Here is a 111,830-nt window from a genome sequence, read left to right as displayed (position 1 = left end):
GGGGAGGATCACCATGTGGTTCTTCGCCCCGGCGAACGCCTGCACGCGCTTCAGGTGCGCGGTGCCGGTGCGGTAGACGTGCTGGCCGACGGCGACCGAGCCGACGAAGGAGATGGCGCGGATGTCCGGGTGGGTGAGCAGCGCGTCGACCTGTTCGCGGCCGCCGTGGATCACCTGCAGCACGCCCTTCGGCGCGCCGGCCTCGATGAACAGCTCGGCCAGCCAGTTGGGCGTCAGCGGGTCCTGCTCGGAAGGCTTGAGGACGAAGGTGTTGCCGCAGGCGATGGCCATCGGGAACATCCACAGCGGGATCATCGCCGGGAAGTTGAACGGGGTGATCCCGGCGCATACGCCGAGGGGCTGGATCCAGCTGGCGGTGTCGATGTCGCGGGCGACGTTCTCCACCGTCTCGCCCATCACCAGGCTGGCGACGTTGGCGGCGTGCTCGACCACCTCGATGCCGCGCCAGATGTCGCCCTTGGCGTCGGCGAAGTTCTTGCCGGTCTCGCTGGCGAGCAGCTCGGCCAGTTCGTCGTGGTGTTCCTTGAGCAGCTGCTGGTAGCGCAGCATCAGCCGCGCGCGTTCGGTGACCGGCGTCTCGCGCCATTCGAGGAAGGCCGAGCGGGCGCTGGCCACGGCGGCCTCGATCTCCTCGCTGGTGGCCTTGGGCGCCAGCGCCAGCACTTCCTGGGTCGCCGGATCGGTGACTTCGATCAGCTCGCGGGAGCGACTCTGGCGCCACTCGCCGTCGATCAGCTGGGGAATGGTCCTGGCCATGGCAGCCTTCCTTCCCGGTTCGCCGGGTATTGTCGTTGGGGGAGAGCGCCGGCAGGCGCTTTGTTGTTGTTTATAGCCGTCCGGGAAGGCGCTGTGGATTGACGATCTTGCGCCAGGGATGGACGATATTGCTGTTCATCCCGTCTCCGGAGAGTCGCTTCGCATGGCCCGCAGTCCACTCACTTCCGCCTGGCCGCTGCCCCAGGACGGCGTGCGCTTCATCACCCCGCCGCGCCTGCGCCGGACCCTGGCGCGGCATCCGCTGGGACAGGCGTGCTATCCGCTGGCGCTGGGCTACTACCCGAACGCCGGCGAGCACCGCATGCAGCGCGACGCGCCGGATGACTACCTGCTGATCTACTGCCGCTCCGGGCAGGGCTGGCTGGAAACCCCGGATGGACGATTCGAGGTGGCTGGCGGCGATCTCCTGCTGCTGCCCAAGGGCCGGCCGCATGCCTATGGCGCCGATGAACGGCGGCCCTGGTCGATCTTCTGGGTGCATCTGGACGGCACCCTGATCGAGGAATACCTGCGCCCGCTGGGCAAGTCGCCGCGCCTGCGCATCGGCGTGCAGCCGCGCCTGCTGGCGGAGTTCGACGCGCTGCTCGGCCTGCGCCGCCAGGGTCTCAGCCTGCCGCACTTCATCCACGCCGCGCACCTGCTGCAGAGCCTGCTGACCTCGCTGGCGCTGCGCCCGGTGCGGGCCAGCCTGAAGTCCGGGCGGGTGCTGGACATCGAGGCGGTGCAGGCGATGATGCGCGACCACCTGCACGACGCCCTCAACCTCGACGGCCTGGCCGCGCAGTTCAAGCTGTCGCGCTTCCACTTCGCCAAGACCTACCGCGCGCTGACCGGCCAGGCGCCGATCCAGGATTTCATCCGCCTGAAGATGGCCCACGCCTGCCGCCTGCTCGACGAGGGCAGCCTGGAGGTGCGCCAGGTCGCCGAGCAGCTCGGCTATGCCGATCCGTACTACTTCTCGCGGCTGTTCAAGCGCGTGGTGGGCATGGCGCCCACTCACTACCGGGCGCTGCACCAGGGCTGAGGATCAGCAGCGGCTGCCGAGCAGCAGGCGCCAGCGGGTGATGGCACCGTCCAGGGATTCGCGCAGGACGGCGGGATCGGCGGGCAGGGTGGGGCAGGCGGCCAGCAGGCGGCGGTAGGCGGGAAGATCGTCGGTCGCCGGGGATTCTTCCTGCAGCAGGCGGGCGACCTGCAGCAGGTCGGTCAGGTCGGCCGGGCCGGGGTGCTGGCGCTGGCGATCCAGGCGGTAGCGGGCGCATTCGATCATCACCGTGGGCAGCTTCCATACCGTCATCACCACCACGCCGACGCTGCCGGACAGTTGCTCGCAGAGATCGTGCAGGCCCTGTTCGTCGCGCGGGCGCTCCGGCCAGCGCTGCAGCTCGGCCAGCAGAGGCAGGCTGCCGACATCCTGCAGCAGGCCGGCGAGCAGCGCGTCGGCGGCATCCGCCACGCCGCTGCATTCGGCCAGCGCGGCGCAGCAGGCTGCGCATTCCAGGGCGGCCTGCCAGCGGGCGCGGAATACCCGCTGGAACAGCGCATCGGTGCCGATGAACAGGTTGCGCAGGCTGAAGCTCAGCACCAGGCTCTGCAGCCGGCGCGTGCCCAGGCGGGCCAGCACGTCGCGCAGCGAGGTGCACGGACGCACGCCGCGCAGCAGCGGGCTGTCGGCGTACTGCATGAGCCAGGCGGCCAGCGGCGGGTCGGCGTTGATCGCCCGGCACAGTCGCTCCAGCGAGGTGCGCGGGTCCTCCAGCAGGCGGCGCACGCGCAGCAGCGCCTCGGGCATCTGCGGGACCCGCGCTTCGCCCTTGAGGAAGCGGTTGTACAGGGCGAAGCGCAGGGCGTCGGCGGTCAGGGGCGTGGTGGGCGATTCCATTCGGCTTTTCACGTTGACAAGGGGACGGGGCTTTTCTAGGGTGCGGCGGCCATTTTCCATCAGGTGCGCCATGAGCCCGAGCGACGATCGTATCAAACTGGAACCCGGCTGGAAGGCCGCCCTGCGCGAGGAATTCGAAAAGCCCTACATGAAGGAGCTGAGCGACTTCCTGCGCACCGAGAAGGCGGCCGGCAAGGTGATCTACCCGCCCGGCCCGCTGATCTTCAACGCGCTGAATTCGACGCCGCTGGACAAGGTGAAGGTCGTCATCATCGGCCAGGACCCCTACCACGGCCCGGGCCAGGCCCACGGCCTGTGCTTCTCGGTACAGCCCGGCGTGCCGGTGCCGCCGTCCTTGCAGAACATCTACAAGGAACTCAAGCGCGACCTGAACATCGACATGCCCGGGCACGGCTACCTGCAGCACTGGGCCGAGCAGGGCGTTCTGCTGCTCAACACCTCGCTCACCGTCGAGCAGGCGCGCGCCGGTTCGCATGCCGGCGCCGGCTGGCAGCAGTTCACCGACAAGGTGATCGAGGTGGTCAGCCAGCAGCGCGACCACCTGGTGTTCCTGCTCTGGGGCTCCCATGCGCAGAGCAAGCAGAAGCTGCTCGACCCGCAGAAGCACCTGATCCTCAAGTCGGCGCACCCGTCGCCGCTGTCGGCGTACCGGGGGTTCCTCGGCAACGGGCATTTCAGCCGGACCAACAAGTTCCTCGTCGAACATGGGGAGCAGCCGATCGATTGGGCTCTGCCGCCGGTGTGATTTGTTCGCTGTAGGAGCGGGCCATGCCCGCGAATCGCGCGCCCGCGCGTACACAAAAAAAGGCCCGCACAAGGCGGGCCTGAAAATCGCCGGGCACTCTTCCGGCGAGCGTGGTTGCTTCAGTCGAGGGCTTCCGCCCGTCGCTGCCAGAGCCTGAAACACGGCTCCGCCAGAAACAGCACCAGTACCAGCCGCAACACCTGCAGCGCCGTCACCAGCGGCACGGAAAGCTGCAGCGCCTCCGCCGTCAAGCTCAGTTCGGCGATGCCGCCGGGCATCACGCCGAGCAGCAGCGACTGGCGATCCAGCGTGCCGAGCCAGCCGAGCAGTGCCGCCACCAGCGCGGCGGCGAGCATCATCCACAGGGTGCAGAGCAGGCTGCGGCCGACGAAGGCCGGGGCGCCGCGGAAGAAGCTGCGTTCGAAATGACAGCCCAGGGCGCTGCCGATCAGCCACTGGCCGAGGGCGCTGCTGCCGTGGGGCAGGGCGATCTGCAGGTCGCAGGCGATGCAGGCGACGGCGCTGACCAGCAGCGGGCCGAGCAGCCAGGGATTGGGCTGGCGCAGTTTCTGCCAGAGCACTGCCAGCACCGCGCCGGCCGGCAGCAGGAGGGCCAGCCAGCGCCAGTCCACCGGCAGGGAATGCGTCTGCGGCGCGGGCGTCTCCAGCAGGAACTTGAACGCCGCCGGCACCAGCAGCACCACCAGCAACAGACGCAGGCTCTGCGCCGCGGCTACGCGGCTGAGCACCGCGCCGTGGCGGCTGCCGAGGTTGACCATCTCGCTGGCGCCGCCCGGCATGCTGGCGAAGAAGGCGGTGGCGCGGTCCTCGCCGCCGCGGCGCATGAGCACGATGGCCAGGACGCTGGAGAGGGTGGTCGCCAGTGCGCCGACCAGCACGATGCCGCCGTGCGCCAGCACCTGTTCCACCACCGCCGGGGTGAAGTGCAGGCCGATGCCGGTGCCCACCAGCCACTGCCCGCACTTGCGCGCGCCGGGGACTTCGCCCAGGCGCCAGTCGAACAGGCAGCGGGCGACGATCACCGCCAGCAGCGAGCCGATCATCCACGGCAGCGGCCAGCCGACCAGACTGGCCAGCCAGCCGCCGAGGGCGCCGATCAGGGGCGTTGCCCAGAAGCGGCGCCAGTGCATGTCACGCATCGGCCAGTTCGCCCGCGGCGGCGCGGCGGGCGCGCTTGCGCCAGGCGCGGTACAGCGGCAGGCCGAGCATCAGCGCCACCAGCGCCCAGGTGCCCAGGGTGATCGGGCTGGACCAGAGGATCGACAGCTCGCCGCTGGAGATCGACAGCGCGCGGCGCAGGTTCTGTTCCATCAGCCCGCCGAGAATGAAGCCGAGCAGCAGCGGCGACAGCGGGAAGTCCAGCTTGCGCAGGATGTAGCCGAGGATGCCGATGGCGACCATCAGGAACAGGTCGAAGGTGGTGGCATGCACGGCGTACACGCCGATCGCGGTGATGATCGCAATGCCCGGCACCAGCGCCCAGTTCGGCACCGAGAGGATGCGGGTGAAGACCCGGACCATCGGCACGTTGAGGATGATCAGCATGACGTTGGCGACGAACAGCGAGGCGATCAGGCCCCAGACGATCTGCGGCTGCTCCTGGAACAGCAGCGGGCCGGGGGTGATGTTGTACAGCGACAGCGCGCCGATCATCACCGCGGTGGTGCCGGAACCGGGCACGCCGAGGGTCAGCATCGGCACCAGCGCGCCGCAGGCGGAGGCGCCGATGGCGGTTTCCGGGGCGGCCAGGCCGCGCATGTCGCCCTGGCCGAACTTGCCCTTTTCGCCGGCATACTTCTTCTCGGTCATGTAGGCCACCGCGCTGGCCAGGGTCGCGCCGGCGCCAGGCAGCACGCCCATGACGAAGCCGAGCAGTCCGCAACGCAGGTTGACGACGAATACCGACGCCGCTTCCCTGAGGTTGAACAGCATGCGCCCGCTGGCCTTGACCGCCTGGTGGCCATGGTGGGTCTTCTCCAGCAGCAGGAGGATCTCGCTGACCGAGAACAGCCCGAGCACCAGCACGACGAACTGGATGCCGTCGGAGACGTGGATGTTGTCGAAGGTGAAGCGGTACACGCCGCTGTTGGCGTCGATCCCGACGCTCGACAGGAACAGCCCGAGCAGCGCCGCCAGCAACGTCTTCAGCGGTTTGTTGCCGGCCAGGCCGCCGAGGGCGACGATGGCGAACACCATCAGCACGAAGTATTCCGCCGGGCCGAAGGCGATAGCCCATTTCGCCAGCAGCGGCGCGAACAGCACCATGCCGCAGGTGGCGATGAACGCGCCGATGAACGAACTCCACGCCGACAGCGACAGCGCCACACCGGCCAGGCCCTTGCGCGCCATGGGATAGCCGTCGAGGGTGGTCATCACGGTGGAGGCTTCACCGGGGATGTTCAGCAGGATCGAGGAGATCCGCCCGCCGTACTCGCAGCCGAGGTACACGGCGGCGAGCAGGATCAGCGCCGACTCCGGCGGCAGGCCGAGGGCGAAGGCCACCGGGATCAGCAGGGCGACGCCGTTGATCGGACCAAGGCCGGGGAGCAGGCCGACGACGGTGCCGATCAGGGTGCCGATCAGCGCGGTGATCAGGTTGTACGGGCTCAGGGCGACGCCGAAGCCCTGGCCGAGATAGCTCAAGGTTTCCATCTGGCAGACCTCAGATCGGAAGGATTTCGAGGACGCCCAGCGGCAGCGGGACGTCGAGTGTGCGGTCGAACAGCAGGTACAGGCCGATGCTCAGCAGCGTCGCCATGACCGCGCTGTGCAGCGGCCGGCCGCCGTAGATCAGCGCGATGAAGGTGCCGATCAGGGCGCTGGCGGGGATGAAGCCGAGCGGTTCGAACAGCCCGGCATACACCAGCAGCAGGACGACGCAGAGAATCACCTTGCGCAGCAGCGCGCCTTCCAGCGGCGGCTCGTCCGCGTCGCGGTGGATCGGCGTCGGACGCACGATCAGCCAGGCCAGGCCGATGGTCATCAGGCCGAGGCAGAGCAGCGGATAGGCGCGCGGGCCGACCGGCTCGTAGGAGAACGGCGCCTGGTATTCCCAGGCGATCAGGGCGAAGGCGACGCAGGCGAACAGCCAGGCGCCGGCGAACAGCCGCTGGTAGAGGCTGGTCTGGGACATGGGGGATTCTCCTGGCGGCGCCGCAGGGCGCGGCGCCGCCGCGCAAGGAGTTACTGGATCAGGCCGAATTCGCGGGCCAGCTGCTTGTACTGGGCGACCTGCTTCTTCACGTAGGTGTCCAGTTCCTGGCCGGTCATGGCGAAGGGGAACAGCTCGCGCTGGTCGCGCAGCCTGGCGAAGTCCTCGGAAGCCAGCAGCTTGTCGAAGGAGTTCTTCCAGAACGCGTAGTCCTCGTCGCTGACCTTCGGTCCGACGTAGAAGCCGCGCACCACCGGCCAGACGATGTCGAAGCCCTGTTCCCTGGCGGTGGGGATGTCGCGCATGCCTTCGTCCGGCAGGCGCTCCTCGGAGAACACCGCAAGCAGGCGCATCTTGCCGGCGCGGATGTGCGGCATGGAGTCGGAGATGTCCGTGCTGCCCACCTGGATGTGCCCGCCGAGCAGCGCCGTGGCGATCTCGCCGCCGCCTTCCAGGGCGACGTAGCGCAGCTGCTTCGGATCGATGCCCGCGGCCTTGGCGATCAGCGCCGTCTGCATCCAGTCCTGGCTGCCGACGGTGCCGCCGGAACCGATCACCACCTTGCCCGGGTCGGCCTTGAGCGCGGCCACCAGGTCGCCGAGGGTCTTGTACGGCGAGTCGGCGCGCACGGCGATGGCGCCGTAGCTGGTGCCGACCGCCGCCAGCCACTTCACCGCGTTCTCGTCGAAGCGGCCGAACTTGCCCTGGGCCAGGTTCAGCAGCGAGCCGCTGGAGAAGGCGGTGATGCTGTTGCCGTCGGCCGGACGCTGGGCGACCACTGCGTTGTAGGCCACCGCGCCGACGCCGCCGGGCATGTAGGTGACGCGCATCGGCTTGGACAGCAGCTTGGCGTCCAGCAGCGCGCTCTGCGCCAGCTTGCAGGTCAGGTCGAAGCCGCCGCCGGGGGAGGCCGGGGCAATGCATTCGGGGCGCTTGGGTTCGGCGGCCAGGGCGCCGGCGAACAGCAGGGTGGCGCCGGCGAGGGTGAGCGAAAGCAGCTTGCGGGACATGGCGGATTTCCTCTTGTTGTTATCGGTTTACCAGATCGGCAGGGAATAGCTGATATAGAAGCGCGTTTCGTCGGCGTCGCGGGCGAAGCTGGAGCGGTAGGTGGCGTTGCGCAGGCGCAGCGCCAGGTCCTTCAGCGGGCCGCTCTGGAACACGTACTTGAGGTCGGTGTTGCGTTCCCATTCCTTGCCGTCGTCGGTCAGGCCGGCGATCTCCGCGTCGTCGCCCTTGATGTAGCGGTTCATCAGGGTCAGGCCGGGGATGCCGAGGGCGGCGAAGTCGAAGTCGTGGCGCAGCTGCCAGGAGCGTTCGTCGGTATCGGCGAAGTCGCCGACCTGGACGAAGTTGACCAGGTAGGGGTTGCTGCCATCGATGTAGGGGAAGGCGCTGTCGCCGCTCATCTTCTGCAGGCCGAGGCTGAATTTGTGCGCGCCGATGGCGTAGGCGAACATGCCGTTGAGGGCGCGGTTGTCGATCTTGCCGCCGCGCGCCTCGCCCTGGTCGTCGCTGATCGCCAGGCGCAGGTCGGCGCTCAGTTTCCCGGCGCCGAGCTTGTGGCTGGCGAGCAGGCCGATGAAGTGCTGGTCGTAGACCTCGTCGAGCTGGGCGAAGTGGTAGCGGCCGGTGAGGCTGTCGTTGAACCGGTAGTCGCCGCCGGCCAGGTCGTAGTGCTCGCCGGCTACGCTGCCGAGGAAGCGGCGGTTCTTGTTGTTCAGCGCCAGGTCCTGGTCGTCGGTGGAGTCGCGGTCCTTGGCCTTTTCCAGGCGGCCGCCGGTGAAGTTCAGGCCCGGCAGGTCGGTGGAGTTGAGCAGGCCGCCCTCGAAGGTCTGCGGGAACAGGCGGCTGTCGTTGGGCTGCAGGGTCGGCAGGTCGGGGACCAGGGTGCCGAGTTTCAGCTCGGTCCGCGAGGCCTTGAGCTTGGCGGTCAGGCCGAGCTTGCTGTACTCGTCGGCGGCGCGGCCGTCGTCGTGGGTCGGCAGCAGGCCGGAGCCGGTGCGGTCCGGGCTGGAATCCAGCTTGAGGCCGAGCATGCCCAGCGCGTCGAGGCCGACGCCGATGGTGCCGGGGGTGTAGCCGGACTGGAAGTCGAGGATGAAACCCTGCGCCCATTCCTCGCGCTTGGACTGGCCGGAGCCGTCGCGGAAGTCGCGGTTGAAATAGATGTTCTGGGTCTGCAGGGTGGCGCTGCTGTCTTCGATGAAGCCGGCGGCCTGGGCGAGCGGGGCGAAGCCGGCGAAGGTCGCGGCGGCGGTGATGCCCGCGGGGATGAACCGGGCGGGGATGCGGGGTGCTACAGCCATTTTGGCAGTGAGCATCGGGTGGTCTCCATTCTTGTTGTTGTCGCGGAAGCACGCCACGCCGCCTCCCGCTTTCCGGACAGTCTTCGCTGTCTGCCAGCGATGCTAACGGGCTAAGCTTTCGCCAGGCTTTCAATTGCCTTTCGCGTTCTTTTCGGCACATTTCGCCAATTCACAGCGCCGTGCGGGCGGTTAAACTGCGCGCCCGATGCCCTCAGCCCGAGGAGAAACCTTCAGTGCGCATCCTCCTGGTCGAAGACCACCCCGAGCTGGCCGATAGCGTCGCCCAGGCCCTGAAATCCGCCGGCTGGACGGTGGACCTGCTGCGCGATGGCGTATCCGCCGACCTGGCCCTGGCCAGCGAGGAATACGCCCTGGCGATCCTCGATGTCGGCCTGCCGCGGATGGATGGCTTTCAGGTGCTGGCGCGCCTGCGCGAGCGCGGCAAGACCCTGCCGGTGCTGATGCTCACCGCCCGCGGCGAGGTGAAGGACCGCGTGCACGGGCTGAACCTGGGCGCCGACGACTACCTGGCCAAGCCCTTCGAACTGAGCGAGCTGGAAGCGCGGGTCAAGGCGCTGCTGCGCCGTAGCGTGCTCGGCGGCGAACAGCAGCAGCGCTGCGGCGAGCTGGTCTACGACCTAGACGCGCGGCGCTTCAGCCTGGCCGGCCAGACGCTGAGCCTGACCTCCCGCGAGCAGGCCGTGCTGGAGGCGCTGATCGCCCGGCCGGGTCGGGTGATGAGCAAGGAGCAGCTGGCCGGGCAGGTGTTCGGCCTGGACGAGGAAGCCAGCGCCGACGCCATCGAGATCTACGTCCACCGCCTGCGCAAGAAGCTGGAAGGCAGCGCGGTGCGCATCGTCACCTTCCGCGGCCTCGGCTACCTGCTCGAGGCCACGGATGCCTGAGGCGGGTTTCCGTCTGCGCCTGCTCGGCGCCGGCAGCCTGCGCGGGCGGCTGCTTTGGCGTCTCGGCTGGATGCTGATGATCCTCCTGCTGCTGGGCAGCATGGCGACCTACTGGAGCGCCCGCCACGCCGCCGATACCGCCTACGACCGCACCCTGCTGGCGTCGGCGCGGGACATCGCCGACGGCCTGTACACCCGCGACGGCCGCCTGCGCGCCAACATTCCCTATATCGCCCTGGACAGCTTCGCCTTCGACAGCGAGGGGCGCATCTTCTACCAGGTGACCGATCCCCGCGGACAGCTGATCTCCGGCTACGAGAACCTGCCGGCGGCGCCCGACGGCACGCCGCGCACCGAGGACTATCCGGCGCTGGCGCGCTTCTATACCGCCGAATTCCAGGGGCAGGGCGTGCGGGTGGTCAGCCTGCTGCAGCCGGTGACCCAGCCGGAACTCAACGGCATGGCGGAAATCCGCGTGGCGGAAACCCTCGGCGCGCGCGAACGGCTGGCGCGCAACCTGCTCGGCGATACCCTGCTGCACCTGGGCCTGTCGGCGCTGGCCGCTTTGCTGATGGTGTGGTACGCGGTGAGCGCCGGCCTGCGCCCGCTGGACCGCCTGCGCGAGGCGGTGGAGGAGCGCCAGCCGGACGACCTGCGCCCGCTGCCGGAGGTGGCGGTGCAGCGCGAACTGCGCCCGCTGGTCGGCGCGCTCAACCATTTCACCGCACGCCTGCGCGGCCTGTTCGAGCGGCAGTCGCAGTTCATCGCCGATGCGTCCCATGAGCTGCGCACCCCGCTGGCGGCGCTCAAGGCGCGGCTGGAACTGGGCCTGCGCGAGCAGGAGCCGCAGGCCTGGCGCAGCGCGCTGGAGGATGCGGTGCAGGGCACCGACCGCCTGACCGTGCTGGCCAACCGGGTGCTGTCCCTGGCGCGCGTCGAGAGCGGCGCCCGCGCCATCGCCGAGGGTGGCGGCGAGGCGATCGACCTGTCGCAGCTGTCCCGCGAGCAGGGCATGGTCCTGGCTCCGCTGGCCCACGCGCGCGGCGTGGCGCTGGCGCTGGAGGCGGAGCAGGAAGTCTGGATCACCGGCGACCCGACGCTGCTCCACGAACTGCTGAACAACCTGGTGGACAACGCCATGGCCCACGCGCGGGGTAACGTGATCATCCGCGTCGCCGCGCCGGCGGTGCTGGAAGTGGAGGACGACGGCCCGGGGATTCCCGAGGAGGAGCGCGAGAAGGTCTTCGAACGCTTCTACCGGCGCCGCCAGGAAGGCACTGGCCTGGGGCTGGCCATCGTCGGCGAGATCTGCCGCGCCCACCGCGCCCGGATCGAGCTGGGCCACGGCGAGATGGGCGGGCTGCTGGTGCGGGTGAGCTTCCCGGCAGAAGACGATTCAGCGGCGTAGGGCGGGTTCATCGTTCCCACGCTCCTGCGTCCGGCGCCGATGCGGTGGCGGATAACGCTGGCGCGTTATTCGCCCTGCGGGGATGGTTTCTGCCGAATCTGTAGGAGCGGGCCATGCCCGCGACCGCGCATTGCTACTGCAACATCCCCATCGCCGCGTCCATCGCCGCGGAAAGCTCCTGGTCGGCCTTCAGGTCCGCGTTCGGGTCGAGGCCGAGCTTGGCGAAGGCCGGGATGCTCGACCAGTCCAGCTCGGTGAAGGGATGCGGCGTGCCGAGATGGCTCTGCAGGGTGGCGACCTGGACGATGTCCACGTAGTCGACCCGCGCCGAGTCGCGCCGGAAGTCGAGGTACTGGCCGGGAACCGCGGCGATCGGCGCGGGGAAGTCCCAGGTCATGAGGATGCGCTCGCCGACCTGCGGGTGGATGCGCTCGATCACGTGGTTGAGGCTGATGGAGTCGGCCAGCAGTTCGCTGTTCTCTTCGGCGAAGGTCAGGATCGGCAGCACGCCGATCTGGTGCATCAGCCCGGCCAGCATGGCCTGGTCCGGCATCAGGCGGGTGAAATGGCGGCACAATGCATGGCAGATGCCGGCGATTTCCGTGCTCTTGTTCCAGGCTTCGCGCATCTTGCGGTCGACCACGTCGGAGGTGGCCTGGAACATCTGCTCCATCGCCAGGCCGGTGGCGAGGTTGCAGGTGTAGTTGATGCCGAGCCGGCTGACGGCGGTCTGCAGGTCGGTGATTTCCTTGCTGGTGCGCAGCAGCGGGCTGTTCACCACCTTGATGATGCGCGCGGCGAGGGCGGCGTCGTTGCCGATCACCCGGCTCAGCGCCTGGATGCTGACGTCCGGGTCTTCCGCCGCCTCGCGCACGCGCAGCGCCACTTCGGGGAGGGTGGGCAGGACCAGGTCGTCGTTGTCGATCGCGCGCAGCAGTTGTTCTTGTACCGTTTCGACAAGCTTGCTCATGCTCGTTCCTTGTTCTGGCGCCGGCCGTGCGGGCACGGCGCTGCGGGGCGTTCCGTGCGCTCAGCGCTGGATTTCGCGGTCGCTGTCGAGTGTATAGGGCAGGTCCAGCAGGCTCAGAGGGCGTTCATCGGCCAGACGGATGCGGTTGTCGGCTACCGCGTCGTCCTGCACGACGGCGAGCAGTTCGATGGAGTTCTCGCTGCGCGCGGCCAGCACCACTTCGCCGACGCTGCTGCCGTGCACTGGCGAGAACAGTTCGGTCCCCGGTTCCGGCAGGGCCTCGCCGTCCAGGGCCAGGCGGTGCAGGCGGCGCTTCAGGCGGCCGAGGTACTGCATGCGCGCGACGATTTCCTGGCCGGTGTAGCAGCCCTTCCTGAAGCTGACGCCGCCGACCGCCTGCAGGTTGATCATCTGCGGGATGAACTGTTCGCGGGTCGGGCCGAAGACCTGGCCGATGCCGGCGCGGACCTGGGCCAGCAGCCAGTCGTTCAGGCTGCCTTCCGGGAGTTTCGCGGCCAGCCGGCTGCGCAGTTCGGCGGCTTGCGCGGCCGGCGCCCAGAGTTCGGCGCGGCCGTCGGAGAGGCGCACGGCGATCAGTTCGCCGGCACGCGCCACGCGGTCGCTTTCCGCCGGGAGCTGCAGGCCGAGCCCGGCCAGCAGGGCATCGCCGCCGCGCAGGCCGAAGCGCACCCAGGCGGTGCTTTCATCGCCCAGCGTGACCTTGGAGAACACCGCATATTTCTTCAGGTCCGCCAGTTGCGCTTCCAGCAGGTCGGCGGCCATCGCCAGCAGGTAGCCGTCGCCCTGCGGCAGGATGCGGAAGCTCGACAGCAGGCGCCCCTTCACGTTGCTACGGCCGCCGAGGCTGGCGGTCTCGTCGTTGAGGTAGTTCAGGTTGCAGGTCAGCTGGCCCTGGAGGAACTTGCCAGCGTCCACGCCGCGCACGGCGAGGAGGCCTTCGTGAGTCAGGACGGTGAAGAACGCGGAGTCGGCCATTGGGTATCGCTGGAGGAATGAGGAGGGGAACCCATCATAGAGCCCGCGCCGGAGCTTGTCAGCGGGTGTCGGCGGCGGGGCGCATGGGTATAATGGCCGCCGTTTCGTGGATGCCCGGCGTTCGCGCAAACCCGATGCAATCCCCGAGGAACCGCTGATGACCGATGAAACCGAACTGAAACGACTCGCCTGGCACAGCCGTCGCGGCATGCTGGAACTGGATGTGCTGCTGCTGCCCTTCGTCGAGGAGGCCTACCCGGCGCTGGATGCCGAGGACCAGGCGCGCTTCCGCAAGCTGCTCGACTGCGAGGACCAGGACATGTTCGGCTGGTTCATGCAGCGTGGGGAGCCGCAGGACCCGGACCTGCGCCGCATCGTCAAGATCATCCTGGATCGTGTCCAGCCGGCTTGAGCCCTTCGAATGCCGCTGGCGCGCTTCCCGGCGCCTGCTGGCGGTCTACCTGATCTTCCTGGCGCTGGCGGTGGTTTCGCTGCTGCTGGCTGCCATTCCCGCCTTCCTTCAGCTTCCCGGTCTGCTGGCCTGCCTCGCCCACGCGCTGTGGACGCTGCCGCGCCGGGTGCTGCTGCGTTCTCCCGATTCCTACGGTGGCCTGCGTCACGATCTGGATGGCTGGCAGCTGTGGAGCGAGCGCTCAGGCTGGCAGCGGGTGCAACTGCGTCCGGACAGCCTGGCGCTGCCACAGCTGATCGTGCTGCGTTTCCGCCGCCCGGGGCGCCTGTTCAGCGAGGGAGTGTGCCTGCCGGCGGACAGCCTGGCGCCGGATCTGCACCGGCGCCTGCGTGTCCGTTTGCGCTTCAGCCGAGATAGATGGGCGGAGCCAGGATAGTGTCCCTGGCTTCCGGGAGCTGTTCGGGGTAGTCGAGGGTGTAGTGCAGGCCGCGGCTTTCGTGGCGCTGCATGGCCGAGCGGATGATCAGCTCGGCGACCAGCGCCAGGTTGCGCAGTTCGATCAGGTCGCGGCTGACCTTGTAGTTGCTGTAGAACTCGTCGATCTCGCTGAGCAGCAGGCGCACCCGGTGCATGGCGCGCTGCAGGCGCTTGTTGGTGCGCACGATGCCGACATAGTCCCACATGAATCGCCGCAGTTCGTCCCAGTTGTGCGCGATGATTACGTCTTCGTCCGAATCGGTCACCTGGCTGGCGTCCCAGCTCGGCAGGGCGTTGGGCTGCGGCGTGTCATCGAGCTTGGCGAGGATGTCCGCCGCCGCCGAGCGGGCGTAGACGAAGCATTCCAGCAGCGAGTTGCTGGCCAGCCGGTTGGCGCCGTGCAGGCCGGTGAAGGTGGTTTCGCCGATGGCGTAGAGGTTCGGCACGTCGGTGTGGCCGTGCTGGTCGACCACCACGCCGCCGCAGGTGTAGTGGGCCGCCGGCACCACCGGGATGGGCTCGCGGGTGATGTCGATGCCGAAGTCCAGGCAGCGTTCGTAGACGGTGGGGAAGTGCGCCTTGATGAAGTCCGCCGGCTTGTGGCTGATGTCGAGGTAGACGCAGTCGATGCCGAGGCGCTTCATCTCGTGGTCGATGGCGCGGGCGACGATGTCGCGCGGCGCCAGTTCGGCGCGCTCGTCGAAGCGCGGCATGAAGCGTTCGCCGCTGGGCAGGCGCAGCAGGGCGCCTTCGCCGCGCAGCGCTTCGGTCATCAGGAAACTCTTGGCCTGCGGGTGGTACAGGCAGGTCGGGTGGAACTGGTTGAACTCCAGGTTGCCGACCCTGCAGCCGGCGCGCCAGGCCATGGCGATGCCGTCGCCGGAATTGCCGTCCGGGTTGCTGGTATAGAGGTAGACCTTGCTGGCGCCGCCGCAGGCGAGAATGGTGAAGCGCGCGGAGAAGGTGTCCACCTGGCCGCTGTCGCGATCCAGCACGTAGGCGCCCAGGCAGCGCTGTCCCTGGATGCCGAGCTTGCGTTCGGTGATCAGGTCGACTGCCACGCGCTGCGACAGCAGTTCGATGTTCGGGCACTGCCGGGCCTTCTCCAGCAGGGTGTTGAAGATGGCGGCGCCGGTGGCGTCGGCGGCATGGATGATGCGCCGGTGGCTGTGGCCGCCTTCGCGGGTCAGGTGAAACTCGAAACCGCCGTCTTCGCTCGGCTGGTGATCGTGGGTGAAGGGCACGCCCTGTTCGATCAGCCATTCGATGGCTTCGCGGCTATGCTCGACTGTGAAGCGCACGGCGTCTTCGCGGCACAGGCCGCCCCCGGCGATCAGGGTGTCCTCGACGTGGGATTCGACGGTGTCGGTATCGTCCAGCACCGCGGCGACCCCGCCCTGCGCCCAGAACGTGGAGCCCTGGGACAGCTCGCCCTTGCTCAGTACGGCAATGCGAAGGTGCGCAGGCAGCGTCAGGGCAAGGCTGAGGCCCGCGGCCCCGCTGCCGATCACAAGTACATCGTGCTGAAAGTGCTGGCTCATGCCCGGATTCCAGAAAATGGCGCCCTAGTATATAGAACGGCGGACCTGCACAATAGCGCGCGCCTGAGGCTGCGCAGTGCTTCCACGCCTTCTGCGGGGAGCGCGATCACCGGAACTTTTCCGCCGAACCTGGCTCTGAAGGAGGATGTCCCGGCCCTTTCCGCCGGCGCCAGAAGCGCGCGGAAAGGCCAGGGCATCTGTCCGATACAGTTGAGTTAGGCGGGGGTGGAATGAATACCTTGATCCAACGCAAAAAAACTGTGCGGCAAAGCTTGGAGGGGAGAACTTTTGCAAAAGGTCCGAGTCTATCTTGGCAGGACGATTCACCAGGGTGCTCAAAGCTCCAGGATTCCAGAGGAGCTTTCATGCTGACCCAGGAACAGGATCAACAACTGGTCGAGCGAGTGCAGCGCGGAGACAAGCGCGCCTTCGATCTTCTGGTGTTGAAGTATCAGCACAAGATTCTGGGGCTGATCGTGCGTTTCGTGCATGACGCCCAGGAGGCCCAGGATGTTGCGCAGGAAGCGTTCATCAAGGCGTATCGCGCCTTGGGCAACTTCCGCGGCGACAGTGCTTTTTATACGTGGTTGTACCGCATAGCCATCAATACCGCGAAGAACCATCTGGTAGCCCGCGGTCGGCGACCCCCGGATAGCGATGTGACTGCCGAGGATGCCGAGTTCTTCGAAGGCGATCACGCCCTGAAGGATATCGAGTCGCCGGAAAGGGCCATGTTGCGGGATGAAATCGAGGAAACCGTCCATCGAACCATCCAGCAGCTGCCCGAGGACCTTCGCACCGCGCTGACACTGCGCGAGTTCGAGGGGCTGAGTTACGAAGATATTGCCACCGTGATGCAATGCCCGGTGGGAACGGTCCGCTCACGGATATTCCGTGCGCGGGAGGCGATCGACAAGGCTTTGCAGCCCTTGTTGCATGAAGATGTTTGATACAGCGGCAACAGCCAAGAGAGGTACCGCTATGAGTCGTGAAGCCCTGCAGGAATCGCTGTCCGCTGTCATGGATAATGAGGCGGATGAGCTCGAGCTGCGTCGCGTGCTCGCTGCCTGCGGCGAGGACGCCGAATTGCGTGCCACCTGGTCCCGCTACCAGCTTGCCCGCTCGGTTATGCACCGGGAGATGGTGCTGCCCAAGCTGGATATCGCCACGGCGGTTTCCGCGGCTATCGCCGATGAAGCCACGCCGGCCCGCAGTTCCCGCAATCCGTGGAAGAATCTTGGCCGTCTGGCCGTCGCCGCCTCGGTGACGCTGGCCGTACTGGCAGGTGTTCGTCTATACCATCAGGACGAGAGCGTCGCGCCCAGCCTGGCTCAGCAGGGCGCCACTCCGCAGGTCGCTGTTCCTCAGGTACAGGGTCCGGCGGTTCTGGCCAGCTTCAACTCGGACGAAGGCGCGCCGCAGACCAACACCAGTGCCCAGGCCGGCCAGAGCTGGCATGAGCAGCGTCTTCCGGGTTATCTCCGTCAGCACGCCCAGCAGTCGTCGGAGGGCACTGACAGCGCTCTGCCTTATGCGCGCGCCGCGAGCCTGGAAAGCCGCTGATTGCAATCTTAAGGAGCGGTATGCGCGGCATATCCCTGTCGTTCTTTCTTATTGGCGGTCTGCTGGCGATGCCGGTGCAGGCCGCCGATGCGTTGGACTGGATCAAACGCCTTTCCCAGGCGGATGGTCAGCAGAGTTACCAGGGAACCTTCGTTTACGAGCGCAGTGGCGCATTCTCCACCCATGAGGTCTGGCACCGCGTCGACAGTGACGGCACGGTGCGCCAGCGCCTGCTGCAGCTCGATGGTCCGCGCCAGGAAGTGGTGCGGGTCAATGATTCCACCGAGTGCGTTGGCGGCGGCATTGCCCAGCAGATGGGCAGCAGCGACCTGTGGCCGGCGCGCAAGCTGAATCCGGATGAGCTGGCTTCCTGGTACGACATGCGCGTGGCGGGCGAGTCGCGCATCGCCGGACGTTCCGTCGTGGTGCTGTCGGTCAATCCGCGTGACCAGCATCGCTATGGCTTCGAGCTGTATCTCGACAAGGAAACCGGGCTACCGCTCAAGTCGCTGCTGCTGAACGAAAAGGGGCAGCTGCTCGAACGCCTGCAGTTCACCCAGTTGCGTCTGTCCCCGCCCGAGGATGCGCAGCTGCAGCCTTCCGCCGAATGCAAGGCGGTGCGCGAATCCCGCCAGGAGAGCGTGAAGACCGCCTGGCATACGGAATGGGTGCCGCCGGGCTTCGTCCTCGACAACACCTACCAGTGGCGCAGTCCGGTATCGGAGGACCAAGTGGTGTGCCTGGCCTACGCCGACGGTCTCGCGCGCTTCTCGGTATTCCTCGAACCCCTGCACGGCGCCCGGGTCGACGAGATTCGCACCCAGCTCGGCCCCACCGCCGTAGTCTCCAAGCGAGTGCCCGGCGATGGCGGCACCATGGTCACCGTGGTCGGCGAGATTCCCAGCGGTACCGCCGAACGGATCGCCTTGTCCATGCGCGCCCAGGGAAGCCCGCCGCAGTGATCGAAGAGCCGGGGCGCGTGATCGCTGTCGAATCAGGCGCCGTGTGGGTCGAAACCCTTCGCCAGAGTACCTGCTCCGGATGCGCGGTGAAGGCAGGATGCGGCCAGGGGCTGCACTCGCTGCTCGGCACCAGCGCCCGGCGCGGGCGGGTGCGCGCCCGGTGCGATCTGCAACTGACCGTCGGCGACAGCGTGGTTCTTGGCGTTCCCGAGGACCTGCTGCTCAGAAGCGCGGCGCTCTTCTATCTGTTCCCCCTCTTCGGCCTGTTCGCCGCTGCCCTATTGACTGAGCGCGCCGGGCTAAGTGAACCTTTGGTCGCTTTTGCCGGGATCGCTGGCTTTTTGGCATCCTGGCTCATCGTGCGCCGCCATGCCCGGCGCCATTCGGATGATCCGTCGATGCAGCCGGTTGTGCTGCGGGCGCTGATCGCAGGGCCCTGACGGGGCTCATCCACGTCAACTCTTCCCTTCGAACAACGGGAGCAGTAGTCCATGCACACCCTGAAACGCAGTATGGCTGCGCTGGTAGCGATGCTGGCCATGAGCCTTGCAGTCGTCGCGCACGCGCAATTGCCGGATTTCACGCCTCTGGTCGAACAGGCCTCGCCGGCGGTGGTGAACATCAGCACCACCCAGAAGATTCCGGATTCGGCGATGTCCGGCGGGCAGCTATCGATCCCCGATCTGGAAGGCCTGCCGCCGATGTTCCGCGACTTCCTCGAGCGCAGCATCCCGCGCGACCAGCGTGGCGCTCCCCGTGGCGGCCGCAAGCGCGAGGCGCAGTCCCTGGGCTCGGGCTTCATCATTTCCAGTGATGGCTACATCCTGACCAATAACCATGTGGTGGCCGACGCCGACGAGATTCTCGTGCGCCTGTCCGACCGCAGCGAGCACAAGGCCAAGCTGGTCGGCACCGATCCGCGCAGCGACGTGGCCGTGCTGAAGATCGAGGCCAAGAACCTGCCGACCCTCAAGCTCGGCGATTCCGACAAGCTCAAGGTCGGCGAGTGGGTGCTGGCGATCGGCTCGCCGTTCGGCTTCGACCACTCGGTGACCGCCGGCATCGTCAGCGCCAAGGGGCGCAGCCTGCCGAACGAGAACTACGTGCCGTTCATCCAGACCGACGTGGCGATCAACCCGGGCAACTCCGGCGGTCCGCTGCTCAACCTGGAGGGCGAGGTGATCGGCATCAACTCGCAGATCTTCACCCGTTCCGGCGGCTTCATGGGCCTGTCCTTCGCCATTCCGATCGACGTGGCGCTCAACGTCGCCGATCAGCTGAAGAAGGAAGGCAAGGTCAGCCGCGGCTGGATGGGCGTGGTGATCCAGGAAGTCAGCAAGGACCTGGCCGAATCCTTCGGCCTGGAAAAGCCGTCCGGCGCGCTGGTCGCCCAGTTGGTGGAGAACGGCCCGGCGGCCAAGGCCGGCCTGCAGGTCGGCGATGTGATCCTCAAGCTGAATGGCCAGGCGATCAATGAATCCGCCGACCTGCCGCATCTGGTGGGCAACATGAAGCCGGGTGACAAGGCCACCCTGGAAGTGATCCGCGATGGCTCGCGCAAGACCCTGGACATGTCCGTCGGCAGCCTTCCGGACGAGGACGAGGAAATCGCCGCCATCGAAGGACAGGGCGCCGAGCGCAGCAGCAATCGCATGGGCCTGACCGTCGCCGACCTCACCGCCGAGCAGCGCAAGGCGCTGGACATCAAGGGCGGCGTGGTGATCAAGGACGTTCAGGACGGCCCGGCGGCGCTGATCGGCCTTCGCCCGGGCGACGTGATCACCCACCTGAACAACCGCACGATCGATTCCGCCAAGACCTTCACCGAGGTCGCCAAGAATCTGCCGAAGGATCGTTCGGTCTCCATGCGCGTCCTGCGCCAGGGGCGCGCCAGCTTCATCACCTTCAAGCTGGCCGAATAAGCCGGCGAGTGGAGAAGGGCGGTCTCGACCGCCCTTTTTCATGCCCGTCCGTCAGGTGCAGGCGTGGCGGCGGTTGGCGGATTCGGGTAAACTCCCCGGCTATTTTTCGGCGGATAGCCGCCTTCCAGCCTTCCGAGTGTGTTCAGCCGTGAGTGACCTGAGTCATATCCGCAATTTCTCCATCATCGCCCACATCGACCATGGCAAGTCGACCCTGGCCGACCGCTTCATCCAGATGTGCGGCGGCCTGTCCGACCGCGAGATGGAAGCGCAGGTCCTCGACTCCATGGACCTGGAGCGCGAGCGCGGCATCACCATCAAGGCGCATAGCGTCACCCTTCACTACAAGGCGAAGGACGGCAAGACCTACCAGCTGAACTTCATCGACACTCCCGGCCACGTCGACTTCACCTACGAGGTGAGCCGCTCCCTGGCCGCCTGCGAGGGCGCGCTGCTGGTGGTGGATGCGGGGCAGGGCGTCGAGGCGCAGTCCGTGGCCAACTGCTACACCGCCATCGAGCAGGGCCTGGAAGTGATGCCGGTGCTGAACAAGATGGACCTGCCGCAGGCCGATCCGGACCGCGTGAAGGACGAGATCGAGAGCATCATCGGCATCGATGCCACCGACGCCGTGGCCTGCAGCGCGAAGAGCGGCATGGGCGTCGACGAGGTGCTGGAGCGCCTGGTCGCCACCATCCCGGCGCCGGAAGGCGAGATCGACGCGCCGCTGCAGGCGCTGATCATCGACTCCTGGTTCGACAACTACCTGGGCGTGGTCTCGCTGGTGCGGGTCAAGCACGGCCGGGTGAAGAAGGGCGACAAGATCCTGGTGAAATCCACCGGCAAGCTCCACCAGGTGGACAGCGTCGGCGTATTCACCCCGAAACATACCGAAACCGCCGACCTCAAGGCGGGCGAAGTGGGCTTCATCATCGCCGGCATCAAGGACATCCTCGGTGCGCCGGTGGGCGACACCCTGACCCTGTCCAGTACCCCGGACGTGGCTGTGCTGCCGGGCTTCAAGCGCATCAAGCCGCAGGTCTACGCCGGCCTGTTCCCGGTCAGCTCCGATGACTTCGAGGACTTCCGCGAAGCGCTGCAGAAGCTGACCCTGAACGACGCCGCGCTGCAGTACGAGCCGGAAAGCTCCGAGGCCCTGGGCTTCGGCTTCCGCATCGGCTTCCTCGGCATGCTGCACATGGAGATCATCCAGGAGCGCCTGGAGCGCGAATACGACCTGGACCTGATCACCACCGCACCGACCGTGATCTTCGAGATCGTGCAGAAGAACGGCGACATCCTCTATGTCGACAACCCGTCCAAGCTGCCCGACCTCTCGTCCATCGACGAGATGCGCGAGCCGATCTGCCGCGCCACCATCCTCGTGCCCCAGGAGCACCTGGGCAACGTCATCACCCTGTGCATCGAGAAGCGCGGCGTACAGCGCGACATGCACTTCCTCAGCGGCCAGGTCCAGGTGATCTACGACCTGCCGATGAACGAAGTGGTGCTGGACTTCTTCGACCGCCTGAAGTCCACCAGCCGTGGCTATGCTTCTCTCGACTACAGCTTCGACCGCTTCGAGCCGGCCAACCTGGTCCGTCTCGACGTGCTGATCAACGGCGAGAAGGTGGATGCCCTCGCCCTGATCGTCCACCGCGACAACGCCCCGTACAAGGGCCGCCAGTTGGTGGAGAAGATGAAGGAACTGATCCCGCGGCAGATGTTCGACGTCGCGATTCAGGCCGCCATCGGTGGGCAGATCATCGCCCGTTCGACGGTCAAGGCACTCAGGAAGAACGTTCTGGCCAAGTGCTACGGTGGCGACGTGAGCCGCAAGCGCAAGCTGCTGGAGAAGCAGAAGGCCGGTAAGAAAAGGATGAAGCAGGTCGGCAGCGTGGAAATTCCGCAGGAAGCCTTCCTCGCCGTGCTCAAGGTGGACAGTTAGAAACTATGACGCTGAATTTCCCGCTGTTGCTGGTGATCGCCGTTGCCGTGTGCGGTCTTCTCGCCCTGGCCGATCTGGTGCTCTTCGCCCCGCGTCGCCGGTCGGCCATTTCCGCCTACCAGGGCTCTGTCGGCGAACCCGATCCGGAAGTGCTGGACAGGCTGAACAAGGAGCCGGTGCTCGTCGAGTACGGCAAGTCGTTCTTCCCGGTGCTGTTCATCGTGCTGGTGCTGCGTTCGTTCCTGGTGGAGCCGTTCCAGATTCCCTCCGGCTCGATGAAGCCGACCCTGGAAGTCGGCGACTTCATCCTGGTGAACAAGTTCGCCTACGGCATCCGCCTGCCGGTGCTGGACACCAAGGTGATTCCGGTCGGCGACCCGCAGCGCGGCGATGTGATGGTGTTCCGCTACCCGAGCGAGCCGAGCATCAACTACATCAAGCGCGTGGTCGGCGTGCCGGGCGACCGGGTCCGCTACACCAGCGACAAGCGCCTGTACATCAACGACAAGCTGGTGGCCGAGCAACTGGTCGGCGAGGAGCCGGGCACCCTCGGCAGCGTCACCCTGTACAAGGAACAGCTGGGCGCGGCGGAACACCTGATCCGCAAGGAAATGACCCGTTACCGCATCGATCCGGGCAGGGAATGGAAGGTTCCGGCCGGGCATTACTTCATGATGGGCGACAACCGCGACAACTCCAACGACAGCCGCTACTGGAACGACCCGAAGATTCCGAAGGATCTGCTCGGCATGGTTCCGGACCACAACATCGTCGGCAAGGCGTTCGCGGTGTGGATGAGCTGGCCCGATCCGAAGCTGCGCAACCTGCCGAACTTCTCGCGCGTGGGCGTAATTCATTGATTTGTGAGGCCGTTTGGCGCCGGTGACAGCGTACGGTGCTAGAACGCGAGCGGGGCTGCACGCAGAGAGCGGGGCAGCCCCGTTCGTTTGCACCTGGCCCGCCGGCGGCGGGCCGCAGATCCATCCGACATGAGGTCGACATGAAGTACGCACATTCGCAGAAAGGGCTTTCGCTGCTGGGCTGGCTGGTGGTTCTCGCCGTGGTCGCCTTCCTCGCCAGTACCGCCTTCAAGATCATTCCGCACTACCTGGACTACTACTCCATCGAAAAGGCCATCACTTCGGTGGAAACCGACAAGGCGGCGGAAGTGCGTAGCGTTCCCGAGTTCTATGCTTATGTGGGCCGGGCGCTGCAGATCAACAACATCCGCGACCTGAACCTGGAAGAAGCGCTGGATGTGAAGCTGGAAAACAACGATTTCCATGCGCACCTGAAATATGAAAAACGCGAGCCGCTGATCGAGAACCTCGATCTGGTGGTCCACTTCGACAAAGAATTCCGTGTACGAATGCCGTGAGTAATACCCTGGACCGACTCGAGCGCAAGCTCGGCTACACCTTCACGGACAAGGACCTGATGGTCCTTGCCCTGACCCATCGCAGCTTTGCCGGGCGCAACAACGAGCGCCTGGAATTCCTCGGCGATGCCATCCTCAACTTCATCATCGGCGAAGCGCTGTTCAGCCACTTTCCCCAGGCCCGCGAAGGCCAGCTGTCGCGCCTGCGGGCGCGCCTGGTGAAGGGCGAGACCCTGGCCATACTGGCCCGTGGCTTCGAACTGGGCGAATACCTGCGCCTCGGTTCCGGCGAGCTGAAGAGCGGCGGTTTCCGCCGCGAGTCGATCCTTGCCGACGCCATGGAGGCGCTGATCGGCGCCATCTACCTGGACACCGGCATGGATTCCGCCCGCGAGCGCATCCTCGCCTGGCTCGGCCCGCAGCTGCGCGAGCTGACCCCGGTGGACACCAACAAGGACCCCAAGACGCGCCTGCAGGAATACCTGCAGTCGCGCGCCTGCGAACTGCCGCGCTACGACGTGGTGGACATCCAGGGCGAGCCGCATTGCCGGATTTTCTTCGTCGAATGCGAGATCGCCCTGTTGAACGACAAGACCCGCGGTCATGGCGCCAGCCGCCGCATCGCCGAGCAGGTGGCCGCCGCCGCCGCGCTGGTGGCCCTGGGCGTGGAGAATGGCAATGACTGATACCGACGCATCCCTCGACGCGAGCCGCTGTGGCTATGTCGCCATCGTTGGCCGGCCGAACGTCGGCAAGTCGACCCTGCTCAACCATATCCTCGGGCAGAAGCTGGCGATCACCTCGCGCAAGCCGCAGACCACCCGCCACACGCTGCTCGGCATCAAGACCGAAGGGGCGGTCCAGGCGGTGTACGTCGACACCCCCGGCCTGCACAAGGACAACGACAAGGCGCTCAACCGCTACATGAACCGTTCCGCCAGCGCCGCGCTGAAGGACGTCGACGTGGTGATCTTCGTCGTCGACCGCACCCGCTGGACCGAGGAGGACCAGATGGTCCTGGACCGCGTCCGCCACGTCAGCTGCCCGGTGCTGGTGGCGGTGAACAAGGTCGATCGCATGGACGAGAAGGGCGAGCTGCTGCCCCACCTGCAGTGGCTGACCGAGCAACTGCCGCAGGCGGAAGTGGTGCCGATCTCCGCCCAGCACGGGCAGAACCTCGACGTGCTCGAAGGCCTGGTGGCCGAGCGCCTGCCGGAAGGCGAGCACTTCTTCCCCGAAGACCAGATCACCGACCGCAGTAGCCGCTTCCTCGCCGCCGAACTGGTGCGCGAGAAGATCATGCGCCAGCTCGGCGCCGAGCTGCCCTACCAGATCACCGTGGAGATCGAGGAATTCAAGCAGGAAGGCCGCGTCCTGCACATCCACGCGCTGATCCTGGTGGAGCGCGAAGGGCAGAAGAAGATCATCATCGGCGAGAAGGGCGAGCGCATCAAAAGCATCGGCCAGAACGCGCGCAAGGACATGGAAGTGCTGTTCGACTCGAAAGTCATGCTCAACCTCTGGGTCAAGGTGAAAGGCGGCTGGTCCGACGACGAGCGCGCCCTGCGTTCGCTCGGCTACGGCGACCTCTGATCCCTCCGCCGGCCCGCTCATCGATGCGGGCCGGCTTCCGTCCGCGCGGCTCCCGCCCATGAACTCGGTCCCCGTTCCCCGGCAGGCATTCGTCCTGCACAGCCGTGCCTACAAGGAAACCAGTGCGCTGGTCGACTTCTTCACCCCGGAAGGCCGGCTGCGTGCCGTCCTGCGTGGCGCGCGGGGCAAGGCCGGCGCACTGGCGCGGCCGTTCGTGCCGCTGGAAGCGGAGTTCCGCGGGCGCGGCGAGCTGAAGACCGTCGGTCGCCTGGAGCCCGCCGGCATTCCCAACCTGCTGGCGGCGGAAGCGCTGTTCAGCGGGCTCTACCTGAACGAACTGCTGATTCGCCTGCTGCCGGCGGAAGACCCGCATCCCGGGCTGTTCGAGCATTACCGCGCGACCCTCGAGGCGCTTGCCGGCGGGCGCCCGCTGGAGCCGCTGCTGCGCGCCTTCGAATGGCGCCTGCTGGACGACCTGGGCTATGGTTTCTCCCTGGATACCGATATCGCCGGCCAGGCTGTGGCGCCGAACGGTCTCTATCGCCTGCTGCCGGATGCCGGCCTCGAACCGGTCGGCCAGATGCAGCCGGGCGTCTTCCATGGTGCCGACCTGCTGGCGATGGCCGAAGCGGACTGGAGCGTCCCCGGTGTCCTGGCAGCGGCCAAACGCCTCATGCGCCAGGCGCTAGCCCCCCATCTTGGCGGCCGACCGCTGGTCAGCCGCGAGCTCTTCATGAATCGCAAGGAATCTTCCCGTGACTGAAGCCAACCGTATTCTTCTCGGCGTCAACATCGACCATGTAGCCACCCTGCGCCAGGCACGCGGCACGCGCTACCCCGATCCGGTGAAGGCGGCCCTGGATGCCGAGGAAGCCGGCGCCGATGGCATCACCGTGCACCTGCGCGAAGACCGCCGGCACATCCAGGAGCGCGACGTGCGCATCCTCCAGGAGGTGCTGCAGACGCGCATGAACTTCGAGATGGGCGTGACCGAAGAGATGATGGCCTTCGCCGAGAGCATCCGTCCGGCCCACGTCTGCCTGGTTCCCGAGACCCGCCAGGAACTGACCACCGAAGGCGGCCTCGACGTCGCCGGCCAGGAAAAGCGGATTCACGAAGCGGTGCAGCGCCTGAGCGCGATCGGCTGCGAGGTGTCGCTATTCATCGACCCGGACCAACGCCAGATCGAGGCCTCGGCCCGCGTCGGCGCGCCGGCCATCGAGCTGCACACCGGCCGCTACGCCGATGCCCACAGCCCGGCGGAAGTCGCCCTGGAGCTGGCGCGGATTCGCGATGGCGTCGAGTTCGGCCTGTCCCACGGCCTGATCGTCAATGCCGGCCACGGCCTGCACTACCATAACGTCGAGGCGGTGGCGGCGATCCCCGGGGTGAACGAGCTGAACATCGGCCACGCGCTGATCGCCCACGCCGTGTTCGTCGGCCTCAAGCAGGCTGTCGCCGAGATGAAGGCTCTGATCGTGGCGGCGGCCAGGCGCTGATCCGCCGAGGTTCGCGAGCAAGCTCGCTCCTGCGTGTAGGAGCGAGCTTGCTCGCGAATGGTTTTACGGCTTGCGCGCCACCAGCGTGGCGCGCAGGGGCGCCGGCAGGCCTTCGAGGGTGCGGCTGTGGTCGGCCGGGTCGAGGAAGTCCGGCAGCGACTGGTAGCGCATCCATTCGGTGGCGCGCTGTTCCTCCACCGTGGTGCGGCTGAGGTCGACGCAGCGTACCTCGGCGAAACCGGCGCGGCGCAGCCACAGCTCCAGGGCGGGCACCGAGGGCAGGAACCAGACGTTGCGCATCTGCGCGTAACGGTCTTCCGGCACCAGCACGGTATTCACGTCGCCTTCCACCACCAGCGTCTCCAGCACCAGTTCGCCGCCGCGGCGCAGGCAGTCCTTCAGCGCCAGCAGGTGGTCGATCGGCGAGCGGCGGTGGTAGAGCACGCCCATGGAGAACACCGTGTCGAAGCCTTCCAGCTTCTCCGGCAGGTCTTCCAGCGTCAGCGGCAGGTGCCAGGCCGGCAGGTCGGGCAGGTAGCGCTTCATGGCGAGGAACTGGCAGAAGAACAGCCAGTTCGGATCGACCCCGACCACGCTGCGCGCTCCGGCGCCGAGCATGCGCCACTGGTAGTAGCCGTTGCCGCAGCCGACATCCAGCACGCGCTTGCCGGCCAGGTCGAGGTGCGGCGAGACGCGCTGCCATTTCCAGTCCGAGCGCCATTCGGTGTCGATGTGCACGCCGAACACCTCGAACGGCCCCTTGCGCCAGGGGATCAGGCCCTGCAGGGCGGTCTTCAGCTGCGCGCGGGCGTCTTCGTCGCATGCGCCTTCCAGGGCGAAGTAGCGCTCCAGCTCCACCGCCGCGGGAACCAGTTGCGGCAGCTTGTCCACAGCCGCCAGCCAGCGTTCGAGGTCGCCGTGGCCGTCTTCCACGCGCGTGGCCAGTTGCGCCGGCAGCGATTCGCTCCAGGCTTGCAGGGGAGTACCGGCCAGCTCGCGCTGCAGGCCGTCGAGGGTGAAACGTTCGATCATGGCAGGGCGACCAGCGAGGCGAAGTTCAGGCACTGGAACCAGGGCACCACCTTGGAGAAGCCGGCGTCCAGCAGGCGCTGGCGGTGGGTCTCGAAGGTGTCCGGGCGCATGACGTTCTCGATGGCGCTGCGTTTCTGGGCGATCTCCAGATCGCTGTAGCCATTGGCGCGCTTGAACTCGATGTGCAGCTCGTTGAGCAGCTCATGCTCTTCGGCATCGGCGAAGCGCAGCTTTTCCGAGAGGATCAGCGCGCCGCCCGGGAGCAGGCTGCGGCGGATGCGGGCGAGCAGCTCCAGGCGCTGTTCCGGGGCGATGAACTGCAGGGTGAAGTTCAGCGCCACCACCGAGCAGGGCTGGAAATCGAGGGCGAGGATATCCGCCTCGATCAGCTCGATGGGCAGCAGCTCCTGGAACATCGAGTCCTGCGCCAGCATGTACTCGCGGCAGCGCTGGATCATCGCGCTGGAGTTGTCCACGCCGACCACCCGGCAGCCTTCGGTCCTGACGTGGCGGCGCAGCGCCTGGCTCACCGCGCCCAGCGAGCAGCCGAGGTCGTAGAGCACGCTGCCGGGCTGGGCGAAATGCGCGCCAAGGAGGCCGATGTTCTCGACGATGGTCGGGTAGCCCGGCGCCGAACGCTTGATCATGTCCGGGAATACGCGCACCACGTCCTCGTTGAAGGTGAAGTCGGGGACGTGCTGCTGGGGCTGGGCGAAGATGCGGTCTGGTTCGCTCACGCGGGGGTGCCTCGGTACGGTGGAGCAGGGCGGCCGTCAGCGGCCGCGCAGAGGCTGCGCATTGTAGCCGAGCACTGGAGGTCGCCCAACCGCCAGGCGACGAACTCCGGCTATTTGAGCTGATCGGAGAAGAATTCCCCGGCGCCCTGCAGCGGGCCGAGCGGGTTCTTCCTGTCCTCTACCTTGCGGATATTCGGTTCGCCGTTGCTGACCTTGTGCACCACGACGTCGTCGATCAGCACGAATACCGAACGAAACGACCAGCCCTGGACTTCACGGCGCTTGCGGAAGTTGAAGACGTCGGCCCAGAAACTGCCGACGCGCTGGCTGTTGGTCTTGCTGAAATCGAAGGCATAGCCGACGCAGCGATCCTTCGCCTGCAGGCACTTGACCAGGCCGTCGGGCAGGTAGTCGATGGGAATGTTGGGCTGCACGAACAGCAGGCGCACGTCGATGAACGACAGCATCTTGGCGTTGCCCTGGGCGAGCGGATCGAAACCCAGTGCGTAGAGCTGGGAACGGGTGGTCGAGCCAGGGTTCACCTGGGAGAAGCGGTGTTCGGCATCCTGGTAGTCGAGAAAGGGCGATTGCACTTCTGCGCGTTCGCTCGGCAGCAGGCTTCCACAGGCGGAGACCGTCAGGCAGGCGACGAGCAACAACGCAACACGGACAACTGCACGCATGGGTCGCCTCCATTCGAATCTTCAGTATTTCATATAGTCGATCGTCCCCTCCCTTGCAGGACTTTTCTGCAAGGGGTGTGAGCCCTGACGCTTTTTCGATTAGACAATTCCGGTATGCGTGATCCGCCCTGTCTTGCGCGCCTCCAGACCGGTGGAAGCGGGGCGCCGACGGGCGGGAATCGGCCCGTCAGCGCACCTTGATCGCGCAGTCGAAAACCCTGGCCGGAGCGGCATCGGGCTCCCACGGGCGGTGATAGGCCAGGCGCAGGTGCGCCTCGCCGGCCTCGGCGACGCGGAAGCGCCAGGTCGACTCGCCATCCTCGCCGACCACCCCGGAATCGCCGCGGTTGCTGTACACCTCGGGGCTCAGGCTGCGCAGCACGGCGCCGGCGGCGTCGCGCACCTCCCAGCGGTAGCCGGTGGTGGGATTGCTCGGCAGGGTCAGCACCAGGGCCTGCCCCTGGTGAAGCTCCAGCGGCGTGCAGTCGCGGTCGTCGTCCAGCGTGACCACGGGATCGGGCTGGCTGGCGCAGGCGCCGAGCAGCAGGGTGGCGAGGGGCAGGAACAGGCGTAGCGGCGGCATGACGACTCCCGGTTTCGAGCGGACGGACCGGCAGGATTAGCGCAGGCAGCGACATCCGGTCAACCGCTGCGGCGGCAGGGCGGGGGAAATCCGCCCTGTCCGCCACGGGCATCAGGCGGGGAACAGGATCTTCGCCACGTCGGAGAAGCGCCGCGCGAAGTGCACGGTCAGGCCCTCCTTCAGGTACTCCGGCAGTTCCTCGAAGTCGCCGCGGTTGGGTTCCGGCAGGATCAGCTCGAAGATCTTCTGCCGCCGCGCCGCGATCACCTTCTCGCGCACCCCGCCGATCGGCAGCACGTGCCCGGTGAGGGTCAGCTCGCCGGTCATCGCCACGCCCTTCTTCGGCGCCTGGCTGCGCGCCAGGGACAGCAGGGCGCTGGCCATGGTGATGCCGGCGCTGGGGCCGTCCTTCGGCGTGGCGCCTTCCGGCACGTGCAGGTGGACGAAGGCCTGGTCGAAGAAGGCCGGATCGCCGCCGAATTTCTTCAGGTGCGAGCTGACGTAGCTGTAGGCGATTTCCGCGGATTCCTTCATCACCTCGCCGAGCTGGCCGGTGAGCTTGAAGCCGCGGTTCAGCGTATGGATGCGCGTCGCCTCGATCGGCAGGGTGGCGCCGCCCATGCTGGTCCAGGCCAGGCCGGTGATGACGCCGACGCCGCTGAGCACCTGCTCGGTGCGGAACACCGGCTTGCCGAGCAGTTCGTCCAGATCCTTGGCGCCAATTTTCAGGTTCAGTTGCGGATCTTCGAGCAGCTTGACCACCGACTTGCGCACCAGCTTGCCGAGCTGCTTTTCCAGCTGGCGCACGCCGGCCTCGCGGGCATAGCCCTCGATCACCGTCTTCAGCGCGGCGTCGTTGATCGACAGGCGCTGCTTCGGCACGCCGGCCTTTTCCAGCTGCTTCGGCCACAGGTGGCGCTTGGCGATGGCCAGCTTCTCCTCGCCGAGGTAGCCGGCCAGGCGGATGACCTCCATGCGGTCGAGCAGCGGCCCGGGGATCGAGTCCAGGGTGTTGGCGGTGCAGACGAACAGCACCTTGGACAGGTCCAGGCGCAGGTCCAGGTAGTGGTCGAGGAACTCGACGTTCTGCTCCGGATCGAGGGTCTCCAGCAGCGCCGAGGCCGGGTCGCCCTGGTAGCTGCTGCCGAGCTTGTCGATCTCGTCGAGCATGATCACCGGGTTCATCACCTCGACCTCCTTCAGCGCCTGCACCAGCTTGCCGGGCAGGGCGCCGATGTAGGTGCGGCGGTGGCCCTTGATTTCCGCCTCGTCGCGCATGCCGCCGACGCTGAAGCGGTAGAACGGCCGGCCGAGGCTTTCGGCGATGGACTTGCCGATGCTGGTCTTGCCCACCCCGGGTGGACCCACCAGCAGCACGATGGAGCCGGCGATCTCGCCCTTGAAGGCGCCCACGGCGAGGAATTCGAGGATGCGGTTCTTCACGTCGTCGAGGCCGGCGTGGTGCTTGTCCAGCACCTTGCGCGCGTGCCGGAGGTCGAGCTTGTCCTTGCCCAGCACGCCCCAGGGTACCGAGGTCGCCCAGTCCAGGTAATTGCGGGTGACCGCGTACTCCGGCGAGCCGGTCTCGAGGATCGACAGCTTGTTCATTTCCTCGTCGATGCGCTTCTGCGCCTGCTCGGGCAGCACCTTGCCCTCCAGGCGGGCGCGGAATTCGTCGGTATCGGCGCTCTTGTCGTCCTTGGTGATGCCCAGCTCCTGCTGGATGATCTTCAGCTGTTCCCTGAGGAAGAACTCGCGCTGGCGCTCGCCGATCTGCCGGTTGACCTCGGCGGACAGCTCCTTCTGCAGGCGCGCGACTTCCACCTCCTTGCGCAGCAGCGGCAGGACCTTCTCCATGCGCTTGAGCACCGGCACGCAGTCCAGCACTTCCTGCAGTTCCTTGCCCGGCGCGGTGGTCAGCGCGGCGGCGAAGTCGGTCAGCGGCGACGGGTCGTTGGGGTTGAAGCGGTTCAGGTAGTTCTTCAGCTCTTCGCTGTACAGCGGGTTGAGCGGCAGCAGTTCCTTGATCGCGTTGATCAGGGCCATGCCGTAGGCCTTCACCTCGTCGCTGGTGTCGATGGGCGTATGCGGGTAGTCCACCTCGACCAGGAACGGCGGGCGATGGCGCTTGATCCAGCCGCGCACGCGCACCCGTGCCAGGCCCTGGGCGACGAACTGCAGCTTGCCGCCTTCGCGGCTGGCATGGTGCACGCGCACCAGGGTGCCGTGGTCGGGCAGGGTGTTCGGGTCGAAGTGGCGCGGGTCTTCCGGCGGATTGTCCATGAAGAACAGCGCCAGGCAGTGATGCTCGGTCTTGGCGACCAGCTCCAGGGTTTCCGCCCAGGGTTCCTCGTTGACGATCACCGGCAGCACCTGCGCCGGGAAGAACGGGCGGTTGTGGATCGGGATCACATAGACGGCGTGGGGCAGATTCTGCCCCGGCAGCGCCAGGCCGGTGGGGAGGACTTCCTCCGCGCTATGGATATCGTGAATCTCGTCTTGGTCGCTCATGAGGCACCTGACTGATTGGACTTGTCAGTCTAGATGGGGAAAGCGGCGAAGGGTTTCAATCCCTGGCACGTCCGAGACTTCGGTTCCAGTTGTGGGAGAAGGCTGGGCAGGGGGAGTGAAGTCGAGTAAAGTGCGCAAAATTTGAACAATCCCACGCCATGTTCGAAACCCGCCTCGCCCACCTTTCCGACCAGTCGCATACCCATGCCCACGACCACCATCAACTGGTGATGTCGCTGAGCGGGCGCGCCGAATTCGAGGTGGAAGGCCGGGGCGGCGAGGTCTGCCGGATGCGCGCCTGCCTGGTGCCGGGCGATGCCGGGCACGTGTTCGCCGGGGTCGGCGACAACCGTATGCTGATCATCGACCTCGACGAGGGCGGCACCAGCACCGAGGACCGCGCCCTGCTCGCGCACCTGTTCGAGGCACCGCGCTACCCGACCCTGGATGCCGACTTCCAGAACCTGCTCAGCTACGCCGGCGCCGAGATCGCCCGCTACGGCAACGATCCGCTGCTGGCGCGCGCCCTCGGCGGCGTGCTGATCCGCGCGCTGCACCTGCGCCTGTTCGGCGAGCAGTCGCCGCTGCCCAGCGGGCCGCTGGAGATGGAGCGCATCGACGCGCACATCCTCGGCAACCTGGCGCGGCGCATCACCGTCGCCGAACTGGCCCAGGTGGCCTGCCTAAGTCCCAGCCACTTCCACGCGCAGTTCAAGGATACGGTCGGCCTCACGCCGCACCAGTACCTGCTCAAGCTGCGCCTGGACAACGCCGCGCGCCTGCTGCGGGAAAGCGACCTGCCGCTGGTGCGGGTGGCGGGGGAGTGCGGTTTCTCCAGTCAGAGCGCGCTGACCACGGCGATGCGGCGGTACCTGGGGCTGACGCCGAAGTCCCTGCGGCGGGGATGACGCACGAGCGTGAGATTGATGAAAAGCTTCGCGAGCAAGCTCGTTCCTACAGGATCAGGTTGCGCTCTCGTGTAGGAGCGAGCTTGCTCGCGAATTGAAGCGGCGGTCATCCCTGACCGCTGAACCTCAGAACGCCACCTTCACCCCCGCCTCGATGCCCCGTCCCGGCGCCGGCACGCTGTCGCGCAGGATCGAGCTGGCGTAGCGCACGGTCTGGTCGGTGAGGTTGTCGCCCTTGACGAAGGCCAGCCAGTCGCTGCCGCCGACCGCGAAGCGGTAGCCCAGGCTGGCGCCGAGGGTGGTGTAGCCGTCGCTGGGCAGTTCGTTTTCCGGCACGCGGTGCTGCGAGGCGGCGTGTTCCACCTCAAGGCGCGCCTGCCAGTTCTGCAGTTCCCAGAGCAGCGCGCTGTTCAGGCGCAGCGGGGTGATGCGCGGCAGGGGTTCGCCGCTGTCGCGGTTCTTCGCCCGGGTGTAGTCGCCGGACAGTTCCAGGTCGAAGTTGCCGTAGGGGCTTTCCAGCAGGTGGATGCGGTCCTGCGCCTCCACGCCGTAGAACTCCGCGCGCACGCCGCTGTAGAGGAACTCCGGCAGCGCCTCCTCGTCGTCCGCGTCCACCACCTCGCCTTCCTCGTCGCGATGGCGGCCGCTGGCGAGCAGGCCGATGTAGTTGGAGAAGCGGCTGTAGAAGACCCCGACGCTGCCCTTGTGCACGCCGTTGTCGAAGCGCAGGGCGAGGTCGGTGGAGACGGCCTTTTCCTTGTCCGCGTCGGCGTCGCCGACTTCGAAGGTGCCGGTAGCCGCATGCGGGCCGTTGGCGTACAGCTCGTAGAAGGTCGGCGCGCGTTCGGTATAGGCGAGGGTGGCGGCCAGCGACCAGACCGGCGTCAGCTGGTACACCGCGCCGGTGGACAGGCTGCCGGCGGTGAAGCTGCGCGAGCGGTCGTTCTCGGCGAAGCGCTCGTTGCCCTTGGCGTCCGGCTCGACGCGGCTGTGTTCCAGGCGGCCGCCGAAGCTCAGGTCCAGACGGTCGGCGGCTTTCCATTCTTCCAGCACGAACAGCGCCGCGCTGTCGGTCTCGGTGTGCGGCACGAAGGCCTCCTCGCCGAGGGCGGAGAAGCGGCTGTTGCCGATCTGCGCGCCGACCACGCCCTGCAGCGGGCCGAGCGGGCGGTGGCGGGCCTCGACGCGCCCTTCGTAGCCGTCGTTCCTGAACAGGGTGCCGGTTTCGCCGTCCGCCAGCTCCTTGTGCTGGTACTCCGTATAGGCCGCATCGAACTTCAGCGAGGTGAAGGGACCCTCCAGATCGCGGATTTCCGAGGCGAAGGCGTAGCGGTCCTGCTGCATCTTCAGGCGCACGTCATCCTCGGCGGGCGAGCCGTAGTTGCTGTCGTAGCCGCTGTAGGAAAGCCCGGCGTAGCCATGATCCCAGTGATAGCTGCCGCCGACCGCGCCGTTGTCCTGGCGGCCGTCGCTGTTGGCGACGCGGTGCTTGCGGGTGTCGCCGTCGAGCTGGCGCTGGCGGCTGGAGTGGGCGTAGCCGGGAATACGCAGGTCGTTGAACTCGCGGGAGCCGGCGTCGAGGTGCAGAGCGAAGCGGCCGTCGCCGGCTTCCAGCGCGCCTGCCGCGGCGCGGGTGGTGTCGGCGCCGCCGTAGCGCAGTTCGCCGCGGCCATGCAGGCCGTCCACCGCTTCGCTGGGGATGCGGTTGTCGAAGCTGTTGACCACGCCGCCGATGGCGTTGCCGCCGTAGAGCAGGGCGGCCGGGCCGCGCACCACCTCGATGCGCTCCACGGCGTTCGGGTCTTCCGGCACGGCGTGGTCGTAGGACAGCGACGAAGCGTCCAGCGCGCCGACGCCATTGCGCAGCACGCGGATGCGGTCGCCATCCATGCCGCGGATGATCGGCCGGCTGGCGCCGGGGCCGAACCAGGTCGAGGACACGCCCGGCAGGCCGTTGAGGGTTTCGCCCAGGCTGCCCTGCTGGCGCAGCGTCAGCGCGTCGCCCTGCAGCACGCTGCCGGGAGCGGCCGGCGAATCGCTGCCCAGCGGGTTGGCGGTGATGATCTGCGGTTCCAGCTCGCTGGGCCGCTCGTCGTCGGCGAACGCCGGCAGGCTGCCGAGCAGCGCCAGGGCCAGCGGCGTGAGCGCCCACTGCGGGCGGGGGCGGAAGAACGGGTACATGTACGACTCCTTGGTTTCTTGCAGGCATGACTTCCCCGTCCCGCCGGATCGGCAGGTTTTCAGAAGGGCGAGACGGGGCGGCCGAGGCAGGCGGGGCCTGTCGGCGGGAAAGATATGGCTTATTTGTTGTTATAACATAACATATCTTTTCGTTAGAAAAAGACCGCCGCTTAGATTCATGTCTGCATTCCGGAGTTTTTCGCAAAAACTCCGGAGCCTTGTGCAAGAAACGCCGGGCCTCATGCCACTAGATTCCGCCATCCGGTTTATCCACCGGAGACAGGCCGCGCCGTCGCCACGGGCTGGACCCGCCAGGCGTCGGGGTCTGTACTGACAATTCCTACAAGGCAAACCATGGCTCCAAGAGAGGAGGGCGTGATGTTCCCCGCCAGTCACGTCTTGAACGGCGAATTCCTTACCCGGACCGCCGCCGAGTTCTTCCCCGAGATCAGCGCCAACTACGCGGTCGACGAGGAAGCCTACCTGGCCGAGCTGCTGCAGCTCGCCGATCCCGGTCCCGATGGCATCGAGGCTATCCGCCGCGACGCCCGCGCACTGATCGAAACCGTGCGCACCCGGGACAACGCCGTCGATACCCTCGACGCGCTCCTGCGTCAGTACAGCCTCGATACCCACGAGGGCCTGATGCTGATGTGCCTGGCCGAAGCCCTGCTGCGGGTGCCCGACGCGGCGACCGCCGATGCGCTGATCCGCGACAAGCTGTCCGCCGCCGACTGGCAGCGTCACCTCGGCCAGAGCGACAACGTGCTGGTGAACTTCGCTGCCTGGGGCCTGGTGATGACCGGCAAGGTGGTCACCCTGGATGGCCGCACCGACGGTCGCGCGTCGAGCGTGATCGGCAAGCTGGTGCAGCGCTCCGGCGAGCCGATGATCCGCGCCGCGATGAACCAGGCGATGAAGCTGATGGGCAAGCAGTTCGTCCTCGGCCGCAGCATCTCCGAAGCCCTGAAGAACGGCCGTCCGTGCCGCGAGCAGGGTTACACCTATTCCTTCGACATGCTCGGTGAGGCCGCGCTGACCGCCGCCGACGCCGAGAAGTACATGGCCGACTACCGCAAGGCCATCGAAACCGTCGGCGCCGAGCCGCAGATCGGCCCGGGCCCGCGGCCGTCGATCTCGATCAAGCTCTCCGCCCTGCACCCGCGCTACGAAGTGGCGCAGCGCGAGCGCGTGCTCACCGAGCTGTTCGCCAGCGTCCGCGACCTGGCCAGCCGCGCCCGCGAGCTGAACGTCGGCATCACCATCGATGCCGAGGAAGCCGACCGCCTGGAACTCTCCCTCGAACTCTTCGAGAAGCTGCTGCGCGATCCGGCCATCTCCGGCTGGGGCGAGTTCGGCCTGGTCATCCAGGCGTACTCCAAGCGCTGCCTGCCGGTACTCTGCTGGCTGACCCTGCTTGGCAGGGAGCTGGGCGCGCGCATCCCGCTGCGTCTGGTGAAAGGCGCCTACTGGGACAGCGAGATCAAGCAGTGCCAGGTCCAGGGCCTGGACGGCTACCCGGTCTACACCCGCAAGGAAGGCACCGACACCTCCTACCTGGCCTGCGCCCGCTTCCTGCTCAGCGAGCACACCCGCGGCGTGATCTACCCGCAGTTCGCCAGCCACAACGCGCACACCGTCACCAGCATCCTGGCGATGGGCGCCGAGGCCAAGGCCGAATCCGGTGAAGAGCGGGAATTCGAGTTCCAGCGCCTGCACGGCATGGGCGACGCGCTGTACGACACGGTGATCGAGAAGTACCGCAAGAACGTGCGCATCTACGCCCCGGTCGGCGCGCACAAGGACCTGCTGCCGTACCTGGTGCGGCGCCTGCTGGAAAACGGCGCCAACTCCTCCTTCGTGCACAAGCTGGTCGACCCGCGCGTGCCGGTGGACACCCTGATCCAGCACCCGGCCACCCAGCTGCGCCAGTTCAAGACCTTCGGCAACGAACGCATTTCCCTCCCGCAGGCGATCTTCGGCGCCGGGCGGAAAAACTCCCAGGGCATCAACATGAATATCCAGAAGCAGTGGAACGAGCTGGAGCTCGCCTACAAGCCATTCCTGTCCCGCAAGTGGCAGGCCGCGCCGGTGATCAACGGCGAGCGCCTCGCCGGCCCGGCTCAGGAAGTGCGTTGCCCGTTCGACCTGGAGAAGGTCGTCGGCAGCGTGCAGTTCGCCTCCGCCGAACAGGCCGCCAAGGCCCTCGACGCCCTGCAGGCCGCCTGGCCGCGCTGGAGCGCCACCCCGGTCGAGGAGCGCGCGGCGATTTTCGAGCGTCTGGCCGACCTGCTGGAAGCCAACCGCGCCGAGCTGATGGCCCTGTGCACCATGGAAGCCGGCAAGTCGCTGCAGGACGGTATCGACGAAGTGCGCGAGGCGGTGGATTTCTGCCGCTACTACGCGCAGCAGGCGCGCCAGCGTCTGGTCCGCGTCGAGCTGCCCGGCCCGACCGGCGAGCGCAACGAGCTGTTCTTTGAGGGCCGCGGCATCTTCGCCTGCGTCAGCCCGTGGAACTTCCCGCTGGCGATCTTCCTCGGCCAGATCAGCGCCGCGCTGGTGGCCGGCAACACCGTGCTGGCCAAGCCCGCCGAGCAGACCAGCCTGATCGCCGCGCGCACCGTCGAGCTGATGTTCGAAGCCGGCCTGCCGGCCGACGCCATCGCCCTGCTGCCGGGCGACGGCGCCACCCTCGGCGGCGTGTTCTGCCGTGACGCCCGCGTCGCCGGCGTGGCCTTCACCGGCTCCACCGACACCGCGCGTATCATCAACCGCCAGCTGGCCGAGAAGCCCGGCGCCATCGCCGCGCTGATCGCCGAGACCGGCGGGCAGAACGCGATGATCGTCGATTCGACGGCGTTGCCGGAACAAGTCATCAAGGATGCTGTACAATCCGCGTTCACCAGCGCCGGCCAGCGCTGCTCCGCACTGCGCGTGATGTATGTCCAGCGGGACATCGCCGAGCGTGTGATCGAGCTGCTCAAGGGCGCCATGGCCGAGCTGAAGGTCGGCCCGACCGACGTTCGCCTCAGCGACGTCGGCCCGGTGATCGACGCGGAGGCCAAGGCCGGCCTGGAACAGCACATCGCCCAGCTCAAGACGGCCGGCAAGCTGATCGCCGAAACGCGCATCCCCGCCAGCCTGAATGGTCATTTCGTCGCCCCGACGGCGTTCGAGATCGGCGGCATCGACGAGCTGAAGAAGGAAAACTTCGGACCGGTCCTGCACGTGGTGCGCTACGCCGCCGAGGACCTGGAGAAGGTCGTCGCGGCGATCAACGCCACCGGCTACGGCCTGACCATGGGCGTGCACAGCCGCAACGAGGAGACCGCCCGCCGCATCGAGCATCTGGCGCGGGTCGGCAACCTCTACGTCAACCGCAACCAGATCGGTGCGGTGGTGGGCGTGCAACCGTTCGGCGGCCACGGCCTGTCCGGCACCGGCCCGAAAGCCGGCGGACCGAACTACCTGCTGCGCTTCGTCAGCGAGCGCACCACCTCGGTGAACACCACCGCAGTGGGCGGCAACGCTTCTCTGCTGTCCCTCGCGGACGCCGAGTAACTGCCAGGACAACCGGGCGCACTGCGCCCGGTTCGTCTTTGTATTGGAACCTGTGAACGCACGGGTTCCGGGGATGAATCCGCTGCCGGGGTGAGACGGCAGCGGCAAGGACAGCCGATCCGCCATATGCGGCGGAAAGGTCTGACGTGAAATGCGCGGTTGTTCGACTCCAGTTGGAGTCTCGCGCTTTTCCGGCCTGCGGAGAGCAGGCGCCAACGGGGCCGCATTACCAGTGCGGCTTTGTCAATCAAGGGCCCGGAGTACCCTGCGGGTCTGGATAAAAACAAGCTTTAGGGGAGTCCCCATGAGCGTCAACACGCCAACCCTGATCACCTTCGTGATCTACATTGCAGCCATGGTCCTGATCGGCCTCTACGCCTATCGGTCCACCAACAACTTCTCCGACTACATCCTCGGCGGACGCAGCCTCGGCAGCTTCGTCACCGCGCTGTCCGCCGGCGCCTCCGACATGAGCGGCTGGCTGCTGATGGGCCTGCCCGGCGCCGTGTACTTCTCCGGCCTGTCGGAAAGCTGGATCGCCATCGGCCTGATCATCGGTGCCTATCTCAACTGGCTGTTCGTCGCCGGCCGCCTGCGCGTGCACACCGAGCACAACGGCAATGCCCTGACGCTCCCCGACTATTTCACCAACCGCTTCGAGGACAACAGCCGCGTCCTGCGCATCCTCTCCGCGGTGGTGATCCTGGTGTTCTTCACCATCTACTGCGCCTCCGGCATCGTCGCCGGCGCGCGCCTGTTCGAAAGCACCTTCGGCCTGTCCTACAGCACCGCCCTCTGGGCCGGCGCCGCCGCCACCATCGCCTACACCTTCGTCGGCGGTTTCCTGGCGGTGAGCTGGACCGACACCGTGCAGGCCTCGCTGATGATCTTCGCGCTGATCCTCACCCCGATCATCGTGCTGTTCGCCACCGGTGGCGTCGAGCCGACCTTCGCCGCCATCGAGCTGAAGGACGCGGCCAACCTCGACATGCTCAAGGGCGCCTCCTTCATCGGCGTCATTTCCCTGATGGCCTGGGGCCTGGGCTACTTCGGCCAGCCGCACATCCTGGCGCGCTTCATGGCCGCCGATTCGGTGAAGTCGATCCCGGCCGCCCGCCGCATCTCCATGACCTGGATGATCCTCTGCCTCGGCGGTGCCGTGGGCGTGGGCTTCTTCGGCATCGCCTACTTCTCTGCCCATCCGGAGCTGGGTGGCGCGGTGGCCGAGAACCACGAGCGCGTGTTCATCGAGCTGGCGAAGATCCTGTTCAACCCGTGGATCGCCGGCGTGCTGCTGTCCGCCATCCTCGCCGCGGTGATGAGTACCCTGAGCTGCCAGCTGCTGGTCTGCTCGTCGGCGCTGACCGAGGACTTCTACAAGGCCTTCCTGCGCAAGGGCGCCAGCCAGTCCGAACTGGTATGGGTCGGCCGCGCCATGGTGCTGCTGGTGGCGCTGGTTTCCATCGCCCTGGCCGCCAACCCGGATAACCGCGTGCTGGGCCTGGTGTCCTACGCCTGGGCCGGCTTCGGTGCCGCCTTCGGTCCGGTGGTGATCTTCTCCCTGCTGTGGAAGCGCATGACCCGCAACGGCGCCCTCGCCGGCATGCTGATCGGCGCGGTGACCGTGGTGGTGTGGAAGAACTTCATCGGTCTGGGCCTGTACGAGATCATTCCGGGCTTCCTGTTCGCCAGCATCGGCATCGTGCTGTTCAGCCTGCTCGACAAGGAACCGAACGCGGCGATCAAGCAGCGCTTCGACGAGGCCGAGGCGGAGTACGCCGAGGCTCATCTGCCGGCGCCGGCTTACGCCAACAACGGCCGCTGATCCCAGGCGCAAGGAAAACCGGTGCTCGCCGTTGGCGGGCACCGGTTTTTGTTTTTGTGGAGTTCGAGGAACCAGCGCTGCAGGAGCAACTGCCTTTACATGGTTCCCACGCTCCTGCGTGGTAACCCATCCGGGGACGCTCCGCGTCCCATCGACGCGGGAGCGTCGAGAGCTGCATTCCCACGCAGGAGCGTGGGAACGATAAGGGCGGGTAACGCGTCGCTTGCAACGATGGCAGGCAGGCCTGTGCTGGAGTAAGGTGGCGCGCCGAATTCCCCGGAAGACCTGCCGATGAGCGACCAGCCGAAGAACCCCCTGCATGGCGTCACCCTGGAAGCCATTCTCAATCAATTGGTAGCCGCCTATGGCTGGGACGGGCTCGCCCAGCGCATCGACATCCGTTGCTTCAGGAATGATCCGAGCATCAAGTCCAGCCTCACTTTCCTGCGCCGTACGCCCTGGGCGCGGGAGAAGGTCGAGGCTCTCTACATCCAGTTGGCGCGCCGCAAGGGCTAGCGCCAACTGACCTTCTGCGTCGCCAGGGGCGTCTGGCAGCCGGTGGCGGTGCCCGGTTCCAGGTAGCCCTGCAGCATCGGCGCCATGCCCTTGAGCACCTGCACCGGCAGCGCCGAGGTGAACTTGAACTTGTCCGCCGCGCTGCCGGCCACGTAGGCGGTGAGGGTGCCGAAGTGGCGCGGGCCGAGGTAGAAGACGAAGGTCGCCGTGCGGTTCATCGCCTTGGAACTCTTCACCCAGCCGCTGCGGGTCACGGTTTCGATGCGGTTGTCGCCGGTGCCGGTCTTGCCGCCCATCACCACCGTGGTGCCGTCGGCCAGGTGGAAGCTGCCCTGCAGGCGCCGCGCGGTGCCGCCTTCGACCACCTGCGAAAGCGCCATGCGCAGTGCCCTGGCGACTTCCGGGGTCATCACCTGGCGGCCGCTGCCGGCTTCCGGGCCGAGGACGGTCTCGTAGGGGGTGTTCGCGGCGAAATGCAGGCCGTCGATGCGCAGCGTCGGCAGGCGCACGCCATCGTTGAGGATGATGCCCATCAGCTCGGCCAGAGCCGCCGGCCGGTCGCCGGAGCTGCCCAGCGCGGTGGCGAGCGACGGCACCAGATGGTCGAACGGGAAACCGAACTGTTTCCACTGCTGGTGCAGGTCGAGGAAGGCTTCCACTTCCAGCATGATGCGGATGCGCTTGTCGCGGGCGTACTTGTGCCGCGACTTGTACAGCCAGCGGTAGACCTGCTTGCGCTCGGCGGTGCTGGCGGCCACGGCGTCGGCGAAGGTGGCCTGCGGCTGCTTCTGCAGGTAGCTGAGCAGCCAGAGTTCCAGCGGGTGCACGCGGGCGATGTAGCCCTGGTCGTTGAGGTCGTAGGCGCCCGGACCGTAGCGCTTGTAGAGATCGGCCATGCGCTTCTCGGTGACCTTTTCACCCACGTACTTGCCCTGTTTCAGGCGGGCCTGGACGAATTCGCTGAAGGTCGCGAGGTCCGCCTGCGGCTGCAGGTAGCGGTGGATCGCGGCCAGCCGCACCGGCCAGGGGCGCAGGCCGTCGAGGAAGGTTTCCAGGCGCTGTTCGGTGTCCTTGCCGCGGTATTTCTGCCAGAAGCGCCGCAGGTAGACCTGGCTTTCCTTGTCGACGAAGCGGTCGAGGTATTCCTGGCGGCGCGGATCCTTGTCGTCGGCCAGCACCGATATCCTGCTGCCGGGGTCGCTGTAGATCTTGTGGCGGATCAGGTCACGCAGCAGACGCACGAAGGGCAGGTTGATCGATTCGCGCAGGGCGTCCTGGATGGTCGGAATGCGGCCGTTGTCCTCCTTGCGGAAGTTGCTGAAGGTGTGGATGCCGCCGCCGGTGAAGAAGCTCTCGTACGGGCTCGCCGAGTACTTGCGCTGCAGCGCCGCCTCGAGCATCGGCTGCAGGCTGCGGTCCTTCGCCGTCATGAGGTACTCGACGGCCCATTTGCCGATGAAGTCCAGCGGCACGACCTTGACGGTCTTCAGCTCGGCGGGAGACAGGTACGAATATTCGCGATGCAGCGCGGCGACGGTCTCCAGGTAGCTGGCCAGCACCCGCAGCTTGGCGGTGGAGCCCAGTTCCAGCTTGCTGCCTTCGTTGATGTCGAACGGCTGGTCGGTGTTGTCGGTCTGCACCCGCACGCGGTTGCCGCTGGGGGTGCGTTCGAACAGGGTGAAGCTGTAGCGCACGTCCCGGGTCTTGTCCTCGGACAGCAGGCGTTCGCCGAACAGGCCGATTTCCTCGGCGAAGGCCGGGTCGGCGAGCCGCTTCAGGTAGGTGGTGACCTGGTTCTGCAGGTCCTGCTGCAGGGTGGTGGTGAAGGTCAGGTCGAGGCGGTCGAGGTCGTACAGCGGCACGCTGAGCATCCCGGCCAGGCGGGTGCGCGCCAGGGTCACGCCCTTGTTCGACTCCAGCGGCTGCACGGTCGGCTCGTGCTTCGGGTCGCGGAAACGCAGCTGGGCTTCGAGGGCGGCATCGCGCAGCGGCGCGCTGATGATGTCGGCCTGGGCCAGCAGGCGCAGGTAGCTGTCGGTCATGCTGGAGAGCTGGGCGCGTCCGCGCGCCAGGTAATAGGACGGGCGGCGGTGGGCGATCATCAGCGATACCACCTGGCGCAGCGCCTGGCCCTGTTCTTCCAGCCTGGCGCCGGAGGCGGGCGGGGCGCTGAGCAGCTGGTTGACGCGCTGATAGTCGGCGTCGTACCAGATCCACAGGCCGTCGGGCAGGCCGCTGACTTCGCCGTAGCCGGGCTGGGCGGACAGCGGCACCGAGTTGAGGTAGGTGAGGACGATGTTCTTCCGCGCCTCGATGTTCTCCGCGCCATTCATGTAGCTGCGCACGCTGGCCGAGGCCATCTGCCGCAGCTTGTCGGTGATCGAGTTGGTCCGTCCGTCGGCCGAGTGGCGGTACTTCTCGATCTGCGTCGCCAGGGTGCTGCCGCCCGGGGCATGGCCGTCGAAACCGACCATCTTGCCGATGTGGGCGATGGACGCCTGGGTGAAGCGGCTCCAGTCGATGGCCGGGTTGTGGTAGGGGGTGCTGTTGTCCAGCAGGTGGCGGTTCTCGATGAACAGCAGGCTCTTCACGATCAGCGGGGAGATGCTGTCGAAGCTGGCGTAGAGCTTCTGCGGATAGCGGAAGTTGTAGATCGGCAGGCCCCGGCAGTCGTAGACGTCCACGCCGGCCTGGGATTTTTCCGGATAGGGCGGGAAGAGGCCGTGGCCGCTGTATTGCATGAGCGGCTCGGAGAAGCGCACCTGGCTCAGGGTGACGAAATCACGCTGGTGCAGGTGCTCCAGGAAGGTCGGCAGTTGCTGGTAGCCCAGACGGCGGTCGTAGGGCCCCTGCTGCGGATAGACCACCTGGCTGGTCGGCCCCTGGGCGAGCTCCCACGTCAGGCTGCGGGCGTAGTTCGACAGCTCGCGGGCCTGCAGCTTCGAGGTGCGCGCCTCGTACAGCAGGGCCGCCCCGATGGCCGCCAGCAGGGGCAGGAGGAAAAGGAACAGGATGAGGAAACGATGGTGGTGAATGCGAGGCTTTTTCGGAGTGAATTCCGGCTCCGGGCCGCCCGGTTGCCCTGCAGGGTTCTGCGTACCGGATTGCGACGACCTGTTCATCTGCTACTACCTGCCCATGCTCGAGAAAGCCTGAGTAAGTGGACTGCGCCCACATGGAACGGCACGCTCCCGGTGCCGTGAAAGCCCTGATTTACAGGGCTTTCCTAATTCCTAGCGTAGTTGGTGGATGAGAATCTGCGTGCCTCCGCGGATTGATTTTTCGCGGCACGGAAGGTGCAATGAACGGTCTGTCATAAAGGCTTTTTGCCATGCGTCTCGTCCTGTTCCTCCTTTTATCGACCCTGGCATGGGGCGTTAGTGCAGCTCCGATGCCGTTCTACGCCTGGCAGAGCCGGGTCGATGGTGCGCGGGTCTGCAGCCAGACCTCGCCGGGTGCGGGCTGGGAGAGGGTCGCCGGTCCGTTCAGGGATGCCGGCTGCCGCCAGCCGATCCCGCCGTCGCCGGCGCCCAGGGGCCTGGCCGCGCCGAAACGCGCATCCTGAGCCAGCCGACGGAAGGCTGAATCCGCGTCCTGGCCGGCCAGTGGTCGAGCGGGTGTGGCGACCCCGGAGTCATGCTGGCAGACTGCCCCTTCCAGTCGTCGCCGGAATCCCGGCGGGGAGGGCCGTCATGACCGATCTCAGCTACTGGCTGCTGTTCTTCTCCGCGGTGCTGGCGCTCAACCTCGCGCCCGGACCGGACCTGATCTACGTGCTGTCGCGCAGCGTCGTCGGCGGCCGGCGTATCGGCCTGGCTTCGTCGCTGGGCGTGTGCAGCGGCGCGATGGTCCACGTGGTCGCCTCGTCCCTCGGCCTGTCGGCGATCCTCGCCACCTCGGCGCTGGCCTTCTCGCTGGTGAAGTACGTCGGTGCGGCCTATCTGCTCTATCTCGGCATCCAGGCGCTGCGCCACGCCGGCAGCAGCTTCGACGCCCGGCTCGGCGACGCACAGCCGGTCTCCGCCTGGGCCGCCTACCGCCAGGGCGTGCTGATCGACGTGCTGAATCCCAAGGTGGCGATCTTCTTCATGGCCTTCCTGCCGCAATTCGTCCGCCCCGAGCACGGCGCCGTGGCGCTGCAACTGCTCGGCCTGGGCGTGCTGGTCATAGTCGTGGCGATCCTGGTCGAGGTGCTGCTGGTGCTGCTGGCCGCCCGCGCCACCGAGCTGATCCGCAGCAGACGCGCCATCAGCCTGTGGCTGGACCGCACGCTCGGTTCGATCCTGCTCGCCCTTGGCCTGCGCCTGGCGCTCAGCGAGCGGGCCTGACGAACGGACTACACCTTTAGTCGCATGGCTGTCCGTCCCGGGCATGACGCCCCGGGGAGACTTGTGTAAGCTCCGCCCCGACCTCAGCGTGGTCACTCCTGCGATGCCCACGCCCGCTCCACAAGAGCGGGCAGCCTCTTGCGGTGTGCCGTCATGGAATCCCAGACGAACTCCAGCTCCGTGCCCTGGCGCGGTGGCGGAGCTTTTGCGTTTTCCCTATCCCGACGGCACGTATGAGTCCGCTGCTGACACCCCAAAAACAAAATTGAGGTTGTATTCATGTCGTCCAACGATCTTTCACGGGATCTCAACGAGCGGCACATCCGACTCATGGCCCTTGGCGCCTGCATCGGCGTCGGCCTGTTCCTCGGTTCGGCGAAGGCCATCCAGATGGCCGGCCCGGCCATCATGCTGTCCTACATCATCGGCGGTCTCGCCATCCTCGTGATCATGCGCGCCCTCGGCGAGATGGCGGTGCACAACCCGGTAGCCGGCTCCTTCAGCCGCTACGCCCAGGACTACCTCGGCCCGCTGGCCGGCTACCTGACCGGCTGGAACTACTGGTTCCTCTGGCTGGTGACCTGCGTCGCGGAAATCACCGCCGTCGCCATCTACATGGGCATCTGGTTCCCTGACGTACCGCGCTGGATCTGGGCGCTGGCCGCGCTGAGCAGCATGGGCGCGATCAACCTGATCACCGTGCGCGCCTTCGGCGAGTTCGAGTTCTGGTTCGCCCTGATCAAGATCGTCACCATCGTCGCGATGGTCGTGGTCGGCCTCGGCATGATCGTCTTCGGCTTCGGCAACGACGGCGTCGCCACCGGCATCGCCAACCTGTGGAGCAACGGCGGCTTCATGCCGCATGGCATCAGCGGCGTGCTGATGTCGCTGCAGATGGTGATGTTCGCCTACCTCGGCGTGGAAATGATCGGCCTCACCGCCGGCGAAGCGAAGAACCCGCAGAAGACCATCCCGGGCGCGATCAACTCGGTGTTCTGGCGCATCCTGCTGTTCTACGTCGGCGCGCTGTTCGTGATCATGTCGATCTACCCGTGGAACGAGATCGGCAGCCAGGGCAGCCCGTTCGTGATGACCTTCGAGCGCATGGGCATCAAGACCGCCGCCGGCATCATCAACTTCGTGGTGATCACCGCTGCGCTGTCGTCCTGCAACGGCGGCATCTTCAGCACCGGCCGCATGCTCTACAGCCTCGCCCAGCACGGCCAGGCGCCGAAGGCCTTTGCAAAGACCTCGAAGAACGGCGTACCGCGCAACGCGCTGATCCTGTCCATCGTCGCCCTGCTCGGCGGCGTGGTGCTGAACTACCTGGTGCCGGAGAAGGTGTTCACCTGGGTGACCTCCATCGCCACCTTCGGCGCGATCTGGACCTGGGCCATGATCCTGCTCGCCCAGCTGAAGTTCCGCCGCGGCCTGAGCCAGGCCGAAGTCGGCAAGCTGCAGTACAGGATGTGGCTGTACCCGCTCAGCTCCTACCTGGCCATGGCCTTCCTGGTCCTGGTGGTGGCGCTGATGGCGTACTTCGAGGAAACCCGCATCGCCCTGTACATCGGCCCGGCGTTCCTGGTGCTGCTGGTGGTGCTGTATTACGCGCTGAACCTCGCTCCGAAGAACGAGCAGGCCGGTGCGGCAGCCCGTACCGCCTGATCCAGGCAGGTGCGTGAAGAAAAGGGCCTCTGATCAGAGGCCCTTTTTTATTGTTCGCGGGCATGGCCCGCTCCTACACAGGATTCGCGAGCAAGCTCGCTGCTACAGGTACGTTCCCGCTCTTCGTAGGACCGAGGGGGACGCCCAGTCCTTGCTCGCGAACAGAATGCACTGAGATACCAAGACAGTTGCTCCTACGGGAAAGTCTGGTGTTGTGGCTCCCTCACCCCAGCCCTGGCTGCGCGCCCCGCTCCAGAGGGAGAGGGGGCAGATTGGCGTCGGGGTGAATGCCGTGCCACCCGGCGACTCCGAACGGTCCCCTCTCCCTGAGGGAGAGGGTTAGGGTGAGGGGGAAGCATCAAGACGATGTAAGACAGTTGCTCCTACAAGGGGTCGCATTACACAGAGCCGACCTGTAGGGCGCATGACGCGCCAGCGTCATCCGCCGTTTGTCTCGCGGCGGACGCAGGAGCGTCCCGTGCCCGCGACCAGCCAGGGCGTCGCGCGCATGGCGCGCTCCTGCAGTAGCTCGTTTTCACGCCCCCGCGTCCGGCCTCGGAGCGTTCCGCCGAACCCCGCCGTCTATGCTGGTGGACGTGTCCCAGCAGTCGACCGGAGCCCGCCATGAACCATCCTCCACGTCCCTCCGTCATTCCCTGCCTGCGCTACCGCGACGCGCCGGCGGCCATCGAGTGGCTGTGCTCCACCTTCGGCTTCCAGCGCCATCTGGTGGTGGACGACGAACAGGGGCGCATCGCCCACGCCCAGCTCTGCCTGCCCGACGGCAGCGGCATGCTCATGCTCGGTTCGCAGCGCGACAACGCCTACGGCCGCCTGATGCGCCAGCCGGGCGAGGCCGGCGGCTGCACGCAGAGCATCTACATGCGGGTGGACGATGCCGAGGCGCTGTACCGCCGGGCGCTGGACGGCGGGGCGGAGATCGTCATCGACATCAAGGACGAGGACTACGGCGGCCAGGGCTTCACCTGCCGCGACATCGAAGGCCATGTCTGGAGCTTCGGGACCTACGATCCCTGGCATTGAAACGCAGCGAAGGAGCAACCGATGAACACTGTGGTATTCGCCGACGGCACCCGCGTACCTGTCCTGGGGCAGGGCACCTGGCGGATGGGCGAGAACGCCCGCGAGCGCCGGCGCGAGGTGGCCGCCCTGCGCGAGGGCATCGAGCGCGGGCTGACGCTGATCGACACGGCGGAAATGTACGGCGAGGGCGGCGCCGAGGAAGTGGTGGGGGAAGCCATCGCCGGGCAGCGCGACAGGGTCTTCCTGGTCAGCAAGGTCTATCCGCACAACGCCAGCCGCAAGGGCGTGGCGGATGCCTGCGAACGCAGCCTGCGGCGCCTGGGCACGGACTGCCTGGACCTCTACCTGCTGCACTGGCGCGGCGAGTATCCGCTGGAGGAAACCGTGGAAGCCTTCGAGCGCCTGCGCGAGGCGGGCCGGATCCGCCGCTGGGGCGTGTCCAACTTCGACCTCGACGACATGCGCGAACTGGACCAGCCGGCCTGCGCCAGCAACCAGGTGCAGTACAGCCTGGAGGAGCGCGGTGTCGAGTGGGATCTGCTGCCCTGGTGCCAGCAACAGCGCATGCCGCTGATGGCCTACTGCCCGGTCGGCCAGGGCGGCCGCCTGCTGCGCCATCCCGTCCTCGCCGAGCTCGCTGCCCGCCACGACGCCACCCCGGCGCGCATCGCCCTGGCCTGGCTGATCCACCACCCCGGCGTGATCGCCATCCCCAAGGCGGTCGACCCTCTGCACATCCGGGACAACGCCGCCGCCCTGGACCTGCGCCTGACAGCCGACGACCTGGAGCAACTCGACGCGGCCTTCCCGCCGCCCAGGCGCCGGCAGCCGCTGGCGGTGGTCTGAGTCTCTCCGGCTGTCGCGCGCCGGCCTGACCGGCGGATGCGGTGCTAGCCTTGCTCCTTGGGGCATGCGCCGCGCGGCCCGTGCGAGGAGGGTGGAACGATGGACAGCCAATCGGCCGATAGCGCCGCCATCAGCCGGGTCATCGAGGACTATGTCGAAGGCATGGTCTTCGCCGACGAGTCCCGACTGCGGCAGGCGTTCCATCCCGCATGCCGGATTGTCGGGCATTTCCACGGCAGCCTGGAGTGGATGACGCTGGATGAGTTCATCGGCGAGATCAAGGCCGAAGACCCGCCGGCCAGCGATACGCGGCCGTTCTGGGAGATCAGGGAGCTGGACGTCACTGGAGACTGCGCGACGGCGAAGGTGGTCGATGATTTCCTCGGCCTGCGTTTCACCGACTACCTGTCGCTACTGAAGATCGATCGCCAGTGGCGGGTCATCAACAAGCTGTTCTATCTCCACGTCTGATCATTCCCCCAGCTCCGCTCCGGTGTTCCAGCGGGATGTGACGAACCGGAGCTGGCCCTCGACGCCTATCCAGCTGCCGAATCGAAGCTGTCGCTGCGCGCCATGCGCCACATGCGTTCGTAGAACTCGCCCTCGATGTTGCCCGAGAGCAGCTCGCCGGGTTTGAGGAAGTAGTGCAGGTGCGAGAACAGGCGGATTTCGCTGGACGACACGCGACGTACCAGGTGTTTGGCTTGCAGTTCCGAGGGGTGGCGCAGGCCGGCGGCGGCGATCATCTCGGCCAGGCCCTTGAGGGTGTTGCGGTGGAAGTTGTAGACCCGCTGGGCCTTGTCCGGCACCACCAGCGCGCGCTGGCGCAGCGGGTCCTGGGTGGCGACTCCGGTGGGGCACTTGTTGGTGTGGCAGGACTGCGACTGGATGCAGCCGATGGCGAACATGAAACCGCGCGCGGCGTTGGCCCAGTCGGCGCCCATGGCCAGCACGCTGGCGATGTCGAAGGCGCTGACGATCTTGCCGCTGGCGCCGATGCGGATCTTGTCGCGCAGGTTCAGGCCGACCAGGGTGTTGTGCACGAACAGCAGGCCCTCGCGCATCGGCAGGCCCATGTGGTCGGTGAACTCCAGCGGCGCCGCGCCGGTGCCGCCTTCCTTGCCGTCGACGACGATGAAGTCGGGGAGGATGCCGGTCTCGTGCATGGCCTTGGCGATACCCATGAACTCCCACGGATGACCGATGCACAGCTTGAAGCCGACCGGCTTGCCGGCGGACAGCTCGCGCAGGCGGACGATGAACTGCAGCAGTTCCAGCGGAGTGCTGAATTCGCTGTGGCAGGACGGCGAGATGCAGTCCTCGCCCATGGGCACGCCGCGGGTGGAGGCGATCTCGGCGGTGACCTTGTGCCTGGGCAGGATGCCGCCGTGACCGGGCTTGGCGCCCTGGCTGAGCTTGATCTCGATCATCTTCACCTGCGGGTCGGCGGCCTGCCTGGCGAAGCGCTGCGGATCGAGTCTGCCGTCGGGGGTGCGGCAGCCGAAGTAGCCGCTGCCCAGCTCCCAGGTCAGGTCGCCGCCGTTCTCGCGGTGATAGGGGCTGATGCTGCCTTCGCCGGTGTCGTGGGCGAAGTTGCCCATCTTCGCCCCCTTGTTCAGCGCGCGGATGGCGTTGGCGCTAAGCGAGCCGAAGCTCATCGCCGAGATATTGAACACCGAGATGGAGTACGGCTGCTTGCACTCGGGGCCGCCGACGTCGACGCGGAAGGTGCAGGGATCGGCCACCGGAACCGGGCGGATGGAGTGGGCGATGAACTCGAAGCCGGACTGGTAGACGTCGATCAGCGTGCCGAAGGGCTTGTCCGCGGTTTCGTTCTTGGCGCGCGAATACACCAGCGCGCGCTGGGCGCGGGAGAACGGCAGGGCCTCGTTGTCGCCTTCGAGCAGGTACTGGCGGATTTCCGGGCGGATGCCTTCGACCAGGTAGCGGATGTTGCCCAGGATCGGATAGTTGCGGCGTACCGCGTGACGCTCCTGGCGCAGGTCGAGGATGCCCAGCAGGCTCAATGCGAAGGTGACGAGCGTGAACGGCCACAGATGCCCGAGAAAGGGCAGGCTGAGCACGGTGAAGAGAACGCAAACGGCGAAAAAGGCATAGCGGCTGAGCAGCGACAGGTTCATGGAATCTCCAGTCGTCGGACTTTCATCACGGTCAGGTTGGCCGAAAGGACCGCCACAGAGCATGGCCGGCATCGCGCGAACCTGCCTGGGCAAGGGTCAATGGAGCGGACTTTCGGAAGTCTTTCTAGTTCTGGCGGGCATCGACGGTAGCCCGAGGCGATGGAAAAAGGAAGCTGGCTAAGGATTTTCTCCGAGGCTGAGAAAGCTTGTTTCGGGCCGTGCAAGAACAGTGGCATTCGCACTTGGGCTGTTCGCGAGCAAGCTCGCTCCTACGAGGAGCACGCCAAGGCCAGGCCTGTAGGAGCGAGCTTGCTCGCGAACCCGCATTCAGCCGGACTAACAGGCGATCACATTCACCGCCAGCCCGCCCTTCGAGGTCTCCTTGTACTTGTCCATCATGTCCCGCCCGGTGTCGCGCAGGGTGGCGATGGCCTTGTCCAGCGACACCAGGTGCTGGCCGTCGCCGCGCAGGGCCAGCTGGGCGGCGTTGATCGCCTTCAGCGAGGCCATGGCGTTACGTTCGATGCAGGGCACCTGGACCAGTCCAGCGACCGGGTCGCAGGTCAGGCCGAGATTGTGTTCCAGGCCGATCTCGGCGGCGTTCTCCACCTGTTCCAGGCTGCCGCCGAGGATTTCCGCCAGCCCGCCCGCGGCCATGGCGCAGGCCGAGCCGACTTCGCCCTGGCAGCCCACCTCCGCGCCGGAAATCGAGGCGTTGAGCTTGCACAGGATGCCGATGGCGGCAGCGGTCAGCAGGTAGCGTTCGACGTCGTCGGCGCTGGCCCTGGGTTCGAAGCGCATGTAGTAGTGCAGCACCGCCGGGACTATGCCGGCGGCGCCGTTGGTGGGCGCGGTGACCACCCGGCCGCCGGCGGCGTTTTCCTCGTTCACCGCCAGCGCCCACAGGTCGACCCAGTCCATGGCGCCCAGCGTGCTGGCGATCAGGTTGCCGCTGCCGGCCTCGTTCAGCCGCCGGTAGAGCATCGGCGCGCGGCGGCGCACCTTCAGCCCGCCGGGCAGCGTGCCTTCGGTTTCCAGACCGCGGCGCACGCAGGCCTGCATTTCGTCCCAGATGTGCGCCAGTCCGGCGTGGATTTCCTCGTCGCTGCGCAGGGCGCGCTCGTTGGCCCACATCAGGTCGCTGATGCGCGGGAAGCCATGTGCATGGCACAGGCGCAGCAGTTCCTCGGCGCTGTGGAAGGGGTAGGGCATGGGATTGTCCGGCAGCGCGCGGTCGGTGTTGAAGTCGGCCTGGTCGACCACGAAGCCGCCACCCACCGAGTAGCAGACCCGCTCGGCCAGCAGCCGGCCGCGCTCGTCCATGGCGCGCAGGTGCATGCCGTTGGGGTGCGAGGGCAGGCTGTCGTCGAGGAACAGCAGGTCACGCTGCGGATCGAAGGCGATCACGTGCTCGCCGTCGAGGGTCAGCAGGTGTTCGGCGAAGATGGCATCCACCAGCGGCGCCAGGGCGGCCGGATCGGCGTCGGCCGGGTCGATGCCGAGCAGTCCGATCAGGCAGGCGCGGTCGGTGGCGTGGCCCTTGCCGGTGGCGCTGAGCGAACCGTACAGGTGCACCGCGATCCGCGCCACGCGCAGCAGCAGGCCGGCGCCGCGCAGGCGCTCGACGAACTCGCGGGTGGCGCGCATCGGTCCCACGGTATGCGAGCTGGACGGCCCGACGCCGGGCTTGAACATGTCGAAGACGCTGAGGGTCATGGCTGCAATCCTCCTGCCTCAAGCATGGACCCTGACGCAGCGATGCGCTCGTCCGCCTGCCGACAGGCGGGAATGAAAAACGCCCTCTGCCGTTTCCGGCAGAGGGCGTCGTCGGTGCCGTGCGTCGAACTCAGGCGAGAACCCGTTGCGCGCTCGGCTGGCCGGCTGGCTCCTGCTTGCCGGCCGCGGCCCTTTCCTCGTGCAGTTCCTCGGCGTCGGCCTGTTCGGCGGTGGACAGGTCGCTGGCGCGGAAGCCGGTGAGCCTGAGCAGGGCCAGGGTGCAGGCCAGGGAAACCACCGCGTACATCGCCGAGGCGATGGCCACGCCGACGATGCTGCCGGTGCTGTTGAGAATCCACTGGGCGAGCACCGGCGTGCCGCCGCCGATCAGCAGCGAGCAGAGCTGGTAGGCCAGCGACAGCCCGGTATAGCGGACGCGGGCGGGGAAGGCGCGGGCGAGGATGCCGCCCACCGCGCCGTAGAACATCGCGTGCGGCACGGTGGCCAGGCACATGCCGACGGCGGCGATCCAGTAGATATTGGTTTCCACCGCGAAGAACATCGCCGGCATCAGGATGAACTCCGGCAGCACCATCAGGCACACGGCCTTGCGCATGTCGATCCGCGAGGTGAGCAGCGCGCCGATCGGCTGGCTGATGAACTGCACCACCAGGGCGATGACGATGATGCTGAGGAAGGTGCCCTGGCTGTAGCCCAGCGTCTTGGTCGCCCAGGACAGGGCGAAGGTGCTCTTGAAGTAGGTGACGTGGATGATCGGCAGCACGCCGGCGCCCAGCAGGACGATCCGCCAGTGCTTGCCCAGCACCTCCGCGATCGGCAGCTTCACGGTCTTCTTCTGTTGCAGCAGGCGCTTCATGTCTTCCGACTCTTCCAGGCGGAGACGGATGACCATGCCGACGATGACCAGGGCCGCCGAGAGCAGGAAGGGAATGCGCCAGCCCCAGAGGATGAACTCGGAGGCCGGCAGGCTGCTGAGGGCGAAGAACACCACGGTCGCCAGCAGGTTGCCGGTGGGCGAGCCCTGCTGGGCGAAGGCGGCGTAGAGGATGCCCTTGCCCTTGGGCGCGCTTTCGCTGGCGATCAGGATGGCGCCACCCCATTCGCCGCCCACCGCGATGCCCTGGATGATGCGTAGCAGCACCAGCGCGATCGGCGCCCATATGCCGATGTCCGCATAGACCGGCAGCACGCCGATGCAGGTGGTGGCGATGCCCATCATGATCAGGGTGATCACCAGGGTGTTCTTGCGGCCGATCCTGTCGCCGAGGTGGCCGAAGATGATGCCGCCGAGCGGGCGGGCGATGAAGCCGGACCACAGCGTGACGAAGGACAGCAGCGTGGCCAGGCCCGGGTCCATGTCGCTGGGGAAGAACACCTTGCCGAATACCAGCGCGGCGGCCAGGCCATAGATGTAGAAGTCGTACCACTCGATGGTGGTGCCGATGAAGGAGGCGATACCCGCCTTGCGGGCTTTCTTGTGGAGGACGGAGTCGTCCGGGGGCGTTGTGCTGTGCATAGGGCAAGTCCTGGTTATTTTTGTTTTCCGCAGATACGCAGGTCCTTGCCGCGTCGTTCGGGTGCGGCGGGGGAAGCGAAACGACAGGTTTCGCCGTCTTGCGTGCGGTCGGTTTTGCCCCGGGGTGAGCGGAGTCTATGCGGCACCTGGTGAAATAAATAATCTTTTAATCTTATTGTTCGATAATCGATTCCGTATGGCGCGGGCCGCGCGGGCTCTACGGGGCGGCCAGGCAGGTCTTCATCACCGCGAGGAAGCTTTCCGCCGCCTGCGGCGCGTCGTTGGCGGAGAGAATCGCGTGCAGTTCGGAGAGCGCGCCCGGCTGCTCGATCTCCAGGCAACTCACCTGGTCCTTCCAGGCCAGGCACAGGGTCTTCGGCAGCAGGGCGACGCCCATGCCGAGGCTGACCATAGTGGCGATGGTCTGCCAGAGCCGCGCCTCGTGGCGGATGTGCGGGCTGAAGCCGGCGTCCACGCAGCGGGCGATGATCAGGTCGTGGTAGTGCGGCGACACGTTGCGCGGGAAGAGGATGAAGTCCGCGTCCCTGAGCTCGCCGAGGTCGATCCGCGAGCCGCCGGCCAGCGGGTGCTGCGGGGGCAGGCAGCAGAGGAACGGGTCGGCGATCAGGCATTCGGAGACGATCTCCGGCGGCAGCTTGCTCCAGTGCACGAAGCCGATGTCGATCTGCCCGCGCTGCAGCGCCAGCGCCTGTTCCGAGGTGTTCATCTCCATCAGCACCACTTCCATGTTGGGGTGCTCTTGCTCGAAGCGGGTCACCGCCTTCGGCAGTCCCCGGTAGAGCATGGAATTGACGAACCCCACGCGCAGCCGGCCGACCGTGCCCTGGGCGGACAGCTGGGTCAGGCGCTTCACCTGCTCGGCCTGCAGCAGCAGGTTGCGCGCTTCCTCCAGCAGCACCTGGCCGGCGTTGGTCAGCTTCACCGACTTGTTGTTGCGCACCAGCAACTGGATACCCAGTTGCTCCTCCAGCTTCTTGATATCGAAGCTCAGCGCCGGCTGGGAGATGAACAGGCGCGCCGCCGCGCGGCCGAAATGCAGCTCTTCGGCGACGGCGATGAAGTAGCGGAGTTGCTTGAGGTCCATGGGGGCGCACGCATTTCTACGATTTGTTTTTTTTATCGTAGGTGATTTTTATTGTATTGGATACTTATCGAAACCTTCCCCTAGTCTCGGCGTAAAACAAGTAGGAGCTACGCCATGACGTCCATGCCCGAAGTACTTCCAGTAGACGACCTGAACATTCCGGACAGCCGCGGGATGAACCTGTATTCCTGCGATCCGGGGCTGCGCCGGCTGCTCGATGTCTACCTGCAGCCCGATGTGCTCGCCCAGTGGCTGCCGGTTCTCCAGCAGCTCGGCGCGCGGGCGGGGGACGAACTGGACATGCTGGCGCTGTCGGCGGACAAGAACCCGCCGGTGCTGGCCGCCCGCACCCGCCGCGGCGAGGATGTGCAGAGCATCCACAAGCACCCGGACTTCGTCGCGCTGGAGCGCGTGGCCTACTCCGAGCTCGGCCTGGCGTCCATGAGCCACCGCCCGGACGGCCCGCCGCCGCTGGTGAAGTACGCGCTCACCTACCTGTTCGTGCAGGCCGAGTTCGGCCTCTGCTGCCCGGTCAGCATGACCGACTCGCTGACTCGCACCCTGCGCAAGTATGGCTCGCCGGAACTGGTCGAGCGCTACCTGCCGTCGCTGGCCTCGCGTGACTTCGACAGCCTGTTCCAGGGCGCGATGTTCATGACCGAACAGGCCGCCGGCTCCGACGTCGCCCGCACCCGGACCCGTGCGCGGCTGGAGGACGGCGAGTGGAAGCTGTACGGCGACAAGTGGTTCTGCTCCAACCCGGACGCCGACCTGGCGATGGTCCTGGCCCGCCCCGAAGGCGCGCCGGAAGGCATGAAGGGCGTCACCCTGTTCCTCCTGCCGAAGATCCGCCCGGACGGCTCGCGCAACGCCTATCGCATCCTGCGCCTGAAGGACAAGCTGGGCAGCCGCTCCATGGCCAGCGGCGAGATCTGCCTGGAAGGCGCCACCGCCTACCTGATCGGCGAGATCGGCCGCGGCTTCCAGCAGATGGCGGACATGGTCAACATGTCGCGCCTGTCCAATGGCGTGCGTGCGGCCGGCCTGATGCGCCGTGGGCTGAACGAAGCGCTGTTCATCTCGCGCAACCGCCGCGCCTTCGGCAAGCACCTGATCGACATGCCGCTGATGCAGAAGCAGTTGCTGAAGATGATGCTGCCCGCCGAACAGGCGCGTTCAATGTTCATGCAGATCGCCACGCTGCTGCCGCGCGCCGACGGCGGCGATGCCGGGGCGCAGAAATGCGTGCGCATCCTCACCCCGCTGATCAAGTTCCGCGCCTGCCGCGACGCCCGCCGGGTGACCGGCGACGCCATGGAGGTGCGCGGCGGCGTCGGCTACATCGAGGAGTGGAGCGATCCGCGCCTGGTGCGCGATGCCCACCTCGGCTCGATCTGGGAAGGCACCAGCAACATCGTGGCGCTGGACATCGCCCGTGCGGTCACCCGCGAACAGGCCCTGGAGCCCCTGCAGCAGTACCTGCGCGCACTGCTGGATGACAGCGGGCTGGCACAGAGCAGCCGCGCGCTCTTCGAGTCGGTCCTGGAGCGCACCCTGGACTGCATGCGCGAAGTGGCCGAACAGCGCCTGGACGAGCAGGTCCGCCAGGCGGGCAGCGCGCTCTATCACATCTGCACGGCGATCTTCATGGCCTGGGAGGCTGGCCGCCAGGCGCCCGACTACCGCCGCCTGGCGCTGGCCCACCTGCTCCTCGAACACAAGCTGCTGCCGCGCGACCCGCTGCGCCTGGCGGACTGGGCGGGCAAGGCGGAACTGCTGGCCAAGGTGGTCGGCGAGGCGAGCCTGTCGCAGGCCGAGGCCATGCAGCTGCTGCCGGCCTGACCACTCTCAACCAATAACAATCAGAGAGCTGCCATGAACAATGCAACCGGTGCCCTGCGTGGCCTGAAAATCATCGATCTGAGCCGCGTCCTGGGCGGCCCGTACTGCTCCCAGGCGCTGGCCGACCACGGCGCCGAAGTGATCAAGCTGGAACCCCTCGGCGGCGACGAAACCCGTGGCTGGGGGCCGCCCTTCGAAGGCGACACGGCGTCCTACTTCATCGGTGTCAACCGCAACAAGAAGGGCATCGCCGTCGACCTGTCGAAACCGGAAGGCATCGAGGTGCTGCTGCAACTGCTGGAAGGCGCCGACGTGCTGCTCGAGAACTTCAAGCCGGGCACCCTGGCGCGCTGGGGCATCGACTACCAGGACGTGCTGAGCAAGCGCTTCCCGCGGCTGATCCACTGCGCGGTTTCCGGTTTCGGCGCCGATGGTCCGCTCGGCGGGCTGCCCGGCTACGACGCGGCGATCCAGGCGATGGCCGGGCTGATGAGCGTGAACGGCGAGGCCCAGGGCGAGGCGCTGCGCATCGGCCTGCCGATCGTCGACATGGTCACCGGGCTGAACGCGATGGTCGGCATCCTGCTGGCGCTGAACGAGCGCCAGCTCAGCGGACGCGGACAGTCCGTCGACATCGCCCTGTACGACTGCGGCATTTCCCTGCTGCATCCGCACATGCCCAACTACTTCGCTTCCGGCCGCACGCCGCAGCGCACCGGCAACGCCCATCCCAACATCGCGCCGTACGACAGCTACCGTACCGGCACCGAGCCGATCTTCCTCGCGGTCGGCAACGACCGGCAGTTCGCCAGGCTGTGCGAATACCTGGGCGCCGGCGAGCTGCTGGAGGACCCGCGCTTCACCGACAACGGCCAGCGTTCGGTCAACCGCGAGGCGCTGAAGCAGGGGCTGGAGGCCCACCTGGCGGCGCACGACGGCCGCGAGCTGGCCGAGCGGCTGATCCGCCTTGGCGTGCCCTGCGGCGCCATCGCCACGGTGGACCGCGTGGTCGAGCACCCGCACACCCGCCATCGCCAACTGCTGGTGGAGATGGGCGACTACCGCGGCATCGCCTCGCCGGTGAAGCTGTCGCGCACTCCCGCCAGCTACCGCAGCCCGCCGCCGGCGCTGGGCGAAAGCACCCGCGAGGTGCTCGAAGAACTCGGCCTCGCCCCAGAGGTGATCGAGACCCTGTTCCAGCGCGGCATCGTTCGCGGCTGACACGCGCCTCCTTCGACGCGGCCGGGTATCTATCGCCGGCCGCCGACTTCCCCAATCGAACAGCCGGAGATCGTCATGAGCTCTTGCCAGGGGGCCGTGCGCCCCGAATCCACGCTGCTGCTGGAACGACCGGAGGAGGGCGTGGCCGTGCTGCGGCTGAACCGTCCGGCGGCGCTGAACGCCCTGAACATGACCCTGCGCGAGGAACTGGCCGCGCACTTCCTGCAACTGAACGACTGCGCCGAGACCCGCGTGATCGTCGTCACCGGCGGCGATCGGGTATTCGCCGCCGGGGCGGACCTCGGCGAAATGGCCGAGGCCGGCGCGCTGCAGATCTACCAGCGCCACGTCGAGCGCCACTGGCAGGCGATTTCCCGCTGCGCCAAGCCGGTCATCGCCGCCGTCAACGGTTACGCCCTGGGTGGCGGCTGCGAGCTGGCGATGCACTGCGACCTGATCGTCGCCGGCGCCTCCGCGCGCTTCGCCCAGCCGGAGATCAAGGTCGGCGTGATGCCCGGCGCCGGCGGCACCCAGCGCCTGCTGCGCGCGGTCGGCAAGTACCAGGCGCTGCGCATGCTGCTGACCGGCTGCATGGTGAGCGCCGACGAGGCGCTGGCGATGGGGCTGGTCAGCGAAGTGGTGGCCGATGCCCAGACCCTGCCCAGGGCGCTGGAACTGGCCCGCGGCATCGCCGCCATGCCGCCGCTGGCGCTGGCGCAGATCAAGGAGGTGGTGCTGGCCGGCATGGACATGCCGCTGGACCACGCCCTGGCGCTGGAACGCAAGGCCTTCCAGCTGCTGTTCGATTCGAAGGACCAGAAGGAAGGCATGCGCGCCTTCCTCGACAAGCGCAAGCCGGAGTATCGCGGAGCATGAGCAGTCAACCGATCACCTGCGTCGGCATCGTCGGTGCCGGTGCCATGGGGCAGGGCATCGCCCAGCTCACCGCGCAGGCCGGGCTGTGCGCCTGCCTGTTCGACGTCCGTCCCGGAGCGGCGCGGAGTGCCCGCGACGGCATCGCGGCGATCCTCGCGAAGCGGGTGGAAAAGGGCCGGCTGACGGCCGAGGCCGCCGACCGGGCGGTTGGCAATCTGCAGGTGCTGGAAAGCCTGGAGGCGCTGCGCGGCTGCCAGGTGGTGGTCGAGGCGATCGTCGAGAACCTCGAAGCCAAGCAGGCGCTGTTCCGCCAGCTGGAAGAGGTGCTGGAGGCCGGGACCATCCTGGCGAGCAATACCTCGTCGCTGTCGATCACCGCGATCGCCTCGGCCTGCCGCGATCCCGGCCGCGTCGCCGGCCTGCATTTCTTCAACCCGGTACCGCTGATGCGCCTGGTCGAGGTGATCGAAGGCCTCGCCACCCACAGCGAGGTCGGCGAACGCCTGTGCGAGCTGGTCGGTGTCATGGGGCACCAGCCGGTGCGCGCCAGGGACACCCCCGGTTTCATCGTCAACCACGCCGGACGCGCGTTCGGCACCGAGGCGCTGCGCATTCTCGGCGAGGGCGTGGCCAGCGTGGCGGCGATCGACGCCGTGCTGCGGGAAAGCGCCGGCTTCCGCATGGGGCCGTTCGAACTGCTCGACCTGATCGGCCTGGACGTCAGCCTGCCGGTGATGGAGTCGGTCTACCGGCAGTTCTACGAGGAGCCGCGCTACCGGCCTCATCCGCTGCTGCGGCAGATGCTCGCGGCCGGGCACCTGGGGCGCAAGAGCGGCCAGGGCTTCTATTCATATGATGGCGAAGGCGCCGCGCCGCGCGCTACAGCCCAGGCCGCGCCGGCCTGCACGGCGCTGCCGCCGGTGTGGCTGGGCGCCGACGACCCGCTCGGCCGTACCCGCCTGCTGGCGTTGCTGGAGCGCCTGGGCGCCGAAGTCGAGTCCGGCGAGCACCCGTCCGACGCCGCGCTGTGCCTGCTGGCGCCGCTTGGCGACGACGCCAGCCATGCCGCACAGCGTTTCGCCGTCGATCCGGCGCGGGTGGTTGCGGTCGATACCCTGACTGATCTCGAACGGCACCGCTGCCTGATGTTCAACCCGCTGACCCGCGCGGACATGCGGCACGCCGCCCACGCGCTGTTCGCCCGCGATGGCGCCGGGGTGACGGTGATCCGCGACAGTACCGGCTTCATCGTCCAGCGCACGCTGGCCTCGATCGTCAACCTGGCCTGCGACATCGCCCAGCAGGGGATCGCCTCGGTGGCCGACATCGACCTGGCGGTGCGCCTTGGCCTCGGTTATCCCCACGGTCCGCTGGAGTGGGGCGACCGCCTGGGCGCCGCGCGCCTGCTGCGCATCCTCGAGCGCATCCACGCGCTAACCGGCGACCCGCGCTACCGCCCGAGCCCCTGGCTGCGCCGCCGCGCCAGCCTGGGCATTTCCCTGAGCCAGCCGGAAAACCCGTTGCCGGCCTGACCATCCGCCTTTCCCTGCGAGAACCTCATCATGCTCGATGCCTATATCTATGCCGGCCTGCGCACTCCGTTCGGCCGCCACGCCGGCGCCCTGTCCCGGGTGCGTCCGGACGACCTGGTCGGCGCGCTGCTGGCGCGGGTCGTGGAGACCTCCGGCTTCGCTGTCGACGACCTGGAGGATGTGATCCTCGGCTGCACCAACCAGGCCGGCGAGGACAGCCGCAACCTGGCGCGTAATGCCCTGCTCGCCGCCGGTCTGCCGTGGCGGGTGCCGGGGCAGACGGTCAACCGCCTGTGCGCCAGCGGCCTGTCGGCGGTGATCGACGCGGCGCGGGCGATCACCTGCGGCGAGGGCCGGCTGTACCTGGCCGGCGGCGCCGAAAGCATGTCCCGCGCGCCGTTCGTCATGGGCAAGGCGGACAGCGCCTTCAGCCGGGCGGTGAACGTCTTCGACAGCACCATCGGCGCGCGCTTCGCCAATCCGCGGCTGGTCGAGCGGCATGGCAACGACAGCATGCCGGAGACCGGCGACAACGTGGCGCGCGAGTTCGGCATCGCCCGCGAGGACGCCGACCGCTTCGCCGCCGCTTCCCAGGCGCGCTACCAGGCAGCGCTGCGGGCCGGCTTCTTCGCCGGCGAGATCATGCCTGTCGAGGTGCCGTCCGGACGCAGGGGCGAGACGCTGCTCGTCGAACACGACGAGCATCCGCGCCCGCAATCGGACCTGGCGGCGCTGTCCCGCCTGCCGTCGCTGTTCCCCGGCGGCGTGGTCACCGCCGGCAACGCCTCGGGCATCAACGACGGCGCGGCGGCGCTGCTGCTCGGCGACCGCGAGATCGGCGAGCGCCACGGCGTGCGGCCGCTGGCGCGGGTCCTGGCCTCCGCCAGCGTCGGCGTGGAGCCGCGCATCATGGGCATCGGCCCGCACCAGGCGATCCTGGTGGCGCTGCAGCGCGCCGGCCTCGGCCTGCACGAGGTCGACCTGATCGAGATCAACGAGGCATTCGCCTCCCAGGTCCTGGCGTGCCTGAAAGCCCTCCGCCTGGACTTCGACGACCCGCGGGTCAACCCCAATGGCGGCGCCATCGCCCTCGGCCATCCGCTCGGCGCGTCCGGTGCCCGGCTGGCGCTGACCGCCAGCCGCGCGCTGCACAGCCGAAACCTGCGCTACGCCGTGGTCAGCCTGTGCGTCGGGGTCGGCCAGGGCGTGGCGATGGTGATCGAGCGCGTCTGAGGCGCGCGGATGTGGGCGCCGTCCGGCGCCCTGGAAACTTCGGAGAGCATCGATGAACAACAACAAGAAAAACACCGTTTTCCTGCCTGTCGCCCTGGCTGCCTGCTGTGCCCCGTCGCTGGCGCTGGCCGACGGCTTCCTGGAGGACGGCAAGGCCAGCCTGTCCATGCGCAACTTCTACATGAACCGCGATTTCCGCGACGGCGCCGGCCGCTCGAAGAGCGAGGAGTGGGCCCAGGGCTTTCTCCTCGACTACCGCTCGGGCTACACCGCCGGCACAGTTGGCGTTGGCCTGGACGCCCTCGGCAAGCTGGGCGTCAAGCTCGATTCGAGCCCCGACCGCAGCGGCACCGGGCTGCTACCGGTGCGGGGCGATGGGCGCGCGGCGGACGACTATGCGCGGCTCGATCCGACGGCCAAGCTGCGCATCTCCCGCACGGAGCTGAAGATCGGCGCGCTGGTGCCCAAGCTGCCCACCGTGCAGCCCAACTATGGCCGCCTGTTCCCGCAGGTGTTCCAGGGCGGCCTGCTGACGTCCGGCGAAGTGAGCGGCCTGACCCTGAACCTGGGGCGGCTGGATGAGGTCAGCCAGCGCAACGAGGCGGGCACCAGCGACCTGGCGCTGTTCAACCGCAACGGACGCTTCGCCGGGGCGGCGCAGGCCGATCACTTCCACCTGGGCGGCCTGGACTACCAGTTCGCTCCGGGCTGGACCGGAAGCTACCACTACGGCGAGCTGGAGGATGTCTACGACCAGCACTTCCTCGGCCTGAAGAGCCAGACGCCCGTCGGCGCGGACAGCCTGGAAACCGACCTGCGCCTGGCGCTCAGCAGGGATGCCGGCGACGGCCGCGGCGGCAGGATCGACAACCGCTCCTTCAGCGGCCTGCTCACCTACCGCCTGCACAACGGCCATGCCTTCGGCCTGGGTTACCAGCGCATGCACGGCGACAGCGCATTTCCCTACCTGGACGGGACCGATCCGTACCTGATCAACTTCGGCCAGTACGGCGATTTCGCCGAGGCCGGGGAACGCTCCTGGCAGGCGCGCTACGACTACGATTTCGCCCCGCTGGGCCTGCCCGGCCTGAGCTTCATGACCCGCTACTTCAGCGGCCGCGACGCGCAGCCGACCGCGGGCGCCGGCAGCCGCGAATGGGAGCGCGACACCGACATCAAGTACGTGCTGCAGAGCGGTGTCCTGAAGGGCCTGGGGTTGACCTGGCGCAACGCGACCTACCGCTCCGACTTCAGCCGCGACGTCGACGAGAACCGCCTGTACCTGAGCTACAGCATCGCGCTGTTCTGACGGGGCATTGGTTCGCGAGCAAACTCGCTACTGCAGGGTGACACCCGCTCTTCGTAGGAGCGAGCTTGCTCGCGAACATCGGCCTCGCAAGCGCTTCGCGACTTACCCCTTCGCCGCGCTGACCCCTTCGAGGGTGGCGAAGGAGGTGTCCTTCGCCGTCAGCAGGAAGTCGCGCATGAACGGCGCATCCAGCATGTCCGCGCGGATGGCGGCGTACAGCGTGCAGTACAGGCCCTTCTCGCCCAGGCGCTTGGCGGTGACGTAACCGCGCGAGCTGTATTCGTGCAGCGCCCAGTTGGGCAGGCTGCAGACGCCGCGCCCGGAGGCCACCAGTTGCATCATCATCACCGTCAGCTCCGAGGTGCGCACCTGCGCCGGCTCGATGTCGGCCGGCTCCAGGAAGCGGGTGAAGATGTCCAGGCGGTCGCGCTCGATCGGATAGGTGATCAGCGTCTGGCTGGCCAGGTCTTCCGGGACGATGTACGGCCTGGTTGCCAGGGCGTGGTGGTTGTCCACCGCCAGCAGCGCCTCGTAGGTGAACAGCGGGACGTAGGTGATGCCGGCGATCTCCACGGGATCGGAGGTCACCACCAGGTCGAGGTCGCCGCGCGCCAGGGCGGGCAGGGGGGCGAAGGAGAAGCCCGAGGCGAGGTCCAGCTCCACCTCCGGCCAGGCATCGCGGAACTGGTCGATGGTCGGCATCAGCCACTGGAAGCAGCTGTGGCACTCGATCGCCATGTGCAGGCGTCCCGCGGTTCCCCCGGCCAGCCGCGCCAGGTCGCGATCGGCGCTGCGCAGCTGCGGCAGCACGGCATCGGCCAGTTGCAGCAGGCGCAGGCCGGCGCTGGTGAAGCGCACCGGCTTGGTCTTGCGGATGAACAGCGACAGGCCGAGGCGGTCCTCCAGTTCCTTGAACTGGTGGGAGAGGGCGGACTGGGTGAGGTGCAGGCGCTCGGCGGCTTCCACCAGGCTGTCGGCTTCGCGGAGGGCGTGCAGGGTTTTCAGGTGGCGAAGTTCGAGCATGGCGGCGTGTCCAACATGAGTAAAACTTGATTACAACGAGAATAGATTGAGTTTGTCTCATAACGACCTGGCTGTCGACAATGCGCGCCATCAACCTCGTATTGGAGATTTCCGCCATGGCATTGGCTCATTCCCTCGGCTTCCCCCGCATCGGTCGCGACCGCGAACTGAAGAAGGCGCAGGAAGCCTTCTGGAAAGGCGAACTCGACGAAGCCGGCCTGCGCGCCGTCGGTCGCGAACTGCGCGCGGCGCACTGGCAGGTGCAGAAGGACGCCGGCATCGAGCTGCTGCCGGTGGGCGATTTCGCCTGGTACGACCAGGTGCTGACCCACTCGCTGACCTTCGGCGTGATTCCCGAGCGCTTCCGTGGCCATGGCAACGCCAAGCCGACCCTGCAGACCCTGTTCGCCATGGCGCGTGGCGCTGTAGGAACGAAGAGCAGCGACAACTGCTGTGGCGGGGCGCATGCCCAGGAGATGACCAAGTGGTTCGATACCAACTACCACTACCTGGTCCCGGAATTCAGCGCCGACCAGCGCTTCGAGCTGAGCTGGGAACAGCTGTTCGAGGAAGTGGACGAGGCGCTTGCCCTCGGTCACGCGGTGAAGCCGGTGCTGATCGGCCCGCTGACCTACCTCTGGCTGGGCAAGGTGAAGGGCGCTGAGTTCGACAAGCTGGAGCTGCTGGAACGCCTGCTGCCGCTCTACGGCCAGATCTTCCAGCGTCTCGCCGCGCAGGGCGTGGAGTGGGTGCAGATCGACGAGCCGATCCTCGTTCTCGACCTGCCGCAGGACTGGAAGAACGCCTTCGAGCGCGCCTACAACCTGCTGCAGAAGGAACCGCTGAAGAAGCTGATCGCCACCTATTTCGGCGGCCTGGAAGACAACCTCGGGCTGGCCGCCGGCCTGCCGCTGGACGGCCTGCACATCGACCTGGTGCGCGCGCCGGAGCAGTACCCGACCATCCTCGACCGCCTGCCGGCCTACAAGGTGCTGTCCCTCGGCCTGGTCAACGGCCGCAACGTCTGGCGCTGCGACCTGGAGAAGGCGCTGGAAGTCGCCCGTCACGCCCATGAGCGTCTCGGCGAGCGCCTGTGGATCGCGCCGTCCTGCTCGCTGCTGCACAGCCCGGTGGACCTGGCCCGCGAAGACAAGCTGGATGCCGAGCTGAAGAGCTGGCTGGCCTTTGCCGTGCAGAAGTGCGGGGAGGTCGCCGTCCTGGCCCGCGCGCTGAGCGAGCCGGAAGCCCCGCAAGTGCTCGCCGCCCTGGCTGAAAGCCGCGCCGTGCAGGCCAGCCGCGCCGCCTCGCCGCGCATCCACAAGCCGGCGGTGCAGGCTCGTGTTGCTGCCCTGCGCCCGCAGGACGGCCAGCGTCCGTCGCCGTTCGCCGAGCGTATCCAGAAACAGCGCGCGCATCTCGACCTGCCGCTGTTCCCGACCACCACCATCGGTTCCTTCCCGCAGACGTCTGCCATCCGTCTGGCCCGCCAGTCGTTCAAGCAGGGCAAGCTGTCCCAGGCCGAATACACCGAGGCCATGCACAGCGAAATCCGCCATGCCGTGGAAGTGCAGGAAAACCTCGGCCTGGACGTGCTGGTGCACGGCGAGGCCGAGCGCAACGACATGGTCGAGTACTTCGCCGAGCAGCTCGACGGCTACGTCTTCACCCGCTTCGGCTGGGTGCAGAGCTACGGTTCGCGCTGCGTGAAGCCGGCGGTGATCTACGGCGACCTGAGCCGTCCGCAGGCCATGACCGTGGAGTGGATCAGGTATGCCCAGAGCCTCACCGGCAAGGTGATGAAGGGCATGCTGACCGGCCCGGTGACCATGCTGATGTGGTCCTTCCCCCGCGAGGACGTCAGTCGCGAGGTGCAGGCGCGCCAGCTGGCTTTGGCGATCCGTGACGAGGTGGTCGACCTGGAGGCCGCCGGCATCCGCATCGTGCAGATCGACGAGGCCGCCTTCCGCGAGGGCCTGCCGCTGCGCCGCGAGCAGTGGGGCCGTTACCTCGACTGGGCCACCGAGGCGTTCCGCCTGTGCGCTTCCGGCGTGCGCGACGAGACGCAGATCCACACCCACATGTGCTACAGCGAGTTCAACGACGTGATCGAGTCCATCGCCGCCATGGATGCCGACGTGATCACCATCGAGACCTCGCGCTCGGACATGGAGCTGCTGGATGCCTTCGAGGCCTTCGCCTACCCGAACGAGATCGGTCCGGGCGTCTACGACATCCATTCGCCGCGCGTGCCGGCCAGCGAGGAGATGGCCAAGCTGCTGCGCAAGGCTGCCCGGCGCATTCCCGCCGAGCGCCTGTGGGTCAACCCGGACTGCGGCCTGAAGACCCGCGGCTGGGCGGAAACCGAGGCGGCGCTGGTGAACATGGTCGCCGCGGCCCGCCAGCTGCGCCGCGAGTATGCCTGAGCCGCTTGGTAATCCTCTTCCTTCGGGGAGAGGGTTACCAGCTGATGAAGAACATCCCCTTCGCCAGCAGCACGATCAGCACCACGTGGCAGAACACGCTGATGTGGATGATCCGCGAGCGGCGTGCGGTCATGCGTCCGCTGGCGAACAGCAGCATGGTGAAGAGGAAATGCCCGAGCACGCTGAGGGCGAGCAGGATCTTCAGCGCCAGCAGCGTGGCGAAGGGCGAGCGCCACGGCTCGGCGAGCAGCTGCAGGTAACGCTCCCAGGCCATCCCCAGGCCGGCGCCGAACAGCACCAGGATCACCCAGGGCATCAGCCGGCGGGCGCGCTGGCCGATGGCCCTTTCCACGGCGCGCATGGCGTCCTCGGGCACGTGCTTGCGCACGCGTTCGAGGATCAGCACCTCGAAGAACACCGTGCCGACGAACATCAGCGCGGCCAGCAGGTGCAGGGTGAGCAGGATCGGGTAACTCATGGGGCGGGACTCCAGGCTTGGGCGGTTCGTCGCTGATCATGGTAGCTGGCCCGGTTCCGGCCAATGACTCGGATCATCCGCGGCGACCGCTCGGCGCCCTTCATCAAACTGTCATGGTTTTGTGGCAGAGCGAACGACGGAAATTCACCAGAATGCGTCCTACTGGGGTTCTGCATTCTGGAAATTCACATGCGTGCGCTTGTTTGGGCGGCTGCACTTCTTTGCGGCCTGTCATTGCCCGCCTTTGCCGCCGATCCTTGCGATACGCGGGTACCGACCGAAACCGTCGCGCTCGGCGACGTGCGCCTGGCCTACCAGAGCATCGGCCACGAGCGCGACCCGGCGCTGTTGCTGATCATGGGGCTGGGCGGCCAGCTGATCCACTGGCCGGACGAGGTGGTCCGCGCCCTCTGCCAGCAGGGGCTGCGGGTGATCCGCTACGACAACCGCGACGTCGGGCTGTCCGCCTGGAGGGTGCCGGTGCCGGGCTCCATGCTCGCTTACGAAGTGCTGCGCTACCGCCTCGGCCTGCCGGTCCACGCGCCCTACAGCCTGACCGACATGGCCGGCGACGCCCTGAACCTGCTGGACGCGCTGCATATCCAGCGCGCCCATGTGCTCGGCGCGAGCATGGGCGGGATGATCGCCCAGCACGTCGCCGACCTGGCGCCGCAGCGGGTGATCAGCCTGACCCTGGTGATGACCAGCTCCGGCGCCGAGGGCCTGCCGCCGCCCAGCGACGACCTGCTGCGCCTGCTCGCCCGGCGCGAGGCAGCGAATCGCGAGCAGGCGCTGGAGCAACAGGTCGACCTGCTCGCCGCCCTCGGCAGCCCGGAAGTACGGGCCGATCGGACGGAACTGCTGGACGAGGCGGCGCGCTCCTATGACCGCGCGTTCAATCCGGAAGGCGTGCAGCGGCAACTGCTGGCGATCCTCGCCGAACCGAGCCGGGTGGAACTGCTCAACCGCCTCGACCTGCCGACCCTGGTGATCCACGGCACCGCCGATCCGCTGTTGCCGGTGATGCACGGCGTGCATGTGGCGGCACATGTGCGGGGGGCGCAGCTGAAGCTGATCCCGGGGATGGCGCACAGTTTCCAGGAGCGCTTCAAGGCGCCGCTGCTGGCGGTGCTGCTGCCATATCTGAAAGCGCACCAGCCGGAGGGGCATGTGGCGCAGTTGTGAGGTCTCGTGGTGCCGGGGCGGCTTGTTCGCGAGCAAGCTCGCTCCTACAGGGACACGCCGGGCCTTTGTAGGAACGGGCCATGCCCGCGACCGGTCCCGCACAAGAGCGTCGCGCGCATGGCGCGTTCCTACGAAGAGCGCAGCGTCCTACGCCTCCGCATACCGCTCCGCAAAATACTGCCGCAGGAACTCCACCGCCACGCGGATCTTCGCCGAGCTGGACAGCGGCGCCGCGTGCACCGCCCAGATGTCCGCCGGTTGCTGGTAGTCCGGCAGCACATGCACCAGCGCGCCGCTGGCCAGGCTGTCGCGCACGTCCCAGTAGGAGCGCAGCAGCACGCCGCGGCCGTCCAGGCACCACTGGTGCACCACCTCGCCGTGGTTGGCCGACAGCGGCCCGGTGACCTTCACGCTTTCCTCGCCATCCGGACCCTGCAGGCGCCAGATGCCGAACGGGTGGTCGCGTTCCTTGATCACCAGGCACTCGTGCTGAGCCAGCTCCGCCAGGGCCCGCGGGGTGCCGCGGCGTTCCAGGTATCCGGGGCTGGCGCAGAGCACCCGGCGGTTCTTCGCCAGCGGCTTGGCGATCAGGTTCGGGGAAATCTCGTTGCCGATGCGGATGTCCAGGTCGAAGCCCTCGTCGACCAGATCGACCAGCCGGTCGTACACGTCCAGGCGGATATCCAGCTGCGGGTAGCGCGCCGACAGTTCCGACAGCGCCGGAGCGACGAAGCGCCGGCCGAGGCCGAAGCTGCTGACGATGCGCAGCTGGCCGCTCGGCTCGCGGTGCAGCGCCGACACCTCGTCGCCCATGCGCTGCACCGCGTCGAAGATGCGCAGCGCCCACTGGTAGACCCGCTCGCCGTCCTCGCTGACCGTCACCCGGCGGGTGGTGCGGTGCAGCAGGCGCACGCCGAGGTCCTGTTCGAGCAGGCGGATGCGCTTGCTGATGAAAGCGGGGGACATGCCCAGCTCGCTGGCGGCGGCGGCGAAGCTGGAGCGGCGGGCGACTTGGACGAAGACGTTGAGGTCTTCCAGGTTCGGTAGATTGTTCACGGTTCGTGTTTCAAGAATCAATGATGGGGCTGATTATGTTTCGACTCATGCCTTATAGCATGGCTGCACCTCCTTTCTCCCACCCCCGTGAGTGTGCCCGGCATGAGCAAGACATTCAGGATCGCCGCAATTCCCGGCGACGGCATCGGCAATGAAGTCCTTCCCGAAGGCGTGCGCGTGGTCCAGGCCGCGGCGCAGAAGCATGGCGTCAACCTCGAGTTCGAATTCTTCGAGTGGGCCAGCTGCGACTACTACCTGCAGCACGGCAAGATGATGCCGGACGACTGGTTCCAGCAGCTGCAGAGCTTCGACGCCCTGTATTTCGGCGCGGTCGGCTGGCCGGACAAGGTGCCCGACCACATTTCCCTGTGGGGCTCGCTGCTGAAGTTCCGCCGCGAGTTCGACCAGTACGTGAACATCCGTCCGGTGCGCCTGTTCCCCGGCGTGCCGTGCCCGCTGGCCGGCAAGCAGCCGGGCGACATCGACTTCGTGGTGATCCGCGAGAACACCGAAGGCGAGTACTCCTCCCTCGGCGGCCGCATGTTCGAAGGCACCGAGAACGAGTTCGTCCTGCAGGAATCGGTGTTCACCCGCCGCGGCGTCGACCGCATCCTCAAGTACGCCTTCGACCTGGCCCAGACCCGCGAGCGCAAGCGCCTGACCTCGGCCACCAAGTCCAACGGCATGGCGGTGAGCATGCCCTACTGGGACGAGCGCACCGAGGCGATGGCGGCCGGTTATCCGGAAATCACCTGGGACAAGCAGCACATCGATATCCTCTGCGCCCGCTTCGTGCTGCAGCCGGAGCGTTTCGACGTGGTGGTGGCTTCCAACCTGTTCGGCGACATCCTCTCCGACCTCGGCCCGGCCTGCGCCGGCACCATCGGCATCGCGCCGTCGGCCAACCTCAACCCCGAGCGCAAGTTCCCCTCGCTGTTCGAACCGGTCCACGGTTCGGCGCCGGACATCCATGGCCAGAACATTGCCAACCCGATCGCCATGATCTGGTCGGGTGCGCTGATGCTGGATTTCCTCGGCAATGGCGAGGGCGAGTTCCGTGCGGCCCATGACGACATCCTCGGCGCCATCGAGAAAGTGATCGCCGAAGGGCAGGTGACCCGCGACATGGGTGGCAAGCAGTCGACCCAGCAGGTCGGCGAGGCGATCGCCGCCCTCGTTCAGGGCTGAAACCCGGCGCTGCCGCACCTCGGCAGGTGGCGACCGATCGTCACCTGCTACCCAGGGAGGGGGTGCGGCAATCTTGCACACAGGCGGCTTTGCGTGCACACTGTTAACCAATGGATTTTAGTAAACCAAAGGTTAACAGGGGCAAGACACAAGGAAAAACCACCGAATAACAGCTTCCCCGGAGACGCCTTGCCTGAATCTCCGATGGAAGTATTCCAACGATCTCCGGAGACGAAAAATGTCCCACAAGAATAAAAAGATCGACGTGTTCCTGATAACCGTGAGCCTGATCGCCGTGCTGCTCACCGTCGTCGGCCTTGCAGCGTTCCCCGCGGAAGCGGAAAAGGTAGCCAACCAGCTGTTCGAACTGTCCACCCGCAGCTTCGGCACCGCCGTCCAGTTGCTGGTCTTCTCCAGCTCGCTGGCCGTTCTCTATATCGCTTTCAGCAAGTACGGCAACATCCGCCTCGGCAGCGGCAAGCCGGAATATTCCACCGCCACCTGGGTGTTCATGTTCATCTGCGCCGGCATGGGTTCGTCGACCCTCTACTGGGGCGTGATGGAGTGGGCGTACTACTACCAGACCCCCGGCCTGAACATCGCCGCCGGCAGCCGCGAGGCGCTGGAATACAGCGTCAGCTACTCGTTCTTCCACTGGGGCATCAGCGCCTGGTCGATCTACGCGCTCGCTTCGCTGGCGATGGCCTATCACTTCCACGTGCGCAAGAAGAGCGGCCTGAACCTCGCCTCCATCGTCGAGGCCGTCACCGGCTTCAAGGCCACCGGCCCGGTCGGCCGCACGGTGGACCTGATCTTCCTGCTGACCATGATGGGCGCGCTCACCGTATCCCTGGCGCTCACCGCCTCGACCCTGACCCGCGGCCTGTCCGGCCTGGTCGGCACGCCGGATACCTTCACCGTGCAACTGATGGTGATCGGCGTGATCGCCGTGCTGTTCTCCCTCAGCTCCTACATCGGCATCGATGGCGGCCTGCAGCACCTGAGCAAGATGGTCTGCTATGGCGCCCTGGTGTTCGCCGCGGTTGTGCTGCTGGTCGGCCCGACCCAGTTCACCATCAACAACACCGCCAATGCCGTCGGCCTGATGATCCAGAACTACGTGCACATGAGCCTGTTCACCGACCCCGCGGGGGATGGCGCATTCACGCGAAACTGGACGGTGTTCTACTGGCTCTGGTGGGTGTCCTACGCGCCTGGCGTGGCCATGTTCGTGACCCGCGTTTCCCGCGGCCGGCAGATCAAGGAAGTGGTGTTCGCCCTGCTGCTGGGCGGTAGCTTCGGCTGCTGGTTCTTCTTCGGCGCGCTGGAAAGCTACAGCATGCACCAGTTCATCAACGGCGCCATCGACGTACCGAAGATCCTCAGCGAGCACGGCGGTGAAACCGCGGTGGAAATGCTGCTGACCGCGCTGCCGATGGGCAAGCTGTTCCTCGCCGTGTACCTGTTCATCATGGCGGTGTTCTGCGCCTCGCACATGGATGCCGCGGCCTACGCCGTAGCCGCCACCAGCACCCGCAACCTCAAGGAAGGCGACGACCCGACCCCGACCCACCGCCTGTTCTGGTGCGTCACCCTGACCCTGGTGCCGCTGGCCATGCTGTTCGCCAAGGCCTCGCTGTCGACCATGAAGACCGCAGTGGTGCTCACCGCGATCCCGTTCATGCTGATCCTGCTGGTGAAGATCTACGGCTTCTTCAAGTGGATGGTGCAGGACTACGGCAAGGTGCCGGCCTACCTGATCGAGGAAGAGGCCACCCGCCTGGCCGGCGAGGACACCTCCGAACCGGCGCATGAGATGCGTGGCGAGAAGGTGGCTGCGGTAGCCGCCCAATAAGACCTGAAGTCCCGGATTCCGCCCCTGCGCCGTGGGGGCGGGATCGAACACGGCAAATTTTTTTGCCCTGCTTGTTAACCAATAGATACCTGTTAACTGATGAGTGATAAGGGCGCCGCAAGGTGCCTCAGCCAGGAGAAACAACAATGAACGAATTCACCCGCCTGCCTGCCGATTTCTGCGCCAACCCCGAAGAGGCCTTCACCATCCCGGCGAAGTTCTATACCAGCCCGGCCGTGTACGAGCACGAGAAGGAAGAGATCTTCGCCAAGAGCTGGATCTGCGTCGCCCACCGCAGCGAAGTGGCCGAGAACAACGCCTACATCACCCGCGAGGTGATCGGCGAAAGCATCATCGTCGTCCGCGGCCGCGACAGCGTGCTGCGCGCCTTCTACAACGTCTGCCCGCACCGCGGCCACCAGCTGCTGGAAGGCAGCGGCAAGGCCAAGAACGTGATCGCCTGCCCGTACCACGCCTGGACCTTCAAGCTCGACGGCGAGCTGACCCACGTGCGCAACTGCGACTCCGTGCAGGGCTTCGACAAGGGCGAGTACGGCCTGGTGCCGCTGCGCGTCGAGGAATACGCCGGCTTCATCTTCATCAACATGGACATGCAAGCGGGCTCCGTCGAAGACCAGCTGCCGGGCCTGCAAGCCCGCATGCGCGAGGCCTGCGCGGTGATCGACGACCTGCAGCTGGCGGCCCGTTTCGTCACCGAGACCCCGGCCAACTGGAAATCCATCGTCGACAACTACATGGAGTGCTACCACTGCGGCCCGGCGCACCCGAGCTTCGCCGACTCCGTCGACGTCGGCCAGTACACCCATACCCTGCACGGCAACTGGTCCCTGCAGTACGGCATCGCCAAGTCCTCCGAGCAGTCCTTCAAGGTCGATGAGTCGGTAACCGATCCGTCCTTCTGCGGCTTCTGGGCCTGGCCGTGCACCATGTTCAACGTTCCGCCGGGCGCCAACTTCATGACCGTGATCTACGAGTTCCCGGTCGATGCGGAAACCACCCTGCAGCACTACGACATCTACTTCCTCAACAAGGACATCACCCCCGAGCAGCAGACCCTGATCGACTGGTACCGCGACGTGTTCCGTCCGGAAGACCTGCGTCTGGTGGAAAGCGTGCAGAAGGGCCTGAAGTCCCGCGGCTACCGCGGCCAGGGCCGGATCATGGTGGACAAGGAGCGCAGCGGCATCAGCGAGCACGGCATCGCCCACTTCCACAACCTGATCGCCGTCGCCCATCTGGACGACTGAGTGAAGGAGCCGCCGGCCTTTCGAGGTCGGCGGCCTGGAAGAAGAAACACAGGTGCCTTGCGATGAATCTGAAAGACAACAACCTCTTCCGCCAGCAGGCCTATATCGCCGGCCAGTGGTGCGACGCCGATGACGGCCGCAGCGTCCCGGTGACCAACCCGGCCAACGGCGAACTGCTCGGCAGCGTGCCGCTGATGGGCGGCGCGGAAACCGTGCGCGCCATCGAGGTCGCCGACGCCGCGCTGGAAGGCTGGCGCGCCAGGACCGCCAAGGAACGCGCGCAGATCCTGCGCCGCTGGTACGAACTGCTGCTGGAAAACGAAAACGACCTGGCGCTGCTGATGACCCTGGAGCAGGGCAAGCCGTTGCACGAAGCCCTGGGCGAAATCCGCTATGCCGCGTCCTTCGTCGAGTGGTTCGCCGAGGAAGGCAAGCGCATCTACGGCGACGTGATTCCCAGCCCGGCGGCGGACAAGCGCCTGCTGGTGATCAAGCAGGGCATCGGCGTCTGCGCGGCGATCACGCCGTGGAATTTCCCCGCCGCGATGATCACCCGCAAGGCCGCCCCGGCACTGGCCGCCGGCTGCAGCATGGTGATCAAGCCGGCCAACGAGACTCCGTTCTCCGCCCTGGCGCTGGTCGAACTGGCCCATCGCGCCGGCGTGCCGGCCGGCGTGCTCAGCGTGGTCACCGGCGACGCCCAGGCTATCGGCGCGCAACTCACCGGCCACCCGCTGGTGCGCAAGCTGACCTTCACCGGCTCGACTCCGGTCGGCCGCCTGCTGATGGGCCAGTGCGCCGAGACCATCAAGAAGGTCTCCCTGGAACTGGGCGGCAACGCTCCGTTCATCGTCTTCGACGACGCTGACATCGAGGCGGCCGTCGAGGGTGCGCTGGTCGCCAAGTACCGCAACGCCGGCCAGACCTGCGTCTGCGTCAACCGCTTCTACGTGCACGACGCCGTGTACGAGCAGTTCAGCCAGCGCTTCGCCGAGCGCGTGCGTGAGCTGAAGGTCGGCCATGGCAATGAGGAAGGCACGCAGATCGGTCCGCTGATCAGCGAGAAGGCCGTCGGCAAGGTGCGCAGCCTGATCGACGACGCCGTCGCCAAGGGCGCCGACCTGGTGCTGGGCGGCGACAGCCACGCGCTGGGCGGCAATTTCTTCGCACCGACCATCCTCGGCGGCATCCGCCCGGGCATGGAACTGCTGCAGGAAGAAATCTTCGGCCCGGTGGCGGCGCTGGTGCGCTTCTCCTCCGACGACGAAGTGGTGCGCCTGGCCAACGACACGCTGTACGGCCTGGCCGCGTACTTCTACAGCCGCGACATCGGCCGTGTGTTCAAGGTCGCCGAGAAGCTGGAGTACGGCATGGTCGGCGTGAACACCGGGCTGATCTCCAACGAGGTCGCGCCCTTCGGTGGCGTCAAGCAGTCGGGCCTCGGCCGCGAAGGCTCGAAGTACGGCATCGAGGATTATCTGGAAATGAAATACCTGTGCCTGGCGGTGTGAGCCGGCGCGGGGCTTTTCTGCGGGCGGCACCAGCGGCCGCCCATTGCTGCAAGCCGAGGTGAATGATGGCTAACAAATACGAAATGTTCACCGTGCGGGTGACCGCTGTGGAACAAGTGACTCCCCTGATCAAGCGCTTCACCCTGGCGCGCGACGACGGGAAGGCGATGCCGGAATTCACCGGCGGCAGCCACGTGATCGTGCAGATGCAGGGCGCCGACGGCAGCCAGTTCAGCAACGCCTACTCGCTGATGAGCGACCCGGCGGATACCCGTACCTACCAGATCGGCGTGCGTCTTGAGGAACAGTCCAAGGGCGGCTCCGCCTTCATGCACCAGCAGGTGGAAGTCGGCAGCGAGCTGACCATCTCCACCCCGAACAACATGTTCGCCATCGACCCGGCAGCCGGCCGCCATGTGCTGATCGCCGGCGGCATCGGCATCACCCCGTTCATGTCGCAGATGCACGAACTGCGCGCCAACGGCGCCGACTACGAACTGCACTATGCCTTCCGCGCCCCGGAGCACGGCGCCTTCCAGGGCGAACTGGCCGACGGTCCGCACGGTCACCGGGTGAACTTCTACATCGACAGCCTGGACCGCAAGCTCGACCTGGCGGCGCTGTACGCCGGCCTGGATGAGTCCGCGCATGTCTATGTCTGCGGTCCCAAGCCGCTGATCGACGCGGTGATCGAAGGCGCGAAGCAGGCCGGCATCGCCGACGAGCGCGTGCACTGGGAACAGTTCGCCGCCACCCCGGCCGCCGGCGCCGCCTTCACCGTGGTGCTGTCCCGCTCCGGCCGCGAACTGCAGGTGGAGGAGGGCATGACCATCCTCCAGGCCATCGAGAACGTGAAGGCCGCCAAGGTCGAATGCCTGTGCCGCGAGGGTGTCTGCGGCACCTGCGAGACGCGCATCCTCGAAGGCGAGGCGGACCACTTCGACCAGTACCTCTCCGACGACGAGAAGGCTTCGCAGCAGACCATCATGGTCTGCGTATCGCGGGCCAGGACGGCGCGCTTGGTGCTGGATCTGTAAGCGCGCTTTTGTAGGAGCGCGCCATGCGCGCGAGTCGCGGGCATGGCCCGCTCCTACACGGTATCGCTGGAATGCCCGGGTAGGGCGCATAACGCGCCAGCGTTATCCGCCACGCCCCCCGAACGGTGGATGAAGCGTTCCGCTTCATTCACCATACGGCTGCTGCATCCCACCATCGGTTTTCCGTTATCCACAGGTTAACGCCCCATGTATACTCCGACCCCAGCAATCACGGACGTGGGCCGCATCATGACGGAAAACAGCTTCGCCTTTCGCCTCAAGGAACTGCTCGAACACCACAAGCTGACCCTCCAGGCCGTCGGTACAGCGCTGGGTATCTCGCGCACCGCCGTGCACAAGTGGACCCGCGGCGGCGAGATCGACTACGACAACCTGCGCAAGCTGGCCGACTTCCTCAAGGTCAACTGGATCTGGCTGCGCTACGGCGAGGAAGCCCTGCGCGACGTGCAGGACGCCGAGGTGGTCGAGCTGCCGATGACCGACGTGCGCCGCCGCTACACCGCCGAGATCATGGAAAGCGAGGCGCGCATGAAGCTGGCCCAGGAGAACGCGCGCATCGTCACCTGGGAGTGGAACCTGATCACCGACGAAGTCACCTACTCGCCGAACGTCGAGGAGGTCTACGGCTGGCCGGTGAACCGCAACGAGGACTTCTGGCCGCACCTGCCGGCGGAAGACATCGAGGCCATGAAGGCGATGTACGACCGCACCATCGCCAGCGGCAGCAGCAGCGAGTACGACTTCCGCATCTTCCGCCCGGATGGCGAGATGCGCTGGATTTCCTCGCGCGCCAGCGTTGTCAAGGACAGCGCCGGACGCTCGGTGAAGATGGTCGGCATCAGCATGGACAACACCGCGCGGATGACCGCCGAGGAAGAACTGCGCAACAGCGAGGAACGCTTCCGCGCGATCTTCGAGCTGGCCTTCGGCGCCATGGCCTACATCGGCCTGGACGGCGGCTGGCTGCGGGTCAACGACAGCCTCTGCGAACTGCTCGGCTACAGCGCCGAGGAGCTGTACCGCATGACCTTCCAGGACCTCACCCACCCGGACGACCTGGCGGTGAACATGCAGCACCTGCAACGCCTGCTGGCCGGCGAGATCGACCGCTACGTGGTGGAGAAACGCTTCCGCCGCAAGGATGGCGGCTATGTCTGGGTACGCGCCAAGACCACCCTGCAGCGCCGCCGCCAGGACGGTCGGCCGGAACACCTGATCAGCGTGTTCGAGGACGTCAGCTCGGCCCGCGTCGAACGCGAACGCCTGCAGGCGCGCATCGCCGAGCTGGAAGCACGTCTCGGCCGTGCGGGCGTATCCACGGACTGACCACCTACGGATTCACGCCGCACGCATCTTTGGGCGGTGCGGATGCTCGTTGTGCAGGTACTGGATCAGCCGGCGCTTCTCGGCGGGGCTGAGCAGCAGTCCCAGCTTGCTGCGGCGCCAGAGGATGTCCTCGGCGTCCCGTGCCCATTCTTCCTTGCAGAGGTAATCGACCTCCCGCGCATACAGTCCCTTGCCCAGCCGTTCGCCGAGGTCGGCGGGTTCGCGGACACTCTCCAGCAGGCGCCACGCGCGGCTGCCGTAGCTGCCGGCCCAGCGCCGGGCGAGGGCGGGGTCGAGCCAGGCGAAGCGTTCCAGCAATTGCGCTGCCAGGGCTCCCGGGTCGCCCATCCCTTCGCCGCCGGGCAGCGGAGCGCTGGCGGTCCAGGCCGGCCCCATGCGCCCGGAGAAGTGTGGGGCGAGCAGTGCCAGCGCGGCTTCGGCGAGCTTGCGGTAGGTGGTCAGCTTGCCGCCGAACACCGACAGCAGCGGTGACTCGCCGGGAGCGCCCTCCAGGGCGAGGCTGTAGTCGCGGGTGATCGCCGACAGGTCCTGCACCTCGTCGTCGAGCAGCGGCCGCACGCCGGAATAGCTGTGCAGGATGTCGTCGCGGCCGAGCGGGCGCTTGAAGTGCGCATTGACCACCGCCAGCAGGTAGTCGGTTTCCTCCGCGCTGATCTCCACCCGGTCCGGATCGCCGTGGTAGTCGCGGTCGGTGGTGCCGATCAGGGTGAAGCGCTCCAGGTAGGGAATGGTGAAGACGACGCGGCGGTCCTCGTTCTGCAGGATGTAGGCATGCTCGCCGTCGTACAGGCGCGGCACGATCAGGTGGCTGCCCTGCACCAGGCGGATGTTCCTGGGCGACGGGTGTTTCAGGTTGTCGCGCAGGAAGCGGCTGACCCAGGGACCGGCGGCATTGACCAGCGCATGGGCGCGGATCGAGTACAGGCTGCCGTCGTCGCGCTCCAGGTGCAGGTGCCACAACCCCTTGCTGCGCCGCGCGCTGACGCAGCGGGTGCGCGGGTGGATATGCGCGCCGTGCTCGCGGGCGCTGATGGCGTTGAGCACCACCAACCGGGCGTCGTCCACGGCGCAGTCGGAATACTCGAAGCCGCGGCGGATTTCCGGCTTGAGCGGACTGCCGGCGCCGAACTTCAGGCTGCGCGAAGCCGGCAGCTTCTCGCGCTTGCCCAGGTGGTCGTAGAGGAACAGCCCGGCGCGGATCATCCATGCCGGGCGCAGGTGCGGCTGGTGCGGCAGGACGAAGCGCATCGGCCGGACGATGTGCGGCGCCTTGTTCAGCAGGACTTCGCGCTCGGCGAGGGATTCGCGCACCAGGCGCAGTTCGCGGTGTTCCAGATAGCGCAGGCCGCCGTGGATCAGCTTGCTGCTGGCGGAAGAGGTATGGCTGGCGAGGTCGTCCTTTTCGCAAAGGAACACGGAAAGCCCGCGCCCGGCGGCATCCGCCGCGATGCCCACGCCGTTGATGCCGCCGCCGACCACGGCGAGGTCGTAGATTTCGGCCACTGGGGTGGAATGATTGTTGCTGCCCATCTGGCCACCCCCTGAACAAAAATGAACGGCATCTGTTCGAATACGAAAAGCTTAGCCCGGTTGTATGACGCTTGTGGGTTGTTCGTCAGAAATATCCGCGCGGTGGGGGCATTCATCGTTCCCACGCTCCCGCGTGGGAACCATAGGAAAATCTCTACGCGGTGGTCGGGGGCATTGTAGGCGGGCCATGCCCGCGACCCGAATGGCATTGCGGATTGTCGCGGGCATGGCCCGCTCCTACGAAAATGCGTGCTCCGCGCCCGCAGGATTCGTAGGGTGGATGGCGCTTTTCCATCCACCATCCTGGCTTCGGCACGCAGGAATGGTGGATCGATGGAGCGTGATCCACCCTACGAGAGCGCAACGTCTCTCAGACTACCTCGAGATGCACCTTGTGCCTGATCAGCAGCCGCGACACCGAAGCCGGCGGCGGGCTGTCGGTGAACAGGCGGTTGACCAGCGAGATCGGCCCCAGGTGCACCATGGCGCTGCGTCCGAACTTGCTGGAGTCGGCGGCGAGGAAGACCTGGCGGGCGTGGGCGATGATCGCCCGGGAGACGCGCACCTCCAGGTAATCGAAGTCCAGCAGGCTGCCGTCCTCGTCGATGCCGCTGATGCCGATCACCGCGAAGTCGGCGCGGAACTGCTGGATGAAGTCCACCGTCGCCGGGCCGACCACGCCGCCGTCGCCGCGCACCGTGCCGCCGGCCACCAGCACTTCGAAGTCGTCCTTGCCGGCGAGGATCGCCGCCACGTGAAGGTTGTTGGTGATGATCTTCAGGTGGCGGTGGCCGAGCAGGGCGCGGGCGATGGCTTCGGTGGTGGTGCCGATGTTGATGAACAGCGAGGCGTTGTCCGGGATCTGCGCGGCGACGGCTTCGGCGATGCGGCGCTTCTCCTCGCGCATCTGGTCGGCGCGGGTGTCGTAGGCGGTGTTCTGGATGCTCGAATCGTAGGCCGCGCCGCCGTGGTAGCGGCGCAGCAGGTTGAGTTCGGCGAGCTGGTTGATGTCGCGGCGGATGGTCTGCGGGGTGACGGCGAAGCGCCGGGCCAGCTCGTCGATGCTCAGGTAGCCGCGCTCGCGCACGAGGTCGAGGATGTTCTGCTGGCGCTCGGGCAGGTTCATCGGCGTTCCTCGTTCGGCGGCTCCATTAGCGGGGCGAGCAGGGCGCGCATGCTGCGCCAGTGGCTGCCTTCCCAGTACAGGCCCTGGCAGGCGTCGCAGGTGAGGAAGCGCTCGTAGCAGCCGCGAACCATTGGCGGCAGGCGTTCGAGGATTTCCGCCTTGTCGATTTCGCGCAGCGGCAGGTTGCAGTTCAGGCACAGGCTGAACGGTCGCGCGCTGCGGCTGAGGTCCAGGCGCTCGAACATCTCGCGCAGCTGCTGCGCCGGCTTCAGCGCGTGGACGAAGCAGCCGTGGGTGATGATCCTGCGCTTCAGCAGCTCGCGGTCGCGGGTGAGCACGATGCGTCCCTGCTGCTGGGCGAGGACGGCGATCCGTTCGTCCTCGAAGTGGTTGTCGTAGAGGGTGTCGAAGCCGCTCATGCGCAGCAGCCGGGCGAGCCCGCCGAGGTGCGCGTCGGCGACGAAGCGCAGGCGGCGCAGCGGCCGTTCGCGCACGCGCAGCAGCGGGGTGATGTCCAGCGCCTCGAACTTGGGATAGACGGCGACGCGATCGCCATCGCGCAGCAGGTGGCCGAAATCCACCGACTCGCCCTGCACCAGCACCAGTTCCACTTCGGTATGCGGCACGCCCAGCGCCTCGATCATGTGCTTGACCGTCGCCGCCCGCGCGCAGTCGCAGGTGAAGGCGCGGCGACGGCGTTCCAGCGGGAGGAAGTCGTTGAGTTCCTCGTAGAAGCGGAAGGTGGCGCTGACCATGTGGCGGATTACCTCCGATGGCTGCGGCGGGTTTCGCCCGCCCTACGGTTCTTCGGCCCAGCCGCGGGTGCGCTCGACGGCCTTCTTCCAGCCGGCGTAGAGCCTGGCGCGGGTGGCTTCGTCGCATTGCGGCTGGAACACCCGCTCGATCACCGCGCGGCCCTTCAGTTCGTCCAGATCGCTCCAGAAACCGCATGCCAGCCCGGCCAGCAGCGCGGCGCCGAGGGCGGTGGTTTCGCGCATCTGCGGGCGTTCCACCGGGGTGCCGAGGATGTCGGCCTGGAACTGCATGAGGAAGTTGTTGGCCACCGCGCCGCCGTCCACCCGCAGCGCGCGCAGCGGCTCGCCGGCGTCCTGCTGCATGGCGTCGAGCACGTCGCGGGTCTGGTAGGCGATGGATTCCAGGGTGGCGCGGATCAGGTGGGCGTTCTTCACCCCGCGGGTCAGGCCGAACAGCGCGCCGCGCGCGTACGGGTCCCAGTAGGGCGCGCCGAGGCCGGTGAAAGCGGGGACCAGGTAGACGCCGTTGCTGTCCTTCACCTTCGTGGCGAAGTACTCGGAGTCGTGGGCGTCGTTGATCAGCTTCAGCTCGTCGCGCAGCCACTGCACCGTCGAGCCGGCGTTGAACACCGCGCCTTCCAGCGCATAGGCGACCTCGCCGCGCGGCCCGCAGGCGATGGTGGTGAGCAGGCCGTGGGTGGACTGCACCGCCCTGGCGCCGGTGTTCATCAGCAGGAAGCAGCCGGTGCCGTAGGTGTTCTTCGCCTGTCCGGGCTCCACGCACATCTGTCCGAACAGCGCGGCCTGCTGGTCGCCGGCGATCCCGCCGATGGGCACCTGCCGGCCGCCGAGGCTGGCGTGGCCGTAGATCTGCGAGGACGGGCGCACCTGCGGCAGCATCGCGCGGGGAATGTCGAGGGCGGCGAGCAGGCTGTCGTCCCAGTCGCGGCGGTGGATATCGAACAGCAGGGTGCGCGAGGCGTTGGTGTAGTCGGTGACGTGGACCTTGCCTTCGGTGAGCTTCCAGATCAGCCAGGAATCGACGGTGCCGAACAGCAGCTCGCCGCGCCGGGCGCGCTCGCGGCTGCCTTCGACGTGGTCGAGGATCCACTTCAGCTTGGTGCCGGAGAAGTACGGGTCGATGACCAGCCCGGTATGGTCGCGGATGTGCTGCTCCAGGCCGTCGCGGCGCAGTTGCTCGCAGATGTCCACGCTGCGCCGGCACTGCCAGACGATGGCGTTGTGGATCGGCTTGCCGCTGCTTTTTTCCCACACCACGGTGGTCTCGCGCTGGTTGGTGATGCCCAGCGCCGCCACCTCGTCGAAGCTGATGCTGGCCTGGGCCAGCGCTTCCACCAGGGTCGAGCTCTGCGTCGCCCAGATTTCCATGGGGTCGTGCTCGACCCAGCCGGCCTGCGGGTAGATCTGCGCGAACTCGCGCTGCGCCTGGCTGACCACGTTGGCGTCGTGGTCGAAGACGATGGCGCGGGAGCTGGTGGTGCCCTGGTCGAGGGCGACGACGTACTTGTGCTTTTCGCTCATGGGGAATGCCTTGCTGTGCCTTCGCAGCAGATTAGCAAGTGCGCCGCGCGGGGGCGGGAAAACCGGGCGCCGGCAGGTTAAGGTTATGCCTTTGCCAACCCGCCGAGTGGAACCATGACGCCCGCCATCGACCTGCTGAAGAAAGCCCGCGCCGAGCATCGCGTGCTGAGCTACGAACACGATCCGAAAGCACCGTCCTACGGCCTGGAAGCGGCGGAGAAGCTCGGCCTGGAACCGGCGCGGGTGTTCAAGACGCTGCTCGCGGCGAGCGAGAAGGGCGAGCTGCTGGTGGCGGTGGTGCCGGTGGCCGGCACGCTGGACCTGAAGGCGCTGGCCCAGGCCGCGGGCGTGAAGAAGGCCGACATGGCCGACCCGAACGCCGCCCAGCGCGCCACCGGCTACCTGGTCGGCGGCATCAGCCCGCTGGGGCAGAAGAAGCGCCTGCGCACCTTCATCGACGCCTCGGCCCGCGACTTTCCGACCGTCCATGTCAGCGCCGGCCGCCGCGGGCTGGAGGTGGAGTTGAGTGCCGAGACGCTGGCGCAGCTGACTTCGGCGCAGTTCGCCGCCATCGGCCGCGGCTGAGCCACTGTGCCGTCATCAAAAACATGGACTGTATGGCTGCGCCTGACGGCTGCCGAGGCATGCTGACGAATCGACATCAGGAGAGTGACCATGCAACTCGATTTCCATCAGGTAGACGCCTTCACCGACCGTCCCTTCAGCGGCAACCCGGCGGCCGTGTACCGCCTCGACAGCTGGCTGGCCGACGAGCTGATGCTGCGCATCGCCGCCGAGCACAACCTGTCGGAAACCGCCTTCGTGGTGCGGGAAAGCGCGGGCTGGCGGATTCGCTGGTTCACCCCGAAGGTGGAGATGCCGCTGTGCGGGCACGCGACCCTGGCGGCCGCTTATGTGCTGTTCGAGATTTATGACGAGCCGGGCGCGGTGATCGAATTCGCCTCGCTCTCCGGCCCGCTGCGGGTCAGCCGCGACGCTGGCCGGCTGGCGCTGGACTTCCCGGCGCTGGCGCCCAGTCAGGTGGGCAGCACAGTCGAGCTGGAACAGGCCCTCGGGGTGACGCCGGTGGACGTGCTCGGCGCCGACAAGCTGCTGGTGCTGCTGGACTCCGAACAGGCGGTGCGCGACTGCACGCCGGACATGGCCGCCCTGGCGCGCCTGCCCTGGCAGGGCGTGATCATCACCGCGCGCGGCGAGCGGCACGACTTCGTCTCGCGCTTCTTCGCCCCGGCCATCGGCATCGACGAGGACCCGGTGACCGGCTCCGCCCATTGCAGCCTGATTCCCTACTGGTCGCAGCGCCTCGGCAGGCAGCAGCTGAGCGCCTTCCAGTGCTCGGCGCGCGGCGGCGAGCTGGCCTGCCGGCTGGATGGGGATCGGGTGAGCGTTGCCGGCAATGCGGTGCTGGTGGCGAGCGGGCGGCTGACGTTCTGACTGGCTGAAACTCATCGTTCCCACGCTCCCGCGTGGTAACGCATCCCGGGACGCTCCTGCGTCCATGGCGATGGGTATCGCTGCGCTCAACCCATCCTACGGACGGGGCTGACGTAAGGTGGATGAGGCTCTTTTCATCCACCATTGCGGGGTCGCATGTGACCCGAGGTTGGAGTGCGATGAGCTTTTCGTAGGAGCCAGCTTGCTGGCGATTGTCCATGCCAGCCGGCGGCACCGTGATCGCCGGATCATTCGGATCGCGAGCAAGCTCGCTCCTACAGGACCGGAGATCGGTCAGGGTTCCGCGTCCGCGCCGGCGGGTTGCACCCGCCCTACAGCGGTACCGATTCGGCCATCGGCACCGCCTGTCGCGCGGCGATGCCATCCTCGGCGGCGAACAGCACCAGGTGCTCGGCGGCGACGCGGATGCCCACCTCGTCGCCCGGCAGGTGGTCGGCGTGGCTGGGGAAGATCGATTCCAGCAGCGTCCCGGTGGGCAGTTGCAGGCGATAGAGGATGGCGGCGCCGAGGAAGGTCTTGCCGACGATGCGCGCCTTCAGGTCGCCCTGTGGCGCCGGCACCAGGTCGTCGGGACGCAAGAGCACGTCGACCGCGCTGTCCTGCGGCAGCAGGTAGGCGCGGTTGCCGCGCAGCACGCCGAGTTCGGTCTGCACGCTTTCCGGGCCGAGCATCTTGCCGCGGATGAAATAGCCCTGGCCGATGAAGCTGGCGACGAAGGGCGTCTGCGGCTCGTGGTAGAGGTTGTACGGCGTGTCCCACTGCTCCAGGCGGCCGTTGCGGAATACGCCGACGTGGTCGCTGACGGCGAAGGCTTCCTCCTGGTCGTGGGTGACCAGGATGGCGCTGGTGCCGCGCGCCTTGAGGATTTCCCGGACTTCCTGGCTGAGCTGGCGGCGCAGTTCGACGTCGAGGTTGGAGAAGGGTTCGTCGAGCAGCAGCAGCAGCGGCTCCGGCGCCAGTGCGCGGGCCAGGGCGACGCGCTGCTGCTGGCCGCCGGAAAGCTCGTGGGGAAAGCGCCTGCCCAGCTTGTCCAGCTTCACCAGGCGCAGCAGGTCGTCGACGATGGCCTGGCGCTCGGGATGCTTGCGGATGCCGAAGGCGACGTTGTCCTCCACGCTCAGGTGCGGGAACAGCGCGTAGTCCTGGAACACCATGCCGATGCGGCGCTTTTCCGGCGACAGGGTGAAGCCGGGGCGGGAGATCACTTCGCCGTTCAGCGCGATCTGGCCTTCCTGCACCGGTTCGAAGCCGGCGATGGCGCGCAGGGTGGTGGTCTTGCCGCAGCCCGACGGGCCGAGCAGGCAGCCGATGTCGCCGGCGTTCAGGTGCAGGCTGACGTCCTGCACCACGCGCTGCTGCTCGTATCCGCAGGAAAGATCTTTCAGGTCGAGCAGCAGGCGTTGGGTCATCGGCGAGGTGTCTTCGGCAGGTGGAGCGAACGAAAATGGCCGGAACGGAATCGACCGCAAAGGCCAATTCTAACCGTTTTCAATCGCGATACCGAATCGGTTGCGACACCGTGACCCTCTTCAGGCGTGGTGGGCGTGTTCCACCAGCAGTTCGAGCAGGGCCTTCTGCGCGTGCAGGCGGTTTTCCGCCTGGTCCCAGGCCACCGAGCGCGGATCGTCGAGCAGGTCCTCGCTGATCTCTTCGCCACGGTGCGCCGGCAGGCAGTGCATGAACAGCACGTCCGGCGCGGCGCCGTCGAGCAGGGCGCGGGTCACCTGGTAGGGGCGGAAGGTGCGCAGGCGCGCCTCGGCTTCCTCTTCCTGGCCCATCGAGGCCCACACGTCGGTGCTCACCAGGTGGGCGCCGGCGGCCGCTTCGCGCGGGTCGCGGAAGATGCGCACGCGCTCGCCGGCCAGCTCCATGAGCGTGGCGCTGGGTTCGTAGCCTTGCGGGCAGCCGACGTTCAGCTGGAAGTCGAAGCGGATCGCCGCCTCGATGTAGCTGTTGCACATGTTGTTGCCATCGCCGATCCAGGCCACGGTCCTGCCCTGGATGTTGCCGCGGTGCTCGAAGAAGGTCTGCATGTCGGCCAGCAGCTGGCACGGGTGCAGGTCGTCGGACAGGCCGTTGATCACCGGCACGCGGGAGTTGGCGGCGAACTCGGTGAGGTTGCTGTGGGCGAAGGTGCGGATCATCACCGCATCGACCATCCGCGACATCACCCTGGCGCTGTCGGCGATCGGCTCGCCGCGGCCGAGCTGGGTGTCGCGCGGGGAGAGGAAGATCGCCTGGCCGCCGAGCTGGATCATGCCGGCCTCGAAGGACACGCGGGTACGGGTCGAGGCCTTCTCGAAGATCATGCCCAGCACGCGGTTCTTCAGCGGTTCGTAGAGCACCCCTCGGTCTCGCAGGTCCTTCAGCTCGCTGCCGCGGCGGATCAGGCCGATCAGTTCGTCGGTCGTGTAATCCAGCATCGAGAGGAAGTGACGTGCGCTCATGGTTTACCTACTACTTATTCTCAGTTCTGGCCGAGGCACTGACCGGATTTCCTGAGAAAAAACGGGCTGAACCTGCGGCGGGACCGCATGGAGCGGAAAAAGGGGGAGGCGCGATCTTATAAGGAAATGTCGCGGGGTTACAACAGGGGCCGGGAACTCGGCACGTCGCGGGGCGGATTCTGTTTTTCTCGCGCCGGATTCATGCCAGTTCACGTCATTTTCCGCTTTCCCCGCTGCGTTCGTGCGCAAACGTCCGTCGCGAAGCGGCAGTCGGACGACGGGAGTTCGACCACGGCCTGCCCGGCGCCGGGCGTCGACCGTCGTTTCGTTGGCGACCAGAACAGGGGAAAGGGGTGAAGCAGGGAACTTGAACGGCTCGTGGGTTTCTGAAAGCGCTGGAACAGTTTCAGTAGAAAATTTTTTCGATCGTTCGCGGTACATCGCGGCCCCATCTCGAAACTGTGGATGAATCACAGTTTTTTGCGAAGCCAGTCATTTCACCCATGCAATCCGGTCCCACATCACACACAGGCCAGGCAGGTTTCACCCTCATCGAGCTGCTCATTGCCATGACCATCGTCGGCATCCTGGCCGCCATCGCCGTCCCTGCCTACGACTCCCATATCGCCAGGTCCCGTGTGCGGGCCGCGCAGGTCGATCTCGTCGCCCTGAGCATGGTGATCGAGGCCGATTACCAGCGGTCGATGGCGTATCCCGTCGGCAGCTTCGAGGGCACCGCCAAGGTGCGGGAAAGATTCGGCGCCTGGCAGCCTTCGGAAAAGACCTTCTCGTACTCGGTGACCTCCAGCGCCGACGCCTATACGGCGACAGCCACGGGCCTCAGCGGCAAGCTGAAAGGCTGCAGCATGACGCTCGACCAGGAAGGGACGCGCACCGGCAACTGCCCCCATGTCGGCGGCACGGACTGGCAATGATGCGCGGCTTCACCCTGATCGAAATGCTGGTGGTGCTGGCGCTGCTGGGAGCCTTCGCGATGCTGGCCGTGCCATTCGCCTCGGGCTGGACGGCCCGGGCGCGGCTGAACGTGGCCGAAAGCACCTGGCAGGAAGCCTACGGGCGCGCCAAGGCCGCGGCCTTGCGCAATCGCCATGGCATCCATGGGGCGCAGGCGGCGAGCGTGCTCTGCGTCAGCGGCCCGGCGCTGGAGGTACACGTTGCCAGCAGCCCGACCAGCGCGGCGAGCTGTGCTTCCGTCCGGCAGTGGCGGGCGACCCTCCCGGACGGGCTGGAGAGTCGTCATGCCGGCGCGCTCGTGTCCTGCTTCGCCTTCGACAACCGGGGCAGCCTGCTGGCGCTGGGGAGCTGCTCGGCCACCGCTGAACTGGAGCTCAGGCATGGAACGAGCCACGCTTCCATCGCCCTGCGCTGAGCGGCGTCGCCAGCGCGGCGACGTGCTGATCGACGCCCTGATCGGGGCCGTGCTCATGTCGCTGGTGTGCCTGGGGCTGACCCTCGGCGTCGCCAGGACTCTGGTCAACCAGCGCGACGGCAACCTGCAGGCCCTCGCCGTGGCGCAGATGCGCGACCTGCTGCAGCGCAACGGCAGTGGCGGGCTGGATTTGTGCGGTTCCGGCGCGTCCATTCGCCTGCCCGGCGCATCGGCGCCCATCGCCGTCGAGGTCAGGGGCTGCGCGACCCGGGAAATACAGGTCGGCACCCAGCGGCTGGCGGCCGTGGCCGCGCCGCTGACCTTGTGCGCGACCCTCGACGGCTCGCAGCGGCCGATCGCCGTGGGAGGCGGCTCGTGCTGATCCGCCAGCGGGGAATCACGCTGGTCAGCATGATGGTCGGCCTGCTGATCTCCGTGCTGGTGATCCTGGTCCTGCTGACCAGCTTCAGGACGCTGCTGTCGCTCAGCGCGCAGGCGACGCGCAGCGCGATCCAGGACGGCGAGCTGGCGACCGCGATGACCGCGCTGCAGATGGATATCCAGGCGGCCGGGTTCGGCCTCGACAGCACAGCGGTGCTGCAGGCCACCGTCGATCTGCCGGGAGCCGACCGGGCATTGCTCTGGCGCTTCCAGGACGGCGCCCAGCCGGTCTGCGCCGGCGTGGTCGAGCGCAGCGCGAAGGACCCGGAGAGCGGCAGGAGCATGCGGGTGGTGTCGCGCCTGAGCAGCGACAACTGTTCGGCCGCTTCCGCCCTGGACGGCCTGTCATGGAGCCTGGGCGAGGACCTGCTGCAGTTCCGCGAGCAGACCGCGCGGCAGCTGCGGATCGTCCTGGGCGAGGGCGTCTGCTCGCCGTTCGGTGCCCTGGCCGGCGCCGAGCGGCATCCGATCGTGACGCTGACGGCGCCCAGTTCCACCGCCCAGGCCGGCGCCGCCGCGCTTCCGGTCAGCTACAGCGTCTGCCTGATCAATATCCCCGCCTGAGTGGAAGCAGCCATGAAATCACCGGTCCGCCAGCGAGGCATGACCACCGTTCTCATCGTCATGATCGTTTCGCTCGCCATGGGCGCGGCGGCGCTGATGATCATCCTCGGCGTTCGCGGCAACCAGGAACGGCAGGCGATGGTCCACGCGACCACCCATTCCCAGGCCGGGGCCTGGGCCGGAGTGGAGCTGTACCGGCGCTATTTCGAGCAGTTGTCGGTCGACGAGGCGCAACTGACCACGGCGGCGGACCCCATCCGCGCGACGCTCGACGGCAACGCGCTGAGCGCCACCATCGTCGACGTCGCCGCGCCGGACGGCGACGATGCGAGCCGCACCTATACCATCACCGTGGACATCCGCAGCGAGCAGCGAGCGGCGCGGTCGACCGCGGTGATCCGTGCGGTGTACCTGGTTTCCTCCGGTTCCGCCGGCAGCGGAACGACGGACAGCGGCGGCGCGGACAGCCGGACCGGCGACGCCCTGATCGATCTGCGCGACCTGCCGGCGTCCTCCGATCCGGACCTGGACGAGTCGAGCTGCGAAATCGAATGCGAGGAAGGTGGCGGAGTCGCCGCGACGAGGCTCAAGTGGGCGCGTTATCTCTAGCGAGGCAGCGGTGCAGGGGAGGGAGACGGACGGGAAAGGAGCCATCACGACAAGATCTGGGGAGACGAGGCGTCGTGATGGCTTTTGCATGAGCACAATCAATCAGTCGCGGCAATGATGGCCCCGCCGGCCGTGGGCTGGCCTGCCACAGGTCAAGCATTCCGGGGCCGTTCATCGGAATGGGAAAGCCCGGGTGTTGCCGGGCGGCGTAGGAGGCTTCCCGGGGAGTTATCGGAGCCGGCTGACAGATTCACTGCAGGATCGATTGGTAGTTTTCCGGCCGCCATCGGATCGGTGGCTCGTAAAACTCCAAGGAGATTCCTCATGAAGAAGTTCTGGATGTCCGCCGTCGCGGCCGCCGTCATCGCCACCGCCAGCGGTTGCACCAGCTACAACATCAGCCAGCCCGTCGCTCCGGTGGACGGCGCGGTCAGGACCGACCTGAAGGCGGATGTGTCCGTCGGCGAGCAGATCAGCGGCCAGTCCTCCGTCAACATCCTGTTCGGTTTCCTCAAGCTGGGCGGCGACAGCCAGTTCGCCGACGGCGTGACCTACGGCGGCGACAGCGGTTCCGGCCTCGGCCTGGGCGCTCTGGACCCGGTATCCAGCGCCAAGGCCGCCGCCGCCTTCAAGGCCGTGAAGAGCTCCGGCGCCGACCTGATCGTCGCCCCGCGCTACGAAGTGACGGTCGAAGACTACTTCGTGTTCAAGAAGGTCGACGTCAAGGTCGTGGGCAACAAGGGCAGCATCAACGGCATCCGCTGACCGCTCCCTGCCGGCGGGGCAATCCCGCCGGTTTCGCGTCGCCGTCGACTTCTCCGGGGCGGCGACGCTCCTATCCATCCCTCCCCGTGATACCCGCCGATTCACCGACCGAAGCCAGTGGCTTTCGCCGCGCCCTGGTTCCATAGTTCCCGTTCGATTGCCGCGCCCTACGACAACACAACAAGAGGCGAGCCATGAGCAGGACCCTTCACCACCGTGCGTGCCATCTCTGCGAGGCCATCTGCGGCCTGACCATCGAGACCGAGGACGGGCGCATCCTGTCGATCAGGGGCGACGCCGAGGACAGCTTCAGCCGCGGCCATGTCTGCCCCAAGGCGGTCGCCCTGCAGGACATCCAGAACGATCCGGACCGCCTGCGCCAGCCGATGCGTCGTGTCGACGAGCAGTGGCAGCCGATCGGCTGGGACGCGGCCTTCGAGCTGGCCGCCACGCGCCTGGCGGCGATCCGCGAGCGCCGCGGCGCCGACGCGGTGGGCGTCTACCAGGGCAACCCGAGCGTGCACAACTACGGGCTGATGACCCACAGCAACTACTTCCTCGGCCTGCTGAAGACGCGCAACCGCTTCTCCGCGACCTCGGTGGACCAGCTCCCGCACCACCTGGTCAGCCAGCAGATGTACGGCCACGGGCTGCTGATACCGATCCCGGACATCGACCACACCGATTTCATGCTGATCCTCGGCGGCAATCCGCTGGCGTCCAACGGCAGCATCATGACCGTGCCGGACGTGGAGAAGCGCCTGAAGGCGATCAGGGCCCGCGGCGGCAGGGTGGTGGTGGTCGACCCGCGGCGCAGCGAAACCGCGGCCATCGCCGACCAGCACATCTTCATCCGCCCGGGACAGGACGCGGCGCTGCTGCTGGGCGTTCTCGCCACGCTGCTGGACGAGGGCCTGGGTCGCGCAACCCATCTGCCGGTGGACGGCCTGGATGAGGTGCGCGCCGCGCTGGCGCAGTTCGATGCCGAAGCCATGGCGCAGCGCTGCGGCGTGCCGGCGCCGGTGATCCGCCAGCTGGCGCGGGATTTCGCCGCTGCCGACAAGGCGGTCTGCTACGGCCGCATGGGGGTTTCCACCCAGGCGTTCGGCACCCTCTGCCAGTGGCTGGTGCAACTGCTCAACCTGCTGACCGGCAATCTCGACCGGGCCGGCGGGGCGTTGTGCACCACCCCGGCAGTGGACCTGGTGGCGAGCACTTCCGGCGGCGCCTTCAATCGCTGGCAGAGCCGCGTCTCCGGCCTGCCGGAATACGGCGGCGAGCTGCCGGTGGCGGCGCTGGCGGAGGAGATGCTGAGCGAAGGGGAAGGGCAGGTCCGCGCGCTGATCACGGTGGCGGGCAACCCGGTGCTGTCCACGCCCAACGGACGGCAGCTCGAACAGGCGCTGGAGGGGCTGGAGTTCATGCTCAGCGTGGACTTCTACATCAACGAGACGACCCGCTACGCCGACCTGATCCTGCCGCCCACCGCGCCGCTGGAGCACGACCACTACGACACCTCGTTCAACCTGCTGGCGGTGCGCAACGTCACCCGCTTCAACGAGGCGGTGCTGCCGAAGCCCGAGGGCATGCTGGACGACTGGGAAATCTTCGTCGGCCTGGCGCGGGCCTACGCGGCGCTGGTCGGCGTGGAATTGAAGCCGACCATGCCGCCGCAGCGGATCATCGACATGGGCCTGCGCTTCGGCCCCTACGGCGAGGCGTCCGAACGCAAGCTGGACCTGGCCGGGCTGCGCGAGCATCCGCACGGACTCGATCTCGGCCCGCTGCGGCCGAACCTGGCGCAGCGGCTGAAGACGCCCGATCGCAGCGTATGTGCCGCGCCGCAACTGTTCCTCACCGACCTGCGGCGCTTCGCCGGCAGCGCGGCGCCGGCGGCGGAGCAGTTGCTGCTGATCGGCCGCCGCCATGTGCGCAGCAACAATTCGTGGATGCACAACTACCACCGCCTGGTGAAGGGCAAGCCGCGCCACCAGTTGCTGATGCATCCGCAGGACCTCGAACGCCGCGGCCTGGCCGACGGCCAGCGGGTGCGGGTGAGTTCCCGGGTGGGCAGCGTCGAGGTGCAGGTCGCCGCCAGCGACGAGGTGATGCCCGGCGTGGTCAGCCTGCCGCATGGCTGGGGCCACGCACGGCCGGGCGTGCAGCTGTCCATCGCCCGCGAGCAGGGCGGGGCGAGCGTCAACGACCTGACCGACGAGCGCTACCTGGATTCCGTCTCCGGAAATGCCGCCCTCAACGGCGTGCCGGTGGAGGTCGAGGCCGCCTGAACGGGGCATGGCAAAGCCGAGCGTCGTGCTCGGCTTTCCGTTACAATGGCGCCAATCGTGCCGGTCATCGCCCGCAGAGGCGCCGGGCCGGAGCACCACCGGATCGTTCAGCCGAGGTAAGCCATGGACATCATCGACACCATCAAAGAGCAGATCACCAACAATCCCGTCATTCTGTATATGAAGGGCTCCCCGAATGCCCCGCAATGCGGCTTCTCCGCCCGCGCGGCGCAGGTGGTGATGGCCTGCGGCGAGAAATTCGCCTATGTCGATATCCTGCAGAACCCGGAAATCCGCGCGAACCTGCCGAAGTACGCGAACTGGCCGACCTTCCCGCAGCTGTGGGTGGGCGGCGAACTGGTTGGCGGCAGCGACATCCTCGCGGAAATGTTCGAGAAGGGCGAACTGCAACCGCTGATCAAGGCGGCAGTTGGCAAGACCGAAGCCTGAGTTTCCGCTTCAAATAAAAAGCCCCGCGATTCAGCGGGGCTTTTTATTTGCTGTCGCGAAATCAGTCTTCTTCGTGCATGTGCGACTGCAGATAGTTTTCCAGACCAACTTTCTGGATCAGGCCAAGTTGGGTCTCCAGATAATCGATGTGCTCTTCTTCCGAGGCGAGAATGTCCTTCAGCAGATCGCGGCTGATGTAGTCATGCACGCTTTCGCAATAGACGATGGCGTCGCGCAGGTCCTTGGTCGCCTTGAGTTCGAGGTTCAGGTCGCACTGCAGCATTTCCTGGGTGTTCTCGCCGACCAGCAGCTTGCCCAGGTCCTGCAGGTTGGGCAGGCCTTCGAGGAAGAGGATGCGTTCGATGAGCTTGTCGGCGTGCTTCATCTCATCGATCGACTCGTGGTACTCGTGCGCGCCGAGGCGTTTCAGACCCCAGTCGTTCCACATGCGCGAGTGCAGGAAGTATTGGTTGATGGCGATCAACTCGTTGCCGAGGATCTTGTTCAAGTGCTGGATGACTTTCTTGTCGCCTTTCATGCCGAGTCCTGCCGTGTGGAGTGGGTGGTAGCCTGAAAGTTTGTCCCCCTTATAACTGACTGTCAAATATAAGTTATTGAATTTGCTATAAAAAGGAATATGAATGCGAATGCTTCAATTCTTCGTTTACTTGATAACTGTCTGAATTGCGGGCACAAAAAAACCGGGCCATGGCCCGGTTTCCTTTTTATTGATGCGCTCTGCCTATCAACTTGCGGCATAGGCCAGCGAATAATTCATCGACTGTGCGCTGTGCAGTTCGCCGAGCGTGTCGCGTACCACCTGCTTGGCGAGGCAGGCGCACTTGCCGCACTGGGTCCCCACGCCGGTGCATTCGCGAACTTCGCGATAGTTGCAGGCGCCATCGTAGATCGCATCGCGGATGTGGGTATCGGTAACACCTTGGCAGAGGCAGACGTACATGGGCGGATACTGCTCGAGGTCCTAAGTTGAGAGCGATACTAATCTTAATGAGAATGATTGTCAAAGCTGATCGATTCGCCAGCGGATGAACGGCAACGAGGGCCGTCGTAGAGCGGGGCGGGGAGGGAAAGGCTGGGCGGGTCCGGAAGGTGCGGTGTATCATGACCGCCCTTTCTACTGCAGCGACTGTCAGCAAGGCTTCATGCACCGCCGGCAGACTGCATTCCCACTCCCTCACCATCCTCATCTAAGGAGACTGGAATGAGCGTACTCGTAGGCAAGAAGGCCCCCGACTTCACCGTTCCCGCCGTTCTCGGCAATGGCGAGATCGTCGAAAGCTTCAACCTGGCCGAAGCCATCAAGGGCAAATACGGCCTGGTGTTCTTCTACCCGCTGGACTTCACCTTCGTCTGCCCGTCCGAGCTGATCGCGCTGGATCACAAGATCCCCGAGTTCAAGGCGCGCAACGTGGAAGTGATCGGCGTCTCCATCGACTCCCACTTCACCCACAACGCCTGGCGCAACACCCCGGTGGAAAAGGGCGGCATCGGCGCGGTGCAGTACACCCTGGCCGCCGACATCTCCCACGAGATCGCCAAGGCCTATGACGTCGAGTCCGAAGGTGGCGTGGCCTTCCGTGGCGCCTTCCTGATCGACCAGAACGGCGTGGTGCGTTCGCAGATCGTCAACGACCTGCCGCTGGGCCGCAACATGGACGAGCTGCTGCGTCTGGTCGACGCCCTGCAGTTCACCGAAGAGCACGGCGAAGTCTGCCCGGCCAACTGGAAGAAAGGCGACAAGGGCATGACCGCCTCGCCGGAAGGCGTGGCCAAGTACCTGGCCGAGAACGCTGCCAGCCTCTAATCGCTGAGCCGAGCGTCGCCAACGAACGCCCCGGCCTGTCCGGGGCGTTCTTTTTTCAGGCTTCCGCTTCCACCTCGACCAGCAACTGCCGGTTCTTCACCTGCTCGCCCTTGCTCACCTGCACGCGGCGGATCACGCCGTCGATCCCGGCCTTCAGCGGGTGCTCCATCTTCATCGCTTCCAGTACCAGCAGCAGTTGGCCCTTGCCGACCTTCTCGCCTTCCGCCACCAGCACCTCGACGATCGCTCCATCCATCGGCGCCTGTACCGTGCCGGTGCCGGCCGCGCCCTGCGTCCCGACGGGTTCGTGGGTGATGTCGCGCAGTTCCAGGTTGCCGTGCCCATGCAGCCACAGGCGCTGGCCGTCCAGATGGCAGGCGATGCGGCGGCGGATGCCGTCCAGCTCGGCGACCATCCAGCGGTCGTCGCGCTCGATCAGGCGCAGGGCGACCCGGCTTTCACCGGTACGCACCTGCAGCAGCGGTTGCGTCCCGCTTTCCACCACCGTCAGTTCGACGTCATGCCGGTCGTCCCCATGCCCGAGCACCAGCCGCCACGGCGCGCTGTTGGCGCTGCGCCAGCCCGCCAGGCCCGGCTGGTGGGCGCAGGACTCGGCGGAGCGCTGGTAGAAGAGGGCGGCGGCCAGCGCCAGCTCGCCTGCGCCGGGCGGTTGCGGGGCGAGGCTGGCGTCGTCGCGGAAATGCTCGCCGATGAATGCGGTGGTGGCCTCGCCAGCGGCGAACAGCGGGTGCTTCAGCAGGTTGGCGAGGAAGCGCTGGTTGGCGTTGACGCCCAGCAGCACGCAGTCCTCCACCGCGCGCAGCAACTTGCGCCGCGCCTCGTCGCGGGTGGCGCCGTGGGCGACGATCTTCGCCAGCATCGGGTCGTAGAAGGGCGTCACCGCCTGGCCCTCGCGCAGGCCGTGGTCGACGCGGATGCCATGCTCCGGCGGCTGCCAGCGCAGCACGCTGCCGGTCTGCGGCAGGAAGCCGTGGGCGGCGTCCTCGGCGTACAGACGCACCTCCATGGCGTGGCCGTCCAGGCGGATGTCCTCCTGCCCGAGCGGCAGCGGCTGGCCCTCGGCGATGCGGATCTGCCAGGCCACCAGGTCCTGGCCGGTGATCATCTCGGTCACCGGATGCTCCACCTGCAGGCGGGTGTTCATCTCCAGGAAGTAGAAGGCGCCGCTGGCATCCAGCAGGAATTCCACCGTGCCGGCGCCGACATAGCCTACCGAGGCCGCGGCCTTCACCGCCGCCTCGCCCATGGTCTGACGCAATTCCGGCGTCATCACCGGGCAGGGCGCTTCCTCGATCACCTTCTGGTGGCGGCGCTGCACCGAGCAGTCGCGTTCGCCGAGGTGGACGAGGTTGCCGTGACTGTCGCCGAACACCTGGATTTCCACATGGCGCGGCTGCAGCACGGCCTTTTCCAGGATCAGCTCGGCGCTGCCGAAGGCGTTCTGCGCTTCGGAGCGGGCGCTGCGCAGCTGTTCGGGCAGTTCGCCGGCATTGTGGACCAGACGCATGCCACGCCCGCCACCGCCGGCGCTGGCCTTGATCATCAGCGGGTAGCCGATGCGCCCGGCCTCGCGGGCGAACGTGGCGTCGTCCTGCTGCGCGCCTTCGTAGCCGGGGATGCAGGGCACGCCGGCCTCCAGCATGGCCAGCTTGGACAGGCGCTTGCTGCCCATCAGGCGGATGGCTTCGATATCTGGACCGATGAAGACGATGCCGGCCTCCTGGCAGGCGGTGGCGAACCCGGCGTTTTCCGAGAGGAAGCCGTAGCCGGGATGGATCGCGTCGGCGCCGGTTTTCCGCGCGGCGTCGAGCACGGCGGCGATGCTCAGGTAGGACTGCGCCACCGGCGCCGGACCGATGCACACCGCTTCGTCGGCCAGTTGCACGTGCCGCGCCTCGGCGTCGGCCGTGCTGTACACCGCCACCGTGCGGTAGCCGAGGGCGTGGGCGGTGCGGATCACCCGGCAGGCGATTTCGCCGCGGTTGGCGATGAGGATCTTGCTGAAGCTGGGCATCGTCATGTTCCTGAAGTTGTCCGGTTATGCCTTACCTGTAGGGTCCAAGCGGGCCTGCGTTTTTGTACGAAAGCCAGGGTTCCCTCGGCGCCTTCCGCTCCGGTCACCGCCTCGGCGAACTGCCGCGCGGCATCGTCCAGCAACGGCCCGAGGGCTTCATCCTCGCTGCGCAGCAGCAGTGCCTTGGTCGCCGCGTTGGCCAGGGGCGCGCACTGGCGGACCTGTTCCAGGCATTCCGCCAGACGCTGCTCCACGGATGCCTCGACGAAGTGCACCAGCCCCAGGCGTAGCGCCTCGGCGCCGTCGAAGCGCGCGGCGGTCAGGGCTAGGCGGCGGGTCTGGGTCAGGCCGATGCGCCTGACCACGAAGGGGGCGATCTGCGCCGGGAGGATGCCGAGGCTGGTTTCCGGCAGGCCGAAGCGCGCGCTCTGGGCGGCGATGGCGATATCGGAAACGCAGGCCAGGCCGAAGCCGCCGCCGAGCACCGCGCCTTCCAGTACGGCGACCAGCATCTGCGGCACGTTCTGCGCCTCTTCCAGCAGGCTGCCGAAGGCGCGGTTCAGTTCGCGGTAGGCATCGGCGCCGACGCTCTGCGCCCGGGCCATGTCCTTGAGGTCGCCGCCGGAGCAGAAATGCCCGCCGGCGCCGCGCAGCACCAGGGCGCGCAGCGAACGATCATCGCGTGCGGCAGCGATCACCGCGCGCAGTTCGCCGACCATCGCCAGGCTCATGGCATTGCGGCTGTCCGGGCGGTTCAGGGTGACGTGCAGCACGCCGCCGTCGCGTTCCAGCAGCAGGGTTTCGCAGTTCGGCAGTTCGTTCATGCCGGGTTCCTCATCGAATCGGTGTCGGCGGGTTCTCTTACGAAGAGCCACAGGCGCTCAGCCCTTCTGCTTGCCCGGCAGGGTGCCCATCAGCTTGCAGATGATGCCGAGCATGATCTCGTCCGCGCCGCCGCCGATGGAGGCCAGGCGGCAGTCGCGGTAGGCGCGTGACAGCGGGTTGTCCCACATGAAGCCCATGCCGCCCCAGTACTGCAGGCAGCCGTCGGTGACCTCGCGGGCCAGGCGGCCGGCCTTGAGCTTGGCCATGGAGGCGAGGCGGGTGACGTCCTTGCCTGCCACGTACAGCTCGGTGGCCTGGTAGGTGAGCGCGCGCAGGGCTTCGATCTCGGTCATCAGCTCGGCCATGCGGAAGTGGATCACCTGGTTGTCGAGCAGCGGCTGGCCGAAGGTCTTGCGTTCCCGGCAGTACTCGATGGTGACGTCGACGCAGTGCTCCAGCCCCCTGAGCATGTTGGCGGCGCAGCACAGGCGTTCTTCCTGGAACTGCATCATCTGCATCATGAAGCCGGCGCCTTCCGCGCCGATGCGGTTGCGCTGCGGCACGCGCACGTTGTCGAAGAACACCTGGGCGGTTTCCGAGCTGCGCATGCCGAGCTTGTCGAGATGCGGGCTGAGGGTGATGCCGGGGCTGTCCATCGGCACCATGATCAGCGACTTGTTGGCGTGGGGCTTGCCGTCCGAGGTGTTCGCCAGCAGGCACATGAAGTCCGCCGAGGGCGAGTTGGTGATCCACATCTTGCTGCCGTCGATCACGTAGTCGTCGCCGTCCTTGCGCGCGCTGGTCTTCATCCCGGCCACGTCGGAGCCGGCGCCGACCTCGGAGACGCCGATGCAGCCCACCCGCTCGCCGGCGATGGCCGGGCGCAGGAATTCCTCGCGCAGTTCATCGGAGCCGAAGCGGGCGAGGGCCGGGGTGCACATGTCGGTCTGCACGCCGATGGCCATGGGGATGCCGCCGCAGTGGATGGTGCCGAATTCCTCGGTCACGACCATCGCGTAGCTGTAGTCCAGGCCCATGCCGCCGAACTTCTCCGGCTTGTTCACGCCGAGCAGCCCCAGTGCGCCGGCCTTGCGGAAGATCTCGTGGATCGGGAAGCGGCCGTCCTTCTCCCACTGGTCGACGTGCGGGTTGATTTCCCTGTCGACGAAGTTGCGTACGGTGCGGCGAAGTTCTTCGTGTTCCTGGGTGAAGATCATTGTTGTTGTTCTCCGTGTAGGGCGGGGGACAACCCGCCGGTCAGAATCGTGCGACGCCGAAGCTGTTGCCGCGCAGCGGGCGGATCTCCGCCTCGGCGCAGATATCCAGCAGATAGCCGAGCAGCCGGCGCGTGTCACGCGGGTCGATCAGGCCGTCGTCCCACAGGCTGGCGGTGCCGTACAGCGCGGTGGACTGGCTGTCGAGCTTCTGCGCGGTCATCTGCTCGAGCATGTCGAGCATCTTCGGGTCTGCCGCCTTGCCGTCCTTTTCCTGCTTTTCCTCGGCGACGATGCGCAGCACCTTGCCGGCCTGGGCGCCGCCCATCACCGCAGTGCGGCTGTTCGGCCAGGCGAAGATGAAGCGCGGATCGAGGCCGCGGCCGCACATGGCGTAGTTGCCGGCGCCGTAGGAGCCGCCGACCACCAGGGTCAGCTTGGGCACGCGGGCGTTGGCCACCGCCTGGATCATCTTCGAACCGTGCTTGATCACGCCGTTGCGCTCGGCCTCGGTGCCGACCATGAAGCCGGTGGTGTTGTGCAGGAACAGCAGCGGCGTGGCGCTCTGCTCGCAGAGCTGGATGAACTGCGCCGCCTTGGCCGCGCCTTGCGGGGTGATCGGGCCGTTGTTGCCGATCAGGCCGCAGGGCTGGCCTTCGATGCGCAGGTGGCCGCAGACCGTCTGGCTGTCGAACTCGTTCTTGAAGTCGAGGAACTCCGAGCCATCGGCGATGCGCGCGACGATCTCGCGCACGTCGTAGGGCTTCTTCGCATCGGCCGGGACCACGCCGGCCAGTTCCTCCGCCGGGTACAGCGGCTCGCGCCAGGTCTTCTGCGGACGCACCGGCAGCTGCGCATTCCACGGCAGCATGGCGACGATCTCGCGGGCCTGGCGCAGGCCGTCGGCATCGTTCTCTGCCAGGTACTCGGCGGTGCCGGCGACCTGCGCGTGCAGTTCGGCGCCGCCCAGTTCCTCTTCCGTGGCGACCTCGCCGGTGGCGGCCTTCAGCAGCGGCGGGCCGGCGAGGAACATCTTCGCCTTGCCGCGCACCACCACCACGTAGTCCGACAGCCCCGGCTGGTAGGCCCCGCCGGCGGTGCTGGAACCGTGCACCACGGTGACCTGCGGAATCCCGGCGGCGGACAGTCGCGCCTGGTTGGCGAAACCGCGCGCGCCCTCGACGAAGATTTCCGCCGCGTAGTTGAGATTGGCGCCGCCGCTTTCGGTCAGCGCGATCAACGGCAGTTTGTTCTCCAGGGCGATCTGCTGCAGGCGCAGGGTCTTCTTCAGCCCGCTGGGCGAAATGGTCCCGCCCTTGATCGCGCTGTTGCTGGCCGTCACCAGGCAGCGCACCCCGGCGACGTAGCCGATGCCGGCGATGATGCCGCCGCCGGCCTGGGTGCCGTCCTTGTCGTCGTGCAGCTTGTAGCCGGCCAGCGAGCAGAGTTCGAGGAAGGGCGCGCCGGGGTCGAGCAGCAGGTTCAGACGCTCGCGCGGCAGCAGCTGGCCGCGCCGTTCGAACTTCGCCCTGGCCGCGGCGGCGGTGTCCAGCACCTTCTGCTCGACTTCGCGGAAACCGGCGATGGCGGCGAGCATGGCCTCGCGGTTGCGGGCGAAGTCGTCGCCGTGGATGTCGATCTGCGACTGGATGACCGCCATGGGTTACTCCTGATCCTTCAGCACGTCGGGCAGGTAGGCGCGGTGGAAGCCGTTGTACGAGCGGCTCTGCCCCGGCTTGCCTTTCGCCAGCGGGAAGGCGCGGCTGCCCTGGCTGGCGGCGCCGTCGATGCGGATGGTATTGCCGCTGATGAAGGCGGCGCCGGGGGAGAGCAGGAAGACGATGGCCGCGGCCACTTCCGATTCCGTGCCGATGCGCTTGAGCGGCACGCTTTCGCGCAGGGTCGGGATCACCGCCTTGAACGCGCCTTCGTAGGTGTCCATGCCGCTGGAGGCGATCCAGCCCGGCGCCACGGCGTTCACCCGTACCCCGGCATGGCCCCATTCCACGGCGGCGGTCCTGGTGAAGTTCTCCATCCCCGCGCGGGCCGCGCCGGAGTGGCCCATGCCGGGCATGCCGCCCCACATGTCGGCGAGCATGTTGACGATGCTGCCGCCGGTCTTGCTCATGCTCTGGTTGAACACCTCGCGGGCCATGAGGAAGCCGCCGACCAGGTTGGTGCGCACCACGGTCTCGAAGCCCTTCTGGCTGATCGAGGCGAGCGGGGCGGGGAACTGGCCGCCGGCGTTGTTGACCAGGTGATGGATGGTCCCGTGCTCGGCGACGAGCGTGGCGACCAGCGCCTTCACCGCTTCCTCGTCGCGGATGTCGCAGGCGTGCCAGCTGACGCTGCCGCCGTCCTCGACGATCTCTCCGGCGGTCTTCTCCAGCTTCTCCGCATTGCGCCCCACCAGCACCACATGGGCGCCGAGGGCCGCCAGTTCATGCGCGGTGCAACGGCCGATGCCGCTGCCGCCGCCGGTGACGAGGATGGTCTGCCCGGCGAACAGGCCGGGTTTGTAGATGGAGTCGTAGTGCATTGTGGTTGTCGTCCTCCGGTTATTCATGGCACCGCTCTTTGTAGGAGCGAGCTTGCTCGCGATACCGTCTGGCACGGTGGTCGCTGGGGAACACGATCGCCAGCAAGCTGGCTCCTACAGGCTCGTGCTGCTCCCGCGTCCTTGCGCTGCTTTTTTTGTAGGAGCGAGCTTGCTCGCGAACCGCCTGGCGCCATTGCATCCGGCAAAAAGCGTTCGCGAGCAAGCTCGCTCCTACGGGTTCACTTCATCGGCGATGGCTTGCGGCACCGCCACCGGGAACTCCAGCAACTGCTGGGCGAAGGCCTTGCCTTGCGGGTCGATGCGCAGGCTGGCGATGCCGCCGCCGCCCAGGGCGTTTTCCAGCAGGAAGTTCAGGCTGTGCGTGCCCGGCAGGTACCAGCGGCTGACGCGCCCGGTCACCGGATCGAGCAGGTGCTGCATCCAGTCCGCCACCGCGCCTTCGCCCAGCGCCTCGGCGATCCACGGCAGGTATTCCGGCCGGCGCGCCATCACGCCGATATTGCTGTGATTGCCCTTGTCGCCGGAACGCGCCACCGCCAGCTTCACCAGCGGCACGCTGGCGCTGGCCGGCTGTTCGGTCTTCGGCGGCCGGGCGGCTTCGGCGAGATCGGCAGGGTCGAAATGCGCCAGCGGCGGCAGGTTCACCGGATGCGACTGGCCATCCAGTTCCACGGCGAGCGCGCACCGCTGCTTGTCCACCAGGAAGGAGAACAGCCGGATCACCGGGCTCACCGCCGGACGCCCGCCGACGATGCCGGTCAGGCCCGGCGCCATGCCGGTGGCGGCCTGGGCGATCTCGCGGGAGAACAGCGCCAGCGCCTCCTTGCGGGCGTGGCGCACGGCGATCTTCACCACCACCTCGCGGCTGTCGTGGCGGCGGCCGTGGGGGCCGTAGGTCGCCTCGCTGCCGAGCAGTTCAACGTTCACCTCGCGGTAGGGTCCCCAGCCGCGCTCGGCGAGCATTTCGCCGGTCCTGGCGATGATCGCCCGGCTGACCCGCTCGGCCTTCTTCACCGCGTCGATGCCGGCGATCAGGCAACTGGCGGTGCAGCGGAAGCCGTCCGGCCAGGTGGCGCTGACCTTGTACTGGCCGGTCGGCGCCAGGCCGCGGGCGCCCTCGATGCTGACCCGGTCGGCGCCGGCCTGCCGAAGGCGCACGTTGGTGAAATCGCAGACCACGTCCGGCAGCATGTAGGCGCGCGGGTCGCCGATCTCGTAGAGCATCTGCTCGCCCACGCTCAGCGGCGTGACCAGCCCGCCGGAGCCGGCCGGCTTGGTGACGATGAAGCGGCCGTCTGCCTCCACCTCGACGACGGGGAAGCCGATGTGCTCGTAGTCCGGCACCTGTTCCCAGTCGGTGAAGTTGCCGCCGGTGCACTGCGCGCCGCATTCGATGATGTGCCCGGCGAGTGCGGCCTGGGCCAACCGGTCGTAGTCGTCCCAGGCCCAGCCGAATTCGTGCACCAGGGCGGCGCTGACCACCGCGCTGTCCACCACCCGGCCGGTGATGACGATGTCCGCGCCGAGCCTCAGCGCCTCGGCGATGCCCGGCGCGCCGAGGTAGGCGTTGGCCGATACGCACACCGGCGGCAGCGGCTCGCCGCTGAACATTTCCACGCTGCCGGAGAGTTCGCCGAGGCGCGGCAGCAGGTCGTCGCCGACCAGCACGGCGATCTTCAGCGCGACGCCGGCCTTCGCACAGGCAGCGGACAGCGCGGCGGCGCAGGCCTGCGGATTGACCCCGCCGGCATTGCTGATGACGCGGATGTTCTTCGCGGCGATCTCTGACAGAAGGGGAGCGAGGACTTCGACGAAATCGGTGGCGTAGCCGGCGTCCGCCTGCTTCAGCCTGGCGCCGGCCATGATCGACATGGTGATCTCGGCCAGGTAGTCGAACACCAGGTAGTCCAGCTCGGCGCCGCGCACCAGCTGGGCGGCGGCGGTCGAGGTATCGCCCCAGAAGGCGGAGGCACAGCCGATGCGCACGGTTCTGGTCATTGTTCCGGTCCGTTGCGTGATAGGATGTGCGGAACATACCAAGCAAGCGCTTGGTTGGGAAGTGCCACTGATATTACCATCAGCATAGTGGCGCTTGCCCGGGTGGGCGCGCCGGCATACATTTCATTTGTATGCACAAGCACTTGCGTGACGATCCTGACAATCGTCATGAATAGGTCGACCGGACAAGGGGAGGTCGGGAGCGTGGATGACCAGAAAGCCCGCGAGGTGATGCTGGAAATGGTGGCTAACGGACAGATCACCGATCCGGAAAGCCCCCGTGGCAAGCTGCTGCAGACCGCCGCGCACCTGTTCCGCAGCAAGGGCTACGAGCGCACCACGGTGCGCGACCTGGCCAGCGCCGTGGGCATCCAGTCCGGCAGCATCTTTCATCACTTCAAGAGCAAGGACGAAATCCTCCGCTCGGTGATGGAGGAGGCGGTGCTCTACAACACCGCAGTGATGCGCGCCGCCCTCGCCGAGGCGGAGACCCTGCGCGAGCGCATGCTGGCGCTGATCCGCTGCGAGCTGCAGTCGATCATCGGCGGCACCGGCGAGGCGATGACCGTGCTGGTCTACGAATGGCGCTCGCTGTCCCCCGAGGGCCAGGAATACATCCTCGGCCTGCGCGACATCTACGAGCAGATGTGGCTGGACGTGCTGGAGGAAGCCTGCGTGGCCGGCGCCTGCCAGGGCGATCCGTTCATCCTGCGGCGCTTCCTCACCGGGGCGCTGTCCTGGACCATCACCTGGTTCCATCCCAACGGGCCGATGACGCTCGACCAGCTGGCCGAGCAGGCGCTGCTGCTGGTCATGCGCGACGAGGACTGACGCGCGTCCCTCACATGATCCGCAGCGGGTAGCTGAACAGCAGCAGGTGCAGGCTGTTCACCGCCCCGTGCAGCAGCACCGCGACCGACAGCCGGCCGCTGAAATGGAAGGCCAGCCCGTAGCCCAGGCCGGCGAACGTGGCGATCACGGCGAACAGCGGATTGATCGGCAGGTGCACCAGGCCGAACAGCACGCTGGCCGAAAGCACCCCGCCGATCGCGCCCAGGCGCTGCACCAGCACGCTCTGCAGCAGCGCGCGGAACACCGTTTCCTCGGCCAGCGAGACCACGCACAGGTTCACCGCCATCCACAGCCAGAAGCCCGGCGGCCATTTCGGGTTCCATACCACCAGGCCGGTGGCGGCGGCCAGCAGCGGAATGGTGAAGAGGGTGGTGACCACCGCGATCAGGGCGAAGTCGGGGGAGGGCGATTCGCTCGCCGGCGGCCGGCGCAGCCACCAGGTCAGCAGGGTGACGCCAACCAGCGCCTTGTCCCACGACAGTTGCAGCGCATAGGCCGGCGCGTCGGGGCTGAGCTGGCGCATCGGCAGCAGCGTCCAGGAAGCGGTGCCCGGCAGCAGGTGGGCGGCCAGCGCCAGGCTGAACGCCAGGCTGCCCAGCCACCACGGCAGCCAGGGAATGTGGCGCTCGCCATGGAGCACCCAGACGATGTACGACGCCCCGATCAGCAGCCCCAGCAACTGGGTATGGCCGAGGGCGAAGCCGCTGAGCAACAAGAGGACAGGCAGCAGCGGCAGGAATTTCCTCAACATCGTTTCCTCCATCCGGGAGGCCGCAGTCTAGGCAAATTCCTGCCCCGATTACCATCGGGAATGTATGTGATTCAGTGACTTGGCGGTCGGGCAGGCGGCCGGTCCGTCAGCGTTTTTCCTCGGCTTCCTTGGCGTCCATTTCCGCATTGCGCTCGTGGATGCGCTTGAGCTGCTCCTCGGTCAGCGGCAGTTTCTTCGCCGTGTCGCGCAGCAGCATCAGGGCGCCGAGGATGGAGCCCAAGGCGAGGATGATGATCAACCAGGCGTACCAGGGCATGGAAATCTCCAGCAGGGGCGGGAATCTTCACCATACCCCCGTCGCGGCGGCTTGTCAGGCTGGTCGCTGTCATATGCTGGCAATCTGACGCTGGTTCAATGGCGCGCATTCAGCACGCGACCGGAGAATCGCCGATGACCACCAGCGCCCTTCACACCTTGCTGCGCAAGGTCGAACCCTTGGCGCCGGAGCTGAGCATCAGCGAGGTGGCCGACCGCCTGCTCAGCGCCGAACAGCGCGCCATCCTCTCGCTGCCGGTGGTGGGCGTGGATGGCGTCCCGCTCGGGCTGGTCAGCCGCTACGCCCTGCAGAACATCTTCATGCAGCGCTTCGGCCGCGACCTGTGGGGCCGCCGCCCGGTGCGCGACGTGATGAACCCGGCGCCGCTGCAGGTGCGCTGCGACGCCAGCCTGGAACAGGCGGCGCAGCAGGTCACTGGCCAGCTCAGCTACCCGATCACCGAGGACTTCGTGCTGGTCGACGAGGCTGGTCGCTACCTCGGCCTGGGCACGGTGCTCGATCTGCTGAAGGCCATGGAACGGCGCATCTCCCAGCGCAACCTGGTGCTGCACAAGGCGCTGCGCGACCTGCGCGAGTCCCAGGCGCAACTGGTGCAGTCGGAGAAGATGGCCTCCCTCGGGCAGATGGTCGCCGGCGTCGCCCACGAACTGAACACCCCGCTGGGCTACGTGAAGAGCAACCTCAGCCTGCTCCGCGAGCTGATCCTGCCGCTGTTCGCCCTGGCGGAGACCCAGTCGCGCCTGCTCGACGAAACCGCCATTCCCGAGGAACTGCGGCGCCTGCGCGAGGAAGTGGCGCTGGAGCACCTGGCCGGCGATCTCGACCAGCTGTTCGGCGACACCGAGTTCGGTCTCGGGCAGATCGGCGAGCTGGTCGGCGGGCTGAAGGATTTCGCCCGCCTGGACCGCGCCATGAGCGAGGAAATCGACCTCAACGAATGCGTGCGCAGCGCGCTGCTGATCGCCCGCAACAACGTCAAGGACCGCGCCGAGGTGATCACCCTGCTCGGCGAACTGCCGCGCATCGCCTGCGCGCCCTCGCAGATCAACCAGGTCCTGCTCAACCTGCTGAACAACGCCGCCCAGGCCATGGAGCGCTTCGGCCGCATCGAGGTGAAGACCTGGGCCGACGCGCAGGCCGTGCACATTTCCGTGCTGGACGACGGCAAGGGCATGAGCGCGGAGGTGCGCGGGCGCATCTTCGATCCCTTCTTCACCACCAAACCCGTCGGCCAGGGCACCGGCCTCGGCCTGTCGATCAGTTACAAGATCGTCCAGGACCACGGCGGCCGCATTCGCGTCGCCTCCGCGCCCGGCCGCGGTACGCGATTCCTTATCAGCCTGCCGCTGGCGCAGCGGGCCGATGCCATGAAACGGAGCGCCTGAACATGAGCCAGCCCGTCCGCATCCTCTTCGTCGACGACGAGGAACGCATCCTCCGCAGCCTGGCGCTGCAATTCCGCCGGCAGTACCAGGTGCTGGTCGAGAGCGACCCGCGCAAGGCCCTGGAACGCCTGAGAAGCGAGCCGGTGGACATCCTCGTCAGCGACCAGCGCATGCCGCAGATGAGCGGCGCCGAACTGCTGGCCGCGGCGCGCGAACTGGCGCCGGACACCCTGCGCATCCTCCTGACCGGCTATTCCGACCTGGATGCGGCGGTGGAAGCGCTGAACGACGGCGGCATCTTCCGCTACCTGACCAAGCCCTGGGACCCGCAGGAAATGTCCTTCACCCTGCGCCAGGCGGCGGAAATCGCCACGCGCCGCCAGCCCGTGGCGAGCCCGCCGCCGCCGACCGCCTACGCGCCGCTGGTTGCGCCGCTGACCGTGCTGCTGCTCGACGACGACGCCGACACCCTCGGCTGCGTCAGCGACTTCTGCAGCGCCGGCCGCCATCGCCTGCTGCGCGCGCGCAACCTGGCCGAGGCGCTGGCCATGCTCAACAGCAAGCAGGTCGACGTGCTGGTGACCGACCTGACCCTGGCCGGCGACGACACCGCGCCGCTGCTCAAGTCGCTGGCCCAGGCCCATCCGCGCCTGCTCAGCCTGGTGGTCACGCCGTTCCGCGATACCCAGGCGCTGCTGGCGCTGATCAACCAGGCGCAGATCTTCCGCTACCTGCCCAAGCCGGTACGCCGCGGCCTGTTCGAGAAGGGCCTGAAGGCCGCCGCCGAGCAGACCCGGCAGTGGCGCGCCGAACCGCAGCGGCCGCCGGCACGGCTGGCGGAGATCCCGGCGGAGCTGCCGGAGCGGGAAAGGATCGGCAGCTTCCTCGGCATGCTCGGCCGCCTGCGCTCGCGGCTGAGCGCCTGATCGGCTGATCCGCCGCCCGGCTCTACGGCAGCGGCGGCATTTCTGCGACAATGCGCGCCGATTTTTCCGAGCCGCCGCGAGAGCCCATCATGCCTGCCTGCCAGACCCCGATCATCGTCGCCCTGGATTTCCCCACCCGCGAAGCCGCCCTGGCGCTGGCCGACCGGCTGGACCCGAAACTGTGCCGGGCCAAGGTGGGCAAGGAACTGTTCACCCGCTGCGGTCCGTCGATCGTCGAGGAACTGGGCAAGCGCGGCTTCGAGGTGTTCCTCGACCTGAAATTCCACGATATCCCCAACACCACCGCGATGGCCGTGAAGGCCGCCGCCGAGATGGGCGTGTGGATGGTCAACGTGCACTGCTCCGGCGGCCTGCGCATGATGGCCGCCTGCCGCGAGACTCTCGATACGCTCAACGGCCAGAAGCCACTGCTGATCGGCGTGACCGTGCTGACCAGCATGGAACGCGAGGACCTGGCCGGCATCGGCCTGGACGTCGAGCCGCAGGAACAGGTGCTGCGCCTGGCCGGACTGGCTGAGAGGGCAGGGCTGGACGGCCTGGTCTGCTCGGCGCAGGAAGCTCCGGCGCTGAAGGCGGCGCACCCGGCGCTGCAACTGGTCACTCCCGGCATCCGTCCGGCCGGCAGCGCCCAGGACGACCAGCGCCGTATCCTCACTCCGCGCCAGGCGCTGGACGCCGGCTCCGACTACCTGGTGATCGGCCGCCCGATCAGTCAGGCCACCGATCCGGCCACGGCGCTGGCGGCCATCGCTGCCGACCTGGCCTGAGGCGCGAATGCCGGCTTCTGCAGCGACCCTGTACAAGCGGGCCATGCCCGCGACCGGCCACGATGTCGCGCGCATGGCGCGTTCCTACGCCGATGGCGCCGTGCCAATGTGTCGGTGGATAACGCTGGCGCGTTATGCACCCTACGGGTTGCGACAACTGTAGGAGCGGGCCATGCCCGCGACAAAGACGCCTAGGAAGCCGACACCTCCCCCGAACACCCCACCCAGCGCGCCCGCAGCACGTCGTAGCTCCAGTTGAACGCCACCGCGTACGGCAGGAAGAACAGCACCAGCCCGATATCCAGCAGGAACGCCTCGATCAGGCCGATGGACAGCCACCAGGCCGCCAGCGGCACCAGCATGAAGATCAGCCCCAGCTCGAACAGCGAGGCGTGGAGGATGCGCACCGGCAGCGTGCGGCTGAAGCCGATGCGCTGCTGGGCGCGGTCGAACAGGGTGTTGAAGATCATGTTCCACAGCGTGGCGATGGCCGAGAACATCAGCGTCAGCGCGCCCATGTGGCCCAGCGGCTTGCCCATCGCCCAGGCCAGCAGCGGGGCGCAGATGATTACTGCGATCAGCTCGAAGAGCACGGCGTGGAACAGCCGCTCCTTCAGGGATTTGGTCGGGGACATGTGGGAATCTCCAGGCAGAAAACAGCGAGTGGCCTGTATTCTCATCGGTCGGTAGGCTAGTTTTAAGTTGGTTGTCATCGGGAAAACCGATATGCACTACTCACCGGAATCCCTCCAGGCCTTCGCCGAGGCGGCCAGTCTCGGTTCCTTCAGCGCCGCCGCGCGCAAGCTGGGCAAGAGCCAGTCGACCATCAGCGAGGCGATCTCGCGGCTGGAGATCGATCTCGGCCTGACCCTGTTCGACCGCAGCGCCCGCCAGCCGCAGCTGACCGAGGCGGGCCGGGCGCTGCTCGGGCGGGTCGAGGAAGTGCTGATGGCCAGCGACCGCCTCGGCCAGATGGCCGGGCAACTGGCCGGCGGGCTGGAGTCGCGGGTCACCCTGGCGATGTCCGATACCTATCAGTCGGCGCCCTTCGAGCAGCGGCTGGCGGAGATCGATGAGCGTTTCCCCGACCTCGAATTCGAATGGCTGATCGCCGAGGACGGCGACGTGCTCGACCTGGTCGGCCAGGGCCGCGCCAATCTCGGCCTGCTCGCGGCGCAGCCGGTCTATCCGCCGGACATCAGCTCGGCGACCCTCGGCGAATGCGCCGAGTTCGGCCTGTTCGTCGGCCACGATCATCCACTGGCGCGCCAGCAGCGCATCGTCCGCGACGACCTGCTGGCCTGGCGCGCGCTGCGCCTGAACACCTTCGTCGACGATGCCGCGCCGTCCCCGGGCGGGCGCTGCTGGTCGGCGCCGACCTACCTGCTGCTGCTGGACATGGCGGTGCTCGGCTTCGGCTGGGTGGAGCTGCCGAGCTGGATGGTCGGGCGCTTCGCCAGGGGACGCCTGCGCGAGCTGAAGGTGCCCGGCTGGCCGCGCAGCGTGGCGGTGGACGTGGTCTGGTCGCGCCAGCGCAGCCTCGGCCTGGCGGCCGCCTGGCTGCTGGAGCGGCTGCTCGCGCCCTGAGCCGGGACAGTTCACAGGAATGCCGTCCGCCCCTTTGCGGTCCTACGCTGGACCAGTAGGATCGGATCTTTCCCAGGATGAGAGGTAAGGATGCGCGCCAAGCTGGAGAATTGTCTGAAGGCTGTCGATCAGGTCCTGCTCGGCAAGGAAGTCCAGGTCCGCCTGGCCCTGACCTGTCTGCTGGCTCGCGGGCACCTGCTGATCGAGGACCTGCCGGGGATGGGCAAGACCACCCTCAGCCACGCCCTGGCCCGGGTGCTCGGGCTTAGCTTCCAGCGCATCCAGTTCACTTCCGACCTGCTGCCCGGCGACGTGCTCGGCACCTCGGTGTTCGACAAGGAGACCGGGCAGTTCGTCTTCCATCCGGGGCCGATCTTCGCCGAGCTGGTGCTGGCCGACGAGATCAACCGCGCCACCCCGAAGAGCCAGAGCGCCCTGCTCGAAGCCATGGAAGAAGGGCAGGTGACCATCGAGGGCGCGACCCGGCCGCTGCCGGAGCCGTTCTTCGTCATCGCCACGCAGAACCCGGTGAGCCAGGGCGGCACCTTCGCCCTGCCGGAGTCGCAGCTGGACCGCTTCCTCATGCGCCTGTCGCTCGGCTACCCGGGCCGGGCGGCGGAGAAGGCGCTGCTGCTCGGCGAGGCGCGCCGCGACCTGCTGCCGCGCATGGAACCGATCCTCTCGCCGGGCGAACTGGCAGATTTGCAGGCCGAGGTGCCGAAGATCCATGCCAGCGATGCGCTGGTCGACTACGTGCTGCGCCTGGTCGAGGCGACGCGCACCCAGCCGGCCTTCGCCCTCGGCCTGTCGCCGCGCGGCAGCCTGGCGCTGCTCGCCGCGGCGCGCGCCTGGGCGCTGCTGGCCGGGCGCGACTACGCGATCCCCGAGGACGTGCAGGCGGTGCTGCCCTCGGTGGCCGGGCACCGCCTGCGCGACCAGGCCGATCCCTCCGGGCATGGCGGCGGAGCGCTGGTGCAATGGCTGCTGCGTGAAGTTCCAGCCCTATAAAGCAACTGTCTTCGCGCCATGACCAATCGCTGGTGTAGGGCGAATGAAGCGGAACGCTTCATCCGCCGACAAGGCCACGCCGGCGGGATGGCGGATAACGCTGGCGCGTTATGCGCCCTACGGGTGAGGTTCCGCCGAGACCGTAGCAGCTGTCTTCCGGTAACGACGGGTTCTTGGATAACTCCCGTGCTGATCTCAACGCTGTCATCCTCGCGAACGCGGGGGTCCAATAAACCTGTAGGAGTCACTGCCATGCTGATCCGCGTCCGCCCGCTGTGGCAGAGCTGGATCGCCCGGCGCATCCCGCCGGCGCCGTCGCTGCAGCTCGACCAGCGGCGCATCTTCATCCTGCCGACCCTGCAGGGCCTGGCCTTCGGCATCGCCCTGGTGCTGATGCTGCTGACCGCCATCAACTACCAGAACAGCCTGGCCTACGGCCTGACCTTCCTGCTGCTGTCGCTGTTCCTGGTCGCCATCCTGCATACCTACCGCAACCTCGGCGGGCTGCGCCTGACCGCGCTGGCCACCGCGCCGGTGTTCGTCGGCGAGCAGCTGTGCTTCCGCGTGCGC

101 protein-coding genes (2 of these 101 cut by a window edge) are annotated in these 111,830 nt (G+C 67.1%); 60 read left to right on the top strand and 41 right to left on the bottom strand.

Going from position 1 to position 111,830, the window contains the following annotated elements; all coding sequences use genetic code 11:
* Nucleotides 1–777, bottom strand: the 5' portion of a protein-coding gene (locus BLR75_RS10960; protein ID WP_084314762.1) for a CoA-acylating methylmalonate-semialdehyde dehydrogenase. Its footprint begins 717 nt before the window's first position; only the first 777 of its 1,494 coding nucleotides appear in the window; the start codon lies at nt 775–777; the stop codon falls past the left edge of the window.
* Nucleotides 778–940: 163 nt separating this feature from the next.
* Here BLR75_RS10960 and BLR75_RS10955 point away from each other — a divergent pair, with 163 nt between their 5' ends.
* Nucleotides 941–1,822 carry an AraC family transcriptional regulator gene (locus BLR75_RS10955; RefSeq protein ID WP_084314763.1) on the top strand — a complete coding sequence of 294 codons (882 nt, stop codon included), beginning with the start codon at nt 941–943 and terminating at the stop codon, nt 1,820–1,822.
* Between the two features lie 3 nt (nt 1,823–1,825).
* On the opposite strand, the gene BLR75_RS10950 is transcribed toward BLR75_RS10955, so the two are convergent.
* Nucleotides 1,826–2,680: an HDOD domain-containing protein gene (locus BLR75_RS10950; RefSeq protein ID WP_084314764.1), complete on the bottom strand. Its 855-nt coding sequence runs from the start codon at nt 2,678–2,680 to the stop codon at nt 1,826–1,828.
* A 70-nt stretch (nt 2,681–2,750) separates the two neighbouring features.
* Here BLR75_RS10950 and ung point away from each other — a divergent pair, with 70 nt between their 5' ends.
* Nucleotides 2,751–3,446: a uracil-DNA glycosylase gene (gene ung, locus BLR75_RS10945; protein WP_084314765.1), complete on the top strand. Its 696-nt coding sequence runs from the start codon at nt 2,751–2,753 to the stop codon at nt 3,444–3,446.
* A gap of 119 nt (nt 3,447–3,565) precedes the next feature.
* Here the strand turns inward: ung and BLR75_RS10940 are convergent, their stop codons facing one another.
* From BLR75_RS10940 to BLR75_RS10920, 5 genes are read right to left on the bottom strand one after another with little or no spacing between them, the layout of a single operon-like run.
* On the bottom strand, nt 3,566–4,606 hold the full coding sequence (locus tag BLR75_RS10940; protein WP_084314766.1) for an AbrB family transcriptional regulator: 1,041 nt from the start codon (nt 4,604–4,606) through the stop codon (nt 3,566–3,568).
* Entirely contained in the window at nt 4,599–6,119 is a 1,521-nt protein-coding gene (locus BLR75_RS10935) for a tripartite tricarboxylate transporter permease (protein ID WP_084314767.1), read from the bottom strand. Before BLR75_RS10935 ends, BLR75_RS10940 begins: the two co-directional genes overlap by 8 nt.
* 10 nt (nt 6,120–6,129) lie before the next feature.
* The gene (locus tag BLR75_RS10930; RefSeq protein WP_084314768.1) at nt 6,130–6,600 is read right to left on the bottom strand and encodes a tripartite tricarboxylate transporter TctB family protein; all 471 of its coding nucleotides are present in this window, start codon (nt 6,598–6,600) and stop codon (nt 6,130–6,132) included.
* Nucleotides 6,601–6,650: 50 nt separating this feature from the next.
* A complete protein-coding gene (locus tag BLR75_RS10925) occupies nt 6,651–7,628 on the bottom strand; it encodes a Bug family tripartite tricarboxylate transporter substrate binding protein (RefSeq protein WP_084314769.1) in 978 nt (325 codons plus the stop codon).
* A 27-nt stretch (nt 7,629–7,655) separates the two neighbouring features.
* A complete protein-coding gene (locus tag BLR75_RS10920; RefSeq protein WP_084314770.1) occupies nt 7,656–8,942 on the bottom strand; it encodes an OprD family porin in 1,287 nt (428 codons plus the stop codon).
* 218 nt (nt 8,943–9,160) lie between these two features.
* Between BLR75_RS10920 and BLR75_RS10915 the strand changes: the two genes are divergently transcribed.
* Entirely contained in the window at nt 9,161–9,832 is a 672-nt protein-coding gene (locus BLR75_RS10915) for a response regulator (protein ID WP_084314771.1), read from the top strand.
* A complete protein-coding gene (locus BLR75_RS10910) occupies nt 9,825–11,240 on the top strand; it encodes a sensor histidine kinase (RefSeq protein ID WP_084314772.1) in 1,416 nt (471 codons plus the stop codon). Before BLR75_RS10915 ends, BLR75_RS10910 begins: the two co-directional genes overlap by 8 nt.
* Before the next feature lie 133 nt (nt 11,241–11,373).
* Here the strand turns inward: BLR75_RS10910 and BLR75_RS10905 are convergent, their stop codons facing one another.
* Together BLR75_RS10905 and ygfZ are read right to left on the bottom strand one after the other, a co-directional pair.
* Nucleotides 11,374–12,210 (bottom strand): HDOD domain-containing protein, encoded by an 837-nt coding sequence (locus BLR75_RS10905; protein ID WP_084314773.1) that lies wholly within the window; start codon nt 12,208–12,210, stop codon nt 11,374–11,376.
* Between the two features lie 60 nt (nt 12,211–12,270).
* On the bottom strand, nt 12,271–13,206 hold the full coding sequence (gene ygfZ, locus BLR75_RS10900; RefSeq protein ID WP_084314774.1) for a CAF17-like 4Fe-4S cluster assembly/insertion protein YgfZ: 936 nt from the start codon (nt 13,204–13,206) through the stop codon (nt 12,271–12,273).
* 157 nt (nt 13,207–13,363) lie between these two features.
* Between ygfZ and BLR75_RS10895 the strand changes: the two genes are divergently transcribed.
* Both BLR75_RS10895 and BLR75_RS10890 read left to right on the top strand, forming a co-directional pair.
* Complete coding sequence (locus tag BLR75_RS10895) at nt 13,364–13,618, top strand: FAD assembly factor SdhE (RefSeq protein WP_084314775.1); 255 nt, start codon at nt 13,364–13,366, stop codon at nt 13,616–13,618.
* Nucleotides 13,602–14,054 carry a protein YgfX gene (locus BLR75_RS10890; RefSeq protein WP_084314776.1) on the top strand — a complete coding sequence of 151 codons (453 nt, stop codon included), beginning with the start codon at nt 13,602–13,604 and terminating at the stop codon, nt 14,052–14,054. The genes BLR75_RS10895 and BLR75_RS10890 overlap by 17 nt, the downstream gene beginning before the upstream one ends.
* On the opposite strand, the gene nadB is transcribed toward BLR75_RS10890, so the two are convergent.
* Nucleotides 14,023–15,636: an L-aspartate oxidase gene (nadB, locus tag BLR75_RS10885; RefSeq protein ID WP_084314777.1), complete on the bottom strand. Its 1,614-nt coding sequence runs from the start codon at nt 15,634–15,636 to the stop codon at nt 14,023–14,025. The two genes, BLR75_RS10890 and nadB, sit on opposite strands and share 32 nt — an antisense overlap.
* A gap of 365 nt (nt 15,637–16,001) precedes the next feature.
* On the opposite strand from nadB, the gene rpoE reads away from it, so the two are divergent.
* The 12 genes from rpoE (at nt 16,002) to pdxJ (ending at nt 26,501) form a co-directional block, all read left to right on the top strand.
* Nucleotides 16,002–16,586, top strand: a complete 585-nt coding sequence (rpoE, locus tag BLR75_RS10880; RefSeq protein WP_084314778.1) for an RNA polymerase sigma factor RpoE/AlgU — start codon at nt 16,002–16,004, stop codon at nt 16,584–16,586.
* Between the two features lie 31 nt (nt 16,587–16,617).
* Entirely contained in the window at nt 16,618–17,199 is a 582-nt protein-coding gene (locus BLR75_RS10875; RefSeq protein WP_084314779.1) for a sigma-E factor negative regulatory protein, read from the top strand.
* A gap of 20 nt (nt 17,200–17,219) precedes the next feature.
* Entirely contained in the window at nt 17,220–18,161 is a 942-nt protein-coding gene (locus BLR75_RS10870) for a MucB/RseB C-terminal domain-containing protein (protein ID WP_084314780.1), read from the top strand.
* Nucleotides 18,158–18,601: a SoxR reducing system RseC family protein gene (locus BLR75_RS10865; protein WP_084314781.1), complete on the top strand. Its 444-nt coding sequence runs from the start codon at nt 18,158–18,160 to the stop codon at nt 18,599–18,601. Before BLR75_RS10870 ends, BLR75_RS10865 begins: the two co-directional genes overlap by 4 nt.
* Before the next feature lie 51 nt (nt 18,602–18,652).
* Entirely contained in the window at nt 18,653–20,083 is a 1,431-nt protein-coding gene (locus tag BLR75_RS10860; protein ID WP_084314782.1) for a DegQ family serine endoprotease, read from the top strand.
* A gap of 148 nt (nt 20,084–20,231) precedes the next feature.
* Entirely contained in the window at nt 20,232–22,031 is a 1,800-nt protein-coding gene (gene lepA / locus BLR75_RS10855; RefSeq protein ID WP_084314783.1) for a translation elongation factor 4, read from the top strand.
* 5 nt (nt 22,032–22,036) lie between these two features.
* Nucleotides 22,037–22,891, top strand: coding sequence for a signal peptidase I (gene lepB / locus BLR75_RS10850; protein ID WP_084314784.1), 855 nt, complete (start codon nt 22,037–22,039; stop codon nt 22,889–22,891).
* 140 nt (nt 22,892–23,031) lie between these two features.
* The gene (locus BLR75_RS10845; RefSeq protein ID WP_084314785.1) at nt 23,032–23,409 is read left to right on the top strand and encodes a DUF4845 domain-containing protein; all 378 of its coding nucleotides are present in this window, start codon (nt 23,032–23,034) and stop codon (nt 23,407–23,409) included.
* A complete protein-coding gene (gene rnc, locus BLR75_RS10840; protein ID WP_084314786.1) occupies nt 23,406–24,095 on the top strand; it encodes a ribonuclease III in 690 nt (229 codons plus the stop codon). Before BLR75_RS10845 ends, rnc begins: the two co-directional genes overlap by 4 nt.
* On the top strand, nt 24,088–25,002 hold the full coding sequence (era, locus tag BLR75_RS10835; RefSeq protein ID WP_084314787.1) for a GTPase Era: 915 nt from the start codon (nt 24,088–24,090) through the stop codon (nt 25,000–25,002). Before rnc ends, era begins: the two co-directional genes overlap by 8 nt.
* Nucleotides 25,003–25,060: 58 nt before the next feature.
* Nucleotides 25,061–25,765, top strand: a complete 705-nt coding sequence (gene recO, locus BLR75_RS10830) for a DNA repair protein RecO (protein ID WP_084314788.1) — start codon at nt 25,061–25,063, stop codon at nt 25,763–25,765.
* Nucleotides 25,758–26,501 (top strand): pyridoxine 5'-phosphate synthase, encoded by a 744-nt coding sequence (gene pdxJ / locus BLR75_RS10825; protein ID WP_084314789.1) that lies wholly within the window; start codon nt 25,758–25,760, stop codon nt 26,499–26,501. The genes recO and pdxJ overlap by 8 nt, the downstream gene beginning before the upstream one ends.
* A 63-nt stretch (nt 26,502–26,564) precedes the next feature.
* Here pdxJ and cmoB read toward each other — a convergent pair whose 3' ends face one another.
* The 5 genes from cmoB to lon all read right to left on the bottom strand — a co-directional run bounded on the left by cmoB (nt 26,565) and on the right by lon (nt 32,047).
* A complete protein-coding gene (gene cmoB / locus BLR75_RS10820; protein ID WP_084314790.1) occupies nt 26,565–27,533 on the bottom strand; it encodes a tRNA 5-methoxyuridine(34)/uridine 5-oxyacetic acid(34) synthase CmoB in 969 nt (322 codons plus the stop codon).
* Nucleotides 27,530–28,270, bottom strand: coding sequence for a carboxy-S-adenosyl-L-methionine synthase CmoA (cmoA, locus tag BLR75_RS10815; RefSeq protein WP_084314791.1), 741 nt, complete (start codon nt 28,268–28,270; stop codon nt 27,530–27,532). Before cmoA ends, cmoB begins: the two co-directional genes overlap by 4 nt.
* 110 nt (nt 28,271–28,380) lie before the next feature.
* A complete protein-coding gene (locus tag BLR75_RS10810; protein WP_084314792.1) occupies nt 28,381–28,953 on the bottom strand; it encodes a hypothetical protein in 573 nt (190 codons plus the stop codon).
* A 187-nt stretch (nt 28,954–29,140) separates the two neighbouring features.
* Nucleotides 29,141–29,536, bottom strand: coding sequence for a protease inhibitor I42 family protein (locus BLR75_RS10805; RefSeq protein WP_084314793.1), 396 nt, complete (start codon nt 29,534–29,536; stop codon nt 29,141–29,143).
* A gap of 111 nt (nt 29,537–29,647) precedes the next feature.
* Nucleotides 29,648–32,047: an endopeptidase La gene (lon, locus tag BLR75_RS10800; protein WP_084314794.1), complete on the bottom strand. Its 2,400-nt coding sequence runs from the start codon at nt 32,045–32,047 to the stop codon at nt 29,648–29,650.
* A 158-nt stretch (nt 32,048–32,205) separates the two neighbouring features.
* On the opposite strand from lon, the gene BLR75_RS10795 reads away from it, so the two are divergent.
* Nucleotides 32,206–32,955 (top strand): AraC family transcriptional regulator, encoded by a 750-nt coding sequence (locus BLR75_RS10795; RefSeq protein WP_084314795.1) that lies wholly within the window; start codon nt 32,206–32,208, stop codon nt 32,953–32,955.
* Between the two features lie 126 nt (nt 32,956–33,081).
* Here BLR75_RS10795 and BLR75_RS10790 read toward each other — a convergent pair whose 3' ends face one another.
* Nucleotides 33,082–35,136 (bottom strand): TonB-dependent receptor, encoded by a 2,055-nt coding sequence (locus BLR75_RS10790; RefSeq protein WP_084314796.1) that lies wholly within the window; start codon nt 35,134–35,136, stop codon nt 33,082–33,084.
* A gap of 378 nt (nt 35,137–35,514) precedes the next feature.
* Between BLR75_RS10790 and putA the strand changes: the two genes are divergently transcribed.
* From putA to BLR75_RS10775, 3 genes are all read left to right on the top strand, one after another.
* On the top strand, nt 35,515–38,697 hold the full coding sequence (gene putA / locus BLR75_RS10785; protein ID WP_084314797.1) for a bifunctional proline dehydrogenase/L-glutamate gamma-semialdehyde dehydrogenase PutA: 3,183 nt from the start codon (nt 35,515–35,517) through the stop codon (nt 38,695–38,697).
* A gap of 304 nt (nt 38,698–39,001) precedes the next feature.
* The gene (gene putP, locus BLR75_RS10780; RefSeq protein ID WP_084314798.1) at nt 39,002–40,522 is read left to right on the top strand and encodes a sodium/proline symporter PutP; all 1,521 of its coding nucleotides are present in this window, start codon (nt 39,002–39,004) and stop codon (nt 40,520–40,522) included.
* A 291-nt stretch (nt 40,523–40,813) separates the two neighbouring features.
* Nucleotides 40,814–41,038 (top strand): VF530 family protein, encoded by a 225-nt coding sequence (locus tag BLR75_RS10775; RefSeq protein WP_084314799.1) that lies wholly within the window; start codon nt 40,814–40,816, stop codon nt 41,036–41,038.
* Here BLR75_RS10775 and BLR75_RS10770 read toward each other — a convergent pair.
* The gene (locus BLR75_RS10770; RefSeq protein WP_084314800.1) at nt 41,035–44,160 is read right to left on the bottom strand and encodes a transglycosylase domain-containing protein; all 3,126 of its coding nucleotides are present in this window, start codon (nt 44,158–44,160) and stop codon (nt 41,035–41,037) included. The two genes, BLR75_RS10775 and BLR75_RS10770, sit on opposite strands and share 4 nt — an antisense overlap.
* Nucleotides 44,161–44,429: 269 nt before the next feature.
* Between BLR75_RS10770 and BLR75_RS10765 the strand changes: the two genes are divergently transcribed.
* The 6 genes from BLR75_RS10765 (at nt 44,430) to BLR75_RS10740 (ending at nt 49,392) form a co-directional block, all read left to right on the top strand.
* Nucleotides 44,430–44,603 carry a hypothetical protein gene (locus tag BLR75_RS10765; protein WP_342741693.1) on the top strand — a complete coding sequence of 58 codons (174 nt, stop codon included), beginning with the start codon at nt 44,430–44,432 and terminating at the stop codon, nt 44,601–44,603.
* 127 nt (nt 44,604–44,730) lie between these two features.
* Nucleotides 44,731–45,366, top strand: a complete 636-nt coding sequence (locus BLR75_RS10760; protein ID WP_084314802.1) for a LysE family translocator — start codon at nt 44,731–44,733, stop codon at nt 45,364–45,366.
* 279 nt (nt 45,367–45,645) lie between these two features.
* Nucleotides 45,646–47,031, top strand: coding sequence for an amino acid permease (locus tag BLR75_RS10755; protein ID WP_084314803.1), 1,386 nt, complete (start codon nt 45,646–45,648; stop codon nt 47,029–47,031).
* Between the two features lie 624 nt (nt 47,032–47,655).
* Nucleotides 47,656–48,075, top strand: a complete 420-nt coding sequence (locus tag BLR75_RS10750) for a VOC family protein (RefSeq protein WP_084314804.1) — start codon at nt 47,656–47,658, stop codon at nt 48,073–48,075.
* Between the two features lie 21 nt (nt 48,076–48,096).
* On the top strand, nt 48,097–48,921 hold the full coding sequence (locus tag BLR75_RS10745; RefSeq protein ID WP_084314805.1) for an aldo/keto reductase: 825 nt from the start codon (nt 48,097–48,099) through the stop codon (nt 48,919–48,921).
* 99 nt (nt 48,922–49,020) lie between these two features.
* Nucleotides 49,021–49,392 (top strand): nuclear transport factor 2 family protein, encoded by a 372-nt coding sequence (locus BLR75_RS10740; protein ID WP_084314806.1) that lies wholly within the window; start codon nt 49,021–49,023, stop codon nt 49,390–49,392.
* Between the two features lie 65 nt (nt 49,393–49,457).
* Here BLR75_RS10740 and BLR75_RS10735 read toward each other — a convergent pair whose 3' ends face one another.
* The 4 genes from BLR75_RS10735 to BLR75_RS10720 form a co-directional block, all read right to left on the bottom strand.
* Nucleotides 49,458–51,062 (bottom strand): FMN-binding glutamate synthase family protein, encoded by a 1,605-nt coding sequence (locus BLR75_RS10735; protein ID WP_084314807.1) that lies wholly within the window; start codon nt 51,060–51,062, stop codon nt 49,458–49,460.
* A gap of 336 nt (nt 51,063–51,398) precedes the next feature.
* Nucleotides 51,399–52,778: an L-serine ammonia-lyase gene (locus tag BLR75_RS10730; RefSeq protein ID WP_084314808.1), complete on the bottom strand. Its 1,380-nt coding sequence runs from the start codon at nt 52,776–52,778 to the stop codon at nt 51,399–51,401.
* Between the two features lie 130 nt (nt 52,779–52,908).
* Nucleotides 52,909–54,315, bottom strand: coding sequence for an MFS transporter (locus tag BLR75_RS10725; RefSeq protein WP_084310935.1), 1,407 nt, complete (start codon nt 54,313–54,315; stop codon nt 52,909–52,911).
* Nucleotides 54,316–54,532: 217 nt separating this feature from the next.
* Nucleotides 54,533–55,420 (bottom strand): LysR family transcriptional regulator, encoded by an 888-nt coding sequence (locus tag BLR75_RS10720; protein ID WP_084310933.1) that lies wholly within the window; start codon nt 55,418–55,420, stop codon nt 54,533–54,535.
* Between the two features lie 114 nt (nt 55,421–55,534).
* Here BLR75_RS10720 and BLR75_RS10715 point away from each other — a divergent pair, with 114 nt between their 5' ends.
* From BLR75_RS10715 to BLR75_RS10690, 6 genes are all read left to right on the top strand, one after another.
* Nucleotides 55,535–57,262, top strand: a complete 1,728-nt coding sequence (locus BLR75_RS10715) for an acyl-CoA dehydrogenase family protein (RefSeq protein ID WP_084310932.1) — start codon at nt 55,535–55,537, stop codon at nt 57,260–57,262.
* 33 nt (nt 57,263–57,295) lie between these two features.
* On the top strand, nt 57,296–58,483 hold the full coding sequence (locus tag BLR75_RS10710) for a CaiB/BaiF CoA transferase family protein (RefSeq protein ID WP_084310930.1): 1,188 nt from the start codon (nt 57,296–57,298) through the stop codon (nt 58,481–58,483).
* Between the two features lie 75 nt (nt 58,484–58,558).
* Nucleotides 58,559–59,359, top strand: a complete 801-nt coding sequence (locus tag BLR75_RS10705) for an enoyl-CoA hydratase (protein WP_084310928.1) — start codon at nt 58,559–58,561, stop codon at nt 59,357–59,359.
* The gene (locus BLR75_RS10700) at nt 59,356–60,891 is read left to right on the top strand and encodes a 3-hydroxyacyl-CoA dehydrogenase (RefSeq protein ID WP_084310926.1); all 1,536 of its coding nucleotides are present in this window, start codon (nt 59,356–59,358) and stop codon (nt 60,889–60,891) included. The genes BLR75_RS10705 and BLR75_RS10700 overlap by 4 nt, the downstream gene beginning before the upstream one ends.
* Nucleotides 60,892–60,921: 30 nt before the next feature.
* Nucleotides 60,922–62,124, top strand: a complete 1,203-nt coding sequence (locus BLR75_RS10695) for a 3-oxoadipyl-CoA thiolase (RefSeq protein WP_084310924.1) — start codon at nt 60,922–60,924, stop codon at nt 62,122–62,124.
* 52 nt (nt 62,125–62,176) lie between these two features.
* Nucleotides 62,177–63,433 (top strand): OprD family porin, encoded by a 1,257-nt coding sequence (locus BLR75_RS10690; RefSeq protein WP_084310922.1) that lies wholly within the window; start codon nt 62,177–62,179, stop codon nt 63,431–63,433.
* A 102-nt stretch (nt 63,434–63,535) separates the two neighbouring features.
* Here BLR75_RS10690 and metR read toward each other — a convergent pair whose 3' ends face one another.
* Nucleotides 63,536–64,456: a transcriptional regulator MetR gene (gene metR, locus BLR75_RS10685; RefSeq protein WP_084310921.1), complete on the bottom strand. Its 921-nt coding sequence runs from the start codon at nt 64,454–64,456 to the stop codon at nt 63,536–63,538.
* A gap of 116 nt (nt 64,457–64,572) precedes the next feature.
* Between metR and metE the strand changes: the two genes are divergently transcribed.
* Complete coding sequence (gene metE, locus BLR75_RS10680) at nt 64,573–66,879, top strand: 5-methyltetrahydropteroyltriglutamate--homocysteine S-methyltransferase (RefSeq protein WP_084310957.1); 2,307 nt, start codon at nt 64,573–64,575, stop codon at nt 66,877–66,879.
* Between the two features lie 34 nt (nt 66,880–66,913).
* Here metE and BLR75_RS10675 read toward each other — a convergent pair whose 3' ends face one another.
* Nucleotides 66,914–67,357 (bottom strand): CopD family copper resistance protein, encoded by a 444-nt coding sequence (locus BLR75_RS10675; RefSeq protein WP_084310919.1) that lies wholly within the window; start codon nt 67,355–67,357, stop codon nt 66,914–66,916.
* 189 nt (nt 67,358–67,546) lie between these two features.
* On the opposite strand from BLR75_RS10675, the gene BLR75_RS10670 reads away from it, so the two are divergent.
* Complete coding sequence (locus BLR75_RS10670) at nt 67,547–68,542, top strand: alpha/beta fold hydrolase (RefSeq protein WP_084310917.1); 996 nt, start codon at nt 67,547–67,549, stop codon at nt 68,540–68,542.
* 147 nt (nt 68,543–68,689) lie between these two features.
* Here BLR75_RS10670 and BLR75_RS10665 read toward each other — a convergent pair whose 3' ends face one another.
* Entirely contained in the window at nt 68,690–69,598 is a 909-nt protein-coding gene (locus BLR75_RS10665) for a LysR substrate-binding domain-containing protein (RefSeq protein ID WP_084310915.1), read from the bottom strand.
* 102 nt (nt 69,599–69,700) lie between these two features.
* Here BLR75_RS10665 and BLR75_RS10660 point away from each other — a divergent pair, with 102 nt between their 5' ends.
* The 6 genes from BLR75_RS10660 (at nt 69,701) to BLR75_RS10635 (ending at nt 77,804) form a co-directional block, all read left to right on the top strand.
* Nucleotides 69,701–70,786 carry a tartrate dehydrogenase gene (locus BLR75_RS10660; protein ID WP_084310913.1) on the top strand — a complete coding sequence of 362 codons (1,086 nt, stop codon included), beginning with the start codon at nt 69,701–69,703 and terminating at the stop codon, nt 70,784–70,786.
* A gap of 238 nt (nt 70,787–71,024) precedes the next feature.
* A complete protein-coding gene (locus BLR75_RS10655; protein ID WP_084310911.1) occupies nt 71,025–72,641 on the top strand; it encodes a BCCT family transporter in 1,617 nt (538 codons plus the stop codon).
* A 146-nt stretch (nt 72,642–72,787) separates the two neighbouring features.
* Nucleotides 72,788–73,909, top strand: coding sequence for an aromatic ring-hydroxylating oxygenase subunit alpha (locus tag BLR75_RS10650; RefSeq protein WP_084310909.1), 1,122 nt, complete (start codon nt 72,788–72,790; stop codon nt 73,907–73,909).
* A 62-nt stretch (nt 73,910–73,971) separates the two neighbouring features.
* Complete coding sequence (locus BLR75_RS10645) at nt 73,972–75,420, top strand: NAD-dependent succinate-semialdehyde dehydrogenase (protein ID WP_084310907.1); 1,449 nt, start codon at nt 73,972–73,974, stop codon at nt 75,418–75,420.
* 65 nt (nt 75,421–75,485) lie between these two features.
* Nucleotides 75,486–76,457, top strand: a complete 972-nt coding sequence (locus tag BLR75_RS10640; RefSeq protein WP_084310955.1) for a PDR/VanB family oxidoreductase — start codon at nt 75,486–75,488, stop codon at nt 76,455–76,457.
* 249 nt (nt 76,458–76,706) lie between these two features.
* Entirely contained in the window at nt 76,707–77,804 is a 1,098-nt protein-coding gene (locus BLR75_RS10635; protein WP_084310953.1) for a PAS domain-containing protein, read from the top strand.
* 12 nt (nt 77,805–77,816) lie between these two features.
* On the opposite strand, the gene glpD is transcribed toward BLR75_RS10635, so the two are convergent.
* The 4 genes from glpD to glpK all read right to left on the bottom strand — a co-directional run bounded on the left by glpD (nt 77,817) and on the right by glpK (nt 82,778).
* Nucleotides 77,817–79,355 (bottom strand): glycerol-3-phosphate dehydrogenase, encoded by a 1,539-nt coding sequence (gene glpD, locus BLR75_RS10630; RefSeq protein WP_084310905.1) that lies wholly within the window; start codon nt 79,353–79,355, stop codon nt 77,817–77,819.
* A gap of 370 nt (nt 79,356–79,725) precedes the next feature.
* Nucleotides 79,726–80,481, bottom strand: a complete 756-nt coding sequence (locus BLR75_RS10625; protein ID WP_084310903.1) for a DeoR/GlpR family transcriptional regulator — start codon at nt 80,479–80,481, stop codon at nt 79,726–79,728.
* A complete protein-coding gene (locus tag BLR75_RS10620; protein ID WP_084310901.1) occupies nt 80,478–81,236 on the bottom strand; it encodes a Mut7-C RNAse domain-containing protein in 759 nt (252 codons plus the stop codon). Before BLR75_RS10620 ends, BLR75_RS10625 begins: the two co-directional genes overlap by 4 nt.
* Nucleotides 81,237–81,278: 42 nt before the next feature.
* Nucleotides 81,279–82,778: a glycerol kinase GlpK gene (gene glpK, locus BLR75_RS10615; protein WP_084310899.1), complete on the bottom strand. Its 1,500-nt coding sequence runs from the start codon at nt 82,776–82,778 to the stop codon at nt 81,279–81,281.
* Nucleotides 82,779–82,892: 114 nt separating this feature from the next.
* On the opposite strand from glpK, the gene ybaK reads away from it, so the two are divergent.
* Together ybaK and BLR75_RS10605 are read left to right on the top strand one after the other, a co-directional pair.
* A complete protein-coding gene (gene ybaK, locus BLR75_RS10610) occupies nt 82,893–83,363 on the top strand; it encodes a Cys-tRNA(Pro) deacylase (protein ID WP_084310897.1) in 471 nt (156 codons plus the stop codon).
* 90 nt (nt 83,364–83,453) lie between these two features.
* Entirely contained in the window at nt 83,454–84,233 is a 780-nt protein-coding gene (locus BLR75_RS10605; protein WP_084310895.1) for a PhzF family phenazine biosynthesis protein, read from the top strand.
* 332 nt (nt 84,234–84,565) lie between these two features.
* On the opposite strand, the gene BLR75_RS10600 is transcribed toward BLR75_RS10605, so the two are convergent.
* Nucleotides 84,566–85,663, bottom strand: coding sequence for an ABC transporter ATP-binding protein (locus BLR75_RS10600; protein ID WP_084310894.1), 1,098 nt, complete (start codon nt 85,661–85,663; stop codon nt 84,566–84,568).
* A 120-nt stretch (nt 85,664–85,783) separates the two neighbouring features.
* Nucleotides 85,784–86,701, bottom strand: coding sequence for an ornithine carbamoyltransferase (gene argF, locus BLR75_RS10595; protein WP_084310893.1), 918 nt, complete (start codon nt 86,699–86,701; stop codon nt 85,784–85,786).
* 503 nt (nt 86,702–87,204) lie between these two features.
* Here argF and BLR75_RS10590 point away from each other — a divergent pair.
* From BLR75_RS10590 to grxD, 8 genes are all read left to right on the top strand, one after another.
* Nucleotides 87,205–87,636 carry a type IV pilin protein gene (locus BLR75_RS10590; RefSeq protein ID WP_084310892.1) on the top strand — a complete coding sequence of 144 codons (432 nt, stop codon included), beginning with the start codon at nt 87,205–87,207 and terminating at the stop codon, nt 87,634–87,636.
* Nucleotides 87,636–88,091 carry a pilus assembly FimT family protein gene (locus BLR75_RS10585; RefSeq protein ID WP_169720228.1) on the top strand — a complete coding sequence of 152 codons (456 nt, stop codon included), beginning with the start codon at nt 87,636–87,638 and terminating at the stop codon, nt 88,089–88,091. Before BLR75_RS10590 ends, BLR75_RS10585 begins: the two co-directional genes overlap by 1 nt.
* Nucleotides 88,057–88,473, top strand: a complete 417-nt coding sequence (locus BLR75_RS10580) for a type IV pilus modification PilV family protein (protein WP_084310890.1) — start codon at nt 88,057–88,059, stop codon at nt 88,471–88,473. Before BLR75_RS10585 ends, BLR75_RS10580 begins: the two co-directional genes overlap by 35 nt.
* Nucleotides 88,467–89,096: a PilW family protein gene (locus tag BLR75_RS10575; RefSeq protein WP_084310889.1), complete on the top strand. Its 630-nt coding sequence runs from the start codon at nt 88,467–88,469 to the stop codon at nt 89,094–89,096. Before BLR75_RS10580 ends, BLR75_RS10575 begins: the two co-directional genes overlap by 7 nt.
* A gap of 12 nt (nt 89,097–89,108) precedes the next feature.
* Nucleotides 89,109–89,705: a hypothetical protein gene (locus BLR75_RS10570; RefSeq protein WP_139207014.1), complete on the top strand. Its 597-nt coding sequence runs from the start codon at nt 89,109–89,111 to the stop codon at nt 89,703–89,705.
* 324 nt (nt 89,706–90,029) lie between these two features.
* Nucleotides 90,030–90,470 (top strand): hypothetical protein, encoded by a 441-nt coding sequence (locus tag BLR75_RS10565; RefSeq protein ID WP_084310871.1) that lies wholly within the window; start codon nt 90,030–90,032, stop codon nt 90,468–90,470.
* Between the two features lie 194 nt (nt 90,471–90,664).
* Entirely contained in the window at nt 90,665–92,758 is a 2,094-nt protein-coding gene (locus tag BLR75_RS10560) for a molybdopterin oxidoreductase family protein (protein ID WP_084310869.1), read from the top strand.
* A 123-nt stretch (nt 92,759–92,881) separates the two neighbouring features.
* Nucleotides 92,882–93,208, top strand: coding sequence for a Grx4 family monothiol glutaredoxin (gene grxD, locus BLR75_RS10555; protein WP_084310867.1), 327 nt, complete (start codon nt 92,882–92,884; stop codon nt 93,206–93,208).
* A 61-nt stretch (nt 93,209–93,269) separates the two neighbouring features.
* Here the strand turns inward: grxD and bfrB are convergent, their stop codons facing one another.
* Together bfrB and BLR75_RS10545 are read right to left on the bottom strand one after the other, a co-directional pair.
* On the bottom strand, nt 93,270–93,746 hold the full coding sequence (gene bfrB / locus BLR75_RS10550) for a bacterioferritin BfrB (RefSeq protein WP_084310865.1): 477 nt from the start codon (nt 93,744–93,746) through the stop codon (nt 93,270–93,272).
* Nucleotides 93,747–93,953: 207 nt separating this feature from the next.
* Nucleotides 93,954–94,169 (bottom strand): bacterioferritin-associated ferredoxin, encoded by a 216-nt coding sequence (locus tag BLR75_RS10545; protein ID WP_084310859.1) that lies wholly within the window; start codon nt 94,167–94,169, stop codon nt 93,954–93,956.
* A gap of 261 nt (nt 94,170–94,430) precedes the next feature.
* On the opposite strand from BLR75_RS10545, the gene BLR75_RS10540 reads away from it, so the two are divergent.
* Nucleotides 94,431–95,033 carry a peroxiredoxin gene (locus tag BLR75_RS10540; RefSeq protein WP_084310857.1) on the top strand — a complete coding sequence of 201 codons (603 nt, stop codon included), beginning with the start codon at nt 94,431–94,433 and terminating at the stop codon, nt 95,031–95,033.
* Nucleotides 95,034–95,088: 55 nt separating this feature from the next.
* On the opposite strand, the gene atuF is transcribed toward BLR75_RS10540, so the two are convergent.
* From atuF to BLR75_RS10510, 6 genes are all read right to left on the bottom strand, one after another.
* Complete coding sequence (gene atuF, locus BLR75_RS10535) at nt 95,089–97,068, bottom strand: geranyl-CoA carboxylase subunit apha (RefSeq protein WP_084310855.1); 1,980 nt, start codon at nt 97,066–97,068, stop codon at nt 95,089–95,091.
* Between the two features lie 2 nt (nt 97,069–97,070).
* A complete protein-coding gene (gene atuE, locus BLR75_RS10530; protein ID WP_084310853.1) occupies nt 97,071–97,892 on the bottom strand; it encodes an isohexenylglutaconyl-CoA hydratase in 822 nt (273 codons plus the stop codon).
* 57 nt (nt 97,893–97,949) lie between these two features.
* A complete protein-coding gene (gene atuD / locus BLR75_RS10525) occupies nt 97,950–99,110 on the bottom strand; it encodes a citronellyl-CoA dehydrogenase (RefSeq protein WP_084310850.1) in 1,161 nt (386 codons plus the stop codon).
* Between the two features lie 40 nt (nt 99,111–99,150).
* Entirely contained in the window at nt 99,151–100,767 is a 1,617-nt protein-coding gene (gene atuC, locus BLR75_RS10520) for a geranyl-CoA carboxylase subunit beta (protein ID WP_084310848.1), read from the bottom strand.
* A 3-nt stretch (nt 100,768–100,770) separates the two neighbouring features.
* Nucleotides 100,771–101,646 (bottom strand): SDR family oxidoreductase, encoded by an 876-nt coding sequence (locus BLR75_RS10515; protein ID WP_084310846.1) that lies wholly within the window; start codon nt 101,644–101,646, stop codon nt 100,771–100,773.
* A 231-nt stretch (nt 101,647–101,877) separates the two neighbouring features.
* Nucleotides 101,878–103,665, bottom strand: a complete 1,788-nt coding sequence (locus BLR75_RS10510; RefSeq protein ID WP_084310844.1) for an acyclic terpene utilization AtuA family protein — start codon at nt 103,663–103,665, stop codon at nt 101,878–101,880.
* A 204-nt stretch (nt 103,666–103,869) separates the two neighbouring features.
* Between BLR75_RS10510 and BLR75_RS10505 the strand changes: the two genes are divergently transcribed.
* Nucleotides 103,870–104,496: a TetR/AcrR family transcriptional regulator gene (locus tag BLR75_RS10505; RefSeq protein ID WP_217633607.1), complete on the top strand. Its 627-nt coding sequence runs from the start codon at nt 103,870–103,872 to the stop codon at nt 104,494–104,496.
* Between the two features lie 10 nt (nt 104,497–104,506).
* Here BLR75_RS10505 and BLR75_RS10500 read toward each other — a convergent pair whose 3' ends face one another.
* Nucleotides 104,507–105,268, bottom strand: coding sequence for a CPBP family intramembrane glutamic endopeptidase (locus BLR75_RS10500; RefSeq protein WP_084310949.1), 762 nt, complete (start codon nt 105,266–105,268; stop codon nt 104,507–104,509).
* Between the two features lie 106 nt (nt 105,269–105,374).
* The gene (locus BLR75_RS10495) at nt 105,375–105,545 is read right to left on the bottom strand and encodes a DUF2897 family protein (protein ID WP_084310842.1); all 171 of its coding nucleotides are present in this window, start codon (nt 105,543–105,545) and stop codon (nt 105,375–105,377) included.
* A 134-nt stretch (nt 105,546–105,679) separates the two neighbouring features.
* On the opposite strand from BLR75_RS10495, the gene BLR75_RS10490 reads away from it, so the two are divergent.
* The 3 genes from BLR75_RS10490 to pyrF all read left to right on the top strand — a co-directional run bounded on the left by BLR75_RS10490 (nt 105,680) and on the right by pyrF (nt 108,665).
* Nucleotides 105,680–106,951 (top strand): ATP-binding protein, encoded by a 1,272-nt coding sequence (locus BLR75_RS10490; protein ID WP_084310840.1) that lies wholly within the window; start codon nt 105,680–105,682, stop codon nt 106,949–106,951.
* A 2-nt stretch (nt 106,952–106,953) separates the two neighbouring features.
* Nucleotides 106,954–107,877 (top strand): response regulator, encoded by a 924-nt coding sequence (locus BLR75_RS10485; RefSeq protein WP_084310838.1) that lies wholly within the window; start codon nt 106,954–106,956, stop codon nt 107,875–107,877.
* Between the two features lie 89 nt (nt 107,878–107,966).
* Nucleotides 107,967–108,665: an orotidine-5'-phosphate decarboxylase gene (gene pyrF, locus BLR75_RS10480; protein ID WP_084310836.1), complete on the top strand. Its 699-nt coding sequence runs from the start codon at nt 107,967–107,969 to the stop codon at nt 108,663–108,665.
* 191 nt (nt 108,666–108,856) lie between these two features.
* On the opposite strand, the gene BLR75_RS10475 is transcribed toward pyrF, so the two are convergent.
* Nucleotides 108,857–109,300: a multidrug/biocide efflux PACE transporter gene (locus tag BLR75_RS10475; RefSeq protein WP_084310834.1), complete on the bottom strand. Its 444-nt coding sequence runs from the start codon at nt 109,298–109,300 to the stop codon at nt 108,857–108,859.
* Between the two features lie 91 nt (nt 109,301–109,391).
* Here BLR75_RS10475 and BLR75_RS10470 point away from each other — a divergent pair, with 91 nt between their 5' ends.
* The 3 genes from BLR75_RS10470 to BLR75_RS10460 form a co-directional block, all read left to right on the top strand.
* Nucleotides 109,392–110,252: a LysR family transcriptional regulator gene (locus BLR75_RS10470; protein ID WP_084310833.1), complete on the top strand. Its 861-nt coding sequence runs from the start codon at nt 109,392–109,394 to the stop codon at nt 110,250–110,252.
* Between the two features lie 90 nt (nt 110,253–110,342).
* A complete protein-coding gene (locus BLR75_RS10465; RefSeq protein WP_084310831.1) occupies nt 110,343–111,260 on the top strand; it encodes an AAA family ATPase in 918 nt (305 codons plus the stop codon).
* A gap of 252 nt (nt 111,261–111,512) precedes the next feature.
* Nucleotides 111,513–111,830 carry the start of a DUF58 domain-containing protein gene (locus BLR75_RS10460; RefSeq protein WP_084310829.1) on the top strand. It continues 633 nt past the right edge of the window, so 318 of the gene's 951 nt are visible here — the first part of the coding sequence; the start codon lies at nt 111,513–111,515; its stop codon lies beyond the right edge, outside the window.

The sequence above is a fragment of the Pseudomonas jinjuensis genome (genome assembly GCF_900103845.1).
GTDB classification, from domain to species: Bacteria; Pseudomonadota; Gammaproteobacteria; order Pseudomonadales; family Pseudomonadaceae; genus Pseudomonas; species Pseudomonas jinjuensis.
Note: the sequence above shows the minus strand (reverse complement) of the source record. Positions and strands in the feature narration are given on the sequence as shown.

Excerpts from the sequence above, each read along its gene's own strand:
- BLR75_RS10955 (WP_084314763.1), top strand. The coding sequence starts at position 941 with ATGGCCCGCAGTCCACTCACTTCCGCCTGGCCGCTGCCCCAGGACGGC.
- BLR75_RS10950 (WP_084314764.1), bottom strand. The coding sequence starts at position 2,680 with ATGGAATCGCCCACCACGCCCCTGACCGCCGACGCCCTGCGCTTCGCC.
- ung (WP_084314765.1), top strand. The coding sequence starts at position 2,751 with ATGAGCCCGAGCGACGATCGTATCAAACTGGAACCCGGCTGGAAGGCC.
- BLR75_RS10940 (WP_084314766.1), bottom strand. The coding sequence starts at position 4,606 with ATGCGTGACATGCACTGGCGCCGCTTCTGGGCAACGCCCCTGATCGGC.
- BLR75_RS10935 (WP_084314767.1), bottom strand. The coding sequence starts at position 6,119 with ATGGAAACCTTGAGCTATCTCGGCCAGGGCTTCGGCGTCGCCCTGAGC.
- BLR75_RS10930 (WP_084314768.1), bottom strand. The coding sequence starts at position 6,600 with ATGTCCCAGACCAGCCTCTACCAGCGGCTGTTCGCCGGCGCCTGGCTG.
- BLR75_RS10925 (WP_084314769.1), bottom strand. The coding sequence starts at position 7,628 with ATGTCCCGCAAGCTGCTTTCGCTCACCCTCGCCGGCGCCACCCTGCTG.
- BLR75_RS10920 (WP_084314770.1), bottom strand. The coding sequence starts at position 8,942 with ATGCTCACTGCCAAAATGGCTGTAGCACCCCGCATCCCCGCCCGGTTC.
- BLR75_RS10910 (WP_084314772.1), top strand. The coding sequence starts at position 9,825 with ATGCCTGAGGCGGGTTTCCGTCTGCGCCTGCTCGGCGCCGGCAGCCTG.
- BLR75_RS10905 (WP_084314773.1), bottom strand. The coding sequence starts at position 12,210 with ATGAGCAAGCTTGTCGAAACGGTACAAGAACAACTGCTGCGCGCGATC.
- ygfZ (WP_084314774.1), bottom strand. The coding sequence starts at position 13,206 with ATGGCCGACTCCGCGTTCTTCACCGTCCTGACTCACGAAGGCCTCCTC.
- BLR75_RS10895 (WP_084314775.1), top strand. The coding sequence starts at position 13,364 with ATGACCGATGAAACCGAACTGAAACGACTCGCCTGGCACAGCCGTCGC.
- nadB (WP_084314777.1), bottom strand. The coding sequence starts at position 15,636 with ATGAGCCAGCACTTTCAGCACGATGTACTTGTGATCGGCAGCGGGGCC.
- rpoE (WP_084314778.1), top strand. The coding sequence starts at position 16,002 with ATGCTGACCCAGGAACAGGATCAACAACTGGTCGAGCGAGTGCAGCGC.
- BLR75_RS10875 (WP_084314779.1), top strand. The coding sequence starts at position 16,618 with ATGAGTCGTGAAGCCCTGCAGGAATCGCTGTCCGCTGTCATGGATAAT.
- BLR75_RS10870 (WP_084314780.1), top strand. The coding sequence starts at position 17,220 with ATGCGCGGCATATCCCTGTCGTTCTTTCTTATTGGCGGTCTGCTGGCG.
- BLR75_RS10860 (WP_084314782.1), top strand. The coding sequence starts at position 18,653 with ATGCACACCCTGAAACGCAGTATGGCTGCGCTGGTAGCGATGCTGGCC.
- lepB (WP_084314784.1), top strand. The coding sequence starts at position 22,037 with ATGACGCTGAATTTCCCGCTGTTGCTGGTGATCGCCGTTGCCGTGTGC.
- BLR75_RS10845 (WP_084314785.1), top strand. The coding sequence starts at position 23,032 with ATGAAGTACGCACATTCGCAGAAAGGGCTTTCGCTGCTGGGCTGGCTG.
- era (WP_084314787.1), top strand. The coding sequence starts at position 24,088 with ATGACTGATACCGACGCATCCCTCGACGCGAGCCGCTGTGGCTATGTC.
- recO (WP_084314788.1), top strand. The coding sequence starts at position 25,061 with ATGAACTCGGTCCCCGTTCCCCGGCAGGCATTCGTCCTGCACAGCCGT.
- cmoB (WP_084314790.1), bottom strand. The coding sequence starts at position 27,533 with ATGATCGAACGTTTCACCCTCGACGGCCTGCAGCGCGAGCTGGCCGGT.
- BLR75_RS10810 (WP_084314792.1), bottom strand. The coding sequence starts at position 28,953 with ATGCGTGCAGTTGTCCGTGTTGCGTTGTTGCTCGTCGCCTGCCTGACG.
- BLR75_RS10805 (WP_084314793.1), bottom strand. The coding sequence starts at position 29,536 with ATGCCGCCGCTACGCCTGTTCCTGCCCCTCGCCACCCTGCTGCTCGGC.
- lon (WP_084314794.1), bottom strand. The coding sequence starts at position 32,047 with ATGAGCGACCAAGACGAGATTCACGATATCCATAGCGCGGAGGAAGTC.
- BLR75_RS10795 (WP_084314795.1), top strand. The coding sequence starts at position 32,206 with ATGTTCGAAACCCGCCTCGCCCACCTTTCCGACCAGTCGCATACCCAT.
- BLR75_RS10790 (WP_084314796.1), bottom strand. The coding sequence starts at position 35,136 with ATGTACCCGTTCTTCCGCCCCCGCCCGCAGTGGGCGCTCACGCCGCTG.
- putA (WP_084314797.1), top strand. The coding sequence starts at position 35,515 with ATGTTCCCCGCCAGTCACGTCTTGAACGGCGAATTCCTTACCCGGACC.
- putP (WP_084314798.1), top strand. The coding sequence starts at position 39,002 with ATGAGCGTCAACACGCCAACCCTGATCACCTTCGTGATCTACATTGCA.
- BLR75_RS10775 (WP_084314799.1), top strand. The coding sequence starts at position 40,814 with ATGAGCGACCAGCCGAAGAACCCCCTGCATGGCGTCACCCTGGAAGCC.
- BLR75_RS10770 (WP_084314800.1), bottom strand. The coding sequence starts at position 44,160 with ATGAACAGGTCGTCGCAATCCGGTACGCAGAACCCTGCAGGGCAACCG.
- BLR75_RS10765 (WP_342741693.1), top strand. The coding sequence starts at position 44,430 with ATGCCGTTCTACGCCTGGCAGAGCCGGGTCGATGGTGCGCGGGTCTGC.
- BLR75_RS10760 (WP_084314802.1), top strand. The coding sequence starts at position 44,731 with ATGACCGATCTCAGCTACTGGCTGCTGTTCTTCTCCGCGGTGCTGGCG.
- BLR75_RS10755 (WP_084314803.1), top strand. The coding sequence starts at position 45,646 with ATGTCGTCCAACGATCTTTCACGGGATCTCAACGAGCGGCACATCCGA.
- BLR75_RS10750 (WP_084314804.1), top strand. The coding sequence starts at position 47,656 with ATGAACCATCCTCCACGTCCCTCCGTCATTCCCTGCCTGCGCTACCGC.
- BLR75_RS10745 (WP_084314805.1), top strand. The coding sequence starts at position 48,097 with ATGAACACTGTGGTATTCGCCGACGGCACCCGCGTACCTGTCCTGGGG.
- BLR75_RS10740 (WP_084314806.1), top strand. The coding sequence starts at position 49,021 with ATGGACAGCCAATCGGCCGATAGCGCCGCCATCAGCCGGGTCATCGAG.
- BLR75_RS10735 (WP_084314807.1), bottom strand. The coding sequence starts at position 51,062 with ATGAACCTGTCGCTGCTCAGCCGCTATGCCTTTTTCGCCGTTTGCGTT.
- BLR75_RS10730 (WP_084314808.1), bottom strand. The coding sequence starts at position 52,778 with ATGACCCTCAGCGTCTTCGACATGTTCAAGCCCGGCGTCGGGCCGTCC.
- BLR75_RS10725 (WP_084310935.1), bottom strand. The coding sequence starts at position 54,315 with ATGCACAGCACAACGCCCCCGGACGACTCCGTCCTCCACAAGAAAGCC.
- BLR75_RS10720 (WP_084310933.1), bottom strand. The coding sequence starts at position 55,420 with ATGGACCTCAAGCAACTCCGCTACTTCATCGCCGTCGCCGAAGAGCTG.
- BLR75_RS10715 (WP_084310932.1), top strand. The coding sequence starts at position 55,535 with ATGACGTCCATGCCCGAAGTACTTCCAGTAGACGACCTGAACATTCCG.
- BLR75_RS10710 (WP_084310930.1), top strand. The coding sequence starts at position 57,296 with ATGAACAATGCAACCGGTGCCCTGCGTGGCCTGAAAATCATCGATCTG.
- BLR75_RS10705 (WP_084310928.1), top strand. The coding sequence starts at position 58,559 with ATGAGCTCTTGCCAGGGGGCCGTGCGCCCCGAATCCACGCTGCTGCTG.
- BLR75_RS10700 (WP_084310926.1), top strand. The coding sequence starts at position 59,356 with ATGAGCAGTCAACCGATCACCTGCGTCGGCATCGTCGGTGCCGGTGCC.
- BLR75_RS10695 (WP_084310924.1), top strand. The coding sequence starts at position 60,922 with ATGCTCGATGCCTATATCTATGCCGGCCTGCGCACTCCGTTCGGCCGC.
- BLR75_RS10690 (WP_084310922.1), top strand. The coding sequence starts at position 62,177 with ATGAACAACAACAAGAAAAACACCGTTTTCCTGCCTGTCGCCCTGGCT.
- metR (WP_084310921.1), bottom strand. The coding sequence starts at position 64,456 with ATGCTCGAACTTCGCCACCTGAAAACCCTGCACGCCCTCCGCGAAGCC.
- metE (WP_084310957.1), top strand. The coding sequence starts at position 64,573 with ATGGCATTGGCTCATTCCCTCGGCTTCCCCCGCATCGGTCGCGACCGC.
- BLR75_RS10675 (WP_084310919.1), bottom strand. The coding sequence starts at position 67,357 with ATGAGTTACCCGATCCTGCTCACCCTGCACCTGCTGGCCGCGCTGATG.
- BLR75_RS10670 (WP_084310917.1), top strand. The coding sequence starts at position 67,547 with ATGCGTGCGCTTGTTTGGGCGGCTGCACTTCTTTGCGGCCTGTCATTG.
- BLR75_RS10660 (WP_084310913.1), top strand. The coding sequence starts at position 69,701 with ATGAGCAAGACATTCAGGATCGCCGCAATTCCCGGCGACGGCATCGGC.
- BLR75_RS10655 (WP_084310911.1), top strand. The coding sequence starts at position 71,025 with ATGTCCCACAAGAATAAAAAGATCGACGTGTTCCTGATAACCGTGAGC.
- BLR75_RS10650 (WP_084310909.1), top strand. The coding sequence starts at position 72,788 with ATGAACGAATTCACCCGCCTGCCTGCCGATTTCTGCGCCAACCCCGAA.
- BLR75_RS10645 (WP_084310907.1), top strand. The coding sequence starts at position 73,972 with ATGAATCTGAAAGACAACAACCTCTTCCGCCAGCAGGCCTATATCGCC.
- BLR75_RS10640 (WP_084310955.1), top strand. The coding sequence starts at position 75,486 with ATGGCTAACAAATACGAAATGTTCACCGTGCGGGTGACCGCTGTGGAA.
- BLR75_RS10635 (WP_084310953.1), top strand. The coding sequence starts at position 76,707 with ATGACGGAAAACAGCTTCGCCTTTCGCCTCAAGGAACTGCTCGAACAC.
- glpD (WP_084310905.1), bottom strand. The coding sequence starts at position 79,355 with ATGGGCAGCAACAATCATTCCACCCCAGTGGCCGAAATCTACGACCTC.
- BLR75_RS10625 (WP_084310903.1), bottom strand. The coding sequence starts at position 80,481 with ATGAACCTGCCCGAGCGCCAGCAGAACATCCTCGACCTCGTGCGCGAG.
- BLR75_RS10620 (WP_084310901.1), bottom strand. The coding sequence starts at position 81,236 with ATGGTCAGCGCCACCTTCCGCTTCTACGAGGAACTCAACGACTTCCTC.
- glpK (WP_084310899.1), bottom strand. The coding sequence starts at position 82,778 with ATGAGCGAAAAGCACAAGTACGTCGTCGCCCTCGACCAGGGCACCACC.
- ybaK (WP_084310897.1), top strand. The coding sequence starts at position 82,893 with ATGACGCCCGCCATCGACCTGCTGAAGAAAGCCCGCGCCGAGCATCGC.
- BLR75_RS10605 (WP_084310895.1), top strand. The coding sequence starts at position 83,454 with ATGCAACTCGATTTCCATCAGGTAGACGCCTTCACCGACCGTCCCTTC.
- BLR75_RS10600 (WP_084310894.1), bottom strand. The coding sequence starts at position 85,663 with ATGACCCAACGCCTGCTGCTCGACCTGAAAGATCTTTCCTGCGGATAC.
- argF (WP_084310893.1), bottom strand. The coding sequence starts at position 86,701 with ATGAGCGCACGTCACTTCCTCTCGATGCTGGATTACACGACCGACGAA.
- BLR75_RS10590 (WP_084310892.1), top strand. The coding sequence starts at position 87,205 with ATGCAATCCGGTCCCACATCACACACAGGCCAGGCAGGTTTCACCCTC.
- BLR75_RS10585 (WP_169720228.1), top strand. The coding sequence starts at position 87,636 with ATGCGCGGCTTCACCCTGATCGAAATGCTGGTGGTGCTGGCGCTGCTG.
- BLR75_RS10580 (WP_084310890.1), top strand. The coding sequence starts at position 88,057 with ATGGAACGAGCCACGCTTCCATCGCCCTGCGCTGAGCGGCGTCGCCAG.
- BLR75_RS10570 (WP_139207014.1), top strand. The coding sequence starts at position 89,109 with ATGAAATCACCGGTCCGCCAGCGAGGCATGACCACCGTTCTCATCGTC.
- BLR75_RS10565 (WP_084310871.1), top strand. The coding sequence starts at position 90,030 with ATGAAGAAGTTCTGGATGTCCGCCGTCGCGGCCGCCGTCATCGCCACC.
- BLR75_RS10560 (WP_084310869.1), top strand. The coding sequence starts at position 90,665 with ATGAGCAGGACCCTTCACCACCGTGCGTGCCATCTCTGCGAGGCCATC.
- grxD (WP_084310867.1), top strand. The coding sequence starts at position 92,882 with ATGGACATCATCGACACCATCAAAGAGCAGATCACCAACAATCCCGTC.
- bfrB (WP_084310865.1), bottom strand. The coding sequence starts at position 93,746 with ATGAAAGGCGACAAGAAAGTCATCCAGCACTTGAACAAGATCCTCGGC.
- BLR75_RS10545 (WP_084310859.1), bottom strand. The coding sequence starts at position 94,169 with ATGTACGTCTGCCTCTGCCAAGGTGTTACCGATACCCACATCCGCGAT.
- BLR75_RS10540 (WP_084310857.1), top strand. The coding sequence starts at position 94,431 with ATGAGCGTACTCGTAGGCAAGAAGGCCCCCGACTTCACCGTTCCCGCC.
- atuF (WP_084310855.1), bottom strand. The coding sequence starts at position 97,068 with ATGCCCAGCTTCAGCAAGATCCTCATCGCCAACCGCGGCGAAATCGCC.
- atuE (WP_084310853.1), bottom strand. The coding sequence starts at position 97,892 with ATGAACGAACTGCCGAACTGCGAAACCCTGCTGCTGGAACGCGACGGC.
- atuD (WP_084310850.1), bottom strand. The coding sequence starts at position 99,110 with ATGATCTTCACCCAGGAACACGAAGAACTTCGCCGCACCGTACGCAAC.
- atuC (WP_084310848.1), bottom strand. The coding sequence starts at position 100,767 with ATGGCGGTCATCCAGTCGCAGATCGACATCCACGGCGACGACTTCGCC.
- BLR75_RS10515 (WP_084310846.1), bottom strand. The coding sequence starts at position 101,646 with ATGCACTACGACTCCATCTACAAACCCGGCCTGTTCGCCGGGCAGACC.
- BLR75_RS10510 (WP_084310844.1), bottom strand. The coding sequence starts at position 103,665 with ATGACCAGAACCGTGCGCATCGGCTGTGCCTCCGCCTTCTGGGGCGAT.
- BLR75_RS10500 (WP_084310949.1), bottom strand. The coding sequence starts at position 105,268 with ATGTTGAGGAAATTCCTGCCGCTGCTGCCTGTCCTCTTGTTGCTCAGC.
- BLR75_RS10495 (WP_084310842.1), bottom strand. The coding sequence starts at position 105,545 with ATGCCCTGGTACGCCTGGTTGATCATCATCCTCGCCTTGGGCTCCATC.
- BLR75_RS10490 (WP_084310840.1), top strand. The coding sequence starts at position 105,680 with ATGACCACCAGCGCCCTTCACACCTTGCTGCGCAAGGTCGAACCCTTG.
- BLR75_RS10485 (WP_084310838.1), top strand. The coding sequence starts at position 106,954 with ATGAGCCAGCCCGTCCGCATCCTCTTCGTCGACGACGAGGAACGCATC.
- pyrF (WP_084310836.1), top strand. The coding sequence starts at position 107,967 with ATGCCTGCCTGCCAGACCCCGATCATCGTCGCCCTGGATTTCCCCACC.
- BLR75_RS10475 (WP_084310834.1), bottom strand. The coding sequence starts at position 109,300 with ATGTCCCCGACCAAATCCCTGAAGGAGCGGCTGTTCCACGCCGTGCTC.
- BLR75_RS10470 (WP_084310833.1), top strand. The coding sequence starts at position 109,392 with ATGCACTACTCACCGGAATCCCTCCAGGCCTTCGCCGAGGCGGCCAGT.
- BLR75_RS10465 (WP_084310831.1), top strand. The coding sequence starts at position 110,343 with ATGCGCGCCAAGCTGGAGAATTGTCTGAAGGCTGTCGATCAGGTCCTG.